The organism is Halovibrio sp. HP20-59 (assembly GCF_033052795.2).
GTDB lineage: Bacteria > Pseudomonadota > Gammaproteobacteria > Pseudomonadales > Halomonadaceae > Vreelandella.
In genome coordinates this window covers 172,587-286,584 of record NZ_JAWJUW020000002.1, presented here as the reverse complement: position 1 = coordinate 286,584, position 113,998 = coordinate 172,587, and the positions used below count along the sequence as shown (strand labels likewise).

The 113,998-nt window shown below is 53.4% G+C and carries 111 protein-coding genes, 4 tRNA genes and 1 pseudogene (2 of these 116 only partly in view); 44 read left to right on the top strand and 72 right to left on the bottom strand.

Going from position 1 to position 113,998, the window contains the following annotated elements; all coding sequences use genetic code 11:
* Window positions 1-502 carry the 5' portion of a sulfate reduction electron transfer complex DsrMKJOP subunit DsrO gene (dsrO, locus tag RZA33_RS03555; RefSeq protein WP_317506468.1) on the bottom strand. Its footprint begins 275 nt before the window's first position, so the window shows 502 of its 777 coding nt (coding positions 1-502); the start codon lies at window positions 500-502; its stop codon lies beyond the left edge, outside the window.
* 512 nt (window positions 503-1,014) lie between these two features.
* Between dsrO and RZA33_RS03550 the strand changes: the two genes are divergently transcribed.
* From RZA33_RS03550 to RZA33_RS03535, 4 genes are all read left to right on the top strand, one after another.
* Window positions 1,015-1,833 carry a bacteriorhodopsin-like gene (locus tag RZA33_RS03550; RefSeq protein ID WP_317506467.1) on the top strand — a complete coding sequence of 273 codons (819 nt, stop codon included), beginning with the start codon at window positions 1,015-1,017 and terminating at the stop codon, window positions 1,831-1,833.
* Window positions 1,834-1,897: 64 nt separating this feature from the next.
* Window positions 1,898-2,959 (top strand): polyprenyl synthetase family protein, encoded by a 1,062-nt coding sequence (locus RZA33_RS03545; protein WP_317506466.1) that lies wholly within the window; start codon window positions 1,898-1,900, stop codon window positions 2,957-2,959.
* Window positions 2,956-4,548 (top strand): phytoene desaturase family protein, encoded by a 1,593-nt coding sequence (crtI, locus tag RZA33_RS03540; RefSeq protein WP_317506465.1) that lies wholly within the window; start codon window positions 2,956-2,958, stop codon window positions 4,546-4,548. Before RZA33_RS03545 ends, crtI begins: the two co-directional genes overlap by 4 nt.
* Window positions 4,536-5,480 carry a Brp/Blh family beta-carotene 15,15'-dioxygenase gene (locus tag RZA33_RS03535; RefSeq protein WP_317506464.1) on the top strand — a complete coding sequence of 315 codons (945 nt, stop codon included), beginning with the start codon at window positions 4,536-4,538 and terminating at the stop codon, window positions 5,478-5,480. Before crtI ends, RZA33_RS03535 begins: the two co-directional genes overlap by 13 nt.
* A 50-nt stretch (window positions 5,481-5,530) precedes the next feature.
* On the opposite strand, the gene RZA33_RS03530 is transcribed toward RZA33_RS03535, so the two are convergent.
* From RZA33_RS03530 to RZA33_RS03515, 4 genes are all read right to left on the bottom strand, one after another.
* Complete coding sequence (locus RZA33_RS03530) at window positions 5,531-6,460, bottom strand: homocysteine S-methyltransferase family protein (RefSeq protein ID WP_317506463.1); 930 nt, start codon at window positions 6,458-6,460, stop codon at window positions 5,531-5,533.
* 143 nt (window positions 6,461-6,603) lie between these two features.
* On the bottom strand, window positions 6,604-6,747 hold the full coding sequence (locus tag RZA33_RS03525; protein WP_317506462.1) for a hypothetical protein: 144 nt from the start codon (window positions 6,745-6,747) through the stop codon (window positions 6,604-6,606).
* Window positions 6,744-7,070 (bottom strand): hypothetical protein, encoded by a 327-nt coding sequence (locus RZA33_RS03520; protein ID WP_317506461.1) that lies wholly within the window; start codon window positions 7,068-7,070, stop codon window positions 6,744-6,746. Before RZA33_RS03520 ends, RZA33_RS03525 begins: the two co-directional genes overlap by 4 nt.
* 40 nt (window positions 7,071-7,110) lie before the next feature.
* Window positions 7,111-7,869 (bottom strand): dienelactone hydrolase family protein, encoded by a 759-nt coding sequence (locus RZA33_RS03515; protein ID WP_317506460.1) that lies wholly within the window; start codon window positions 7,867-7,869, stop codon window positions 7,111-7,113.
* A gap of 159 nt (window positions 7,870-8,028) precedes the next feature.
* Between RZA33_RS03515 and RZA33_RS03510 the strand changes: the two genes are divergently transcribed.
* The 5 genes from RZA33_RS03510 to RZA33_RS03490 all read left to right on the top strand — a co-directional run bounded on the left by RZA33_RS03510 (window position 8,029) and on the right by RZA33_RS03490 (window position 10,270).
* Window positions 8,029-8,709: a Bax inhibitor-1/YccA family protein gene (locus RZA33_RS03510; protein WP_317506459.1), complete on the top strand. Its 681-nt coding sequence runs from the start codon at window positions 8,029-8,031 to the stop codon at window positions 8,707-8,709.
* 122 nt (window positions 8,710-8,831) lie between these two features.
* Complete coding sequence (gene tusD / locus RZA33_RS03505) at window positions 8,832-9,233, top strand: sulfurtransferase complex subunit TusD (RefSeq protein WP_317506458.1); 402 nt, start codon at window positions 8,832-8,834, stop codon at window positions 9,231-9,233.
* Between the two features lie 11 nt (window positions 9,234-9,244).
* Window positions 9,245-9,610, top strand: coding sequence for a sulfurtransferase complex subunit TusC (gene tusC / locus RZA33_RS03500; protein ID WP_317506457.1), 366 nt, complete (start codon window positions 9,245-9,247; stop codon window positions 9,608-9,610).
* A gap of 17 nt (window positions 9,611-9,627) precedes the next feature.
* Window positions 9,628-9,918, top strand: a complete 291-nt coding sequence (gene tusB, locus RZA33_RS03495; RefSeq protein WP_317506456.1) for a sulfurtransferase complex subunit TusB — start codon at window positions 9,628-9,630, stop codon at window positions 9,916-9,918.
* Between the two features lies 1 nt (window position 9,919).
* Window positions 9,920-10,270 carry a TusE/DsrC/DsvC family sulfur relay protein gene (locus RZA33_RS03490; RefSeq protein WP_317506594.1) on the top strand — a complete coding sequence of 117 codons (351 nt, stop codon included), beginning with the start codon at window positions 9,920-9,922 and terminating at the stop codon, window positions 10,268-10,270.
* A 51-nt stretch (window positions 10,271-10,321) separates the two neighbouring features.
* Here RZA33_RS03490 and RZA33_RS03485 read toward each other — a convergent pair whose 3' ends face one another.
* Complete coding sequence (locus RZA33_RS03485; protein ID WP_317506455.1) at window positions 10,322-11,263, bottom strand: histone deacetylase family protein; 942 nt, start codon at window positions 11,261-11,263, stop codon at window positions 10,322-10,324.
* Between the two features lie 104 nt (window positions 11,264-11,367).
* Between RZA33_RS03485 and RZA33_RS03480 the strand changes: the two genes are divergently transcribed.
* Window positions 11,368-14,115: a bifunctional acetate--CoA ligase family protein/GNAT family N-acetyltransferase gene (locus tag RZA33_RS03480; RefSeq protein WP_317506454.1), complete on the top strand. Its 2,748-nt coding sequence runs from the start codon at window positions 11,368-11,370 to the stop codon at window positions 14,113-14,115.
* A gap of 156 nt (window positions 14,116-14,271) precedes the next feature.
* Here RZA33_RS03480 and pdxH read toward each other — a convergent pair whose 3' ends face one another.
* Window positions 14,272-14,916 carry a pyridoxamine 5'-phosphate oxidase gene (pdxH, locus tag RZA33_RS03475; RefSeq protein WP_317506453.1) on the bottom strand — a complete coding sequence of 215 codons (645 nt, stop codon included), beginning with the start codon at window positions 14,914-14,916 and terminating at the stop codon, window positions 14,272-14,274.
* Window positions 14,917-15,111: 195 nt separating this feature from the next.
* Between pdxH and RZA33_RS03470 the strand changes: the two genes are divergently transcribed.
* Window positions 15,112-15,801 (top strand): cytochrome b/b6 domain-containing protein, encoded by a 690-nt coding sequence (locus tag RZA33_RS03470; RefSeq protein WP_317506452.1) that lies wholly within the window; start codon window positions 15,112-15,114, stop codon window positions 15,799-15,801.
* Between the two features lie 7 nt (window positions 15,802-15,808).
* Here RZA33_RS03470 and RZA33_RS03465 read toward each other — a convergent pair whose 3' ends face one another.
* The 3 genes from RZA33_RS03465 to RZA33_RS03455 form a co-directional block, all read right to left on the bottom strand.
* Complete coding sequence (locus RZA33_RS03465; protein WP_317506451.1) at window positions 15,809-16,198, bottom strand: DUF2069 domain-containing protein; 390 nt, start codon at window positions 16,196-16,198, stop codon at window positions 15,809-15,811.
* A complete protein-coding gene (gene wrbA / locus RZA33_RS03460; RefSeq protein ID WP_317506450.1) occupies window positions 16,195-16,818 on the bottom strand; it encodes an NAD(P)H:quinone oxidoreductase in 624 nt (207 codons plus the stop codon). The genes RZA33_RS03465 and wrbA overlap by 4 nt, the downstream gene beginning before the upstream one ends.
* An 89-nt stretch (window positions 16,819-16,907) precedes the next feature.
* Window positions 16,908-17,384 carry a gamma-glutamylcyclotransferase family protein gene (locus RZA33_RS03455; protein WP_317506449.1) on the bottom strand — a complete coding sequence of 159 codons (477 nt, stop codon included), beginning with the start codon at window positions 17,382-17,384 and terminating at the stop codon, window positions 16,908-16,910.
* A 161-nt stretch (window positions 17,385-17,545) separates the two neighbouring features.
* On the opposite strand from RZA33_RS03455, the gene smrA reads away from it, so the two are divergent.
* Window positions 17,546-18,136 carry a DNA endonuclease SmrA gene (gene smrA, locus RZA33_RS03450; protein ID WP_317506448.1) on the top strand — a complete coding sequence of 197 codons (591 nt, stop codon included), beginning with the start codon at window positions 17,546-17,548 and terminating at the stop codon, window positions 18,134-18,136.
* Window positions 18,137-18,233: 97 nt separating this feature from the next.
* Here the strand turns inward: smrA and RZA33_RS03445 are convergent, their stop codons facing one another.
* The 4 genes from RZA33_RS03445 to metH all read right to left on the bottom strand — a co-directional run bounded on the left by RZA33_RS03445 (window position 18,234) and on the right by metH (window position 25,625).
* A complete protein-coding gene (locus RZA33_RS03445; protein ID WP_317506447.1) occupies window positions 18,234-18,788 on the bottom strand; it encodes a DUF934 domain-containing protein in 555 nt (184 codons plus the stop codon).
* The gene (locus RZA33_RS03440) at window positions 18,781-20,433 is read right to left on the bottom strand and encodes a nitrite/sulfite reductase (RefSeq protein WP_317506446.1); all 1,653 of its coding nucleotides are present in this window, start codon (window positions 20,431-20,433) and stop codon (window positions 18,781-18,783) included. Before RZA33_RS03440 ends, RZA33_RS03445 begins: the two co-directional genes overlap by 8 nt.
* Before the next feature lie 155 nt (window positions 20,434-20,588).
* Window positions 20,589-21,926, bottom strand: coding sequence for an MATE family efflux transporter (locus RZA33_RS03435; protein ID WP_317506445.1), 1,338 nt, complete (start codon window positions 21,924-21,926; stop codon window positions 20,589-20,591).
* Window positions 21,927-21,929: 3 nt separating this feature from the next.
* Window positions 21,930-25,625, bottom strand: a complete 3,696-nt coding sequence (gene metH / locus RZA33_RS03430; RefSeq protein ID WP_317506444.1) for a methionine synthase — start codon at window positions 25,623-25,625, stop codon at window positions 21,930-21,932.
* 316 nt (window positions 25,626-25,941) lie between these two features.
* Here metH and nfuA point away from each other — a divergent pair, with 316 nt between their 5' ends.
* A complete protein-coding gene (gene nfuA, locus RZA33_RS03425; RefSeq protein WP_317506443.1) occupies window positions 25,942-26,565 on the top strand; it encodes a Fe-S biogenesis protein NfuA in 624 nt (207 codons plus the stop codon).
* A gap of 105 nt (window positions 26,566-26,670) precedes the next feature.
* On the opposite strand, the gene RZA33_RS03420 is transcribed toward nfuA, so the two are convergent.
* On the bottom strand, window positions 26,671-27,711 hold the full coding sequence (locus tag RZA33_RS03420; RefSeq protein WP_317506442.1) for a DNA-binding protein: 1,041 nt from the start codon (window positions 27,709-27,711) through the stop codon (window positions 26,671-26,673).
* A gap of 233 nt (window positions 27,712-27,944) precedes the next feature.
* Here RZA33_RS03420 and RZA33_RS03415 point away from each other — a divergent pair, with 233 nt between their 5' ends.
* Together RZA33_RS03415 and RZA33_RS03410 are read left to right on the top strand one after the other, a co-directional pair.
* On the top strand, window positions 27,945-29,144 hold the full coding sequence (locus RZA33_RS03415; protein WP_317506441.1) for a site-specific integrase: 1,200 nt from the start codon (window positions 27,945-27,947) through the stop codon (window positions 29,142-29,144).
* A gap of 44 nt (window positions 29,145-29,188) precedes the next feature.
* Window positions 29,189-29,605 carry a SufE family protein gene (locus RZA33_RS03410; RefSeq protein ID WP_317506440.1) on the top strand — a complete coding sequence of 139 codons (417 nt, stop codon included), beginning with the start codon at window positions 29,189-29,191 and terminating at the stop codon, window positions 29,603-29,605.
* 25 nt (window positions 29,606-29,630) lie between these two features.
* Here RZA33_RS03410 and yidD read toward each other — a convergent pair whose 3' ends face one another.
* From yidD to RZA33_RS03380, 6 genes are all read right to left on the bottom strand, one after another.
* Window positions 29,631-29,912: a membrane protein insertion efficiency factor YidD gene (gene yidD, locus RZA33_RS03405; RefSeq protein ID WP_317506593.1), complete on the bottom strand. Its 282-nt coding sequence runs from the start codon at window positions 29,910-29,912 to the stop codon at window positions 29,631-29,633.
* Between the two features lie 65 nt (window positions 29,913-29,977).
* The gene (gene hisI / locus RZA33_RS03400) at window positions 29,978-30,454 is read right to left on the bottom strand and encodes a phosphoribosyl-AMP cyclohydrolase (protein WP_317506439.1); all 477 of its coding nucleotides are present in this window, start codon (window positions 30,452-30,454) and stop codon (window positions 29,978-29,980) included.
* Between the two features lie 32 nt (window positions 30,455-30,486).
* Window positions 30,487-30,954 carry a transcriptional repressor gene (locus RZA33_RS03395; RefSeq protein ID WP_317506438.1) on the bottom strand — a complete coding sequence of 156 codons (468 nt, stop codon included), beginning with the start codon at window positions 30,952-30,954 and terminating at the stop codon, window positions 30,487-30,489.
* Between the two features lie 63 nt (window positions 30,955-31,017).
* A complete protein-coding gene (locus tag RZA33_RS03390; protein WP_317506437.1) occupies window positions 31,018-32,016 on the bottom strand; it encodes an alpha-L-glutamate ligase-like protein in 999 nt (332 codons plus the stop codon).
* A complete protein-coding gene (locus RZA33_RS03385; protein WP_317506436.1) occupies window positions 32,013-33,536 on the bottom strand; it encodes an inactive transglutaminase family protein in 1,524 nt (507 codons plus the stop codon). The genes RZA33_RS03390 and RZA33_RS03385 overlap by 4 nt, the downstream gene beginning before the upstream one ends.
* Window positions 33,537-33,622: 86 nt before the next feature.
* Window positions 33,623-34,459 carry an ATP-dependent zinc protease gene (locus RZA33_RS03380; protein WP_317506435.1) on the bottom strand — a complete coding sequence of 279 codons (837 nt, stop codon included), beginning with the start codon at window positions 34,457-34,459 and terminating at the stop codon, window positions 33,623-33,625.
* 237 nt (window positions 34,460-34,696) lie between these two features.
* Between RZA33_RS03380 and RZA33_RS03375 the strand changes: the two genes are divergently transcribed.
* Window positions 34,697-35,227, top strand: coding sequence for a DUF3833 domain-containing protein (locus RZA33_RS03375; protein ID WP_317506434.1), 531 nt, complete (start codon window positions 34,697-34,699; stop codon window positions 35,225-35,227).
* 135 nt (window positions 35,228-35,362) lie between these two features.
* Here RZA33_RS03375 and RZA33_RS03370 read toward each other — a convergent pair whose 3' ends face one another.
* From RZA33_RS03370 to gorA, 4 genes are all read right to left on the bottom strand, one after another.
* Window positions 35,363-35,755: an ectoine synthase gene (locus tag RZA33_RS03370; RefSeq protein WP_317506433.1), complete on the bottom strand. Its 393-nt coding sequence runs from the start codon at window positions 35,753-35,755 to the stop codon at window positions 35,363-35,365.
* 102 nt (window positions 35,756-35,857) lie between these two features.
* Window positions 35,858-37,126 carry a diaminobutyrate--2-oxoglutarate transaminase gene (gene ectB / locus RZA33_RS03365; protein WP_317506432.1) on the bottom strand — a complete coding sequence of 423 codons (1,269 nt, stop codon included), beginning with the start codon at window positions 37,124-37,126 and terminating at the stop codon, window positions 35,858-35,860.
* A 67-nt stretch (window positions 37,127-37,193) separates the two neighbouring features.
* Window positions 37,194-37,772 (bottom strand): diaminobutyrate acetyltransferase, encoded by a 579-nt coding sequence (gene ectA, locus RZA33_RS03360; protein WP_317506431.1) that lies wholly within the window; start codon window positions 37,770-37,772, stop codon window positions 37,194-37,196.
* Between the two features lie 293 nt (window positions 37,773-38,065).
* Window positions 38,066-39,448: a glutathione-disulfide reductase gene (gorA, locus tag RZA33_RS03355; RefSeq protein WP_317506430.1), complete on the bottom strand. Its 1,383-nt coding sequence runs from the start codon at window positions 39,446-39,448 to the stop codon at window positions 38,066-38,068.
* A 171-nt stretch (window positions 39,449-39,619) separates the two neighbouring features.
* Here gorA and can point away from each other — a divergent pair, with 171 nt between their 5' ends.
* Window positions 39,620-40,267: a carbonate dehydratase gene (gene can / locus RZA33_RS03350; protein ID WP_317506429.1), complete on the top strand. Its 648-nt coding sequence runs from the start codon at window positions 39,620-39,622 to the stop codon at window positions 40,265-40,267.
* A gap of 29 nt (window positions 40,268-40,296) precedes the next feature.
* Here can and RZA33_RS03345 read toward each other — a convergent pair whose 3' ends face one another.
* From RZA33_RS03345 to galU, 7 genes are read right to left on the bottom strand one after another with little or no spacing between them, the layout of a single operon-like run.
* The gene (locus RZA33_RS03345; RefSeq protein ID WP_317506428.1) at window positions 40,297-40,830 is read right to left on the bottom strand and encodes a cytochrome c; all 534 of its coding nucleotides are present in this window, start codon (window positions 40,828-40,830) and stop codon (window positions 40,297-40,299) included.
* A 45-nt stretch (window positions 40,831-40,875) separates the two neighbouring features.
* Window positions 40,876-41,496, bottom strand: coding sequence for a peptide-methionine (S)-S-oxide reductase MsrA (msrA, locus tag RZA33_RS03340; protein ID WP_317506427.1), 621 nt, complete (start codon window positions 41,494-41,496; stop codon window positions 40,876-40,878).
* Window positions 41,497-41,507: 11 nt separating this feature from the next.
* Window positions 41,508-45,593 carry a translocation/assembly module TamB domain-containing protein gene (locus tag RZA33_RS03335; protein ID WP_317506426.1) on the bottom strand — a complete coding sequence of 1,362 codons (4,086 nt, stop codon included), beginning with the start codon at window positions 45,591-45,593 and terminating at the stop codon, window positions 41,508-41,510.
* A gap of 9 nt (window positions 45,594-45,602) precedes the next feature.
* The gene (locus RZA33_RS03330) at window positions 45,603-47,456 is read right to left on the bottom strand and encodes an autotransporter assembly complex family protein (protein ID WP_317506425.1); all 1,854 of its coding nucleotides are present in this window, start codon (window positions 47,454-47,456) and stop codon (window positions 45,603-45,605) included.
* A gap of 51 nt (window positions 47,457-47,507) precedes the next feature.
* Window positions 47,508-48,332 carry a hypothetical protein gene (locus RZA33_RS03325; protein ID WP_317506424.1) on the bottom strand — a complete coding sequence of 275 codons (825 nt, stop codon included), beginning with the start codon at window positions 48,330-48,332 and terminating at the stop codon, window positions 47,508-47,510.
* Between the two features lie 9 nt (window positions 48,333-48,341).
* A complete protein-coding gene (locus RZA33_RS03320) occupies window positions 48,342-49,634 on the bottom strand; it encodes a nucleotide sugar dehydrogenase (RefSeq protein WP_317506423.1) in 1,293 nt (430 codons plus the stop codon).
* 3 nt (window positions 49,635-49,637) lie between these two features.
* Window positions 49,638-50,528, bottom strand: a complete 891-nt coding sequence (gene galU, locus RZA33_RS03315; RefSeq protein WP_317506422.1) for a UTP--glucose-1-phosphate uridylyltransferase GalU — start codon at window positions 50,526-50,528, stop codon at window positions 49,638-49,640.
* Between the two features lie 169 nt (window positions 50,529-50,697).
* Here galU and ubiG point away from each other — a divergent pair, with 169 nt between their 5' ends.
* A complete protein-coding gene (gene ubiG / locus RZA33_RS03310) occupies window positions 50,698-51,441 on the top strand; it encodes a bifunctional 2-polyprenyl-6-hydroxyphenol methylase/3-demethylubiquinol 3-O-methyltransferase UbiG (RefSeq protein ID WP_317506421.1) in 744 nt (247 codons plus the stop codon).
* Window positions 51,442-52,110, top strand: coding sequence for an HAD-IA family hydrolase (locus RZA33_RS03305; RefSeq protein WP_317506420.1), 669 nt, complete (start codon window positions 51,442-51,444; stop codon window positions 52,108-52,110).
* Between the two features lie 38 nt (window positions 52,111-52,148).
* On the opposite strand, the gene RZA33_RS03300 is transcribed toward RZA33_RS03305, so the two are convergent.
* From RZA33_RS03300 to RZA33_RS03240, 13 genes are all read right to left on the bottom strand, one after another.
* A complete protein-coding gene (locus RZA33_RS03300) occupies window positions 52,149-52,910 on the bottom strand; it encodes a YciK family oxidoreductase (protein ID WP_317506419.1) in 762 nt (253 codons plus the stop codon).
* Window positions 52,911-52,931: 21 nt separating this feature from the next.
* A complete protein-coding gene (gene ybgF / locus RZA33_RS03295; protein ID WP_317506418.1) occupies window positions 52,932-53,732 on the bottom strand; it encodes a tol-pal system protein YbgF in 801 nt (266 codons plus the stop codon).
* Window positions 53,733-53,800: 68 nt separating this feature from the next.
* Window positions 53,801-54,352, bottom strand: coding sequence for a peptidoglycan-associated lipoprotein Pal (gene pal / locus RZA33_RS03290; RefSeq protein ID WP_317506417.1), 552 nt, complete (start codon window positions 54,350-54,352; stop codon window positions 53,801-53,803).
* 54 nt (window positions 54,353-54,406) lie between these two features.
* A complete protein-coding gene (gene tolB, locus RZA33_RS03285) occupies window positions 54,407-55,696 on the bottom strand; it encodes a Tol-Pal system beta propeller repeat protein TolB (protein WP_317506416.1) in 1,290 nt (429 codons plus the stop codon).
* Window positions 55,696-56,874 (bottom strand): cell envelope integrity protein TolA, encoded by a 1,179-nt coding sequence (gene tolA, locus RZA33_RS03280; protein ID WP_416337837.1) that lies wholly within the window; start codon window positions 56,872-56,874, stop codon window positions 55,696-55,698. Before tolA ends, tolB begins: the two co-directional genes overlap by 1 nt.
* A gap of 7 nt (window positions 56,875-56,881) precedes the next feature.
* Window positions 56,882-57,325 (bottom strand): protein TolR, encoded by a 444-nt coding sequence (gene tolR / locus RZA33_RS03275; protein ID WP_317506414.1) that lies wholly within the window; start codon window positions 57,323-57,325, stop codon window positions 56,882-56,884.
* Between the two features lie 11 nt (window positions 57,326-57,336).
* Window positions 57,337-58,032 carry a protein TolQ gene (tolQ, locus tag RZA33_RS03270; RefSeq protein ID WP_317506413.1) on the bottom strand — a complete coding sequence of 232 codons (696 nt, stop codon included), beginning with the start codon at window positions 58,030-58,032 and terminating at the stop codon, window positions 57,337-57,339.
* 58 nt (window positions 58,033-58,090) lie between these two features.
* Entirely contained in the window at window positions 58,091-58,504 is a 414-nt protein-coding gene (ybgC, locus tag RZA33_RS03265; RefSeq protein ID WP_317506412.1) for a tol-pal system-associated acyl-CoA thioesterase, read from the bottom strand.
* Window positions 58,501-59,538 carry a Holliday junction branch migration DNA helicase RuvB gene (gene ruvB / locus RZA33_RS03260; RefSeq protein WP_317506411.1) on the bottom strand — a complete coding sequence of 346 codons (1,038 nt, stop codon included), beginning with the start codon at window positions 59,536-59,538 and terminating at the stop codon, window positions 58,501-58,503. Before ruvB ends, ybgC begins: the two co-directional genes overlap by 4 nt.
* Before the next feature lie 46 nt (window positions 59,539-59,584).
* Entirely contained in the window at window positions 59,585-60,205 is a 621-nt protein-coding gene (ruvA, locus tag RZA33_RS03255; RefSeq protein ID WP_317506410.1) for a Holliday junction branch migration protein RuvA, read from the bottom strand.
* A 105-nt stretch (window positions 60,206-60,310) separates the two neighbouring features.
* Window positions 60,311-60,889 carry a crossover junction endodeoxyribonuclease RuvC gene (gene ruvC / locus RZA33_RS03250; protein WP_317506409.1) on the bottom strand — a complete coding sequence of 193 codons (579 nt, stop codon included), beginning with the start codon at window positions 60,887-60,889 and terminating at the stop codon, window positions 60,311-60,313.
* A 93-nt stretch (window positions 60,890-60,982) separates the two neighbouring features.
* Window positions 60,983-62,764: an aspartate--tRNA ligase gene (aspS, locus tag RZA33_RS03245; RefSeq protein ID WP_317506408.1), complete on the bottom strand. Its 1,782-nt coding sequence runs from the start codon at window positions 62,762-62,764 to the stop codon at window positions 60,983-60,985.
* A gap of 65 nt (window positions 62,765-62,829) precedes the next feature.
* On the bottom strand, window positions 62,830-63,129 hold the full coding sequence (locus RZA33_RS03240; protein WP_317506407.1) for a zinc ribbon domain-containing protein: 300 nt from the start codon (window positions 63,127-63,129) through the stop codon (window positions 62,830-62,832).
* A gap of 214 nt (window positions 63,130-63,343) precedes the next feature.
* Between RZA33_RS03240 and RZA33_RS03235 the strand changes: the two genes are divergently transcribed.
* The gene (locus tag RZA33_RS03235) at window positions 63,344-64,282 is read left to right on the top strand and encodes a D-2-hydroxyacid dehydrogenase (RefSeq protein WP_317506406.1); all 939 of its coding nucleotides are present in this window, start codon (window positions 63,344-63,346) and stop codon (window positions 64,280-64,282) included.
* 18 nt (window positions 64,283-64,300) lie between these two features.
* Here the strand turns inward: RZA33_RS03235 and RZA33_RS03230 are convergent, their stop codons facing one another.
* The gene (locus tag RZA33_RS03230) at window positions 64,301-64,576 is read right to left on the bottom strand and encodes an acylphosphatase (protein ID WP_317506405.1); all 276 of its coding nucleotides are present in this window, start codon (window positions 64,574-64,576) and stop codon (window positions 64,301-64,303) included.
* A 51-nt stretch (window positions 64,577-64,627) separates the two neighbouring features.
* Window positions 64,628-65,527: a YihY/virulence factor BrkB family protein gene (locus RZA33_RS03225; RefSeq protein ID WP_317506404.1), complete on the bottom strand. Its 900-nt coding sequence runs from the start codon at window positions 65,525-65,527 to the stop codon at window positions 64,628-64,630.
* A gap of 152 nt (window positions 65,528-65,679) precedes the next feature.
* Between RZA33_RS03225 and RZA33_RS03220 the strand changes: the two genes are divergently transcribed.
* Window positions 65,680-66,774 carry a bifunctional nicotinamide-nucleotide adenylyltransferase/Nudix hydroxylase gene (locus RZA33_RS03220; RefSeq protein WP_317506403.1) on the top strand — a complete coding sequence of 365 codons (1,095 nt, stop codon included), beginning with the start codon at window positions 65,680-65,682 and terminating at the stop codon, window positions 66,772-66,774.
* 46 nt (window positions 66,775-66,820) lie between these two features.
* On the opposite strand, the gene RZA33_RS03215 is transcribed toward RZA33_RS03220, so the two are convergent.
* The 7 genes from RZA33_RS03215 to RZA33_RS03185 form a co-directional block, all read right to left on the bottom strand.
* Window positions 66,821-67,738 carry a LysR substrate-binding domain-containing protein gene (locus tag RZA33_RS03215; protein WP_317506402.1) on the bottom strand — a complete coding sequence of 306 codons (918 nt, stop codon included), beginning with the start codon at window positions 67,736-67,738 and terminating at the stop codon, window positions 66,821-66,823.
* A 61-nt stretch (window positions 67,739-67,799) separates the two neighbouring features.
* Window positions 67,800-69,218, bottom strand: a complete 1,419-nt coding sequence (cls, locus tag RZA33_RS03210) for a cardiolipin synthase (protein ID WP_317506401.1) — start codon at window positions 69,216-69,218, stop codon at window positions 67,800-67,802.
* Between the two features lie 95 nt (window positions 69,219-69,313).
* Entirely contained in the window at window positions 69,314-70,819 is a 1,506-nt protein-coding gene (locus RZA33_RS03205) for a fumarate hydratase (RefSeq protein ID WP_317506400.1), read from the bottom strand.
* A 194-nt stretch (window positions 70,820-71,013) separates the two neighbouring features.
* Window positions 71,014-71,835: an endonuclease VIII gene (gene nei, locus RZA33_RS03200; protein ID WP_317506399.1), complete on the bottom strand. Its 822-nt coding sequence runs from the start codon at window positions 71,833-71,835 to the stop codon at window positions 71,014-71,016.
* 4 nt (window positions 71,836-71,839) lie between these two features.
* Window positions 71,840-73,864, bottom strand: a complete 2,025-nt coding sequence (gene uvrB / locus RZA33_RS03195) for an excinuclease ABC subunit UvrB (protein ID WP_317506398.1) — start codon at window positions 73,862-73,864, stop codon at window positions 71,840-71,842.
* Window positions 73,865-73,902: 38 nt separating this feature from the next.
* Window positions 73,903-74,310 (bottom strand): OsmC family protein, encoded by a 408-nt coding sequence (locus RZA33_RS03190; protein WP_317506592.1) that lies wholly within the window; start codon window positions 74,308-74,310, stop codon window positions 73,903-73,905.
* A complete protein-coding gene (locus RZA33_RS03185; protein ID WP_146873023.1) occupies window positions 74,310-74,507 on the bottom strand; it encodes a hypothetical protein in 198 nt (65 codons plus the stop codon). The genes RZA33_RS03190 and RZA33_RS03185 overlap by 1 nt, the downstream gene beginning before the upstream one ends.
* Before the next feature lie 152 nt (window positions 74,508-74,659).
* Between RZA33_RS03185 and RZA33_RS03180 the strand changes: the two genes are divergently transcribed.
* A complete protein-coding gene (locus tag RZA33_RS03180; RefSeq protein WP_317506397.1) occupies window positions 74,660-75,619 on the top strand; it encodes a folate-binding protein in 960 nt (319 codons plus the stop codon).
* Here the strand turns inward: RZA33_RS03180 and RZA33_RS03175 are convergent.
* The 4 genes from RZA33_RS03175 to RZA33_RS03160 form a co-directional block, all read right to left on the bottom strand.
* Entirely contained in the window at window positions 75,616-76,383 is a 768-nt protein-coding gene (locus tag RZA33_RS03175) for a TatD family hydrolase (RefSeq protein ID WP_317506396.1), read from the bottom strand. The genes RZA33_RS03180 and RZA33_RS03175 overlap by 4 nt on opposite strands.
* Before the next feature lie 8 nt (window positions 76,384-76,391).
* Window positions 76,392-77,981 carry a peptide chain release factor 3 gene (locus RZA33_RS03170; RefSeq protein WP_317506395.1) on the bottom strand — a complete coding sequence of 530 codons (1,590 nt, stop codon included), beginning with the start codon at window positions 77,979-77,981 and terminating at the stop codon, window positions 76,392-76,394.
* Window positions 77,982-78,243: 262 nt separating this feature from the next.
* Complete coding sequence (locus tag RZA33_RS03165; protein ID WP_317506394.1) at window positions 78,244-78,453, bottom strand: putative motility protein; 210 nt, start codon at window positions 78,451-78,453, stop codon at window positions 78,244-78,246.
* 130 nt (window positions 78,454-78,583) lie between these two features.
* Complete coding sequence (locus RZA33_RS03160) at window positions 78,584-79,825, bottom strand: FAD-dependent oxidoreductase (RefSeq protein ID WP_317506393.1); 1,242 nt, start codon at window positions 79,823-79,825, stop codon at window positions 78,584-78,586.
* Window positions 79,826-80,146: 321 nt separating this feature from the next.
* Here RZA33_RS03160 and amt point away from each other — a divergent pair, with 321 nt between their 5' ends.
* Window positions 80,147-83,527: an ammonium transporter gene (gene amt, locus RZA33_RS03155; protein WP_317506392.1), complete on the top strand. Its 3,381-nt coding sequence runs from the start codon at window positions 80,147-80,149 to the stop codon at window positions 83,525-83,527.
* Between the two features lie 122 nt (window positions 83,528-83,649).
* Here the strand turns inward: amt and RZA33_RS03150 are convergent.
* The 4 genes from RZA33_RS03150 to RZA33_RS03135 form a co-directional block, all read right to left on the bottom strand.
* Window positions 83,650-83,724 (bottom strand) — tRNA-His (locus RZA33_RS03150).
* 34 nt (window positions 83,725-83,758) lie between these two features.
* Window positions 83,759-83,833, bottom strand: a tRNA-His gene (locus tag RZA33_RS03145).
* Window positions 83,834-83,897: 64 nt separating this feature from the next.
* A tRNA-Arg gene (locus tag RZA33_RS03140) sits at window positions 83,898-83,974 on the bottom strand.
* A gap of 89 nt (window positions 83,975-84,063) precedes the next feature.
* Window positions 84,064-84,140, bottom strand: a tRNA-Pro gene (locus tag RZA33_RS03135).
* A gap of 221 nt (window positions 84,141-84,361) precedes the next feature.
* Here RZA33_RS03135 and folD point away from each other — a divergent pair.
* Window positions 84,362-85,234, top strand: coding sequence for a bifunctional methylenetetrahydrofolate dehydrogenase/methenyltetrahydrofolate cyclohydrolase FolD (folD, locus tag RZA33_RS03130; RefSeq protein ID WP_317506391.1), 873 nt, complete (start codon window positions 84,362-84,364; stop codon window positions 85,232-85,234).
* Window positions 85,235-85,285: 51 nt separating this feature from the next.
* Window positions 85,286-85,993: a 5'-methylthioadenosine/S-adenosylhomocysteine nucleosidase gene (mtnN, locus tag RZA33_RS03125; protein ID WP_317506390.1), complete on the top strand. Its 708-nt coding sequence runs from the start codon at window positions 85,286-85,288 to the stop codon at window positions 85,991-85,993.
* A gap of 79 nt (window positions 85,994-86,072) precedes the next feature.
* On the opposite strand, the gene pyrC is transcribed toward mtnN, so the two are convergent.
* Window positions 86,073-87,110 (bottom strand): dihydroorotase, encoded by a 1,038-nt coding sequence (pyrC, locus tag RZA33_RS03120; protein WP_317506389.1) that lies wholly within the window; start codon window positions 87,108-87,110, stop codon window positions 86,073-86,075.
* Window positions 87,111-87,251: 141 nt separating this feature from the next.
* On the opposite strand from pyrC, the gene RZA33_RS03115 reads away from it, so the two are divergent.
* Genes RZA33_RS03115 through RZA33_RS03105 form a run of 3 tightly spaced genes read left to right on the top strand, consistent with a single transcriptional unit; the run spans window position 87,252 to window position 89,537 of the window.
* On the top strand, window positions 87,252-87,668 hold the full coding sequence (locus RZA33_RS03115) for a hypothetical protein (protein WP_317506388.1): 417 nt from the start codon (window positions 87,252-87,254) through the stop codon (window positions 87,666-87,668).
* A 7-nt stretch (window positions 87,669-87,675) separates the two neighbouring features.
* Window positions 87,676-88,947 (top strand): ATP-binding protein, encoded by a 1,272-nt coding sequence (locus RZA33_RS03110; protein ID WP_317506387.1) that lies wholly within the window; start codon window positions 87,676-87,678, stop codon window positions 88,945-88,947.
* Between the two features lie 50 nt (window positions 88,948-88,997).
* Window positions 88,998-89,537 (top strand): response regulator transcription factor, encoded by a 540-nt coding sequence (locus RZA33_RS03105; RefSeq protein ID WP_317506386.1) that lies wholly within the window; start codon window positions 88,998-89,000, stop codon window positions 89,535-89,537.
* 6 nt (window positions 89,538-89,543) lie between these two features.
* Here the strand turns inward: RZA33_RS03105 and RZA33_RS03100 are convergent, their stop codons facing one another.
* Together RZA33_RS03100 and hybE are read right to left on the bottom strand one after the other, a co-directional pair.
* Window positions 89,544-90,317: a 3-hydroxybutyrate dehydrogenase gene (locus RZA33_RS03100; RefSeq protein ID WP_317506385.1), complete on the bottom strand. Its 774-nt coding sequence runs from the start codon at window positions 90,315-90,317 to the stop codon at window positions 89,544-89,546.
* A gap of 68 nt (window positions 90,318-90,385) precedes the next feature.
* On the bottom strand, window positions 90,386-90,811 hold the full coding sequence (hybE, locus tag RZA33_RS03095) for a [NiFe]-hydrogenase assembly chaperone HybE (protein ID WP_317506384.1): 426 nt from the start codon (window positions 90,809-90,811) through the stop codon (window positions 90,386-90,388).
* A 169-nt stretch (window positions 90,812-90,980) separates the two neighbouring features.
* Between hybE and RZA33_RS03090 the strand changes: the two genes are divergently transcribed.
* Together RZA33_RS03090 and RZA33_RS03085 are read left to right on the top strand one after the other, a co-directional pair.
* Window positions 90,981-91,244, top strand: a complete 264-nt coding sequence (locus tag RZA33_RS03090) for a GrxA family glutaredoxin (protein WP_317506383.1) — start codon at window positions 90,981-90,983, stop codon at window positions 91,242-91,244.
* 148 nt (window positions 91,245-91,392) lie between these two features.
* Window positions 91,393-92,160: a DUF1338 domain-containing protein gene (locus tag RZA33_RS03085; protein WP_317506382.1), complete on the top strand. Its 768-nt coding sequence runs from the start codon at window positions 91,393-91,395 to the stop codon at window positions 92,158-92,160.
* A gap of 39 nt (window positions 92,161-92,199) precedes the next feature.
* Here the strand turns inward: RZA33_RS03085 and RZA33_RS03080 are convergent, their stop codons facing one another.
* Both RZA33_RS03080 and RZA33_RS03075 read right to left on the bottom strand, forming a co-directional pair.
* Entirely contained in the window at window positions 92,200-92,865 is a 666-nt protein-coding gene (locus tag RZA33_RS03080) for a CoA transferase subunit B (protein WP_317506381.1), read from the bottom strand.
* A 65-nt stretch (window positions 92,866-92,930) separates the two neighbouring features.
* Window positions 92,931-93,629, bottom strand: a complete 699-nt coding sequence (locus RZA33_RS03075; protein WP_317506380.1) for a CoA transferase subunit A — start codon at window positions 93,627-93,629, stop codon at window positions 92,931-92,933.
* Window positions 93,630-93,842: 213 nt separating this feature from the next.
* Between RZA33_RS03075 and RZA33_RS03070 the strand changes: the two genes are divergently transcribed.
* The 3 genes from RZA33_RS03070 (at window position 93,843) to RZA33_RS03060 (ending at window position 96,661) form a co-directional block, all read left to right on the top strand.
* Window positions 93,843-94,739 (top strand): LysR family transcriptional regulator, encoded by an 897-nt coding sequence (locus tag RZA33_RS03070; protein WP_317506379.1) that lies wholly within the window; start codon window positions 93,843-93,845, stop codon window positions 94,737-94,739.
* Window positions 94,740-94,847: 108 nt separating this feature from the next.
* Window positions 94,848-95,729: an acyltransferase gene (locus RZA33_RS03065; RefSeq protein ID WP_317506378.1), complete on the top strand. Its 882-nt coding sequence runs from the start codon at window positions 94,848-94,850 to the stop codon at window positions 95,727-95,729.
* A gap of 26 nt (window positions 95,730-95,755) precedes the next feature.
* Window positions 95,756-96,661 (top strand): LysM peptidoglycan-binding domain-containing protein, encoded by a 906-nt coding sequence (locus tag RZA33_RS03060; RefSeq protein WP_317506591.1) that lies wholly within the window; start codon window positions 95,756-95,758, stop codon window positions 96,659-96,661.
* Between the two features lie 57 nt (window positions 96,662-96,718).
* On the opposite strand, the gene gcvT is transcribed toward RZA33_RS03060, so the two are convergent.
* Complete coding sequence (gene gcvT / locus RZA33_RS03055) at window positions 96,719-97,831, bottom strand: glycine cleavage system aminomethyltransferase GcvT (RefSeq protein ID WP_317506377.1); 1,113 nt, start codon at window positions 97,829-97,831, stop codon at window positions 96,719-96,721.
* Window positions 97,832-97,942: 111 nt separating this feature from the next.
* Window positions 97,943-99,340 carry a sodium:alanine symporter family protein gene (locus tag RZA33_RS03050; RefSeq protein ID WP_317506376.1) on the bottom strand — a complete coding sequence of 466 codons (1,398 nt, stop codon included), beginning with the start codon at window positions 99,338-99,340 and terminating at the stop codon, window positions 97,943-97,945.
* Window positions 99,341-99,703: 363 nt separating this feature from the next.
* On the opposite strand from RZA33_RS03050, the gene gcvH reads away from it, so the two are divergent.
* Window positions 99,704-100,093, top strand: a complete 390-nt coding sequence (gcvH, locus tag RZA33_RS03045) for a glycine cleavage system protein GcvH (protein ID WP_317506375.1) — start codon at window positions 99,704-99,706, stop codon at window positions 100,091-100,093.
* An 83-nt stretch (window positions 100,094-100,176) separates the two neighbouring features.
* Window positions 100,177-103,071 (top strand): aminomethyl-transferring glycine dehydrogenase, encoded by a 2,895-nt coding sequence (gene gcvP / locus RZA33_RS03040; RefSeq protein ID WP_317506374.1) that lies wholly within the window; start codon window positions 100,177-100,179, stop codon window positions 103,069-103,071.
* 35 nt (window positions 103,072-103,106) lie between these two features.
* On the opposite strand, the gene RZA33_RS03035 is transcribed toward gcvP, so the two are convergent.
* Window positions 103,107-104,018, bottom strand: coding sequence for a LysR family transcriptional regulator (locus RZA33_RS03035; RefSeq protein ID WP_317506373.1), 912 nt, complete (start codon window positions 104,016-104,018; stop codon window positions 103,107-103,109).
* A 218-nt stretch (window positions 104,019-104,236) separates the two neighbouring features.
* Between RZA33_RS03035 and ppnN the strand changes: the two genes are divergently transcribed.
* Window positions 104,237-105,619, top strand: coding sequence for a nucleotide 5'-monophosphate nucleosidase PpnN (gene ppnN, locus RZA33_RS03030; protein WP_317506372.1), 1,383 nt, complete (start codon window positions 104,237-104,239; stop codon window positions 105,617-105,619).
* 181 nt (window positions 105,620-105,800) lie between these two features.
* On the opposite strand, the gene RZA33_RS03025 is transcribed toward ppnN, so the two are convergent.
* Window positions 105,801-106,589, bottom strand: a complete 789-nt coding sequence (locus tag RZA33_RS03025; protein ID WP_416337841.1) for a DUF6694 family lipoprotein — start codon at window positions 106,587-106,589, stop codon at window positions 105,801-105,803.
* Between the two features lie 119 nt (window positions 106,590-106,708).
* A complete protein-coding gene (locus RZA33_RS03020; RefSeq protein WP_317506370.1) occupies window positions 106,709-107,527 on the bottom strand; it encodes a DUF2189 domain-containing protein in 819 nt (272 codons plus the stop codon).
* 366 nt (window positions 107,528-107,893) lie between these two features.
* Between RZA33_RS03020 and idi the strand changes: the two genes are divergently transcribed.
* The 8 genes and pseudogenes from idi to RZA33_RS02980 all read left to right on the top strand — a co-directional run.
* Complete coding sequence (gene idi / locus RZA33_RS03015; RefSeq protein ID WP_317506369.1) at window positions 107,894-108,460, top strand: isopentenyl-diphosphate Delta-isomerase; 567 nt, start codon at window positions 107,894-107,896, stop codon at window positions 108,458-108,460.
* 142 nt (window positions 108,461-108,602) lie between these two features.
* Window positions 108,603-109,658, top strand: a complete 1,056-nt coding sequence (locus tag RZA33_RS03010) for a phytoene/squalene synthase family protein (RefSeq protein WP_317506368.1) — start codon at window positions 108,603-108,605, stop codon at window positions 109,656-109,658.
* 269 nt (window positions 109,659-109,927) lie between these two features.
* Window positions 109,928-110,548: a DUF2201 family putative metallopeptidase gene (locus RZA33_RS03005; RefSeq protein WP_317506367.1), complete on the top strand. Its 621-nt coding sequence runs from the start codon at window positions 109,928-109,930 to the stop codon at window positions 110,546-110,548.
* 40 nt (window positions 110,549-110,588) lie between these two features.
* Complete coding sequence (locus tag RZA33_RS03000; RefSeq protein ID WP_317506366.1) at window positions 110,589-111,623, top strand: WYL domain-containing protein; 1,035 nt, start codon at window positions 110,589-110,591, stop codon at window positions 111,621-111,623.
* 42 nt (window positions 111,624-111,665) lie between these two features.
* Entirely contained in the window at window positions 111,666-112,175 is a 510-nt protein-coding gene (locus RZA33_RS02995; protein ID WP_317506365.1) for a gamma-glutamylcyclotransferase family protein, read from the top strand.
* A complete protein-coding gene (locus tag RZA33_RS02990) occupies window positions 112,172-112,684 on the top strand; it encodes an opioid growth factor receptor-related protein (protein WP_317506364.1) in 513 nt (170 codons plus the stop codon). The genes RZA33_RS02995 and RZA33_RS02990 overlap by 4 nt, the downstream gene beginning before the upstream one ends.
* A gap of 53 nt (window positions 112,685-112,737) precedes the next feature.
* Window positions 112,738-112,851: pseudogene (locus tag RZA33_RS02985) on the top strand (IS30 family transposase); the annotation flags it as partial.
* Window positions 112,852-113,631: 780 nt separating this feature from the next.
* Window positions 113,632-113,998, top strand: the start of a protein-coding gene (locus tag RZA33_RS02980) for a histone deacetylase (protein WP_317506363.1). Its footprint extends 734 nt past the window's final position; 367 of the gene's 1,101 nt are visible here — the first part of the coding sequence; it begins with the start codon at window positions 113,632-113,634; the stop codon falls past the right edge of the window.

The following is a 113,998-nucleotide window of genomic DNA, read 5'->3' as shown; positions in this document are numbered from 1 at the left end:
GATGGGCACAGAAGGTGCACTTGTCGGCGGTTTGAGTGCGTTGGTTAATAAAGCGAGCATCGTAGGGGCAAGCATTGACGCAATAGGCACACCCTACGCAGCGGTCGCTATCGACCACCACAATGCCATCCTGCTGCTGGTAGGTGGCTTCTACGGGGCAGACTGGTACGCAGGGTGGGTTTTCACAGTGGTTACATAGCCGTGGCAGCATAAAAGTGGCTAGCTCGCCGCTTTCCTGATGCTGAACTTCATACTGCGAAACCGTGGTGCGGAATTGACCCAGCGGTGCAGCATTTTCGATATGACACGACACCGTGCAGGCTTGGCAGCCGATGCACTGGCGTAAATCGATAAGCATGCCGTAGCGTTTTGAGGGATTCCCCTCGCGGCGGGGTGGTTGCTGATTAATGCCTGCATGGGCAACGCTTGAAAACGGAATTAGCGCAGCGCCTGCGCTTAGACGGGCCAACTGGCCTAGTAGCGAGCGGCGTATGGCGTCCATAGCGTCTCCTTAGCGAATGAATCGGCATTCGCATGGGCGAATGGTCGGAATACGCTTAGGTTACGCCTTTGGTGAAATTAAAAATTGATTCGCGTCAATGGGTTAGTGCGTGTTTCTTAATGCTGTCTTAATGTTAAATGGCTAAGCAATTGTTTTATAATATAAAGAATATTGACGGATAAACGCTGGGTAGGGCGATTTTAGGCCTATGGACCGTATGGATACCGCTGGCATTCGGGCCTATTAAGACCGTTTAAGTCCAGTCGGCGACACAGAAAACTATTACAGGAGGTGTCTATAAAATTGGTGCAGATCAAAATCTGCATAAAGTTTGTAAAAGATAGTTGATTATTCTTTGGGGGCACGACTACGCTGTACAAGAGTTGGTCAGCAAATAAATGCTGAATAACTTTTATGTGGAATGCGTTGGTAGCTCATTACACATGTGCAAGGCGAAAGTGCCGGTCTCATTGGTAATGTCTGCTTACAAAATAATGCCGCCGGAGATACTCATGGAACTTGAAACTTTATCCTTAGGGCAATACTCCTTTATCCAGAACGGTTATTCTTTCGGCTTTGCCGTGATGGCCGCTGCAACGCTATTTTTCTGGTTAATGAAGTCAGAAATTGCCCCTGCCTATCGCTTAGCCATCACCATCACTGGGTTGGTAACCGCGGTGGCTGCCTACCACTATTTGCAAATCATGCTGTCTTGGGGTGCCGCAGCTGATGTAACGTCTGGAGAAGTCATCTCAACCGGTAAGCCTTTCAATCAAGCTTATCGCTATGTCGATTGGCTTCTGACGGTACCGCTGTTGCTGATCGAGCTGATATTGGTCATGCGCCTGTCCAGAAAAGAAACCATCAAGAAAACAACGGTATTAGGTGGTGCTGCTGCCTTAATGATCGTGTTGGGTTATCCAGGTGAAGTGTCCAGCGCGGGTGGCTTGCGCTTCGTATTCTGGGTGCTCTCAATGATTCCGTTCGTTTTCATTGTTTACCAGCTTGTTGTGGGCCTCAAAGAGTCGATTTCGCAGCAGCCTGAAAGCGTGAAGAACCTGATTAACATCTCTGTCTACTTGGTCATCGGCTCTTGGTTGTTCTACCCGATTGTCTACCTCTTTCCGTTGGTCGGTCTGGAAGGTGGCGCTGCAATCACAGCCGTTGAAATTGGCTACACGGTAGCGGATATCGTTGCTAAGGCTGTCTTTGGTGTCTTTATCTTCACGATTGCCATGCGCAAGTCGCAAGAGATTGAAGGTACTCCATCAACCGTTTCCAACCCAGCCCCAGCTGCTGACGATAAAAACGAAACGTCCACGCCTTCTTAAGCGCCGACTTTCATAAAAGGAGTTGCTTGCGGCCAAGGATGGCCCCGTTCAAAAGGATGTTGGCATGGTCACTGCAACACTCAACCAAACCGCCAATTTCAACGTTGATGGTGGCAACGAGACAATGAAAACACCATCCGATACGAGTGACGTCGATTGCGAACTCGAACAGGTTAATGCGTTAATGCGTAATAGCCTTAATGCAGCTGATCACTGGCCAGCACAAGCTGCTAGCCTCTATCATCTTGAAACGGGCGGCAGTCAATTGCGCGCTCGTTTAGCGCTACTTAGCGGTAGGGCTTTTAACGCATCAAGTGCCCATCGAATTGCAGCCGCTGCGGCTTCAGAGCTTATTCATAATGCATCGCTTGTTCATGATGACCTTTGCGACGGTGACAGCGAGCGCCGTGGGCAACCAGCTATTTGGAAACGTGACAACCCTGGGGTTGCACTCTGCACCGGCGATCTTTTACTCACGGCGGCCTTCCGCGCCGCTCTGCATAGTGACCAGCCCGAGCACAGTTTGGCGCTGATTCAGCTACTCACCGAGCGCTCAGGCCAGGTGATTGCCGGTCAGAGTATCGAGCTGGCTTCGCGCGGTTCCCACAATCCAGATTATCAACATCCATCAATTGCCGAGTACCTGCAAGCGACATTAGCCAAGACGGCGCCTTTGATTGCGCTCCCCCTGGAAGCGGCGGCAATCGGTGGCGATATTACCGAGCAGCAATACGCACAGCTTCACCGGTTTGCAAAAGCCGTGGGTCTGGCTTATCAGATTATTGATGACTTGGATGATATTGACGTTGGCTGCGCGCAACGCCTGCAGCCAGACTATTACCATTGTTATCATGCTTGGCCGCGCCATTGGCCCATTCGGACTCAGCGGCTGGCGAACCCAGAAGCTCAAGCCATGCGCCGCGCCACGCTCCATGCATCAGCAGCGCTGGCCCGCGGTGAAACACTTATCCAGTGTTTTCCCAACGCGCTTGGCGTGGCATTGCAGGGAGTTTTGGCAAAACTGCGTCGTCGACTTGATGAACATCGAAAGACCATACCCCCCTATGCGGATCAACCGCCTGAGCCGATTCAAGCTATCAATGCGATGACGGAGTCGGCCTTATGAGCGATCTGTTGGATAAGAAAGCCTCTGTGCAGGGTAAAGCGGTCGTCATTGGGTCAGGGTTTGGCGGTATTGCCGTTGCCTTGCGATTGTTGTCCCAAGGCTGGGATGTCGAGTTGCTTGAGCGCCATGCCGACATCGGCGGGCGGGCTCGCGTTTTCCATTTAGACGGGGTGGCTTTTGATGCTGGGCCGACGGTAATTACCGCGCCCTTCATTTTTGAAGCACTGTTTGAGCGCTTCGGCGAGCGGATGGAAGAGCACGTCACTTTATTGCCTGTTGAGCCTTTCTACCGGATGGATTTTGCCGACGGTAGCTATTTTGACTACAAAAGCACTATCAATGACACCGTCGCGGAGATTGAACGATTATCGCCTGGAGAGGGCGGCGCTTATGCGGATTTTCTGAAAGCGACGGAAGTGATGTACCAGCGTGGTTTTGTCGAATTGGCGGAGCAGCCGTTCACCCGTGTGACGGATATGCTCAAAGTATTACCCGACCTAGTGCGCTTGCGGGCTGATGTCAGCCTGTACGGCTTTGTGTCGCGTTTCTTCACCGATGAACGTTTGCGTAAAGCGTTTTCAGTGCCTTCGCTGTTGGTGGGAGGGCATCCTTACCGTACGTCGTCACTTTACGGCTTGATTCACGCCCTTGAACGCCGCGGTGGGGTCTGGTACCCAAAAGGAGGGACCGGTGCATTGGTTGAGGCGCTTGCCGCCCTGTTCCAACGCCACGGCGGAGTTATGCGTACCAACCAGCAGGTTAGTGCGATTAATGCGGAAGGTAGCAGCGTTACCGGAGTGGAGGTGGGGTCGGGCGAGAAGTATGCCGCCGATATTGTGGTCAGCAATGTTGACCCGCTGCATGTCTATGAGCACTGGTTGCCAATGGGGCGTTGGGGTAGCGTAGTGAATAGCTGGCGTCGGCGCTTGAAACAGTCGATGGGGCTGGTGGTGGTGTACTTTACCACTCAGCGGCGTTACCCAGAGCTTGAACACCATACGATTGTCTTTGGCGATACGTTCAAAGAGATTCTTGACGCTATTTTTGATAAGCATGAACTGCTCGACGATCTCAGCCTTTACCTGCACCGACCAAGCGCCACTGACCCGCAAATGGCGCCTGACAACCGAGACGCGTTCTACGTACTGGCGCCGGTGCCGAATCTTAACGGTAAGCAAGACTGGGAGACGCTTGAACCGGTTCTCACGCAACACATTTTGCTGACCTTGCAGCAGCGGCTAATGCCCGATCTGTTTGAGCAGTTGAGTGCCACCCACACCATAACCCCGCGCTATTTCCACGACGCGCTTTCGAGCCCCTTTGGCAGCGGTTTTTCGATTGCCCCGACGCTGACACAGTCGGCCGGGCTGCGTTTTCATAACCGCTCCCCGCATTTCGACAACCTGTATTTTGTGGGCGCTGGAACACATCCGGGTGCCGGTGTGCCAGGGGTCGTATCGTCCGCTGGGGTGGTCGAACGATTGGTGATAGAAGATAGCCACAAACGCCAAAAGGGGCTGGCGCCCGTGCAAGGCGGCGTTCAGCCAGCGACGCGTCCATATCGGGGAGAACCACCATGCTCGCAATAAATCCTGCCACGGCACAGCGTCACCGCGTGTGGGCGGTGATGGCGGCGCTGTTTGCCGGTGTAATGGCCGTCTGGCTGCCCAATCTTGAACTTGCCCTGCAGTTCTGGGTGATAGTGATCCCCGTCGCGCTGTTTGGCCTGGCCCATGGCGGCGCTGATCCAGTGATTATTAACGCTCTCAAGGCGGTGCGCGGGCGCAGCAGTGTTCAATGGCTGGCTGGCTATATAGCGCTAATGGTGCTCACCGTGGCGTTTATTGTTTGGCAACCGACGCTGGCTCTGGTGGGGTTTTTGGGGCTTTCAATATGGCACTTTGCGATAACGGACTGTATGTTCTTACCCAAAGGTGGGCATGCTGGCGTAGGGTGGTTGAGTGGCAGCTTGCCCATCATCGGCCCGCTGGCAGGTCACCCTGAACAAGTAGCCGTGCTGTTTGCTTGGCTATTGCAACAGGACCCTGCGGCCGTCATGGCTTTGGTGCTGCCAGCGGGGCGCCTGCTGATACTCGGGTGGGCAGTAGCCCTTATTGGTGTCATCGCCCTGAATTCTCGTGTAAACCGTAGTGTGCTACTTCTGGAGCTTTGCGCGTTGGCCGCCCCCATGCTGCTTTTACCCCCGTTGCTTGCTTTCGCTTTCTACTTTTGCGTCGTGCACAGCCTGCGGCATTTTTTGCTATTGCTGGGTGCTGGGCGCCAAGCGTTTAAGGCGATTGACGTCAAAATACTGGCGCGTCGCGCAGCACCCGCCACTGCTGGCGCTATTGTGCTAGGTGGGATCATCTGGTGGGCCATGAATAGCGGGGCTGCTAACCTGGAAGGCGCCTGGCTTGCCGACGCTGTCCGGGTGATTTTCTGGGGGTTGGCCGTGTTAACGGTGCCGCATGCGTTGTTGGTGGCGTTATGGATAGCCCCCAAGCCTGTGGCTAACCATTAGCTAGCAGCGCGACTTTGCGCCCAATACTTATTTTATATCTCAGCCATGACTCAAGAAGATACCAAACGGTAGCCTTTATCAGTCAAGCGCTGGGCCAGGGCGGCAATGTGGGCAGGGCCTACTTCGCAGCAGCCGCCCACGACGGTGGCACCGAGTTCAACCCATCTTAGCGCATGCTCGGCGTAGGCGGTGGGACCAAGGTCCGTGCGCGATGCTAACTTATCGACCGTACCGCCGGGTTGTAGTGGGGCGACGGATGCAAAGCCGTTGGCGTAGCCGCCGAAGGGCACGTTGAGCTCGGTCAGTTCTTGCATGGCAGTGGTGACCGCTTCAGGCACTGAACAATTAACCAATACTCGCTCCGCGCCAAGCGCCGCGACTTCTTGAGCCGCTACCGCCAACGACTCACCAGAGCGTAGGCGGCTGCCATCGCTGTCATCCACGCTGAAAGCTACCCATACCGGGCGTTGGCTTGCCATCGTGGCTATTGTGGCGGCACGCGCCTCGCGGATCAGCGACATTGTTTCACACAGGAAAAGATCGACGCCGTCTGCTTGGCGCTCTACGAGGCGTCGGTAGTCACGCTGGCAGGTAGCATCGTCTGGCACGCTCTCAGGGTGGTAACTCGCTACTAATGGGGGCAGGCAGCCAGCGATGCGCACCTGCCGACCGCTCTGTTTGCGCGCCTGGTGTGCTGCGTTGAGTGCCGCGGCATGCAGCGGCTCGAACATCGCGGGGTCGCCGTCGCGGGCTAAGCGAATGGGGGTGGCAACGTAGTTGTTGAGTTTAATCACCTGGGCACCAGCCTCAATGAAATCACGATGAGCGGCAGTGACCAGGTGGGGCTCATCGAGCATGACCTGAGCGGACCATAGCGGTGATACAGGCTGGCTGCTGCGTTTCCTGAGCTCTTGTCCCATTCCCCCGTCGAGCAGCACTATGCTTTTGTGTCCGGAGTTGTTTTTGTGCCCAGAATTCATCAGGTTTCTATCCTTTAAACATCTTCAGCCACAAACAAAAGGGCCGCTGTTAGCGACCCTTAGTGTTTGTTGACGAGGTTGAATAAGCTGGGTTTTAAGGCCAAGCCGCTCAATTGATTATTTAGCTATCGGCTGTCTATCTACTAAGCAAAGCGCTTTGCAATCCAGGAAACCGCGCTGTCTGTTAGCGATTTTTTACCGTGATGTTCACGGTGCTGGCTCCAGACCATGCCGCCTGACACGACTACAAGGCTCATCAACATGCCGGCAAGAATTAATTCGTTCATGGTTTTCTTTCCTCATCAGAGGTTTTATCTCGTTCAATGTAACCATAGCCGAATGAGCCTACAAAGATCAAGAGTATGCCCAGCCCTACACCCAGCCAAACATTGTCGGTATTTAGGCTGGGATTAGTGAAGACCCAGCCTGCCGTAAAACAGGTAGCCACAACAATCACACCAACGTTACGCGTTGCTTCTAAAAACTGCTGACGAGTAGCACGGGCACCTATTCGCCGGCGTAATGCTGTGGCTCTGCGTTCTTGTAAGCTTTTCTTTAGCCGTGCACGCAGAGCCTCTTGCGGATCTTTTCCGTCATGCGGTTCTTTCAATCAGCTTCCTCCGATGCTTTCTGCTGTTTGATGGCCAAAACTAAAGCATTTCATCTAGCCAGGCGTTAAAGGTCGTCCATGAGCGTTGGTCGGCGCGCTCATGATAGGCATCACTGCCAAAAACGCTAAAAGCGTGGGGCGCCCCGGAGTAGATGCCGACTTCATAGGTAACGCCTGCGGTTTCTAATTCCTTAGCTAGTGTAGTAACGTCGTCTAAACTCACTGAACTATCGGCGCCACCGTGAGCAATGAAGATAGGGGCCGTCTCGCTTGAGTAGGCTTGGCCTTCGGGTGTGGTTAATCCACCATGAAAGCTGGAGTACGCCACTATGTTATCTGCCTCGCCGGAACGGGCAATTTCCAGCGCCACTGCGCCGCCAAAGCAGTAACCCATGAGGACCGTTTGCTCGGCAGCGCCTTGTTCTCTAGCTTGTGCTAGGCCACCTAAGGTTAAGGCACGCATTCGTTCTCTGTCTTGGTATAAACGATTGGTCGCAGCGCGCTTATCGCCGACTGCCTGGGGTCGATTACCTTCACCATAGAGATCCACAGCGAAAACATCGTAGCCCTCATCGGCCAGCATATCAGCGCGCTGGCGCTCATAATCGTCCAGCCCATCCCAGTCGTGGATAATCACTACGCTGCCCTGAACATTGTCACCCCCAGAGACAAAATAGCCTTGGAAATCCTCTTCATTCACGCTGTAGGCAATATCCTGCCCAGCAGGAGAGAAGGCCATGGCAGGCAGTGTTAGTGCAAATAGTGTTGCCGCGCTGGCCGGTAATAGAATTTTTTTCATCGTCCGCTGTCCTAGGATGTGTCCAGCAAGCATAGGCAATGGCTGCTAAGTTGATTCAACGTTAAATAACTATACACGTGTAAGACAAAGGCTTGCGTCTGGAACTCGGTAACGGCATGCTTGTCAGTTGTTAGAATTACCATTAGGGAGCATTAACACATGGCTTACAACGATTCACGTATGGCACGCCCCCAGTCGGGCGGCGTTGCTAATAGTGTTAGCACTAACAAGGTATTGCGAAATACCTACGCGTTACTGGCAATGACACTGCTGTTTTCAGCTGTGACGGCGGGCGCTGCTGTTGCCCTCGGCATCCAACAATTGAACATCTTCGTGTTCTTAATTGGTGCCTACGGGCTAATGTTCCTTGTCCACAAAACCGCCAATTCTTCGGCTGGCCTATTGGCAACATTTGCCTTCACTGGTTTTATGGGCTTTACGTTAGGGCCGATACTTTCTGCCTATCTGACGCTGCCCAACGGTGGTGCGCTAATCATGAACGCCCTTGCGATGACGGGCTTAACCTTTGTGGGTCTATCAGCGGTTGTGCTAACCACCAAAAAGGATTTTGGCTTCCTCGCTAACTTCCTGATGGCGGGTGCCATCGTGCTGATTCTTGCCATGGTGGCTGGGTTCTTCTTTAACATCCCTGCGCTGTCGTTGATGGTGTCGGCTGGCTTTGTGCTGTTTGCTTCAGCTGCTATTTTGTATCAAACCAGCGAGATCATTCATCGCGCGGGTGAGACAAACTATATCCTCGCAACAGTTACGCTCTACGTGTCGATCTACAATCTGTTTGTGAGTCTCTTGTCGATACTCGGTATTATGAGCAACGACTGATATAAGATAGCAATAGACGATCCGACAGGCCCTAGCGATAGGGCCTGTCTTTTTTTTAGGATGGTTTTTAGAATAGTTTTTTTAGAATAGCTTTTAGGATAATTATCAGTGGATATCAGCCAATGCACCATGGGTTACACTACGGACTATTAGTGATGGGGGCGCCGTACAGCAGTCCTGCGCCGCACTCTGCCTTGCGATTTGCCCATGCCATTATTGCCCGGGGGCATCAAATAGCGGGTGTATTTTTCTATCACGACGGCGTCCATAATGGCTCTTCGTTGATGACGCCTCCCCAGGACGAACTTAATCTGCATGAGGCATGGCGAGAGTTAAACCAACAGCACGCTATTCCTTTAGATGTATGTATTGCGGCAGCATTGAGGCGCGGGCTAATGAGTGAGTCAGAAGCTCACCGCCATGGTCAGTCGGCCTTTAATGTAGCGCCACCTTTTGAGTTAACAGGGCTTGGCCAACTGCTTGACTTACAGCAACGCGCTGATCGTTTTATTACCTTTGCTTAAAAGGAGGCCTAATGGCGCCACCTGATGCGCTACTGGTGGTGTTTCGCCACGCGCCACATAGTTCGAACTGGTTACGCGAAGGATTAGATACTGCTTTGGTCGCCGCTGCGTTTGGTCAACCTGTGCATCTGCTGTTTATGGGCCAGGGAATAATGGCACTGTTAAAAGAGCAGGGCAGTGGCGCGCCAGGCCAAAAAGCCACGCTGCCGATCATCGATATGTTAGAAATGTACGATATTGAGACACTTTGGGTATCAGAAGAAGCGCTGCAGAAAATGCATATTCGCCAGGATTTACTGATCGATGGGGTAACGCCAGTTTCTGCTCAGGATATTCCAAGCTTGTTTCAGCAACATGCCAAGATACTCAACTTTTAGCGTCTAGTGAGGCCATTATGATGCTACATATCCTTACCAAAGCGCCTGAAAGCAGTGCATCCACTGAAATGCAGCAGGCGATAGGGGAGCAAGATAGCGTGTTGCTAATCGAAGAAGCTGTAAGCGCCGCGCTTGATCCAGCTTGGGTGGCCTGGCAGCAGCATCAGCCACGCATTTTCCTGCTATCAGAAGACCTTGCCTCTCGTGGACTTGCGAGCATTGCCGCGGATAATGGGTTGCCTACGCTAGACATGGAGAGGTTTGTGGCACTCACAGAGCAGCATGAAAAAATTGTTACCTGGTATTAGTATGTCGGATTCAAAAATATACCGTTATCTTGATTCGCAAAAAAAGTATCCGCTAGACCCAGAAGGGTATCTTGTTAATCAATTAGAGTGGAACGAATCTGTCGCCAACCTAATGGCAGCAGAGGAAGGACTTGTTTTAACGGCTGAGCATTGGGAAATTATTGAAGTCGTGCGGGCATTTTATCAGCGGTATGAAATGGCCCCGGCGATGCGGCCACTGGTAAAAGCAACTAAAAATTCATTGGGAGAAGAAAAAGGGCGCTCGATTTATCTAATGCAGCTCTTTCCAGGGAGTCCGGCAAAGCGTATTGCACGCTTAGCCGGCTTGCCAAAGCCGACTAACTGTCTGTAGGCCGCGACCATGTCTGTCCAAACATGACTAAAAACACATTCCCTAAAAAGCCTAAGGTACTTCACCAAAAGGCAGGCCCAAAAGGGCTTTTAGGTGTGCTTCTACGCCAGTTGCCAGCGATTTAGGGTTATAGCCACCTTCCAGCACCGAGACAATACGGTTATCGGCGTAAAGCGTAGCAATTTCCATGGCCAAGTGGGTAACCCAATAGAAGTCTTCATCTTCTAAGCAGATATCCCCCATGGGGTCGTCGCGATGAGCGTCAAAACCTGCTGATATCATTACTAAATCCGGCTTAAAGGCATGCAAGGCAGGTAGCCAGTGGTTTTCGACAATGCGCCGGAACTCAGGCCCATCGGTACCCACTTCCAAGGGCGTGTTGACCACATTTTGCCACTCGCTGCGCAGATAGCGCCATGGGTAAAATGGGTACTGAAAGCTGGTACAGATCAGCACGCCAGGGTCATTTTTGAAAATATCAATCGTACCGTTGCACTGGTGCACGTCAAAATCGAGAATGGCAATGCGCTTGGCACCATACTTTGCCCGCGCATGGGCCGCACCAACGGCGATATTGTTGTAAAAACAGAACCCCATCGCATCGCTGGCTTCGGCATGGTGGCCGGGCGGCCTAACGGCACAGAAGACGTTATCCGCTTGGTGCTTGAAAACCTGATCTACCCCACGAATCACCGCTCCCGCTGCGACCCGTGCGGCTTGCAAGCTATCAGGGTTCATTAAGGTATCGCTATCCAGTGTGACGATGCCCTCGGTGGGCACGCACTTATCCAGAGCGCGTAGGTGGCGCAAGGGGTGTACTCTAGCTAATGCGTCTTCACAGGCTTCCTTGGCATCTGCCTGCATGGTCTGCTGTAATAAGCCTGAGAGCGATAGGCGAGCGCGAATGGCCTCCAGACGCTGAGGATTTTCAGGATGCTCGGGGCCCATATAATGCAATGAGCAAGCTGGGTGAGTAAGGTAGGCGGTAATCATTCCAACGCTCCATTGTTATAGGTGTCACCTTAATCGCCTCCATGCCCTGTGCGACAGTGTCAATAAGTCGTACAGCCGCTATTAATGTCAGGGGAGACTCATCTGTGAGCACGCGCTTTTTGCACCATTTTTTCGAACCTCGCACACTAGCGGTGTTTGGCGCCTCTGAAAAGCCCGCTTCGCTGGGTGGCCTTGTGTTGCGAAATATTCAGGAAGGCGGCTTTAAAGGGTCGCTTTGGGCCGTCAACCTTAAAGGCTATTCGGAAGTCTTCGGTGCGCCTTGTTTTAGCCGTGTCAGCGAGTTGCCTGAAGTGCCCGACTTAGCCGTTGTCTGCTCACCCATAGAAGGCGTCCCTGGCCTGATTAAAAAGCTCGGTGAGTACGGTGTCAAAGCGGCGCTGGTGCTTTCCGGTGGCGCCTACTTGGACCGCGACAAAGGCAATAAAGGTTCGATCCGTGAACGGATGCTGAGTGCCGCGCGGATGTCGGGAATACGCGTACTGGGCCCGGAATGTATGGGACTGATCGTGCCGGGTAAAAAGCTCAATGCCTCTTACGCCAGCCAGCCGGTAAAAGCAGGCCGCGTTGCCTATCTCGGGCAGTCTGGGATGCTCGCCAATGGCATGATCGATTGGGCGGCGGGGCGCGATGTAGGCTTTTCGCATCTGATTACCGTCGGCGACAGCGTGGATGTGCTGTTGCCAGATTTAATCGATTATGTGAATCAGTTTTCGCCCGCTCAGGCGATTATGTTGCACCTTGAGCGAATCAGCGACGCTCAGCACTTTATGACCGCAGTACGCGATGCCTCGCGTAATCGCTTGGTGTTGGCGATTAAGAGCGGTCGCACGCCGGAATCGGACATTTCCGGGATGGCGCCTACGCCTGGCATTGCCAACCGAGATGTGGTGTTTGATGCCGCCTTTGCTCGGGCGGGCGTTGTGCGCGTTGACGACTCCGACGAACTACTCGATGCGCTGGAAACACTCTCGCGGATGAAACCGCTAAAGGGTGACCGTCTGGCCATTGTGTCTAACGGGTTAGGGCCTGCCATGCTGGCTATCGATAAACTGATTAGCGCGGGCGGCAAACTAGCCGAGTTCAGCGCCGAAACCCAGGCAGCACTGCATCGTAGCGAAGTCGATATGAGTAAGCCGGGCGAGAACCCGGTGGATCTTGGCGGTAACGCCTCGCCCGAACGGTTTGTCCAAGCGCTTGAGATCGTTGCCGCCGATGCCAACGTGGATGCGGTGCTGGTGGTACACGCACCGACCCGAATGGCGCCGTCATTGGTGACTGCCCAGGCGCTGATTGATAACCGCAAGAAGTTCCGCCGCAACCTGCTAACCAGCTGGATGGGCTTAAAAGAGGCGCTCAATGCGCGACATGCCTGCAATTTAGCGGGGATTCCGACCTATATTTCACCAGAAAAAGCCGTTAAGGCGTTTATGCACATGGTGATTTACCAGCGTGTTCAGGCGCTGTTACAAGAAATCCCACCTAGTTTGCCGTTCACAACGAGTCCCGAAATACGCGCCCAGTGCCGTGCACTAATTAAGCAGGCAAAAGCGCGGGGCAGACAAACCTTAACCCATTCGGAAACGGCTCAGGTACTTGAAGCGTATGGTATTAACACGGCGCCGAGCATCTATTTAAAAGACCCCGAAGAAGCTTTTGAGCGAGCAGCAGAAATTTCTGGCAGCAAAGCGCTTAAGGTCGTCCATGAAGGCAATTGTCGGCCTTATCGCTACCGCAAGCATCCGCATAAAATCTCGGCAGGGTTGCTCCAGGATTTGGAAACCCCTGAGCAGGTGGCGAATGGGGTGCGCGAGCTGGGCGAAAAAGTGGCTGAAAAATTCCCTGAGTACGCTATTCGCGAATACTGCTTACAGCCCATGCAGCGCGGTAAACATTCGATGCAGATTTGCGCGGGCATTACCCGCGACCCGGTCTTCGGTCCACTGATTGTGTTCGGTATCGGTGGGTATAAGGTCAATGTATTAGCTGATCGACAGGTAGCGCTACCGCCGCTCAATATGAGTCTGGCGGAAGATGTCGTGGGTAGAACCCATGCCGCTTCATTAATTCGCGAACACTCAGCCGACCCTGAACATGATATCCAGCATCTGTGTCAAATGTTGGTAAAACTCTCGCAAATGGCAACAGATTTAGGCGATTTACGCGGCTTAGAAGTCAATCCTTTGATCCTCAACCGTGAGGGGATGGTGGCGGTTGATTTCGCCATGGATCTAGGTACGCCCGCGCGCTTTGCCATCATGCCGTATCCTGAAGAACTCAGAGAGTGGGTAACGCTCAAGAACGGCTGGCAGGTTGAGGTGAGGCCTATTCGTGCCGAAGATGCGCACCTGATTACCACCTTCCATCGCCAACTCTCGGAAGAGAGCATCCGTTTTCGCTACTTTCACAATAAATCCGACCTGACTCAGCGCGATTTATCGAACCTGTCGCATATTAATTATGACCGTCAAATGGCCTTTATTGCTGAATATTTGGGCGACGATGGCATCAAAGAAATGCTGGGGGTAGTGCGGGTATGGAACGATGCTGACAATATTCGAACCGAGTTTTCGGTGATTATTCGCGATGATATGCAGGGGTTGGGGATCGGTAGCCTGTTAATGAAGAAAATGATTGATTACTGCACCCATATCGGCACGTTGGAAATGATTGGCAAAATTATGGTTGATAATCACCCCATGCGAGCATTGATGAAGCACTTGGGTTTTAAGTGCCGTTACAACATGGAAGAGCAGGTCATTGACGCCGTCATGCGCTTAAATGAGCCGGAAAGCGAATGGCAACGGCACCGGCTTGAAAGCCTACCTGACTAACGCTGTCTGGTTAACTATCTCTTTAATCAGCATTCCTCTCAATAACCATCTTTTTCAATGACTGCCCTTTGCATCGTTCCAGCCAAGAGGCCTGCCTGGGTGGGCAAGCCTCAAAAAGTGACTGATGTTTGTCATGCCGCGATGTTTATTTTGACGTTATGGCGCTATCCGGAATAGGCCCCACTCGCCACCGTCGCGACGCTCATAACGCAGTCGGTCGTGGAGTCTGCTGGGCTGGCCCTGCCAAAATTCGATCATTTCTGGGATAACTCGATATCCGCCCCAGTGAATTGGGCGCGGGATATCCTGGCCGTTATAGGCTCTTTCAAAGCGCTTTTGACGCTCTTCAATCCAGTTGCGGTTGGGAATAACCACGCTTTGCGTGGCAATCCACGCGCCCAGTTGGCTGCCGCGCGGGCGGCTGGCAAAGTAATCATCTGACTCCGCCTCTGATACTTTCTCGACGGGGCCTTCGATACGTATTTGGCGTGAAAGCGAAGGCCACCAAAATGTCATCGCAGCGTAGGGTACATTGCTTAGCTCGCTACCCTTATGGCTATGGTAGTTGGTGAAGAACACCATACCGTGCTCATCGAAACCTTTTAACAGCACCACCCTGGCATGGGGCTTCCCTTGGCTGTCAACACTGGAAAGCGTCATCGCGTTGGCGTCTTTGCCTTCATTTTCCAGCGCAAGAGTGAACCACTCATCGAATAACTCGAATGGATCGTCGGGTGCTTGAGACTCTTCTAGTCTGCCACCTTCATAATCACGCCGAATGTCGGCTATGTTGCGTGTCATTGAATGCTTCCCCTTGAGTTTCCAGCCATGGTCGCTGGTCTAACGATAAAGCTCAAGTCACCGTCGTCAGCGGGTGCGTCGTACATTATTTAGCTCCTTTTATTCTAGCCAATACACCCCTTGCTGTAATGCATTCTATGAGAAAGCCTGAATAAATGCGAAACTCTCCCACCATTGCCAATAAGGGGTATGGCTATGTACAAGGCTAAACTAGCTATTGATGTGTGGGATGGTTGGGTTCGCGTGTTCCACTGGGGCTTGGTGGCCGCGGTGTTGGTTTCTTTTTATACAACCAAAACCAGTGGACTGCCTTTTTTATTTCCCATTGAGGCTCACGCTCAAGCGGGTTACTTGGTTCTTGGTCTGCTTGTCTTTCGCTGGCTATGGGGCGTGCTGGGCAGTGTCTACGCGCGGTTCAGCACTTTTATATATCCCGTCGATGACACCATCGCTTATTCCAAAACACTGCTAAAGCGCCAAGCAAATGCCTATGCGAGCCATAACCCGCTCGGTGGGTGGATGGTGCTGATTTTACTGCTTTCCTTGACCTTCCAGGCGATCAGCGGCCTGTTTTTGAGCGACGATATTTTTTTCCAAGGCCCGCTATATGGTTTATTGGGTCAAAATATCAGCAGCCAATTAAGATCGTTGCACCAACTAAATAGCGATTTGCTACTCATTTTAGTAGGTTTGCATTTAGTTGGGGTGGTCGTTCATCGCCTGCTTGGAGAACCGTTGCTGACGGCGATGTTGATAGGCACCAAACGTTTTCGCCAACAGCCAGTCGATACCCTTCGCGAACCGTTAAAGGCTTCTACGCTGCATTTGCGCGCGTTGGGTATCCTGTTAATTGCTGTTGGCGTCGTACTGTGGCTTTGGTTTTAAAACCTGATTATTGTCGTAACTGTCGGCTACGAAAACGCGCATAGCCCATACAGCCGGTGAATAGCGCAAGCGAGATACTCGCCTCTAGAAGGCCGCGAATACCTTGTCCAGGCAGGGTCACCAACATTACGCCTTGCGTAAAATAGAGCAGGCTGACGAACGCTAGCCAAGCATGGCCGCGAGCGCGTTTACCTATGATTGAGGGTAAAAACAGCACCAGCGGGAGCACAAACGCCACCACAGGTCGCCAGTTGAAGTCTTCGCCTTGCACTAAAAAGCCGCGATATATAACCAGTAGTAGCAAGATGACGTAGCTGGCTAATACCAGCTGCCGACTCCTTAGCGTAAGCGTATCAATCCCGTGACGTTCTTCTACATCCTCCAGCCACTGCCTCATACTGCCTCCTGACGCATGGCATGGAGCGCCAAAGCGAGTCGTGCAAGTCGTTTACCTTGAGCAACGCATAGGGTGCGTTCGTGATCATCGACTGAGCGGTCACTGCGCGGCCCTGCCAAATGACTAACGCCGTAGGGTGTGCCGCCGCTTCGCGTCTCCAGTAGCGTGGTTTCACTATAGGGAACGCCTGCGTAGACCATGCCATGATGCAGCAAAGGGACTAGCATCGTCAGTAGGGTGCTTTCCTGGCCGCCGTGGATGCTCGCAGTGGACGTAAACGCACAGGCCGGCTTGTCAATCAACGCCCCGTTCATCCATAAGCTGCTGGTGGAGTCGAGAAAATACTTCAACGGTGCGGCCATATTGCCAAACCGCGTAGGACTGCCCAGCGCTAGCGCAGCGCAGTGACGCAGGTCGTCTAAGTCAGCGTAAACCGCACCCTCTTCAGGAATTTCCGGTTCAACCGCTTCACAGGTAGCGGAAACCGGCGCCACCGTGCGTAAGCGCGCTTGAATGCCAGCCACGCTTTCTACCCCAGCGGCGATCTGTTGAGCCATGGTTGCGGTAGCGCCTGAGCGTGAATAGTAGAGGATCAAAACGTAAGGGGTCATATCACTCATAAGGTTTCCTGAACGGGGAGCTATTAAAAGCGGCTTGGGCAAATGGCTTAGGTAAATACAGCCAACGCAAACATGGTTAATATTAGCCTCTATGGTACCAGAGCTATCGGCAACTCTGTGTATGGGAAGAACGCACTTTCTGCTTTCGGCAGTCGCACGTAGACCCAGGCGGTTGTCCCATCGCTGAGGGCCTTTTCAACTCGCTCATAGCGGATACCCAGGCGTTCGTAGCGGTCAAGGCGAGCAAGCTCGTCGGCATCCACACGCAACCTTAAGCCCTCTACGCGACTATTTGGCTGCGGTGATAAGTCGAGCCCATTACGCTGATAGCCTTCCAACACGGCTTCTTCCGGCTCGCCAAGACTGCCCATAACGACCAGTCGTACTGGCGCGAAGCGCAGCGTCCCGTAGACAAATACATGATGGATGCGCTGTTCGATAGCGGGGAGCTCATCAGGGCGGTCATAAAACCAAGGGCTTAACATGGTTAACCAGAGCCACCCGGCTAGGCTGAGTAGCCCCACAGCGCTTAAAATAAAAAGACGTTTTAAAACCGTTTTAATCAATCCTGGGCGCCTCGCAATGGTAAAAAGAGGGGGGAGTGGTTGCTTAGCTTGGCGCGCGTAACAGTTGATGACAAGCTTAATGTTATCGACTTATTTAATAGGCTTAAGCAAACTATCTGGGTTTGCTAGGATGTAACGACACCTTGCCGGAGGAGCCTGCAATGAATCAGCCGCTTCGTGATGATAGTGATTTTCGTGCTTTAGTCGGCGATGTTAAGCCACTACCGCCGAGTAACCGCGCAGACCCTTCTTCCCGTCGTAAAAACCCCTCTGAAGCCCAGCTGGCCAGGCGTGATTGGGCAGAAGAAGAGATGGGGTCACGTAACTTTCTTTCCGACGACTTTGTCGATCTGCTGCCCCCTTTTGACCCAATGGAGTATCGCCGCGAGGGTATTCAGCAAGGCGTCGTGGATAAATTAAAGCACGGTGGCTATAGCGTTCAGTCGCAGCTTCACCTGCTGCGGCGCCCACTGAGTGAGTGCCGCCGCCTGCTATTTCCGTTTATTCAGGAAGCCTATGCCCATGATTTACGCTCGGTACTGATTGTTCATGGTCGTGGGCGTGAAATCGATAGCCCCGCCAACGTATTGCGTTCCTATCTAGCCAAGTGGCTCAGCCAGTTTGAGGAAGTACAGGCGTATGTCTCCGCGCAGCCATCCGAAGGCGGGCTAGGCGCTACTTGGGTGATGCTACGCAAAAGCGATCGCGCCAAAGCCAATAACCGCGAACGCCAACAGAAGCGACGTGGGTAAAGCCTTGATTCAATAATGGAAAAGGGCAGCCGAAGCTGCCCTCTATGTTAATGCGGGCTGTTACTGCGATCTGTTGCTACGGGTCTTCCATTCGGCGCTAGTTTTTAGCCGCTAAGCGGCGTTCAAACAGTGCCTGGCGCTCTTCCACATCGGGTTGGTAGCGAACACTGATAAAACTTAACGCGCGTAAAGCATCTTCAGGATGCTGGTCGTCGCGCAGCGCCATGGTGGTAAAACCACAGCGACGCATATATTCCAGTTGATCGACCAGCACATCACCCACCGCGCGTACTTCACCCTTATAGCCGTAGCGCTCGCGCAGCAGGCGGGCAATGGTATAGCCACGCCCGTCGGTGAAAGCGGGGAAGTCAACGGCGATAGCTGGCGATTGACTGACTTCAGCGGCTAGCTCGGCGTTTAGCGCCGTATCGCTGGTCAATAGCGGTGCCAGTTCAGCGTCATCCTGATTGGCTTGCCACAGCGCCAGCGGTACGAACGCCGGGCGCTGTTCGGGTAGGTTGTCGGCGTCATAAGAAACACACCAGGCGTTCTCTGTCGCTAGCTCGCCGTTGGCAATCAGATGGTCAACGTGCACCGGCGTCTGTTCAACCGCTTCAGTTGGCGTCTCGCTGGTCGTGGTCTTATTAGGCATAGACACGCTCCTTAAAGGGTTTTAGGCCAATACGGCGGTAAGTGTCTAAGAAGCGCTCATCTTCATGGCGCTGGGCGACGTAGACTTCCAATACTTTTTCGACGACATCCGGCACGTCAGAGCGGAAAAAAGATGGGCCGAGAATTTTACCCAGTGACGCATCGTCGGTGGAGTTACCGCCAATCGAGATCTGATAGAACTCTTCACCTTTTTTATCAACACCTAAAATGCCGATGTGACCAACGTGGTGGTGCCCACAGGCATTCATGCAGCCGGAAATATTCAGGTCCAGCGGGCCAAGATCATACAAGAAGTCTAAATCTTCAAAACGCTCCTGCAGTGCCTGGGCAATGGGAATCGACACCGCATTGGCCAAGCTGCAGTAGTCACCGCCGGGGCAGCAAATAATATCGTTGAGCGTGCCTACGGTGGGGTTGGCCATTCCTAGCGCATCAAGATCTTTCCATAGCTCTTCAAGCTCGTCGACCGGTACGTCTGAAAGCACTAGGTTCTGCTCGTGGGTAACGCGCACTTCGCCAAAGCTATAGCGATCCGCCAAATCAGCTACGGCGTCCATCTGGTCCGCCGTCACATCGCCAGGGGCATGCTCGCGGCGTTTAAGCGACAGTGTCACAGCTTTGTAACCGGGTACCTTGTGATCGGTGACGTTGTTCGTCACAAAACGTGCAAAGCTGCGGTTTTCCGCGCGTAGGCGGTCAAAGTCGTCCGTTGCGGACGCCTCCACCGGGCGACGGTCAGGCTCGGGGAAATGGCCTTTAGCCGCATCAACCGCTGCCTGGTTGAGTGTCTGCGGGCCATCTTTGAGGTGAGCCCACTCTTCATCGACCCGGCGGCGGAACTCGTCAATCCCCAGCGCTTTTACCAAAATCTTAATCCGCGCTTTGAACTTGTTATCCCGACGCCCGAACTGGTTATAGACCCGAACACAGGCTTCCAGATAGGTGAGTAGATGCTGCCATGGCAGATCTTCGCGCACCACATCGCCAATCATCGGCGTGCGGCCTAGACCGCCACCGGCCAACACTTTAATGCGCAGCTCACCGTCGGCGTTATACCAAAAACGCAGGCCAATATCATGCACTTGAATAGCTGCACGATCCTGAGCGGCACCGCTCACGGCAATTTTGAACTTGCGAGGCAAATAGGCGAATTCAGGGTGCATGGTAGACCACTGGCGGATTAATTCGCACCAGGGGCGTGGGTCTTCCACCTCATCGTTGGCAATACCCGCAAACTGGTCGCTGGTCGTGTTGCGAATGCAGTTGCCGCTGGTTTGAATGGCGTGCATCTGTACTTTGGCCAGGTCGGCCAAAATATCCGGTACGTCTTCAATGGCTGGCCAGTTCAACTGTAGATTCTGCCGGGTGGTAAAGTGGCCGTAGCCGCGGTCGTAGCGGCGAGTGATCTCAGCCAAGGCACGTAGCTGATTACCCGCCAACATGCCGTAAGGAATCGCAATACGCAGCATGGGCGCATGGCGTTGAATATAGAGGCCGTTTTGCAACCGTAAGGGGCGGAATTCTTCCTCTCCCAAACGCCCGGCGCGGTAGCGTTCCATTTGGTCACGGAACTGAGCGACACGCTCATCAACCAAAGTTTGGTCGTGAATATCATAACGGTACATGGGGCACGATCCTGCTAAAAGCGAAATGGTCACGTTGAGACGGACGTTAATATAGCGATACTTTAACGCGGGTGTCATATTCTACAAAAGAATATATAATTATCTTTTTATTTCTAAAAGCTATTTAAAGCATATTTTACAGCCTTAACGGCTGATTAAAAACTGCCGACAGCCTGTCGGGCTACTAGCCAACGGCGGCGCTGCCATACCCATATAAAACCGGCTGAGTTTATCAAGCGGTAAAGCAGCTGCATTAGCCAAATACCCAGCAAGCCGTGTTCTAAGTCGATCCCCACCCACCACGCGAAGGGTAAAAAAAGCAGCCACTGCATCCCTAAGGTTAATGCCATCACCGTGCGCTGCGCGCCAGCGCCCATCAGAGCTTGAGCCAGCACCAACGCTGCTGCATCGAGCACAATCATCGCGCCGGTTAGCTGCAGCGGCAGTTTGCCCAACACTATGAGCTCACGGCCGCTGAAAAAAAGGCCGAGTATCGGCTCGGGCATTATCAGCATGGGCAGTGCCAACACAAGCAGCAGTAGCCAAGCCACCCGCAGTGCATCCATGCCCCAGCGGTGGGCTTCGTGCTGCGCATCCCGGCCTAACGCTTCCCCCACCAAGCTCATGGCGGCAACGCCGACTCCCACCCCAGGCAATATAAGCAGCAATGATAAATTGATGAGTACATGGCCAACCGCCACGCTCGCTGTGCCCAGCTGACTTAATAGCCAGAATAGTACCGCGTAGCCCGATGCAAATAAAAACTGCTGCATTGAGTGCGGAATAGCAAGCGCCAAGGTAGTGCGCAGCGTGGCTAGGTGTGGTAGCTGAGTCAACAAAGACGGGATAGGAAGACGTTTCATACTCATCCAGCACCACACAATCAGACCGACCAACAGTGACAACATTGTGCCAGCGCCTGCGCCACTTGCGCCCATGGCCGGCAGACCCGCAAGACCGTAGATTAAGCCAGTACTGAGCAACACATTCAGCAGGTGTACCGCGACGATAATGCGCAAATAGAGCTGGGTCTGCTGACGCCCGTTCCAGTAACCGCGAAAGCATAGCGTGAGCGCAATAGATGTTAGTGAGACTACCCGCCAACGAAAATAGTCAACGGCTACGCGTTGAACGTCATCGGTTTGGGTAATCAAGCCAATTAGCTGTGGCGCTTGCCACCACGCCCAGAGCGACAGCGGCAGGGCAACCAGAAGACCGATAAACAGCCCTGACCGCAAGGGTTGAGCGCTATCTTGGCAAGCCCCAATACGCTGGGCCGTTTGCGCCTGCACGCTGGAGGAGAGCCCAAACACTAAGGCAGTGAGCATAAACATGACATAACCGCCCACACCGACCCCAGCCAGCGCTACCTCGCCTAGATGCCCCACTAATGCAGCATCGACCAAATTGAGCATGCTTTGCGACAGCATGCCCAACATGATGGGTAAGGCCAAGCGCACAACCTTGCCATGACGACCGGCGACAAACGGCATCAATTAGCTCGGGTCGTAGGACAGAACCGGTGCCAGCCAGCGCTCCATTTCTTCGAGCGGCATTTGCTTGCGCTCGGCAATAACCTCGACTTGGTCGCGGGTAATTTTTCCCGTCGAAAAGTACTTTGACTGCGGATGAGCGAAGTACCAACCAGAAACCGCCGCTGCAGGCCACATGGCAAAGTTTTCGGTCAATGCCAGGCCGGTATTTTCAGTGGCATCCAGCAGCCGGAATAGCGTGGCTTTCTCGGTGTGATCCGGGCAAGCGGGGTAGCCAGGTGCCGGACGAATGCCCTGATATTTCTCGGCAATCAGTGAGTCATTGTCCAGTGTTTCATCGGGCACGTAGCCCCAGAACTCTTTACGCACCCGTTCGTGCATACGTTCGGCAAAGGCTTCCGCCAATCGGTCTGTCAACGCCTGCACCATAATGGCGTTATAGTCATCGCCTGCCGCCTCGTAGGCTTTGGAAAGTTCATGGACACCGTGGCCGGTGGTGACCGCAAAGCCGCCAATCCAGTCGGCTTTGCCGCTGTCTTTGGGGGCAATAAAATCGGCGAGACTGTAGCAAATGCCGTCGCGGCCTTTGGTTGTCTGCTGACGAATATGGAAGAGGCGTTCGACAACTTCGCTACGCGATTCGTCGGCGTACACCTCGATCACGTCATCGTCGACGCTGTTGGCGGGCCACAGACCAATAACGCCGCGTGCCTGAACGCGCTTCTCTTCAACCAGCTTGCGCAGCATCAGCTTGGCATCGTCAAACAGACTGCGAGCGGCCTCGCCAACCACCTTATCGTCAAGTATTTTGGGGTACTTGCCCGCTAGCTGCCAGCTCATGAAGAAGGGCGTCCAGTCGATGCGCTCGATCAACTCTTCGAGGTCGTAATCATCGAAGGTTTTCAGCCCCAGCATATTGGGCTCGGCGGGGGTGTGGACGCTCCAGTCGGTGCGGAAACGCCGCTTACGCGCCTGGGTATAGTCCAAATCCGCTGCTTTGGGTCGGCGTTTAGCATTACGTTCGCGCACTTTCGCATACTCTTCGCGAATTTCCGTCACGTAGGCGGTTTTTTGGCTGGGCGCCAGCAATCGGCCCGCCACGCCCACGGCGCGGGAGGCATCGGTGACGTAAATCACCGGGTGTTCGTACTGGGGTTCAATTTTGACCGCGGTATGCGCTTTCGAGGTGGTCGCGCCGCCAATCAGCAGCGGTAGATCCATCCCACGACGCTGCATCTCTTTGGCCACGTGCACCATCTCGTCTAACGACGGGGTAATCAGCCCGGAAAGGCCAATGATGTCGGCGTTATGGTCTTTGGCGGCCTGTAAGATTTTATCTGCGGCGACCATCACGCCAAGATCGATCACTTCGTAGTTATTACACTGTAAGACCACGCCGACGATATTTTTACCGATGTCATGCACGTCGCCTTTGACCGTGGCCATGACAATTTTGCCTTTGGCCTTAGTCTCTTCGCTCTTCTCGGCTTCGATATAGGGAATCAAGTAAGCCACGGCCTGCTTCATTACCCGCGCCGATTTGACCACCTGGGGCAGAAACATCTTACCATCGCCGAACAGATCGCCGACCACGTTCATGCCGTCCATTAGCGGGCCTTCGATGACCTCAATGGGGCGCTCTGCCTCAGCGCGGGCCTGTTCGGTGTCATCTTCGATATGTACCGTAATGCCTTTCACCAGCGCATGCTGAATGCGCTTGTTAACTGGCCAACTGCGCCACTCCAGGTCTTCTTTCTTGGCCGCGCCGCTGCCGTCGCCTTTATATTTATCGGCAATATCCAGCAGCCGCTCGGTGCCATCGCTGCGCCGGTTGAGCACCACGTCTTCAACCGCTTCGCGTAGCTCGGCTGGCAGGTCGTCGTATACGGCGAGCTGGCCCGCATTGACAATACCCATAGTGAGGCCAGCGCGAATGGCGTGGTAAAGAAACGCCGAGTGAATCGCTTCGCGTACCGGGTTGTTACCGCGGAACGAGAACGAGACGTTAGACACGCCGCCGGAAATCATCGCATGGGGGAGGTTGTCGCGAATCCACTGTGTCGCTTCGATAAAATCGACCGCGTAGTTATTATGCTCTTCAATACCGGTAGCGATGGCAAAAATATTCGGATCAAAGATGATGTCTTCGGCAGGAAAGCCAATTTCATCGACCAGCAGCCGGTAAGCACGCTGGCAGATTTCGGTTTTGCGGGCAAAAGTATCGGCCTGGCCATCTTCATCAAACGCCATCACCACGATAGCCGCACCAAAGCGGCGGCACTTGGTTGCCTGTTCGCGGAAGGCATCTTCGCCTTCTTTAAGCGAGATGGAGTTCACCACCGCTTTGCCCTGAACGCACTTTAGGCCCGCTTCAATGATCTCCCACTTGGAGGAGTCGATCATAATCGGTACCCGGGCGATATCTGGCTCGCCGGCGATCAAGTTAAGGAAGCGCTCCATGGCTTCCTTGGACTCGAGCATGCCCTCGTCCATATTGATGTCGATAATCTGGGCGCCGTTCTCTACCTGCTCCAGTGCGACTTCCAAGGCGGTAGTGAAGTCCTCCTCCACAACCAAGCGTTTGAAGCGCGCCGAGCCGGTCACATTGGTACGCTCACCGACGTTGACAAACAGCGAGTCAGCTTGAATATTAAACGGTTCAAGCCCGGATAAGCGGCAGGCGTGGTTGCGCTCAGGAATTACCCGTGGCGCCATATCACGGACAGAATCGGCAATCGCGCGAATATGCTCGGGGGTTGAGCCACAGCAGCCGCCGATAATATTGACCAATCCGCTGGCGGCAAACTCGCTGACGATCTCGGACATTTCCTCGGGTGTTTGGTCGTACTCGCCAAATTCGTTGGGCAGGCCCGCATTGGGGTGCGCTGAAACAAAGGTATCAGCCTTGGTGGCGAGCTCTTCTAAATAGGGGCGCAATTCTTCGGCGCCCAAAGCACAGTTCAAACCCACCGACAGCGGCTGGGCGTGGCGTACCGAGTTCCAGAAAGCTTCAGTGGTTTGACCTGATAGGGTTCGCCCTGAGGCGTCGGTAATAGTGCCGGAGATCATTACCGGCAGGCGTTCGCCGCGATCATCGAACAGCTCTTCCAGGGCGTAGATCGCGGCCTTGGCGTTAAGCGTATCGAAAATGGTTTCGATCATGATCATATCGGCGCCGCCAGCGATAAGCGCCTCGGCGGCTTCGTAGTAATTCTCGCGCAGCTCGTCAAAGGTAACGTTACGCTTAGCCGGGTCGTTGACATCCGGCGATAGCGACGCGGTGCGCGAGGTGGGGCCTAACACACCGGCGACATAGCGGGGGATGCCGGTTTCGGCGGCCACTGCATCACACACCTCACGCGCCAGACGTGCCGACTCGCGGTTGAGTTCAACCACCAGCGGTTCCATGTCGTAATCAGACTGCGATAACTGGGTGCTATTAAAGGTGTTGGTCTCGATAATGTCCGCACCGGCCTCTAAGTAGTCGCGGTGAATACGCGTGACCACATCGGGACAGGTGAGTGCGAGCAGATCATTATTGCCTTTAAGATCCGAGGGCCAGTCGCGAAACCGCTCGCCACGAAAATCCTCCTCGCTCAACTGGGCGTTCTGCAGCATGGTGCCCATGCCACCGTCCAGAATCAGGATGCGCTCGGCAAGGCGTTGGGTGAGGGTTGCGATCAAAGCACTATCAGCCATGGCAGGGGGAGGTCTCCAGCGTCACAGTCGTCAAAGGGGATGTTGTTATCGTCGGAAAAGCAGCATCTGTCGTTTAGAGGCGCGTAATCATAGCAAAAGAGAGTACAAAAGGCGCCCTTTGAGGCCACTATGGGCAGTATTCAAAAAGCTAATTAATCAGGCAAACCAGCCACTGGGCTTAAATCAAGCAAAATAGTTGCCTGTTAAATAGTTTACTAAAATAGTCGGGATTGTGTCAGCGCGCGGTTTTGCTTACCATAGACACAAACGACATGTGAAGTGGCGCCGCCACTACCACGGGAGGAAGACAGCCCTCATGACTATGACTAGCGAAGCAGACGTACAAGTCGATACTCAAGGTATCGATATTACCGATAGTGCCCAGGCATATCTTGCGGAATTGCTTGAAAAGCAAAACGTGGAAGGTATTGCGGTGCGTATTTTTATTACCCAACCCGGCACTCCCTACGCGGAAACCTGCTTGGCCTATTGCCGTCCGGGTGAAGAAGAGCCTACCGATGTTCTAATAGAACTCGAGAAGATTAACGTCTATCTCGATAAGAACAGCCTGGCATTTATGGAAGAGGCGGTGGTGGACTTCAATGCCGACCGCATGGGTGGTCAGCTTACGATCAAGGCGCCCAACGCCAAGATGCCCAAGGTCAACGCCGATAGCCCGCTGGAAGACCGCGTTAATTACGTGCTTTACAGCGAGATCAACCCTGGGCTGGCAGCGCATGGGGGCGAAATTAAACTGGTCGAACTGACCGAAGAGCAATATGCCGTTCTGGCCTTTGGCGGTGGTTGCCAGGGGTGTGCGGCGGTTGATTTAACCCTGAAAGATGGTGTTGAAAAAACCTTGATGGAACGCATTCCGGAGCTTGCGGGTATTCGTGATGTGACCGATCATACCGACACGACCAACGCTTATTATCGCTAAGCTGCTTATACAGCACGGCAGTAAAGCCGTAATAGATTAGCTAAGCTAGATCTGAAATGGCCGCCTTATTTAAGGCGGCCATTTTTTTAGCTAACCCTTTATTGGTCAGTCATTTTTTGGCGGTTCTTGATTGGCTAGCGAGGCGGGCAGCTCGGTTAACTGTTGCTGTAGCGCTTCCATGCGGCTCCAGAGTTTTTCTTGCCATGCTTGCTGTCGCTGTTTTGCTTGCTCTGCGTGGTGTTGTGCTTGTTGCTCTAGCGCTGCCTGCGCCTCTGTTAACCGTTGGCTAAGTGTCCGGCTATTTTCTTCCAGGGTAGCGATTTGCTGCTCCCGCTCACTAAGTTGTTGTTCCCGCTCACCTGCTTTGAGCTGTAGTTCATGCAGGGCCTGCTGCTTGGTTTTAAGCTCTTGGCTTAACGACTCAATACGCTGTTTATCCTGCTGCAGACGCTTTTGATAGGCTTTCTCTTCCTGAGCGCGGTTTTGCTGCGCGGTATCCAGCAGCGCCATCAGCCTTCCCTCGGCCGCCTCATGGCGCTGTTCTTCTTGCGAAAGGCGTTGCTCCCAAGTGGCCTGCTGCTGGCTAAGCGCCGCCGCTTGGGCTTGATCGCGCTCTTCAGCCTCAAATGCTAACCGCTGCTTCGCCTCTTGCTGCTGCCTAACTTCCTGTTTTGCCTCTTCGGCTAGTTGTCGCCAATGGCTTTCGCCTGTTTGGCTGGCAGCTAATTCTCGATTCAACGTCCCCATGCGTTGCTCAATATGACGTAGATGCTCGGCAAGGGCGCTTTCGCGCTGCTCGGCGTTGGCTGCCTGTTGCTTAGCCTCTTCTGCGACCTGCTGGGCGGTTTCAACCTGACGGTTAGCTTCTTCGCGGTAGTGGAGTAGCGCCTGGTTGGCAACCTCCTGTGCTTCACGCCATAGGTCGCTTGCCATCGTTACCACGACTTCCGGCACTCCTTTTGGCGGTGGCACGTCGCGATTTTGCTCCCGCTCATTTCGCCATTGGCGGAAGTGATCACTAATCGTCGTAAAGCTCCCGGTGCCCAACACGTCGCGAATACGCTGCACGCTGGGGGTATCGCCGCGGGCTAGCAGGGCATCAATGGCTTGTTGAACATCGCTGTACTGAATGCCGTTACGGGCCATGCTGTCGTCCTTTACTGGCTCGCACTATGGCGAGTCGTGTTTGCCTGAATAAAACCGTTATTGTCGGGATTTATAGGCCAAAAGGCAATTATTACGTATTATGTAATACGTAAAATTATTTATCATGATAGGCATAAATTCAAGATTACCCGTATTATCTTGAATTTATACGGCTACAGCGGCAAACTTACACACAGGAATCGTCCCGATAGCGCTAAGAAAGGGTTCTATCAATGCCAGAGCTAACACACAGCCGAGTCGCGCCATTAACGCTTGAAAAAGCGCTAGCCAGGCAGTTAGATGGCCGAATTGACGCCCAAACCGATGCCCAGGCTGTCTCGGCATGGCTAGCTGAGTACGCAGATAGCCCGCAAACCTGGAAAGCCTATCGCCGTGAGGCAGAGCGGCTACTGCTCTGGTTGGCCAGCCTGGGACTCACGCTGGCCGATATTAATCGCGAAACCTTGCGCCAATTTGAGGATTTTCTTACCGATCCGCAGCCTATCGACCAGTGGATAGGGCCCTCGAAACCCCGCGCGCACCCAGCCTGGCGACCTTTTCGCGGTGCGCTATCGCCCGCCAGCCGTCGCCAGAGCCTGGTGATTCTGCAGGGTTTGTTTAGCTGGCTGGTTGAGGCGGGTTGGGTGAACCACAACCCGTTTCGCCTGATGCGCGACAAATCGCGACGCTTGAATAACCAAACGTCACGTATTGAGCGTTACCTGGAAAGCGATCTCTGGGCGTGGCTATGGGGATGGCTGAATCAGTCGATAGCAGCCGAAGAGGGCAGTCGTGCCCATTTTGAGCAGGCCCGGCGGCGCTTTATCTTTGGCTTTGCGTATCTACTGGCACCGCGCATTAGCGAGATGGCGGATGCGCGTATGGGGGATTTCCAGCGTAGCGAAGGTCGCTGGTGGTGGTCTGTGGTAGGCAAAGGAAGCAAGGTGGCCCGAATTCCGCTGCCGGACGATATGCTCGATTGTTTGGTTCAATGGCGGCTCATGCTGGGCCTACCTGAAAAACCAAGCCCGCTGGAGAGTGGGGCACCGACACTGCGCGCCTTGGATGGACAACGCGGCTTAGGCCACAACCAGCTGTATCGGCTTATTCGAGCAACGTTTCAGCAGGCAGCCCAGGCGCTTGAAGACGCTGGTGGGCTTCCCGAGCAGGTGGTCACATTACGTCAGGCAACCCCGCACTGGCTGCGGCATACTTCGATAACCCACCAGGCTCAATCGGGCATTAGTTTACGCCACCTAGCAGAGAGTGCTCGCCATGCTCGCCTGGACACCACCTCCCGCTATCTGCATACCGAAGATAACGAGTGGCATAGCGAGCAGCAGCGGCATCGTTTAAACCGTTTGCACGACAATTCATGCTCTGACGACTCCCTCAAGCCGCCACTGAACCGTTATAATGGGCACAATTTATAATATCGTCATCGCACACGACCGCTACCTTTATAGAAGGACATATTATGAGCACTTCCGACGCCGAGCAGGCTCAGCAAGAGCTGATCGAAGATTTCGAGATATTCGATAACTGGATGGATCGCTACCAATACATTATTGATATGGGCAAGCAGCTCCCAGACTTCCCCGACACGTGGAAAACCGAAGAATTTAAAATCCAGGGCTGTCAGTCCAACGTATGGATGCATCACGAAGAGGAGGGCGACAAACTGGTGTTCAAAGCGACCTCTGATGCCGCTATTGTGTCAGGGCTTATTGCGCTATTGCTGCGTATTTACAGCGAGCGCAGTGCGGCTGAAATTCGCGCTACCGAGCCACACTTTTTGGCGGACTTAGGCTTGGATAAACACCTTTCACCCACGCGCAGCAACGGCCTTCACGCTATGCTGGAAAGAATTTATCAGGTTGCCCAACAAAAATAACCACCCAAGACCAGGGCACTTAAACCTAGTCTGAGTGACGCTCACGGCAGGAGGGGCGAGACTCCTCTTCGTCTTCACGGCAGAGCTGCTCGCTGCGGCCACCGGGTACCGGGTCCATGCCGCCGGGGTTCCCCGGATGACACTTAACGATTCGCCTGATGGCCATCCAGCCGCCTTTTATCGGCCCATGCACCTGAATCGCCTCAATGGTGTAAGACGAACAGCTCGGCCAGAAGCGGCAGCGAGGGCCTAACAGCGGGCTGAGCGTGTACTGGTAGACACGTACACAGCCAATCATCACCTTCATCAATACCCAACGCGGGCCTGAATACAGTGCTGAACGCAAGCGAGCAATAACCGAGGGATTCATGACTAGGTAGAGGGATTTTTAGCGTAGAGCTCGTCAGGGTCGATCAACGGCTGGCTGGTAATCGACGCACGTTTATCATCAACGGCGATATAGAAACAGCTGCGCCGACCGGTGTGACAAGCAGGGCCCGTTTGCTCGACTTGCAGAAGAAGCGTGTCGCCATCGCAATCAAGAGCCGCTGAGATTAGCTGTTGTTGCTGCCCCGATGACTCGCCTTTGCGCCACAGCTTTCCCCGCGAGCGTGAGTAGTAACAGACGCGATGGGTGGTTAATGTTTCTTCCAATGCTTGGCGATTCATCCACGCCATCATGAGCACTTCTTTTGAGTCATGCTGCTGGGCAATGGCAGGAATCAGGCCATCAGCATTAAAGCGTACAGCCGCGAGTAGGGTAGTCACAGCAGGGAGGCTATCGCCAGGGGTAGCACGCTCCAGCTGCTTAAATAGGTCATTGGGGGCGACTTGATCAAAACGGGACATAAAAAATACTCGTTAGCTGTTCGACACGCTAGTTACTCAACAAGCGGGTCACTCGACAAATTAGCTGTTCGGCAGTCTTCGCAGAGCCCTTGTAGCTCGATGGTTTGCCGCTCAACGTTAAACCCGCGATAGTTGGCCATTGCGGCTAACTGATCACTGATTTCGTCTAAATGCAGTTCTTCAACGTAGCCGCAGTGACGGCAGATGAGCAATTGGAAGCCGTGGGCATGTTCGGGGCAGGCGCACGCGACGTAAGCGTTAAGCGATTCAATCCGGTGCACCAGCCCTTGGTCAATCAAAAACTCAAGCGCCCGATAAATTGTCGGGGGTCGCGCCGCTGCGTGTTCAGTGGAAAGTTTATCCAGCAGATCATAAGCTTTCAGACCGCCACCATTTTCGGCAATCATTTCCAATACGCGCCGACGAATGGGGGTAAATCTAACGCCGCGGAGCTGGCATTGCGATTCCGCCTGTTGAACTAGTGTATTTGTTTGGCTCATGGGTAACTCATTGAACGTGGTCGGCTTATGCTCGTGCTAGGCCTGGTGTCTACTGGCATCAGTCTACGCGCTGACGGAGGAGGCGTCAGGGGTTTCTACCAGCTCACTCTGACGAGCAAAATGGTGCTGGGCAAACGCCACGCGCTCCTTCGCTGGCACACCATCCGGCTGACGTTCAATAAGATCCAGGCGGCGGCGCAAACCTTCACCATTGGTCATTTGAATGGCGAGACCGGGGCGTGCGTTGAGCTCGAGCAGCATTGGGCCATGCTTGCGGTCAAGCACCATATCAGTACCCAGATAGCCTAAACCAGTCATTTCATAACAGCCCGCCGCCAAGTTGAGCAGCGTCTCCCACTGCGGCACGACCAAGCTTGCTAGGTCGTGCCCAGTATCCGGATGGATGAAACAGGGCCGGTCAAATTGAACCGCGCGCAGGGCGGCACCGGTGGCAATATTCAAACCAACGCCCACTGCACCCTGATGCAAATTAGCCTTGCCATCAGAGGCAGCAGTAGAGAGACGCATCATTGCCATCACGGGGTAGCCCTTGAAGATAATCACCCGAATATCAGGAACACCTTCGTAAGTGTAGTCCATCAGGCTTTCGTCAAAGTTAATCAGCGTTTCAATCACCGCCACATCGGGCGAGCCACCCAGTGAGTAGAGCCCGGACAGAATATTGGAAACGTGACGCTCAACGTCGGTGATCGACAGCTTTACACCGCTGGGTTTGATAAAGGTATTTTCGGCTACATTTTCAATGACCAAAATACCCTTACCGCCGCTTCCCTTAGCGGGCTTGATAACAAAGCCATTGTGCCCTGCCAGCATTGCTCCAATGTGTTTAACGCCAAACTGAGTGGTCACCGTTCCAATCAGCTCAGGTGAGGTAATCCCGTACTGCTGAGCCAGCAACTTGGTTTTAAGCTTGTCATCCACCAGGGGGTAAAGCCGACGCTTGTTATAGCGTCCAATATAGCGAATATTGCGCCGGTTCATGCCAATAATGCCTTTATCACGCAGTCGGCTTGGCCAGGTCCAATTTTTAAACCAATTCATGAGGGTTTCTCATCATCAGTGATTGGCTTAAAACGGCGCAGCTCAAGCAGGCGATAACCGGTGTAATTGCCCAGCAGCAGGATAAACGCCATCAAAATCAGCTGAACCCCCAGAAAGTTAAAAGTGACATGGCGTACCCAGGGATTATTCATCGCCAAATAGGCGAGAACAGCGGTGATCAAGCTGCCGCCGCCTTGAATCAATACCTGTTTAGGACCTTCCTCTTCCCATAGGATAGACATCCGTTCAATCGTCCAGGCAAGGATAATCATCGGGAAGAAGGTGATCGTTAACCCGGCGCTTAGCCCCATGCGGTAGGCCAGGACGGTAAACAAAGCGATAATGGCGATCACCGTAATAATTACCGCCGACACTCTGGCCACTAATAGCAGGTTCAAGTATGAGAGATAGTTACGGATAATCAGACCCATGGCAACGATAAGCAGAAAGCCAATCAAGCCGGTTGGCAAGGTGGTTTGAATAAAGGCGAGGGCGATCAACACCGGCATAAAAGTACCCGAGGTCTTGATGCCAACCAGCACGCGTAACAACACCACCATCAAGGCGCCAATGGGAATCAGCAGGATAGTCTGAAACAGCGCTTGCTCTTCCAAGGGCAGGCTGTGAATGGAGAAATTCAGCAGCGTGTCTTCTGAGTAATGATTGCGCACCGCAGCTGAAGCCGGCTGATTATGGGTCATCATGGAGAAAGTCACCCGAGAATTGGTGCCCCCCTGAACTTCCAACACAGCTCGGCCGCCGGTTTCCCAAAGCAGTAGGTTATCAGGTTTGCCTTGCTCGCCCGTTAATGGGTTAAAAATCGACCATTCTTCGCCGGATTCGTCAAACACCTGGATCCAGCTACTCAGCGTTTGGCGACGGCGCCCATCTTCCAGTAGCAGGCCGCTCACTCCACGCGCTAAAACGCCCGCCTGGTTTAAAAGGCGTACCACCAACGCCGAAGGCTCTTCTTGCGATAGCAGTAGACGGGCATTTTCAGACTGACGCTCGCCGTTAACATCGCGAATCAACTCGCGGGCGAAGGTAGCATTACTGGCACTGGTCGCCCAGGCTTGTTCGATTAGTTGGCTTGCCGCCGTATCATAAGGACTTTCCCAAGGCGTGATGACGGGCATCTCGGGCGGGCTTTGCACCGGCTTGCGGGCATCTTGTAATACTAGCATTTGCACCGAGTAATACAGCTGCTGACTGCCCGTTGCCTCGCGAATCGTCCATTGTGCCGTGCGGCCTAATTCATCAGATTGATAGGCGAGCCCATAGCCTGAGGAAGCCGTGTTCTCGGTTAACACACGATAGCCCGCTTGGTGAGATGGCAACGCCATGTCGACTTGGACAGGCCCCCCTTGCGCCACAAAGTTGATACCAGCCTCAATCTCCCAAACTTGACGCTGCTCACCGGGTAACCATGGGATTTCAAATTGCACATGGCGATGTACACTGGTGGCAATACCCACCAACAATAGCAGGCCGACAATAATATAAAACATTAACCGTGACATGGAGATTCCTTTCTGCGTCAGGGCAATTATATGACCTGAATGGTGCTTATCTTATACGGTGGCCTTATCACCCGAGGGGAGGGCCGCTACTCTTCGCTATCGTCTTGATCAGCTGCTTCGTCTTCATCCGCTTGGTCAGCTGGCTCTCCGCCGGGAAATTCGGGGCGATCGTGTAAATAGGTATCTGCCACATCAATCAACGCGATATCTAGTAAAAAACGTCTACCGAGCAACACTGGGTATTCTAGGTGGGAGCGATCATTAAGCGTGAATTCGACATTTTCGCGTATAGGGCCTAATGTCATCAGTAAGGATATGACCGGGCGCGATTCTTCCCCGGATGCCTGTAAAATACGTACGCGACGCACGATAGGCGCTTCCACCCATTTACCGCGGACCGAATCAACCGCCACATCGTCTTTATTAAGTGCTAGCTTGAAACGCACCCAATTTTCGCCGTCTCGCTCGAAAGGGGTTATCTCAGACGCCGTTAGCGACGAGGTGTTAGCGCCGGAATCGATACGTGCTTGAAGGTAGGTGCCAATGCTCGGCAGGCCAACCCATTCGCTGCGGCCTAATAGCGTTTTGTTCGTCAGCGTTTTATCCACTTGACACTCTTCGCGGATAATAACCGGTTCTTCACCTTGCGCTTCTAATTGCTGCACATCCTGGCGTAGGTTGCGCAATAGGCTGCCGACTTCACGCACATCAGCGGTTAATAACTGTTGTTGGTCGAGTTGGCGAGCCTCCCATTCAGAATGAGTGGCACATTGCTGACCTAACTGGCTTTCTAATTCAAGGATACGCGAATTGAATGACGCTTCACTTAACGGCGGGGGATTATTGGATTCTGGCTGGGTTACCGCGCAGCCGGCGATCGAAATCGACAAGCCAGCTATTAGCCACAAAATACCTGGGCGCATAACGAGAGATATCCTTGGGCAATAAGTGAGAGGATGATAAGGAGAAGCAAGACGAGTGTCCAACGTCATCAATGTATTCCGGTCTTCATTTTATTGTATTTAACATAATATATATTATGCGAACCGACTTGATCAGTGGCATTTACGTGGACTTAGCGAACTCTAGCTTAGCTACTTCATGCTGGACCAGTTAAACTGCAGCTGTACAAACATTAATTCCAATATAGGTAATGCGCCATGATGAAATCCTTACGGTTTGGCCTTTTCAGCCTACTTTTCTTGTTAGCTGGCTGCACCAGCGTCGACATAGAGGACTACGCTAATGATGAACCTCGTCTGGATATCGTCGAGTACTTTGCCGGCACCACTCGAGCCTGGGGCATGGTGCAGGATTACACTGGCGAGGTACAGCGCCGGTTCACGGTAGATATCCAAGGGCGCTACGAAGACGATACGCTAACCCTTGATGAGTCATTCGTATTTTCAGATGGTGAAACCGATCGGCGGGTTTGGACTTTTGAGCGTGTCGACGAGCACCGCTGGATTGGCACCGCCAGCGATGTCGAAGGTCAAGTGGACGCACGCCAATACGGCCATGCTTTTCACATGCGTTACCCGTTAGAGATCGACATTGATGGCCGTCTGATCTCATTTACCATGGATGACTGGATGTACCTTCAGCCAGACGGCCGCTTGATCAATCGCACCGCTATGCGCAAGTTCGGCATCACGCTTGGCGAAATCACCCTTGTCTTTGATAATAATTAGTATTCAGTGTTGGGAGATAGTCGTCAATCACCGACTAAAAAGCAGCCCGCTTTTCAGCAAGGCTGCGTTTGACTTAGACAAGCCTATATCAAGCTTAATCTTAGCTTAAATATTTAGCATTTAATCTAAGCTCGGTTAGTCTTGCGATGCAGCGTAGGAACCATCTTCCTGGTGGACTTCATTGCCGGTAATGGGTGGCGTAAAGACACACGCTAGATGCATGGTTTTGTGGGCACGCAGCAAGTGCTCATCGTGCTGGTCTAGAATATAGATATCGCCTGGCTTAATCGGCCATATTTTGCCATCGGCAAGTGTTTCCACCTCACCCTCGCCTTCGATGCAATAAACAGACTCATAATGATGCTTATAGTGAATATGCGTTTCGGTGCCTTCAAAGATACGGGTGATATGAAAGGAGAATTTACCGCCGTCGCTTGCGAGTACTAGGCGTGTACTATCCCAGTTGCCACTTTCAGCCGTCACCAAGCGTTCAGTCTGGCGTGCTTCTTCGATATTACGAACGATCATAGGAATACTCCATTTTTCAAAGGCTGGCGAACACCAGCCACTATAGTCCTAACTGAAGACACATACATTGTTAATGGTCTTACGCTTTAGCGTAACGCTAAATCACTCGTTTACAACTGCTTTGACACACATCTCAAGAATGTCGAGGCCTTCAAGCAGATCTTCATCACTGATCGTCAGCGGGCAAAGACACTTAACCACCTCGCCATCCTGGCCGCTGGTTTCAATCACTAAGCCATGCTCGAATGCTTTGCTGGTGATTTTGTCGGCAATATCACCCGAGACAACGTCAATGCCACGCATTAAGCCTCGGCCGCGCTCAGTCGCAGGCATTCCGTTCTCAGTTAACAGTGTAGCTAATTGCTGAAAACGCTCTTCAACGATACGCCCTTTACGCTGAACGTCACGTTCAAAGGTGTCGTTGCTCCAGTATTTTTTCAGCGCAGCGGTGGCCGTGACCATGGCTAGGCTGAAGCCACGAAACGTACCGTTATATTGACCCGGCTTCCACTTATCGAGTTCCGGACGCATCAAAACATGAGCAAACGGCAGTCCAAAACCAGACAGCGATTTAGAATTGGTGATAATGTCGGGCGTAATGCCTGCGTGCTCGAAGCTGAAAAATTTACCCGTACGGCCGCAGCCTGCTTGAATATCATCAACAATTAACAAGATATCATGAGCACGGCAGATGCTTTCCAAGCGCTTTAGCCAATCCAGGCCAGCCACGTTGATTCCGCCCTCGCCTTGCACCGTTTCTATAATAACGCCCGCGGGAACGTCGAGGCCGCCTGATTTATCACCCAGGAGTTTTTCAAAATAATCCAGGGTATCAGTGTGTTCCCCCATATAACCATCATAGGGCAGGAAGCTTGCACCCTGAGTCGGTATACCCCCCGTCGCCTCGCGGAATTTGCGATTACCGGTCGTCGCTAGTGCCCCCATCGTGACACCGTGGAAACCATTGGTGAAAGTCACAATGTTGTGACGACCTTTGGCAACACGGGCCAAACGGATAGCGGCCTCTACCGCATTGGTACCGGTTGGGCCAGGCAGATGCACTTTATAATCAAGGCCGCGTGGCTTGAAGATGATTTGTTCGAGTGTATCTAAGTAATCCCGCTTCGCGTTGGTCCACATATCAAGGCCGTGAACGACACCATCTGTCTCTAGGTAGTCGATCATGGCCTGTTTCATGTGCGGATTATTATGCCCATAGTTCAAAGTGCCTGCACCCGCGAGGAAATCAATGTACTCACGGCCATTCTCATCGGTCAGGCGTGCGTTTTTCGCTTTGGTAAACACCACCGGAAATGAACGAGAATAAGTACGTACATTGGATTCCATGCGTTCGAGCGTTTGGGTCTGCATTAGCAACCTCCTTAGTTGATCATTTCACCTTGAGGACAGATGGGAAACGGGTGGTTATAAACACCGTTTAGAGACGGTCTGTTTGGAAAGGACCAATACGCACCAGGTTTTCCGGGTCATGCTCGCCACCGAGCTGTTCGGTAGAAAAGTATTCGCGGCTATTAAGCGGCGCATGCCATCGAGCCGCTAGGCGACGAAACAAACCCCAAGAAGCTTGATTATCAGGCGTGATGGTAGTTTCCAGATGATGCACTTCGTCTAGCTCGGGACGCGACATAATCGCCTCGACTAAGCGACGTGCAAGCCCCGTTCCTCGGGCTTTTTCTCCCACAGCCACCTGCCATAAAAAGTAGGTATCGGGGGCATTGTCTTTGACATAGCCAGACACGAAACCGACCACCTCACCTTCTTCGTTAGTGGCCACCGCGCAGGTATCTCGAAACTGTGTGGCCAGCAATAAGTAGGCATAGGCGGAATTTACGTCCAGCGGCGGGCAGGCTTTAATTAGCTCGTAGACACCCCAGCCATCTTCAGCGTTGGGTTTGCGAATGAAAAGCGGCATCTCTGCATGGCCTACCACGGCATCTGCGACAGTCGGCCTCGCGAGGTCTGCAGAGGGAGTAAAAGGTGTCGTCGGCGTACTCATAGTTATGCTTCGCTGTAGCGAATTTGAAGATCATTATAACAGCTGATTATGAGCAATTCAAAAGCCATATTATTCTCCTCGCTAGTTTCCATAATTTATCGTTATGACTAAGAAGGCACCGGACGCCGTACCCATTTGGCGTCTGCGTAGTGCCTTTTGAGTAGTGTCTTTAGAATAGCCAACAAAAATGAGCGCGCCAGTTGGCGCGCCCCGCTAAACCGCTTTGTCCTACACATGCATAAGGTTTGATAGATAAAGTTGCTTGGTGGGATAGCACGGATTTAAACCGGAAGTTAAAAGCGTGTTGGCGTTCGCAGCGTCACGAATTCCTCCGCACCAGTGGGGTGAATACCCACAGTGCGATCAAAATCTTGTTTAGTAAGTCCTGCGCGCACCGCAATTGCTATCCCCTGGATGATTTCTCCCGCCTCTTCACCGACCATATGGGCGCCCACTACGACATCGGTTTCATCGTCCACCACCAGCTTCATCAAGGTTCGCTCGTGGCTACCGGAAAGGGTGTGCTTCATGGCTCGAAAGTCAGTGCTATACACCCGAATACGGGTGAACTTTTCCCGTGCTGCCTCTTCAGAAAGGCCTACAGTGCCAATATTAGGGTGACAAAAAACAGCCGTGGGAATCGTCGTGTAATCTAGCGGCTGTGGCGTTGTATCGGTGAAGTGATAGTCAACCAGTTGCATGGCCTCTGCTATCGCCAGCGGCGTTAATTCGGGTCCAGCGGTCAAGTCACCTAACGCAAGAACCGACGGCAGCGCTGTTTCAAAGCGCTCGTTAACGGGAATTTTGCCCTTTTCGTCCAGCCCTAGCCCCAGGCTATCGAGCCCCAAACTACTGATATTGGCTTTGCGCCCAGTGGCAGCCAGGACGACATCAACTTCAAGTACGTCTCCATTGGTAAGATAGACCTTGTAGGCGTCTTGGCTGGCTTCAATGCGCTTAATGTTGGTGTTGAAGTGCACATTGACGCCCTTTCGTTCCATTTCCGCACAGGTAAACTCGCGCACCTGCTGATCGAAGCCTTTTAAAAACAGCTCGCCTCGATAGATAAGGTGCGTTTCGCTGCCTAACCCGTTAAAAATGCTCGAAAACTCCACCGCAATATAGCCACCGCCCAGCACCAAAAACCGTTTCGGGAAGGTGTCGAGATCAAAAATCTGATTTGAATCGAGCGCGTATTCGCTACCGGGGAAATCGGGCACCCATGGCCACCCACCGGTAGCCAATACTATTTTCTGCGCGGTGAGCGGTATATCGCCATGTTCACCGTTTAGCATCACCGTGTGACCATCAATCAAGCGTGCGCGGGCGTTAAATAACGTGACGCCCGCGCCTTCTAGCATGCGTTGATAAATACCGTTAAGGCGTTTTATTTCGCTGATTTTATTGTCACGCAGCGTTGCCCAATCAAAACTGGCCGTGCCAGGCAGCTGCCAGCCAAAGCCGCCCGCATGGTTAAAACTGTCACGAAAATGCGCCGCGTAGGAATAGAGTTTTTTGGGCACGCAACCCACGTTGACACAGGTGCCACCCAAGTAGCGATCTTCGGCAATCGCTACCTTCGCGCCGTTTGCTGCAGCCATCCGTGCGGTACGCACGCCACCTGAACCTGCGCCAATCACTATCAGGTCATATTCGTATTCAGAAACGTCTGCCATCATTGACTCCTGGCGTTAATATTTGTGGGCGTTAATATTCGTGCCACCTGATCGACCAACCCGAGTTGACCCGGCTGTCAGTGAGGGTTAAAACCACTGGCGACTACTTTATGCTGTCGAACGCTACATACGCAGCTTGACGGCCACCGACTTAACAAGATTGGAGATTCTATGTCCGACCCCATTGCGACGTTATTGGACAACAACCGTGCCTGGGCTGAACGCATGTGCGAAGAGGATCCTGATTACTTCAAGCGCCTCTCCAATCAACAAAATCCCGATTATTTATGGATTGGCTGTTCAGATAGCCGTGTGCCAGCTAACCAGATTATTGCACTTCCTCCTGGGGAGGTTTTTGTACATCGCAATGTGGCCAATTTACTCCACCACACCGATATGAACGCGCTCTCGGTGGTTCAATTTGCGGTGGATGTTCTCAAAGTCAGTCATATCATGATTGTAGGCCACTATGGGTGCGGAGGTATTAAGGCAGCCATGACCGGCGGCGAATGCGGTGTCGTCGATTATTGGCTGCATTCGGTGCGCGAACAGTACAACCACCACCGCGATTCGCTGGACCATTTGCCTATGGAAGAGCAAATAGACCGTATGTGCGAACTCAACGTCAAAGCGCAGGTAAATAGCCTTTGCCGTACTAAAATTTTGCAGCGCGCTTGGCAGCGGGGCCAGAAAATCTCCGTACACGGCTGGGTCTATGGGTTAAGCGACGGCCGTGTCAAAGACCTTAATTGCACCATTACCGGCTTGGACCAAGTGGAAACGCTTTACCGCATTGATCGTCTCCAAAAAGACGATTAAGTCGCTTCTTCATCGCGCTTGCCATGACACTAATCGTAACGGTAGGCGCGATGACAGCTTTTGCAACTTCTCCCCACCTCTGCAAGAGCCCGGGCTGCCGCTCGGTAATCCGCTTGATCGGTAGCCTTGATCAAGGTGTCCACCTTGCCTTCAAGGTCGCGAAATCCGGCGACGAAATCACCCCACTCTTCCCAGATATCAGCCCGCGCTTCAGAGCCGCTGCCATGCGTTCCGGTGATAAAAGCAGGCAGTAAGTTGCTGGCACTGGCACGCTCCTTCAGCTCGGAAAGCCGTGGTGCAGCCGCTGCGGCGTCTTGGTTGTTGACCAGGTCAAAGCGCAGCTGACGGACTAGGCTCTCAATATCTTTGAGCTCTTCGCGACGCCAGACCACTGCTTCACGCTCACTGGTAAAGTTAGTGTCGTCAACCGACTCAGGCATCGCCACGGCCGAGTCGTCGGCCCACGCGCCCGAGCCACCTAGCGAGAGCAATAGTGCGACAGTGAAGGCGCCGCTTTGAAAAACCGCTAAGCGTTGCGGCCGCCGCTTTGAATTACGCTTCATATTGACATCCTGTGGGTGGTTTGGCGCTTAAGCCCGGTTGGCTGTTTAACCGATGGGGCATGTAACGCCTGTCCCTTTCAACCCGCAGTAGCCGTTAGGGTTTTTATCCAGGTATTGTTGATGATAGGCCTCGGCGTAATAGAACGTATCCAGCGGTTTAATCTCTGTGGTAATACGTCCCTTACCGGCTTTATCCAACGCCTGTTGAAACGCTTCTGCGCTGCGCTGCGCTGTCTCATATTGAGCTTGACTGGTAGTAAAAATAGCGGACCGGTACTGCGAGCCAATATCGTTACCCTGGCGGTTGCCCTGGGTCGGGTCGTGTTGTTCCCAAAACACCTGCAGCAGAGTTTCAAGGTCGGCCTGCTGGGGGTCATAGATGACTCTCACTACTTCGGTATGACCGGTACGTCCCGTGCACGTCTCTTCATAAGTGGGGTTCGGGGTTTCACCACCGGCATAACCAGCCGCCGTTACGTAAACGCCGGGCAATTGCCAGAACAGACGTTCAACGCCCCAAAAACAGCCCATACCCAGTACGATTTCCTCGTGACCGCTTGGGAAAGGCGGGTGTAGAGAGTGCCCGTTGATCGCATGTACTTCGCTAGTGCTGATAGGGGTTTCACGGCCCGGTAAAACGCGGTTAGCACTGTTAAATAGCGACATATCGCCCTCACTTATTGCTGCTCGAAAATTTCAGGATCACCTGAGATAGTAAACGAATAGATTAAATCTACCGCTTGGTTGGTTCCCGACACTGCCTGAAGGTAGAGGTTACGCCATAGCGTATAACGTAATGTTAGTTCTGCAATGGGGGAAAAAATTCCCACCCCATAACTAACCCGAATATCGTCGGTCAGTTGGCCGCTAACGGCGACTTGGCTTTCGTCGCCAGCGCCTGCGGTGTCCAGAGTTAGATCGTCAATACCAAACGCCTCGCCAATGGATCCTACCGCCCCACCTGTGCGCCCCAGCGACATGCCGATTAGCGCCGTTGTCAGGGCACTATCAATGCCCCCGCCGGAGGCATCGGGTGCACGCCCGCGTAGTAGGTAGGATAAGGCGCGCGATTCATTCATCGCCGGTTCAGAGAATACCCGCACATTAGGCTCTTCAGCACTGCCGGTCACACGTAGTCCCGCAATAACATCATCTTCGGTGACGTCGGGGTTACGTATCGCCTCGAAATCGAGTGTGGGCAGCCCCGGCGGGCCACTAAACAGCAGCTCGCCGCGACGGATAACAAGGTCTTGGCCAAACGCTTGAAAACGGCCTTCGACCAAGTTGACGTCGCCAAACAGCTGTAGCGCCCCATCTGTCTGACGAATTTCTAACGTGCCCCCCAAGCCTGACTCCAACCCGTAGGCGGCGATTTGCATATCCCGTCCAAGCGTTAAGGTCACTAATATATCCAGTTCCATACCGGAGGCAGCTAGTTCGTCGGCCGCACTGGGCCCATCAGCATTGACTGCCGCCTGTTGCGCTTCGCGTTCAGCCTGACGGTCATCGCGCTCGGTAATAATGACTTCATCGCCGCTGGGTGCGATGGCAGATGATGGCAGATCACCGATTTCAAGGCGTGCCCAGGGCACGTTAACATCCCCCCTGACTTGCAGCCTTTCAGGTGTCACACGCACGCGAATATCCGGCGCTGCTTCTAAACGGCCAAACTGCGGTAGTACAACCAGAAGAGGCTCTTGAAGAGCATTCAAATCAACGCCAATGCGCCACCCTTCGCCACTTGGCCAGTAGGCATCACCGGTTATATTTAAACGGCCGCGTTCGGCGGCGAGAAAACCGTTGATACTGCCCTCTTCCCCGTCAAAAGCGAATACCAACTCACCGTCTTGCACATCAACGGGAATATCCGGGCCATTGACACGAATACGGCGCAACCCCAGCTGACCCTGTAAATCAGGTTGGCTGGTAGTGCCAGCAATTTGAACACTGCCTGACAGGTCGCCTTCCAACCGGTCCATACCCACCAGCATAGGGCGATAGGGTGCCAACGAAACTTCATCAGCGCGTAGTTCACCGCTTAGGTCGCCTGCGCCGAGTGGGTCGTTGACCGACAGCGTTAAGCTCAATGCGCCCGCTTCGGCCAGTGCCAGCGCTACGCTGGCATCCGCCTGCGCCTGGTTAGCTTCAACCTGGGCGTCCAGATTGATCTCGGGAAGCTGGACCGACTGGCCGTAATCATTGACCGCTGTAATCGCAAGCTCACTCAAAATCTGCATATTGGCTTGCCATTGAGCACCGCCCTGACGCCAACTGGCATCGAGATCGGCCGTAGTATCGCCTGTTAACTGCCACTGTTCGGGCAGAAAAGGTTCCACCATTTCCATAGGCACTTCGCGTACCGATAGCACTGCATTGCCCTGTTGAGCGGAGGCGTTGATGGTTTCTTCGGAACAGATCAGCCCGCCCTGCTCACGGCGCAAGCAGAACGGTGACAGCCGCGCTTGACCATTGGTTAGGTTGTAGCGCAGGTCCAGCGGCGCTTCAAGGCGAATATCTCCCGCGTCAGAATCGACTTCCAGCGGTGTTATGCGAGCTTGATATAGCTGCTCCTGCTGGTCAAAACGGCCATTCAGGGAAAGCAACACACGGCTTAACACGGCATTGTCGGCCCCTTGGACGTCAAGTTTCAACTGGTGTTGGGAAAGACGGCCGACCAAGCTAGCCTCCACATCGGAAAGCGATTGACCGCCAGCGTTCAAATTTCCCAGTACCAGCTGAATATCGAGTTCAGGGTCGTCAATGCCTTGGACATCGGCGGCAAGTTCAAGCTGCTCAATACGATTTTCAGCGAAACGCAAACCATTACCCGATACATTGGCGCGCAGTTGTGGCTGATTCAAACTACCGCCCGCCTCTAACGTGCCGACAAGGGTGCCCGCCAAATCTTGTGAGAGGCTTTGTAGCTGGCGCAATGCGATATCCGCCTGCAACGACATGGCCTGCTCGCTGACTTGACCGGCAGCGGCTAAGCGATTATCGCCCTGGGTAAATACCAGCTTATCAATGTCCAGCTCTAGATTGCTGTTAGCGTCAAAGGCCGCTTGTAGGGTAAGAGGGTAATCGCGTAAGTCGCCCTCAATGGCAACGTTTGGCACGCTGACCGCCCACTGATCCTCTTGCTGGCGCACTGCAAAATCGATATCGCCATTTAAGTTACCGTTGAGTTGATCAACAAAGTGTCCAGGATCAAACTCATTCAACTTGACGTTGGCATCAATGCGTAACGGTGCTAACCAGTGAATGCTGCCTTCACTGCGTAGTGCGCTTTCGCCGACGGCGAGGGTAAGAGGCTGCCAGCTGAAATGCTCAAGGTCGCCCTCACCGCTTAAATCGACTTGGGTACGCGGTAGGCTGGGGCCTTCCACTGCCAACGCTAGCTGGGCACGGTAATCGCTAAGACTTCCGGATAGTTGCAACGCCAAGTCATCGACAATGTAAGGTTCCGTGGCGTTGCTATCAGACTGTGTCGCTTCTTCATCGCCCTGCTCTTCGCCCTCATTATGGGCTTCTGGGGCTGGCAGTGGCCACCGGACTTGATCGCTTTCTACGCTCAATTGAAATGGCAGCGTGGGTGATAGCGCATCGACTTGCCCACTTAGCGAAATATTCAACGGGCCGGAAGCATCCAGCTGCGCTTCAAGCGCATCTAAAGTCCCCGCAAGCTCCAGTACTAGCGTTTCGCTCCCTTGCTGCTGAAAAAGTTCAGGACGAATTTCCGGTAAGAAAAGCTCGACGCTTAAGCGGGCTTCTAATGGGTAGTTGCCACTCAGGGTTGCGTTTGCCGTTAGCTCAGCTTGAGCGTCCGGGGTGACGACGGAAAGCTCGGTTAACTCGACGTTGTTGTCGTTAGTTGAAACGCTTAGCCGCAAGCGCTCAACGCGGTATTCAGCGGCCCCTTCAAGACGAAAATCATCGAGGGTGAATTCAGGTATTTGAACATCTACCGGCAGCGTGATCTCCGGTAATTCAAGGCGGTCTCGTGACCTGAGGGTGTCCGCAAAGGATTCATCCGCCTGCTCGGTTGCTTCCTGTGGCGGATTAATGACGACACTAGCCGCATCAATCGCTTCGGCGTTGAGCCTTGTATTGCTATGTTGTGTTAACAGCACGCCTGGCGAAGGCGGTAAATACAGGCGAGGTTGAGCTAGATGTGTCGCTGACAAACGTACTTCTCGCCCTTCGGCCACCGCTCCTGAGCGTAACGAATGCCAGTTAACCTGGGTACCATCGGCCAGTCGCAGGCTCACATCGTCAAGCAACAGCGAACGTAACTCGATGGGGAATGGGAAACGAACCGAGAGCGGCGAACCATTCGACTCTGCAGGCGCTTGCTCCTGAGTTTGACTCGCCGCGCCTAGCCGAATATCAGCGCCCTCAACACGCAGGGTGTCGATGCATAACCTTCCTGACAGCACGCAGTCGTCTGCCCATTCAATTTCAAACGCTTCCACCGCAATGCGGGTGGCTCCCATTTCTAACTGGAAACCTTCAAGCTCAAAATGATCCAGCAAGGCACCTTCATACTGCGTATAGCTAAAAAAGTCGCGTTGCTCGCCCTGCGAGAGCAACACTCCCGTTCCCCAGGGCGACAGCGCAACCCCTAGGATTAGCGTCACAATCGCTAACAACCAGATCGGCAGTAGGACAACGAGGCGTATCAGACTCCATACCAATAGCCAAACGCGATATTTGGGAGACAGTGCATGGCGCTTTTCAGACCCAGATGTTTCAGTATATGACAAATCTATCCCCTAAAATTCCGGTCCGATGGAAAAGTGCAAACGCCAGTCTTCTTCGTCATCAAAGGGATGGGCGATGTCTAAGCGAATAGGCCCAACCGGCGATATCCATCGTACGCCAACCCCAGCGCCTGTTTTCAGCTCATTCGGGCCCCAGTTATCAAATGCGTCGCCATTATCGATAAAAGTGGCGCCCCACCAGTCACCGGTAAGGCGCCGCTGATATTCAAGCGTTGAGGTGAGCATTTGTTGCCCGCCCCGCAACCGCCCTTCCTCATTGCGCGGGGAAAGGCTCTCGTAGGAGTAGCCACGCACGCTATTGTCACCACCGGCAAAGAAACGCAGCGATGGGGGAAGTTTTGAAAAGTCGTCAGTTTCAATGGCGCCGATGCCTATACGCGCCAAAAACCGGTTGTTATTGCCGATAGTGCGAATCCATTCAGTGTCGGCGGTTAACCGCGTAAACTGTGCATCAGAGCCCCAGACTTTGTCTGAGTATTCCAAGGACAGCTGCTGGCGGTCTCCCCATAAAGGGAAACGTTGCGGTCGCGTGCGTGTGCGACTCCACTGAATGCCGGGATAGAAAATCCACACTTGATCGGCTTCCCCGCCCTGCTCAAAATCCTCGTAGGTCGTGCGGAAATAGACCGTTTGTACCCAGTCGTTATCGAATTGCCAGCGTCGAGCCAGTTCGATACTGCCCTCTAAAGATTGAGTATCGCTATCGTCGAGATTACGCACGCCATATTGAAGCCGGTAGCTATCGCGAAGCGGATCATCAAGTGGAACGTTATACACCCCCGTAAAGCGTTGCTCGGGAGCAGATAAATACAGGTCGTGGTTAAGGCTATGACCATAGCGGTTGATCCATGGCTGCTTCCAGCCAAAACGCAGGCGCGGGCCTACGTCGGTCGCGTAACCGATACCCACTTCAAACTGATGGCGATCCGCTGGCTCAACGCTAACATCAATGGGTAGCCGGTTATCATTTGACTTGTTCATGCTAAGCGCACTACTTAAAGCGGCACTGGAGATGCGCGGGCGCTCTGGCTGAGAAGCGGTTGCTTCAGTCCACCAGGGTGCACCGCCACCGGTCGGGGCGATAGTCAATTCCTGAGCCGTTTCAAGACGCGGGCGAACGGATACCGAGCTGAACCAGCCGGTTTCCGCAAGTCGTTGGTTGTATTCTGCCAATGACTCCGCTAGATAGGGGTCTCCGCTATCAAACGGCTGTATGCGCTGCAAACGATCTAGTTCGATATGACTGCCTGCGATGAGTGACCGACCAAATTTGTAACGGGGGCCGCTGTCAAAATCCATGTAGAGGCGCGCACTTTGCAGATAAGGGCGGACTTCCATTCGCCGGTCAGTAAATCCCCAGTCGAAATAGCCACGTTCAATGGCTAAACCAGTCAATTGGCCGCGCAGGCGATCCCAGGGAGCATGGCGTAACGCATCGCCTTCTTTGAGTGGAAAGTCGTCGACCGCTGCTTGAAAAGGTGGGTCGTTACTGGCATCGCCCGCCACGTTGATAGAGAGAATTTCGATTTCAATTTGCGGCCCTTGCTCAATTTCAAGCCGCACGCGCTCGCCGGAGGCACGTTCAACGGTGATTTCCGGTTCGTAATAGCCATAAACACGCATTGCTTCCCGGGTACGTCGGCGGATTTCGCCCTCTAAGCGCACCTCGGTATATTGTTCTGCGTCTATATTCTGCAAATACGCTTGAATATTGCTGCTGATTTCGTCGGCTACACCTTCAATCGTCGCATCAACTGCCCATGCGCCATGTGATACACATAAAAAAGGGAACGCGGCAAACAGTGTGCGGCCAGTGGCTGACGTCCATCGCCATTGTCTTTCCATACATACTTTCCTTCCTAACCTAAACCAGCGGCTTCATCACCCTACTCGTATCTAACGCAACATTTCTAGCTGAGCACTAAATGCCAGTTGGGCTTGTCGCACTTGGCGCACGTCGCTCTCGATCGCATTAAGGCGTTGTGTCCATTGTTGCTCTAATGTAGCTAGCGCTTCTTTTTGTTCCGCGGGCGCTTGTGCCTCGGCGACGGCTGTTTCCAGTTCATTAAAACGGCTATCCATCGCTTCTCTTTGCGCTGCCAGCTCTTCCTCCCAGCGGCGGCTAACGGTATCAATTTGACTCTCCATGGCGGAAAGCCGCTGGTCAGTTAACTGCTCCAAGTGAGCGACTTCTTCAACCAAGTTTTGACGCCCAGACATCCCCACTTGTTCCAGCGCATCAAGGGATTCACGCATTGCCGTCAGCTGACTGTCGCGTGAAGCTGCCTGTTCTCTCAGTTGGGTTAGCTGCTGCAACAGCGTATTAATCGAATCACTCGAGGCCATGTCTTCATTCATAGTCAGCAAGCTATACAGCTCTTCGCGGGTTTCAGCCAACGACATTGACAGCTGCTCTTGCTCTTGAAACAGCGTTGCCATCTGAGCTTGTACAAATGTTATCGTATCTTGTACGTCACTGTCATCCGCGTCTAGGCGCGCGTGAACGTTTGACACTTCGCCGCTGACCCGGTGAATCTCATTTAACAGCCGTTCACGTTCGTACCATAGCCCCGCCGCCGCCACGCCTAATAGCACTATGATGAATAGCAAACAGAGCCAAAGTGGCCATAGCGTCGGTCCTTTTCGGTGGCGCAAATGTTGCGCCGTCAAGCTTTGTTCCACATCGGGCACAATGCGAGAGGATGCGGTGGCGTCTGGCATGACATTTCCTTAATGAGTCTTCGGGTCGGCACGGCGGCCTATACCTCGGTAGATTAATCCACAACTGGCAACAAACTCGGGATCGTAAATATTGCGCCCGTCTAATATGAGTTTAGCGTTTAATAGCGAGCTGAGCCGGTGCCAGTCAGGGTTCCAATAGGTTTTCCATTCGGTGACCAACATCAATACATCAGCCCCTTCACAGGCTTGATAAGGGTCATAAGAATAAGTCTGAAGATCGTCACGCTCGCCTACCAAGGCGCGTAGCGCAGATACAGCTGCCGGATCATGCAGTTGCACTTTAACACCCTGTGCCCAAAGAGCCTCTAATAACGTCAATACCGGGGCATGGTCAATGCGCGCCGTGCCGGGTTTGAACGCAGCTCCCCAAATAGCCACCGTTTTGCCTGCCAGCTGGCCAGCAAAGTGCGACCATAATTTGCGAAACAGTGTCTCTTTTTTCTGCTCGTTAATATCCATCACCTGCTCAAGCAGCGCGGAGTAACGACCGCTTTGCAGTTGCACATCAGCCAGGCGCATCAAATCCCGCGAGAAGTTAGGCCCACCAAAACCACAGCCTGGATAAAGGTATTCGTACCCAATTCGCGAGTCGGCACCCATGCCTTGGCGGACATGCTCAACATCCACCCCTAGGGTATCAGCCAAACCGGCAATTTCATTCATATAGCTGATACGGGTGGCGAGCATGCCGTTAATCGCCAGCTTGGTGAGTTCCGCAGCCCGGCGCGGCATACATTGAAACACCTCACTGCGCCGATTAAACGCACGCAACAGTTCGCGAGTCACTCGCTCGCCGGTCGCGTCATCGCAACCCAGCAAGCGCTTGGTGGGGCGTGTAAATGAGTCCCAGGCACGGCCTTCTTCAAGGGTATCCGGAAGCGCGACACTGGTGTGCTGCTCCCCCACCAGGGCGTGCAAGCGCTCGGTTTCTCCCACCGGAAAGGTGGAATTATTGATCAGTACCATGCCGTGTTGGTCAGCTAGCAAAGGGTCTCCGAGCAATGCACTGGCAGCAGGGCGTTGCTCGGGCGATAGCGACAGCCAGATCACTTCGGGTATCGCCGCCTCTGCAAGCTTTTCAATCACCTGCAGCGTACCCTCCGTCAAGCCCTGTTCAAGATGTGCCATCAGTTGGGGCTCGCTACGTAACCAATCGACCTGGGCAAGGGTCGACCAGGGCGTGTCTTCGTGGGGTAGCCACTGGACTTGATGGCCTACCCAAGCCAACGCAGCCGCAGCCGTCGCCGCGCTCAATTCGCTACCGTAAAGTAACACCCGCATGGCTCACTCTCCTTGATGGTAACGGGATAGTAGAGCCTGGAAACCCTCACCAAACTCGGGGTGTCGCCGGGCATAGGCAAGCGTAGCTTCAAGATAACCCAGCGGCTGGCCGCAATCGTAGGTCGTGCCTTGCATGCGATAGGCCTGAACGCCCGACTGTTGGCGCAGCGTTTCCAGCGCATCGGTTAGCTGGATTTCGCCACCAGCACCGGGTGGTGTTGTTTCCAAAATGGAAAAAATATGGTTCGGTAGCGCATAACGCCCAATCACCGCTAGGTTAGAGGGCGCTTCCCCGCGCTCAGGTTTTTCTACCATGCCGTCTAGATCTGCCGATTCGTTCGCCGCCGGGGCTTCGCCAGACGGTGCCACAATGCCGTACTTTTCCACCTGCTCCCAGTCAACCTCTTCGACCATTAGCTGTGCCGTTTGCTGCTGATCGTACGCGGCCAACATACCCGCTAAGTCGGTTGCCTGATTGGCGCTATTATCTACCAAAACATCGGGCAACAGCACGGCAAAAGGTTCATCGTCACCAATGATGGGGCGCGCACACAAAACGGCATGACCTAGCCCTAACGGTACACCCTGGCGAATACTGATGATGCTAACGTTATCGGGCACCAGGTCGCGTATCATTGCTAACAGCTCATGCTTGCCTTTAGCTTCAAGGCTTGCCTCTAATTCTGCGTGGGTGTCAAAGTGGTTTTCGATAGCATTTTTGTTGCTACTGGTGACCAGAACGATTTCACGAATACCAGCGGCAATCGCCTCTTCAACGACATATTGAATGACCGGTCTATCGACGATCGTAATCATCTCCTTGGGAATAGCCTTCGATGCCGGCAAGCAGCGGGTGCCAAACCCGGCGACAGGTAATACGGCTTTACGAATCATAGAAAGGTCCTTTTTATGCGTTCCGATACAGGTCATGCGTTCCGACACAGGAGTGGTTAGAATGTCCATAATACTGAAGGCGTGAGTGGATACCACCTCGCTAATGGATAATGGCGAGGGTTACCCGGACACATTCCGCTCAATGCCCAATGACAACTGGAGCCATAATATGCAAGCAACACCACAGGATAGCACTGCTAAACACTATCAAGGCAACGTTGATGCCGCGGAAGTCGCCAAATTTGAAGCGCTTGCTAGCCGCTGGTGGGACCCCCAGGGTGAATTTAAACCGCTGCATGAGATTAATCCCCTGCGTTTGGATTTTATTGATGCCCGCGCGGGCCTGGCAGGTAAAAAAGTGCTCGACGTCGGCTGTGGCGGCGGCATTTTGAGCGAGTCGATGGCCCATCGTGGAACTAAGGTCACCGGCATTGATCTAGGCGAAGCGCCATTAGCGGTTGCTCGACTACACGCGGAAGAACGCGACGTTAGCGTTGATTATCAACATATCAGCGTCGAAGCGTTGGCGGCTCAACAGCCGGGTTTTTATGATGTGGTGACCTGCATGGAAATGCTTGAACACGTGCCTGACCCCGCATCGGTCATTCGTGCCTGTAGCCAGTTGGTACGACCGGGTGGTCATGTGTTTTTCTCTACCCTGAATCGCACCGCAAAGGCCTACGCTTTCGCCATTTTAGGCGCTGAGTACGTGCTTAAACTGTTACCTCGGGGCACGCATCACTATGCGAAATTTATTCGCCCATCAGAAATGGCCGCCTGGTCTCGCGACAGTGGCTTAGAAGTGCGCGAACAAACAGGGCTTACCTATAACCCGCTAACCCGCCGCTACCGGTTGGTTAGCCATGATGTTTCGGTCAACTATATGATGTATTGCCGCAAAGTGAGCGATTAGATGCTGATGCAAGCGCCTCAAGCGATACTCTTTGATCTGGATGGCACGCTGGTTGATACCGCTCCAGACTTGGCCCAAGCCACCAATGCGCTACGCATTCACCACGGCTTAGCCCCATTGCCCTTTGAGGTAATTCGTCGTCAGGTCTCTAATGGCGGCAATGCGCTGGTCACGCTGGCGCTGGGGATAGAAACCACCTCCGATGGGCATGCGGATGCACGTCAGTTCCTGCTCGATGCCTATGAGAAGGCCGTCGCTGTTCATAGCCGGGTTTTCTCGCCACTTGATGTGTGGCTCAAAGAGTGGCATCGCGATCAGCGGCCCTGGGGGATTGTGACTAATAAACCGCGCCGCTATACGCTACCGCTTTTAGACGCATTGGCGCTGCAGCCCGGTGCCCTGCTATGTGCCGATGATCTAAGCGTTAAAAAGCCCGCGCCCGAGCCGCTTTGGGAAGCGGCTCGGCGCCTAGGCGTCAAGCCCAATCAGTGCTGGTATATCGGTGATCATGCGCGGGATATCGAAGCGGCGGTAGCCGCAGGCATGACCGCCGTGGCGGTGGGTTATGGCTATATTAGCGAAGAGGATGACTACCAGCAGTGGCCTGCTGATCTATGGTTTGCAGAGTGTGCCGCACTTGTCGATGCTCTGGGTGAGTTTAAGCGCTAGAACATCAACCTAGAACACCGACAAAATGGGCACCGTGCTTATACCCGCGGCGGTTGAGCGTCTAGCTTTTCGCCGCTGGTGCCGGAACTGTCCGGGCCCATTAACCATAAATAGGTAGGCATAATGTCTTCCGGGGTGCGCAAAGTGAAGGGGTCTTCACCGGGAAAGGCGCTACGGCGCATTTGGGTACGCGTTGCGCCCGGATTGAGCGAATTGACACGAATATTGGACTGGTTCGCTAGCTCATCGGCTAACACGTCGACAAAGCCTTCGGTGGCAAACTTAGACACCGAGTAAGCGCCCCAATAGGCACGACCTTTGCGGCCAACGCTGGAAGATGTAAAGATCACCGAGGCGTCTTCAGATTGTTGCAGCAACGGCAGCAATGCCTGAGTCATCCAAATCGGGCCGTTGATATTAACCTGCATTACCTGTTGCCAAAGCTCGGGATTGTACTGGTCAAAGGGTGTGATACGCCCAAGCAAGCCCGCATTATGTAGCAAACCGTCTAGACGCCCGAACTCTTTATCCAGTGTTTCCGCCATGTCGTGAAAATCTTTGAGCGTAGCGCCTTCAAAGTTCAGCGGAAAAATGGCTGGCTGTGGTCCGCCCGCCGCTTCGATTTCATCGTAGACGCGTTCTAGCTTAGCAATGGTGCGCCCCAAGAGAATCACCGTGGCGCCGTGCTTGGCATAGCTCAACGCTGCTGCACGGCCAATACCGTCTCCTGCGCCGGTTACCAACACGACGCGATTTGCCAATAGGTTGGGCGCTGGTTGATAGTCGATCTTGCAGTTCATGCTAAGTCCTTGAAACAAAATTTAACCCGCTGATTGGCGTAAAAAGTCATTGGCAAGCCCTGCAGCACTGCTTTGCGGATAGTCGTCGCGCACTTGCTCTAGCAACTCTCGGCTGCGCTCCGCTTCACCTTGACGCGCTTTTACCAAGCCTAGTTTATAAATCGCATCGGGTACTTTACTGCTACTACTATATTCTTCAATAACACGACTGAATGCTTGATCTGCGGCCTCCAGCTCGTCTTCTGCAGAGTACAGCTCGCCTAGCCAATAATGGCCATTGGCCGTTAAGCTGGTATCCGGGTAGTCGCTAACAAACGCCTCAAAAGCTGCAATGGCATCCTCAAAACGCCGTGCCTGAACGTGGGCAAAGGCTGCTTGATAATCAGCTTGGGCCTCTTCGCTGACATTGCGACTGGAGGGTGCGTTAACTACTTCCTCGGCGGCTTCAGGCTCAACCGCTGGTGTCGACTGCTCGATCTGATTTGGGCCACTGCTCATTAACCGATCTTCAATATCAAGGTATTGCTGCTGCGATTGGCGGCGCAGCTGTTCCAACTGGTGGCGCAACTCTTCAATCTGGCCGCGCAACTGCTGGATTTCCTGCTGATGTTCTTGGACTTGATTAAACAGTACTAAATTTCCACTGGTTGCTTCCTCTCGCTGCGTCTGCTGATAGAAGCTGCTACCACTGGAAGAATTGTCGGAAAGGTCTTGTACGAACGGCTGTTGAGCCGCGGCTGATAGAGGCAATACGGACAGCGGGAGCACTAAGGCTCCCGCACCGCACAGCCTCTCAACGTAACGCTTGAGACTGTGATTCATGATGGCTCCATCGATGCAAAACGGCGTGCAGCGTTAGCCGCACGCCGCATTCATCAATCGTTAAATGCTTAATAGTTAAACACAACACGACGGTTCTGAGCGTAAGCGCTTTCGTCCTGACCATTAACAGCCGGACGCTCTTCACCGTAGCTAACCACGCTCATTTGCGAAGAAGAAACACCTTGGATATTCAGAAAACGCGCTACCGCATCGGCGCGACGCTCACCCAACGCCATATTGTATTCACGGGTACCCCGTTCATCGGTATGTCCGTGGAGAACCACTTGTGCATTCGGGTTGGCACGCAAATAGCGGGCATGAGCCATTACCACAGACTCATACTCGTTTTTAATCGTGTCGCGATCATAGTCAAAATAGATAGTGCGAACTTCGGGTATGCGTGAATCGGCTTGCTGGCTTGAACCTGAACCTGAGCCTGAACCAGTAGAAGAACCATATTGGCTACCGGTACCCGTGCCTGCGGTGCTGGAACCGGTCGTGCTGCCATCCTGGCTGCCGTACGAATCACCGTCCTGAGTTCCGCCGGTGCTGGAACAGCCAGCGATTACCACGATTGATAGCACTGCCACTAACGAGCGAGCCAACGGTTTAAGTTGCATAATCAGACTCCTTGCCTGAAAAACTAAAATTTCAATGTTAATCAATGATGTTGATTAGTTTAAGAAGGGGGACCACGCTGGATCACGGACATCGCCCTGTGCTGACGGCAGCCTAAACGAGGAGCGACCATCGGCAGAAACAGCACTTAGCACCCCATTTCCACCCTGTTGGGTAGCGAAGATTACCATGGTCCCGTTCGGCGCAACACTAGGTGATTCATCTCTTGTTGTTTCACTTAAAATCACCAAGCGGTCACCGCTTAAATCTTGCCTTGCCACCTGGTAGCCACGGCTAGAGCGATGGATTAGGAATACCTGCTCACCATCGGGTGAATAGCGGCCACGGGCATTATAATTACCGGTAAATGTCAGTCGCTCGGCCTCGCCCCCGTTTAGGGAATACTGGTAAAGCTGCGGACCACCACTGCGGTCAGAGGTAAACAGCAAACGTTGGCCATCGGGCGCCCAAGCGGGTTCGGTATCAATGCTGTTGTTATTGGTAATACGCTCTAATGAACGGCTGCCAATATCCATAATATAGATTTCAGGCTGACCATCTTTGGAAAGCGACATAGCGATGCGCCGACCATCTGGCGACCATGTCGGTGCGCCGTTGATACCCTCGAACGAGGTGGCTTGAACACGCTGCCCCGTTGCTACATTTTGTATGTAGATAGCCGGACGGCCAGATTCAAAGGACACATAGGCGAGCTTGCCACCATCGGGTGACCATGCTGGGGACATGATGGGTTGATCAGAGGTCAATACCTGTTCGCTGCGGCGACCGTCCGCATCGGCAACGTAGAGGCCAAACTGCATATTATCAGCGACCCCCTGAGCGGTTACGTAGGCAATTTTGGTTGAGAACGCACCGCGGATATCGGTAATCTCTTCAAAAATTTGATCGCTAATATAGTGAGCGGCACCGCGCAGATCATTGCCGCGCACGGTAACCGTCTCACCGACCATGCGACGCTGACCACTAATATCCATTAGCTCAAACTGCAGTTCAAAGCCGCCCTCGGTTTGTTCCGCTCTACCCACCACTAGATAGCGCACGTCCAGGGAACGCCAAGTGCCAAACTCAACGTCTTCAGACTGGCTAGGCTGCTCAAACATATCGCTACGCGCCAAAGGATCAAAATAGCCACTGCGTTCAAGGTCGTCTTGAACAATCTGTGCGATATCCTCGGGCATGCCGTTTGAACCGGCGAAGGGCACCACCCCTATAGGCAGCGCTTGATCGCTGCCGCGGGTAATTTCAATGGTTAGATTATTAGCACTCGCCAAACTGCTGATTAGCAGCAGCGCACAGAATAACCACACTTTGCTCAAGCTTTGCATCAGCGAACATCTCCCGGAGTAAATCGCAGATTAAACTGGCGTAAATTACGCTGCTGGTCGAGTGGCAAATCGCGTAATTCACCAAACGGTGCAGCATGTTCAACGGCCTGCATCACAGACCGATCAAAAGCACCATCGCCGCTTGAGGTCACAATCGACGTTGCCAGTACTTCACCTGACGGCCCTAGCCGTACCTGTAGCGTAGCACTCATCGAATCACTTGCCCCAGGCGGAATCACCCAGGCTTGCTCGACAGCACGGCGCACAATTGTGATAAAGCTATTGGCCACTTGCTCAGCCTGCTGGGCATTAGCAGCTGCTTCTGCTTCACCTGCCAGCTGGCGCTGCATGGCCGCTTCCGCGGCTTCTTCGGCCTCTCTTTGACGCTGAGCTTCTGCTTCACGACGCTGCTGTTCTTCAGCTTCGCGTTGTCTTTGTGCTTCCGCCTCACGCTCCCGCTGGGTTTCCTCTTGCTCGCGTAGTCTTTGTTCTTCGGCTTCCCGCTGGCGTTCAGCCTCTTCCTCATCACGGCGCTGTTGTTCGGTGGCCTCACGCTGACGTTCGGCTTCCTCCGCTTCTAGGCGCTGCTGCTCTTCGGCTTCGCGCTGGCGTTGTGCTTCTGCCTCTTCGCGTTGTTGCTGCTCGGCAGCTTCCTGCTGGCGGCGCGCCTCTTCCACTTCTCGCAGTTGCTCGGCGACCGCTTCGGCTTCAGCCTCGCGTTCAGCCGCTTCCTGCGCCTGTTGTTCGGCCAATTCTGCAGCTTCTTCCGCACGGCGCTGGGCCTCTGCTTCAGCCGCTTCACGAGCTTCTTCTAGGGCCTGCTGCGCTTCCGCTGCCTGCTGGGCTGCCTCATCTGCAGCTTGCTGCTCGGCGGCCTGCTGTTCGCTGGCTGATGGCTCCTCACTGGCTGCAGGTTCTTCCGGTGCCTCAGGCTCGGCTGGGGCTTCCGCGGGCGCGTTCATCGCCGCTTGTTGTTCCGTTGCCTGCTGAGCTTGGTCGGTGAACGTCTCGGTGCTCACCAATGTCGCTTGAACAATCGAGGAGCTATCCGGCTCTGCCGTGCGGCTGGGGAGGCTAATCAGGCTAAAAACGACAATCGCCGCATGCACGGCAATCGCCAAAATGGTCGGCCATTTATAGCCAACATCCTGGCGATCGCGAGAAGATTTTACTGCCATGTGCGCTTTACCCTTCCCCATCTTGCGACGGCTCAGAAAGCAGCCCTACGTTGGCTACCCCGGCACCTTGTAGGGTACTCATCAAGACCACAATCTGCCCGTACGGGACATTGCGGTCGCCACGCACCATCACTGGAGTACCCGGCCGGCGCTCTAGGATCGTTACCACACGCTGGGACATTTCATCCAGCGTGACAGCAGTAGAGTCCTCACCCAAGGTGATAAAGTACTCCCCTTCGCTGTCAACCGAGATGACAATCGGATCATTATCTTCCTGGCTATCAATGGGCTGAGAGGAGACTTGCGGCAAATCAACTTGTACGCCTTGCGTCAGCATCGGCGCGGTGATCATAAAGACCACCAGCAGTACCAGCATAATGTCGATGAAAGGAACCACATTGATTTCCGCCATCGGCTTGCTTTGACTACTACGATTGAATGGTCCTTGCATGGCGGTCTCCCTTAGCTCTCGCTCTGTTTGCCGTCACGACCTTGCAAATTGCGGTGCAGGATAGCGTGAAACTCCTCGGCAAAGTCTTCGTATTTACCCAGCAAACGAGATGAAGCATTCGACAAACGGTTATAGAAAATAACTGCGGGAATCGCCGCAAACAGACCCATGGCAGTGGCAATAAGCGCTTCGGCAATCCAGGGAGCGACCGTGGCTAGCGTGGCTTGCTGGGTGAGCGACAGCGCTTGGAAAGACCCCATAATGCCCCAAACGGTGCCAAATAGACCGATATACGGACTGGCCGACGCAACGGTGGCAAGAAAGACGAGGTGCTGCGTCAAACGGTCTTCTTCCCGCGACCACGCCACGCGCATACTGCGCTGGACGCCTTCTAAAATGGTGCCCGCATCACGTGTTTTGGGCATTAGGCGGTTAAATTCACGAAAGCCTGATTGAAAAATGTGCTCGGCCCCGTGACGGGGATCATCGGCGGGAATTTCTCGGTACAGCTCGTTTAAGTCGACACCTGACCAAAAAGCCTCCTCAAATTGGTTGTACTCTTGCTTGGCGCGGCGCAGCGCAATACTGCGCTGAAAAATCACTACCCAAGAGAGGATTGACCCCACCAACAGTAGCAACATCACCAGCTGCACCACGGTGCTGGCATTCATTATCAGGTGGGGAATGGACATGGTGTTATCGTTCACAGGTGCCCTCATCAATCTATTAGGGTCGGTATTGCCGACACAGTGAGTGACCTCTTGGCTAAGAGGCCCGGGTCAAAACATTAAGCGATGCTGGCCATGCTTTGGGTCGCAAACGGTCCGTGCTTAAGCAGGCTATCTCGACTGTGGCTGAGCAGAGGAGTTCCTCATCGCGCCAAACCTGCTGTTCAAATGTCATCCGACAGCGGCCAACAGCGCTAACGTGAGCACTAATTTCCAACGCGTCGTCCAGGCAAGCCGGTTTCGCATAGTGACAGGCCAAGCGGTATACCACTAGCTGCGTACCTTCGTCCAGCAGCGTTTGCTGATTAAGGCCTAACTGGCGTAGCCATTCGCTGCGCGCACGCTCCATAAACTTCAAGTAGTTAACGTAGTAGACAATACCACCGGCGTCAGTATCTTCCATGTAAACCCGCAACGGTAGGCGGTAGCCTTCTTTGATGCGACGGCTCACGGGCGACGCTCTCCTTCCATATCGGTGGCTTGCTCATGGGGCACGCGGTCGAAATGTAACCAGGCTTGGCGGGTGACCACACGCCCGCGTGGGGTACGCATAATTAAGCCCTGTTGAATAAGGTAAGGCTCAATCACATCCTCAATCGTATCGCGCTCTTCACTAATTGCCGCAGCGATGGAATCAATACCCACGGGGCCGCCATCAAATTTGTCAATCATGGCGAGCAGCAGTCGCCGGTCCATATGATCCAAACCGTGATGGTCCACATTGAGCATATTGAGCGCAGCATCGGCGATAGCGACATCGACTACCCCATCACCTTTCATTTCAGCGTAGTCGCGTACCCGGCGCAGCAAACGATTGGCAATTCGCGGTGTGCCCCGTGAGCGCCGCGCGACTTCAATGGCGCCATCGTGACTGGTTTCAACGCCTAACAAGCGCGCCGAACGAGAGACGATTTCTGTCAATTCTTCCAGGTTATAAAACTCAAGCCGCTGCACGATACCAAAGCGATCACGCAGTGGCGAGGTTAATAACCCCGCGCGCGTGGTGGCGCCCACCAGGGTAAAGCGAGGAAGATCCAACTTGATCGAGCGCGCCGCAGGCCCTTCACCAATCATGATGTCGAGCTGAAAATCTTCCATGGCTGGATACAGCACTTCTTCGACCACGGGGGATAAGCGATGGATTTCATCAATAAACAACACGTCGCCGGGCTCTAAGTTGGTCAGCATGGCGGCTAAGTCGCCGGCGCGCTCGAGCACCGGGCCGGAGGTCGACTTCATACCGACCCCCATCTCAGTGGCAATAATATGCGCAAGCGTCGTTTTGCCTAACCCTGGGGGGCCAAATACCAGGGTGTGATCCAGGCTCTCTTCGCGTAGCCGGGCGGCGCCGATAAAGATTTCCAGCTGTTCACGCACACGCGGCTGGCCGATATAGTCTTCCAGCCGCTTAGGGCGAATGGCGTAGTCAATGCGCCCTTCCCCTTGTTCGGGTTCAGCGGCGATCAGCCGGTCGTGTTCTAACATAGGTGCTCTTCTTAAATACGCCGTTAAGTGCGTTAAAGCCGTCCCGCTAGCCGCTCATGCGCTGCGTGAGTGCGGCTTTGATGAGGGCTTCGGTGGACTGGTTAGGATCAATGTCTGCCAGCATTTTCGAGGCTTCTGTGAGCTTATAGCCCAAGCTAACCAATGCGGCTTCGGCGTCGGCAAGGCTATCGCGTGAAGACGCCCGGCCATTGCTAGCCTCAAGTGGCAGTAAGGCATCGTTGCCGTCTTCCCATTTATCTTTCCAATCCGGGAAGCGGTCGCGCATTTCAATAATCAGCCGCTCCGCGGTTTTCTTTCCCACTCCCGGCAGTGCCGTTAGCGCTTTGCTGTCGTCGTCGCGGACGCAGCGCATAAAGGCATCTTCATCCATGCCCGATAAAATAGCCAACGCTAGCTTGGGGCCCACTCCGTTAACTTTAATCAGTGCGCGAAACAGTGCGCGTTCGTGCTCGCGCCCAAAACCATACAGCAAGTGCGCGTCGTCGCGTATGGTCAGGTGAGTGAACAACGCAACGTTTTCACCGACTGATGGTAAGGCCACTAGCGTATTCATTGAGGTTTCCAGCTCGTAACCTACGCCATGAACGTCGATCATAATCCAGGGAGGGTGTTTTGCCATTAGCTGGCCACTCAGGCGTCCAATCATAAAGTCGCTCGCACTGGGGTGAAAAATAGAGTGAAAAACAATAGTGTGAAAAACAGACAGTTACTATAAAGCGACTCTGTACAGGTGACCAGTAGTTCGGCCTATTTACAACCGCCAGCGTCCGGTAGAGCGACGACGACCGCGAGACGGTGTGACGGGCAAACCGTTGCCGCTGCAGGGATGGTCTTTATAAGCATTAGCGTTATAAGCATGAGTTAACGCAATAGCGAGCGCATCGGCGGCGTCGGCTTGAGGAGTAGCCGATAGCTGCAGGATAGCGGTGATCATGTGCTGCACCTGTTCTTTATCCGCACCGCCCTGCCCGGTTACCGCCTGTTTAATCTGACGCGCAGCGTATTCCGCAAGGCTTAAACCATGGTTGGCCATGCAAACGAGCGCCGCGCCGCGTGCCTGGCCCAGCTTCAGGGCTGAATCAGGGTTTTTAGCCATAAAGACCCGCTCGATGGCTACTTGAGCGGGGCGATGTAACCCCACGACTTCGCTTAAACCTGCATAAATTTGTGCCAACCGCTGCTCTAAAGCACCTTCAGCGGTGCGGATGCAACCACTCGCCACATAGCTGGGTTTGACACCAATCACATCAATCACGCCATAGCCGGTCACGCGAGAGCCAGGGTCAATGCCCAAAATACGGATAGTCGCGACAGGCTTTTTCTCATCCATGGTGTCGGTACTCGTGTGGCGAGGCTATAAGCTTGGGGATGATAAAAAAACACCGACGCCATGGCGTCGGTGTTAGGCGATCAACCAATCGCGTTATTCGGCGGCTGTTTCCGCTTTGGCTTTTTGGCGCAAGCGGATATTTAGGTCTTTTAACTGCTCGGGGCTGACCTCGCCTGGCGCGTTTGTCATTAGGCAGGCGGCGCTTTGGGTTTTCGGGAAGGCGATAACTTCACGAATGGTCTTAGCACCGACCATCAACATTACCAGGCGATCCAAGCCAAAGGCTAAGCCGCCATGCGGCGGTGCGCCGTACTGAAGCGCATCCAGTAGGAAGCCGAACTTCTCTTGGGCTTCTTCTTCGCCGATGCCCAAAATCTCGAACACCGTGCTCTGCATGGCTTGGTCGTGGATACGGATCGAACCACCGCCTAACTCGGTACCGTTGAGCACCATATCGTAAGCGCGTGAAAGCGCCTTGGCAGGATCAGCCTTGAGCTCTTCTGGCGTGCAGGAAGGCGCAGTGAACGGGTGGTGCAGCGGGCTTAGGCGACCATTGTCGTCGGCTTCAAACATCGGGAAGTCGACGACCCATAACGGCGCCCACTCTTGAGTATAGAGTTCCAGGTCAGCACCCAGTTTGACACGCAGTGCGCCAATCGCCTCGTTAACGATACGCGCTTTGTCGGCACCAAAGAAGATAATGTCACCATCTTCAGCACCCACGCGGTCAAGCAGCTCCTCAACGATGTTTTCCATAAACTTAACGATCGGTGACTGCAGGCCGTCAAGCCCTTTGGCACGCTCGTTGACCTTAATCCAAGCCAGGCCTTTGGCACCGTAAATGCCGACAAACTTAGTGTATGCGTCTATTTCTTTACGCGACAGCTTAGCACCACCGGGCACTTTTAGCGCCGCGACGCGACCATCATCAGCCTTGGCGGGGCCAGAGAAGACGTTGAAATCGACTTGCTGCATCAGGTCGTCGACATCGGTCAGTTCTAGCGGGATACGCAGATCCGGCTTATCGGAACCAAAACGATCCATCGCTTCCTGCCAGGTCATGCGCGGGAACTCAGGCAGCTCGGCTTTTAGCACGTCCTGGAAAAGCTGGCGAATCATGGCTTCGGTAATGCCCATGATGTCGTTCTCTTCGACAAACGACGCCTCGATATCAATCTGGGTGAACTCAGGCTGACGGTCGGCGCGCAGATCTTCATCGCGAAAACACTTGGCAATTTGGTAGTAGCGGTCAAAACCGGCCACCATCAGTAGCTGCTTAAACAGCTGCGGCGATTGGGGCAGTGCAAAGAAGTTACCCGCGTGGGTACGGCTAGGCACCAGGTAATCACGAGCACCCTCAGGCGTGGCACGAGTAAGCACCGGCGTTTCGATATCCAGGAAGCCCTGGTTTTCCAGATACGCACGCACGTTGTGCGAAATGCGCGAACGCAGACGCAGTTTCTCGATCATGTCCGGACGGCGCAGGTCGATATAGCGATGTTTTAAACGCACTTCTTCGCCGACTTTGCCGTGCTCATCCAGTTGGAAAGGCGGCGTAACGGCGGTATTGAGCACTTCGACGTCTTTTGCCAACACTTCAATCATGCCGGTCGGCATGTTGGCGTTTTGAGTGCCTTCAGGACGCAGCCGAACGCGACCGGTGATACGCAGGACATACTCACTGCGGACACGGTCGGCATTAGCGAATGCCTCGGCGGTATCGGGGTCGACCACGAACTGAGCGATGCCGTCACGGTCGCGCATGTCGAGGAAAATTACCCCGCCGTGGTCACGGCGGCGATGAACCCACCCGCATACCGTAACCGTTTGATCCACCAAAGTTTCGTTTAGCTGGCCGCAATAATGGCTGCGCATGTCAAATCCTGTTCTGTTTCGTGGCAATTGGGTGTCGCGAGTCGTCCTGCCCCTGAAGGCCGCAGCTATGCCGCTGCGCCCTTGCCTTTGGGTGTCACGCTCTTGGAAGTAGTACCGGTATCGCTGGTTTTGCTAGCCTCTGATGAGGCTGGTTTACCGTCAGCGACCAAGTTCTTTTTGCTTCCCGTTTTAAAATCGGTTTCATACCAACCGCCGCCGGCTAAGCGGAAGCCCGCTGCCGAGACCAGCCGCTGTAGGCCATCGCTTTCGCAAGCGGGGCAATCCTTGAGAGGGTCGGCGCTAATTTTCTGCAATTTTTCCATGCGATGGCCGCAGGCCTTGCACTCATATTCATAGATGGGCATGTTGATGACTCCTTAAAAGCTCAACGTTGACAGGCTCAGTTCTTTTAGACTTCGCTTACAAAACGGCGACGAACACAAACGCTGCTAGGCTGCCAATATGCGGCCAGTCGAAATAGATTCCAAGACGGCGGTTGATAAAGCGCTGCTATTATACCCTTTTGTGCCCCCCGTCGAGCAAGGTTATACAGCTTCGGCAGTTAATGGAGATAAAAAAATGCCTCACGCGGTAATATTGGATGCTAAAAGTCTCGGCCCAGGGATCGATTTAACGGCCATTAGAGAGTCCGTCACTAGCCTTGACGTGTTTGAGCAAAGCACAACTGAACAGGCGTTGGAGCGCCTTACTAATGCCGACATTGCGATCGTCAACAAGGTGGTGCTTAACGCCGAGACGCTCCGGCAATTGCCCAAGTTACGTTTGATTTGTGTATTGGCAACGGGCCTCAACAATATCGATCTTGCGGCTGCAAAAGAGCATAACGTTGACGTTAAAAACGTCGCGGCTTATGGCACTGCCAGTGTTTCCCAGCACACCTTGATGCTGATGCTGACATTAGCCAATCGCCTCCCCCTGTATCAGCGCGATGTAGCCGCAGGCGAGTGGCAGCGCAGTGTCTTCTTTTGTTTACAGGATTACCCGACACTTCAGCTGTCAGGCAAACAGCTAGTAATGGTCGGTCAAGGTGAGTTAGGTACTGAAGTGGCACGTTTGGCCGAGGCTTTTGGTATGCGCGTCACCTTCGCAGCCCGCCCCGGCAATGAAGCCAATGACAAGCGTCCCGCGCTGGATGATCTGCTCCCCGAGGCCGATATTATCAGTTTGCATTGCCCATTGAACGAAGACACTCACCATTTGATTAATCAGCAGCGCTTAGCCAAGGCTAAGTCATCGTTGCTGCTGGTTAACTGTGCTCGAGGCGGCATTATCGACGAGACTGCAGCACTTGACGCGCTCCGTAACGGCCAATTGGGCGGATTAGCGGTTGACGTGTTGCCTAGCGAGCCGCCCAAAGACGGCCACCCGCTGCTAGACGCTCTCAACGAGCCGCTCAACTTGATTGTCACCCCGCATAATGCGTGGGTGACACCAGAAGCGCGGCAAAATATTGTTAGCTTAACGGCCGACAACATTGCCGAGTGGAAAAAAGGCTGAGTAGAAATAGCTTGTGTCTTAATGCGTCGCAAAGTGATCAGGGGCGTGACACTGGTCCAATACGTCGAACTCGACGTGGGTCACCTGCGCGCCTTCTGACCCCTCCCATAGCCATTCGCTGAGCAGCTTTACTGCATCAGAATGACCACAGAGCAGCACTTCGACGCGCCCATCGGGTAGGTTTTTGGCATAGCCGGTAAGGCCGTTTTGAAGTGCTTTTTCTTGGGTTGCCCGTCGGAACCAGACACCTTGCACCTTACCGGTTACCAGGGCACGCACACAGCGGTTGCTCATTTGTCTCTCCTCATACACGGTTCTGAAGGCATCATCTAATCTATTAGGAGGTTAGACGAACTCGCGTTTAACGACCACCGCGCTATTGCGAGGAATCAATGGGCGGCCACGGCGGAGTAGCAAAGAACGTGTGAAGGCAGCGCCAAACAGCAAAATCAAAGAGCTATAATAAACCCAGAGTAAAATCATGACCACTGACCCAGCCGCCCCGTAGGTGGATGCTGTAGCGGTATACGCCAAATAAATTGCGATGACACTGCGACCTAAAGTAAATAATACGGCAGTCACAACAGCGCCAATCAGCACATCCTGCCAGCGCAATACAACGTCAGGAAGTACTTTGAAAATGGTGGCAAATAGTAAGGTGACAACACCTAGTGAGATTAGCGACTCAATTGATGTTGTTAATAAGCTGGCATAGGGCACCACATTATCAGCAGCTTGAAGCATACCCCTCAACACGACGCCCATCACCAAGGAGACCAATAATATAAACCCAATGGAGAGCACCACCGTTAGCGATAGCAGTCGATTTTTAATAAACAGCAATACGCTATTGGAAGTTGGCTTTGCCGTTACTCCCCAAATGGTATTCAGTGAGAACTGCATCTGGGCGAAAACAGTGGTCGCACCTATCACCAGCGCTCCTGTGCCTAGTAGCGTTGGCAAAATACCGGACTCTTCAATTCTTGACTGAGTGACGGCATTTTGAATGGCGACTGCCGCGTCCATCCCTAAGGTACCCTGCAGTTGAGCAACAATTTGCCCCTGAGCCGCTTCTTCCCCCATGACCACACCAATGACGGTTACCGCGATAATAATCGTGGGTGCCAGCGAAAAAAGCGTATAAAACGCCAGCGAGCCAGCGTAACTAAACGCATTTCGCTCCAACCATAGTGACGTGGCGTCTTTTACTACTTTCCACCAAAAGGTAGCGGTGCGTTTAATCATATTGACTCCCTATGCGCTGGGTATTAGAGCGTTTTATAAACGTTATCAACATCCTACTCTCTAGCATACCTAACCCCAGCGTTTAGCGCAGTTTTCTGGTACGTTACTGTACTAAAACTGATTTGATATCAGCCAATGAAAAGGAAGCCTGAATGGCCACTGACATTTCGCGCCCCGCGACTCACTGTGACTTCGATTGCTTGGTGTTTATTGGCCGTTTTCAGCCACCGCATCTGGGCCATTTGGCAATCATTCGCGAAGCCCTTAAACGGGCCCGCCAAGTTATTGTATTGGTAGGCTCCTCCTGGCAAGCACGTTCATTGCGCAACCCTTGGCAATTTGAGGAACGTCAGACCATGCTGCGTGCGGGGTTTGACGCCAGCGATAATCAACGTTTGGAAATTACTCCTTTATTGGACGCGCTCTACAACGATGATGTCTGGGTGCGGGACGTTCAGCGTAAAGTGCGCGATTTAGCAGCCCCAACCAATGCGCGACTACCGCGTATTGGCTTGATTGGAGCCAGCCGAGGCCAGTCAAGCTACTACCTTTCGCTTTTTCCGCAGTGGGAATCGGTCAGCGTGCCACCGGTCGAGGGAATTTCCGCGAGTCAAATTCGCGAGCGACTGTTCCGTTCAGCCAGCTCAACGGATGATTATTTGAGCACCGGCGCCTACCACGATTTACCACCTGGCGTGGTAGAGAGTGTCAAACGGTTTTGTACGACAAGTGCCTATCAGCGCTTGCTGGAGGAGCAGCAGTTGCTGGATCAGTACCGCAAGGCATGGGCACAAGCGCCCTACCCGCCTATTTTTGTCACGGTTAATGCGGTGGTCGTACAGTCGGGACATGTGTTGCTGGTACAACGCACAGCGGCGCCGGGAAAAGGGCTTTATGCGCTGCCTGGTGGGTTTATCAACCCTCATGAGCGGCTGCTTGATGCCTGTTTGCGCGAATTACGCGAGCGCATACGCCTAAAGGTACCTGAACCCGTGCTGAAAGGCTCATTACGTGGCCAGCGTCTGTTTGATGAACCCCACCGCAGTTGGCGCGGACGTACCCTGGCGGAGGCTTTTTACTTTGCGCTACGCCCCGAACAGCAACTGCCTCGCCTAAAGCCTGTTAAAGGCGGCGATCATGCCCGTTGGATTGCACTGGCAGATTTGCAGCCAGACAGTCTGTTTGAAGATCATTTTTTTATTATTCAAAATTTCCTGGGGTTGCCCGCTGCTTTTGACCATAGTTAGGTATCTTACCGAATAACTAATAATCAATAACTAACAATAACCAAGCTCACGCCTGCAGAAAATCTCGCGGCAATTTCATCATTTGTCGCCATAAACGCTCTACGCCCGGCTTATGCACCATAGAACAGCGGTATAGGCGAATTTCCAGGGGGATATCCCAGCTCGGGTCGCCAGCTCTTACCAAACGACCGCTCTTCAATTCCTCGCGGATACAAAAATCGGGTATCCAGGCCACCCCTACACCTTGTAAAACCATTCCCTTTAGGCCTTCGGCCATCGCGGTTTCATACACCGTGCGCAGCTTCATACGTAGTGGGTCGTTCTTCAGTAGCATACGCACGCTGCGCCCCAAAAAAGCCCCTTGGGTGTAGGAGAGATAAGGGATCGAGCTGTCTTGCAGCAGTGAAAACAGCGGCTTGCCTTGCTCATTGGGCAGGGAAACGGGCAGCATGTTCACCTTGCCAATTGAGAAGGAGGGAAATAGTTCTGCATCTAATTGCATGGTGGCAAAGGGATCGTAATAAGCGAGCATTAGATCGCAGTTGCCTTCTCGTAGCACATGAATCGCCTCCCCTACGTTCATGGCCACCAACCGAGTGGGTAACTCTCCCAAGCCTTTTTGCAAACGGGAGATCCAAGGCGGATAAAAACTCAGCGCCAAGGAATGCGCCGCAACAATGTCTAGCGCCTCATTGGCAATGGAAAGGCCGCGTAAATGGCTTAGCGATTCGTTTAACTGCTCGACAAGATTGCGCGCAGTCACCAGAAACAACTGCCCTTCTGGCGTTAAACCAATCGGTGTGGTTGAGCGATCCACCAGGGTGGTATCGATCGCCTGTTCGAGCGCGCGTATTCGCCGGCTAAAGGCAGGCTGAGTAACGTGACGTTGGCGTGCAGAAGCTGAAAAGCTGCGTGTGTTCGCCAGCGCGACAAAATCCTCTAGCCATTTTGTTTCAAGATTCACCCATGACTCCTTGTCCCACCCATTTTGCTCCTATGTTGGATTTCCTGTTGTGCGGTGTTGACTATTGGACCGGTGCCATTAGATAAGCGGCACGGGAGACAACTTTCATCCACATCGGGCGTTGGTTAATTTCATCAATGGTTACACGCCGGCATTGGGCAAAATCATTTTCTAGCATTACCCGCACACTGGCAGCAAAGTCTTGGCTAGGAATAAACGCTGTAATTTCAAAGTTTAACCGGAAAGAACGATTATCTAAGTTTACTGTGCCAACCGTTGCTGCGTCATTATCCACGAGTATAATTTTTTGGTGCAGAAAAGCTGGTAGATAACGGTATATTTTTACGCCCGCACGAATCATATCGGGCAGAAATGAAAATGCAGATAGGAACACTAATAAGTGATCGGGACGCTCAGGTATCATCACTCGCACATCCACGCCGCGCATCGCGGCAAGGCGTAACGCATCCTGAACACCCTGATCGGGAACAAAATAAGGGCTGGTGACCCATAGCCGATGTTTAGCACTATGAATAACCTGCTGCACCAGTAGGCTAGCAGTATCTTGTTGGTCAGCGGGCCCTGATGGCACGATAATTACATGGTGATCCGTTGTAGGAGACGTATTTGCTGACCAATTCAAATTGATGACTTCGTCGGTGGCCCAGTGCCAATCTTCCCAAAAAGCTTCTTGCAACCCCAGTACACTAGGGCCTTCTAATTTTAGGTGGGTATCCCGCCAAGCGCCATGGCGCTTATCCTCGCCTAAATACTCAACGCCGACATTAAAACCGCCTACCCAGCCTTCCTTACCATCAACCACCGTCACTTTGCGATGATTGCGGAAATTCAGCTGGAAGCGGTGCTTAAAGCCCCGTGATGAGCGAAAGGCACTCACTTCTGCCCCTTCGCTGATTAAGTCATTAAGGTAGCCTTCGCCTAGTTTGCGGCTGCCCACCTCATCGTAAAGAAAATAAACCCGCACACCGCGCTGCGCTGCGCGTTGTAAATGGCCTTGCAAACGCTGACCCAGTGCATCGTTACGGACAATAAAAAACTGCATTAGAATATAGTGCTCAGCCCGATCAATGCCATCAAACAGGCTGTCAAAAGTTGCTTGACCATTGATTAACAGCGTCGCGCGATTGCCATGGGTCAAGGGCATCATAGCGAGCTGCTCGACTGCCTGAATATCAGCATTACTGGAAGGCGCGACATAGGGCAGCACATTATCCCGATAACGTACTAGTACGCGACGAAGAACGGTGTCTCGCTGTCCACGGGCAGACACATAGCCGTAAAAACGCGGTCGGCCAAAAAACCAATAGGCGGGTAGCGCGACATAAGGAAAGGTAAGCAGCGATATAATCCACGCCACAGCCCCCTGAGAGGTGCGGCTAGACATCAGCGCCATAATCGCCGACATAATGCCTAGTAGATGTATCAATAAAATGCTGGTCCCTAGCAACCAGGAGGTCATAGCCACTTCCTTATAAATACAAGGGCCTCGCTTTAGCGAGGCCCTTATGCTTTTAAAAACCCATGCGTTTAAAGCCTAAAACAGCCCTCTCGCCATTACGTCGACTGGGCAATAATCTCTTTCCATTTGGCAGGCCCGGTTTGATGAACCGATGTACCCTGGCTATCAACGGCAACGGTTACCGGCATATCTTCAACTTCAAATTCGTAAATCGCTTCCATGCCTAGGTCCTCAAAGCCGACTACGCGCGATTTTTTGATTGCCTGGGCGACGAGGTAAGCCGCACCACCAACAGCCATTAAGTAAACTGCCTGATTATCACGAATAGCATCAATAGCGACCTGCCCGCGCTCTGCTTTGCCGACCATACCCAGTAGGCCTGTTTCTTCCAGCATGGTACGGGTAAATTTATCCATGCGGGTTGCCGTGGTCGGGCCTGCAGGTCCCACGGCCTCATCGCCAATTGGGTCAACCGGACCCACATAGTAGATAAACCGCCCTTTCATATCCACGGGCAGCGGCTCGCCTTTAGCTAGCATATCGACCATACGCTTATGCGCAGCGTCGCGCCCTGTTAGCAGTTTACCATTCAACAGCAAGGTATCACCCGGTTGCCAGGTTTGGACTTCCGCCGGGGTGATGGTATCAAGATTAACCCGCTTGACGTTCTCGCCCGCCTCACGGGTGATTTCCGGCCAATCCTCAAGCTTCGGTGCTTCAAGTGCCACAGGGCCAGAACCATCAAGGGTAAAGTGCGTATGACGGGTCGCGGCACAGTTGGGAATAATCGCCACCGGCTTGTTAGCCGCATGGGTTGGATAGTCTTTGACTTTGATATCCAACACGGTGGTCAAACCACCTAACCCCTGGGCACCTATACCGCTCTTGTTAACCTTATCAAACAGCTCTAAACGCAGCTCTTCAGCACGGTTGCTAGGCCCGCGAGCCTGCAGATCCTGGATATCGATAGGATCAAGCAGCGCCTCTTTGGCAATCAGCATGGCTTTTTCGGCGGTGCCGCCGATACCAATTCCCAGCATGCCGGGCGGGCACCAGCCAGCGCCCATTTTCGGCAATTGCTCCATCACCCAATCAACGACGCTGTCAGAGGGATTCAGCATGGCAAACTTGGATTTTGCTTCGCTACCACCGCCCTTCGCAGCGACATGGATATCGACCTTATCGCCGGGCACAATAGAGTGGTGGATAATAGCCGGGGTGTTGTCTTTGGTGTTGGCACGCTTGCCGTCGGGATCAGCCAGCACCGAAGCGCGCAGAATGTTATCCGGCAGTAAATACGCGCGGCGAACGCCTTCATTAATCATGTCATCTAGGCTCATGTCCGCGTCCCAGGTAACGTTCATACCTACGTGAACGAACACGGTGACGATGCCGGTATCCTGGCAAATCGGGCGATGCCCAGTGGCGCACATGCGCGAGTTAATAAGAATTTGGGCAATAGCATCTTTAGCGGCAGGGTTCTCTTCACGCTCGTAAGCGGCCGCCATCGCATCAATAAAATCTTTAGGATGGTAGTAAGAGATGTACTGCAGAGCATCGGCAACGCTTTGAATAACGTCGTCCTGGCGAATCACGGTCATGGACTAACTGCTCCTAGGTTATCGTCTAGTCTGCGACTTTTCCGCGAGAGCGGAGTTGGCCGTCTAAGCGTTAGATAAGTATACCGTATTGGCCTTTGAGCAGCAGCACTCTCCCGCGCATAACTGATTACTGCACTAAAGCTTGATCTAACTATGTATTCACAGGCAAGATAACGGTATAAAAATCTAAACATTTAATCTGGCTGACAGTACGAACAGCGATAGAGCCGCCGCGAGCCGACCATTTTACGCTCGATAACCGTTCCACAGCGGTGGCACTCAAGGCCTGCCCGCTCGAAAACCGCAAAACGCCACTGCCGACGTGGCTCGCCCGCCGCTTTGGCCTGCGCAATCCAAGCCTCGCAATTGGTAACACCTGCCGTTTGATAAGCTTGGCGCGTCACTTCAATGATGCAATGAGCCAGCGTTTGCTGCTGGTCGGGGGTTAAGTCTACCGGTCGCGCACTGGGCGGCAGCCGGGCGAAGAAAAGAATTTCTGAACGCAGGTAGTTACCTAACCCCGCCACTAAACCTTGATCAAGCAGCAATGTTCCTAAACTGCGCCGGTGAAATTGCGTCAAACTCAACCGCTGCTTCACATCCGCCTGGGTTACTGTCTGGCTCAATAAATCTGGGCCCAGCCGAGCTAAAAAAGGATGCTGATTGAGGTTTTCTGCGTGCCAAAGGGAAATATCTGAAGCGCTATAGAGACTCGCACAGCGCCCTTGTGCTGTTAATCGAGCTCGCAACGTGCGTTGGGTGTTGGGAGGTTTATCCTCGCCATGCAGCTTCCAAACCCCATAGAGCTGATTATGGGAATAAAGTACGCGCTGATCGGCAAACCGAATCAACATCGCTTTGCCCCGGGTCTCCACCCGCAAAACCCTGGTCCCGATCAACGAGGCTGCCTGAACGGCTAGTTCAGGAAAGGCGAACCAAGCATCGTCAATTACCCGCTCGCCTATCTGCTTTTCAATACGATCCGCTGCGCGGCGAATTTCCGGCCCTTCAGGCATGCAGTTAGCCCAGCGCCAGCTGTTTTTCTTTCACTTGATGGAGCTGGTCACGAAGCCGCGCCGCCTCTTCAAACTCCAGGTTTTGCGCCGCTTCAAACATGGCATCTTCCAGCTTGCTGATAGCCCCCAGGAGGTCATGGTTACTCATATTCGCCACGTCGTATTCGGCAGCCGTTTCAGCCACTTTACGTTCATTGCCACGCCGACGACTGTTCTTCTTGCCCGGCGCCTGAGCGGCCTCAAGAATATCGGCGACTGAACGGGTGACCGTCGTCGGTGTGATGCCATGCTCTAAATTATGTTCTGTTTGCTTTGCCCGCCGCCGTTCGGTTTCGTCCATGGCTTTGCGCATCGAGTCGGTAATCCGGTCGCCGTAAAGAATTGCCTTGCCGTTGGCGTTACGCGCAGCCCGACCAATGGTCTGGATTAAGGAGCGCTCGGAGCGTAGGAAGCCTTCTTTATCCGCATCTAAGATCGCCACCAAAGAGACTTCGGGAATATCCAATCCCTCACGCAGCAGGTTGATACCCACCAGCACATCAAACTTACCCAAGCGCAAATCGCGAATAATTTCGACCCGCTCGACGGTATCAATATCCGAGTGCAAATAGCGAACGCGAATGCCGTGCTCGTCAAAGTAATCGGTGAGGTCTTCTGCCATTCTCTTCGTTAGAGTGGTTACCAGGACCCTTTCACCAACGGCCGTGCGCAAGCCAATTTCCGAGAGTAGATCGTCTACCTGTGTGCTGGCTGGGCGTACTTCAATTTCTGGGTCTAGCAGACCGGTCGGCCGCACTACCTGTTCTACCGTTTGACCGGCATGTTCGCCTTCATAACGACCCGGCGTGGCAGACACAAAAACGGTTTGCGGGGAAATCGCCTCCCACTCTTCAAACTTCATCGGCCGGTTGTCCAGCGCTGAAGGCAGCCGAAAGCCGTACTCAACCAGCGTTTCTTTACGCGAGCGGTCGCCTTTATACATACCGCCTACCTGGGGCACGCTAACGTGGGATTCATCAATAAACAGCAGTGCGTCGTCGGGCAAATAGTCAAAGAACGTCGGCGGCGGCTCGCCTGGGTTCCGCCCGGAGAGATAGCGTGAGTAGTTTTCGATGCCGTTGCAGTAGCCCAGCTCCAGCATCATTTCAATGTCGTAAAGGGTGCGCTGCTCCAAACGCTGCGCCTCGACCAGACGTTCGTGCTTGCGCATCCACTCTAAGCGCTCTTTAAGCTCGCCTTTTATGGCATCAATAGCGCCTAAGATGGTCTCCCTCGGCGTCACATAGTGCGACTTAGGGTAGATGGTCATACGCGGAACTTCACCGCGAACGGCACCGGTCAACGGATCGAACAAGCGGATGGTGTCAATTTCGCTGTCAAATAGCTCTACCCGCACCGCCTCCTCGTCTGAATCGGCGGGGAAAATATCGATCACATCACCGCGGACCCGGTAAGTACCGCGGCGGAAGTCCATATCATTGCGGGTGTATTGAAGTTCTGCCAAGCGGCGTAAAAAAGCGCGTTGATCAATCAGTTCACCGCGGGTGAAGTGAAGGCGCATTTTCAGGTACTGGTCGGGGTCACCTAGGCCGTAAATCGCCGATACCGAGACCACGATCAACGCATCGCGACGTTCAAGCAGCGCTTTAGTGGCCGAAAGGCGCATCTGCTCAATATGGTCGTTAATCGACGCATCTTTCTCGATAAAGGTGTCCGACGAAGGCACGTAGGCTTCCGGCTGGTAATAGTCATAATAGGAGACGAAGTACTCCACGGCGTTATCTGGGAAAAACGCCTTGAACTCTCCGTACAACTGGGCCGCCAGGGTCTTGTTCGGGGCCATCACGATAGTGGGACGCTGCTGCTGTTCCACCACGTTGGCCATGGTAAACGTTTTGCCTGAACCGGTGACCCCGAGCAGCGTTTGATGGGCAAGCCCTGACTCCAGGCCACTAATCAGCCCTTTAATAGCGGTGGGCTGATCGCCAGCAGGCTGAAATTTCGACTGCAATCGAAAGGCTTTGCTCATCGGTGCTCCTCAACAGGGGGGAAACTAGACAAATAAAACTAACTAAGCCGTGTAGCGATCTCGACCGTGGATTCGGTCATTAAACGCTGGATGGGGCAGCGCCCACTTATTTCTTCGAGCCTGGCGCGCTGTTCTGGGTCGTCAATGCCGTGCAGCGTTAAAACGACCTCTAGGTTATAGATGCCCTTTTTTTCCTGACTATCATCGCGTTTCACGGTCACGGTAATTCCTTCAAGCGTCCACTGCTTGCGTTTGGCGTACATCTGCACGGTAATCGCTTTACAGGTACCCAGCGCAATATCGAAATAGTCGTGAGGGTCAGGCGCGCTGCCTTCACCACCGACGATAGGCGGCGCATCAGCATAGAGGTCCTCAAAACCCTCTACCTCAACCCGCTGTCGAAAAACACGATTGCGTTCACTGATCACGGTAATGGGTGTGTGCATCATGAGACCTTTATGCCTAGCTTAAGCTTCTCAATGGCCTTAATCAGCGCGTCTCGCTTCGCGCTACCGTCTACATCGGCGCCATGTCGCCCTACTTCGGCGCTATCAACGCCGTCTAACATCATTAATGCGGTGGTAATTTGGTTAACTTGTTCGACGGTTTTAACACCTTGAAAGGTTAACGATTGCTGCGCCATAGCGTATTCCTGCCTGTTGACCTATGCAAAACTCATACAAGGTGAGCAGTCTAGCACGCCAAGGGTGCCTTGCAATTGGCGCTTTCTGCCCATATCTAAAAGAAAGGCGTTATCAAACACGCCGCCTATTCATGCTTTCAGCAGGAGTCCTTATGGCGACCGCCACCCCCGCTAATACTTCATACGGCAGCGTCTGCCTGACTCATTTAGCCGCTCTGGATGTGAAAGGTGAGGATGCTGAAAAGTTCCTTCAAGGCCAAGCCAGTGCCCAGGTCAGTTTAGCCGATGGTCGATTTGCGCCATTAACGTGTTTTTGCACGCCCAAAGGGCGGATGTTAGCCAACGCCCAACTGCTAAGACTCGATGATGGCCATTTTCGTTTACTGCTGAGCAGCACTTTATTAGATAGTTTAGCTAACCATCTGAAAAAATTCGCCGCTTTCTATCGCGCTGAGCTGATTGCCCTGCCTGACATTGCCATCGTTGGCGCCAGCGATAACGCACCAGCGCTAGCTGATCAGCTGGGTCTAACGCTCCCTCAACAGGCGGGCACCCACACCAAGGCTGGCCAAGCCAGCGCGCTACGCTATCCCGGCGATATCCCGCGCTGGTTGTTCTGTTGCGAAGACCCAATCGAGGGCATCAATGATGACGAGACCGCGCTAGCCGCCTGGCAGCTTGAGGATATCCGTAGCGGTTTGGCATGGTTGACCGATGCCCAGCAGGATCACTTCCTGCCGCAAATGCTCAACTGGGAAGCGCTGGGTGGTATTAGCTTTAAAAAAGGCTGCTATACAGGCCAGGAAGTAGTGGCTCGGGCGCACTTTCGTGGTCAGGTGAAAAAACGTTTGATGCGCATCAGCGTAGAAACCGCATCGCTGCCCGAGGTGGGCGCCAGCGTGGTCAATGGTGACGACAAGTCGGTGGGCGAAGTAGTGATTAGTGCCTTTAATAATCAAGGCAGCGTCGAATTATTGGCGGTAATGAACACCAAAGTCGCCGAGGGAATGACCCCGTTGTTTTTAGATGGGGCGCCAGCCTCCCTTCTTACATTACCTTATGCGATTGAGCGCGTTGATCCAGAGCAGTTAGCGGTTAGTATCAACACCTAGGTTAACGATAAGCCAAACAGCGTTGCGGCGTTAGCACTGCTTTGCGCCGCAACCTCTTCCGCCGTTTGCCCACGCAGGGTGGCCACCACGTCGCATACCTCTACGACACGCTGCGGCTCGTTACGCCGTCCCTGATGGCCGCTTAGCGGCATATCAGGGCTGTCGGTTTCCAGCACAAAGGCATCATTCGGCAAAGCCTCAACGGTTCGCCGCAACCGCTTGGCGCGCTCATAAGTGACCGCACCGCCCAACCCCAGCTTGTAGCCTAGATCAAGAAACTTGGTCGCTTGCTCAATCGAGCCTGAGAAGGCGTGAATAAGCCCTGCCTTGGGCAGGGCAAGCTGGCGAAGCCGTTTAGCGACTTTATCGTTGGCGTGCACACAGTGCACCACCACCGGTAGCGAATGCTGTTTCGCTAGCTTCAACTGAGCGTCAAAGTAGTGCCACTGCGTTTCAAGCGTGTCGGTAAAACGACCATCGATACCACACTCGCCCACGGCAACCACCTCAGGGTGCTCAGCGAGCAAATGATCAAGCGAGTTAATATCTGACGCTTGATGCTCATCGACAAAATAAGGATGCAAGCCCAGACAAACCGAGGTATCCGCTCGTTCACCCAGCGCCAGCACCTGCTGCCAGCGCTCACGGGTCGTGCCGGGCAGCACAAAGCGCGCTACACCCACCGCCTTAGCGGCCTCAAAAACCTCATTCCTATCAGCATCAAAATGAGTAAAATCGAGATGGCAGTGGGCGTCGATTAACATGGCGGCTTTCAGTGCTCGCGGGTAGGTTGGAAGCGAATTTCCGGCCAGCGCTCCTGGGTCATCTGCAGATTCACTCGAGTGGGCGCGATATAGGTGAGATAGCCACCGCCATCAATCGCCAGGTTGGCGCTGGCTTTACGCTTGAATTCCTCGAGTTTTTTGGCATCTTCACAATAGACCCAGCGCGCCGTTTGCACATTGACGCCTTCGTATAAACAATCGACTTTGTACTCTTCTTTCAAGCGGTGGGCGACCACATCAAACTGCAGGGTACCCACGGCCCCAAGGATCAGGTCGTTGTTATCTATTGGCATAAAGACCTGGGTCGCACCCTCTTCGGAAAGCTGCTGAAGGCCCTTCTGGAGCGCTTTCATCTTCAGCGGATCCTTAAGCCGCACGCGCTTAAATAGCTCGGGAGCGAAGTGAGGGATACCGGTAAAGCGCATATCCTCGCCAACAGTGAAGGTGTCACCGATTTGAATCGTACCGTGATTATGTAAACCGATAATGTCGCCCGGCCAGGCTTCTTCCACCTGAGAACGGTCGGAGGCCATAAAGGTTAGCGCATCGGCGATTTTAACGTCTTTGCCAATGCGCACATGGCGCATCTTCATGTTCTTGTCGTACTTACCCGAGCACACGCGTAAAAAGGCAATACGATCCCGATGGTTTGGGTCCATATTGGCCTGAATCTTAAACACAAAGCCGGTAAACCGTTCATCGTCCGCGGTCACTTCACGTTTATCGGTTTTATGGGGCTGGGGCGGCGGCGCGTACTCAACAAAGCCATCAAGCATCTCGCGTACCCCAAAGTTGCCCATGGCGGTACCGAAATAGACCGGTGATAGCTCACCACGACGATAAGCATCCAGATCAAACTCATGCGAGGCACCGCGCACCAGCTCAACTTCCATGCGTAGCTCTTCAGCCTGATCTTCGCCAAGCGCGACGTCGACTTCGGGGCTATGTAAACCCTCGATACGCTTGTCATCGGGAATGCGGCTGCCCTGCCCTTGGGTGTACAGGTGAACGACATCATTATAGAGGTGATAGACCCCTCTAAAGTGACGCCCCATACCGATTGGCCAGGTCATGGGGGCACACTGGATATTTAGCACCGTTTCGACCTCATCCATGACTTCAATCGGGTCACGAATATCGCGGTCCATTTTATTGATAAAGGTGAGAATCGGCGTCGTACGCAGACGACACACTTCCATCAACTTGATGGTGCGATCCTCGACGCCTTTGGCGCCATCGATCACCATTAATGCCGAGTCAACCGCCGTGAGCGTGCGATAGGTATCTTCAGAAAAGTCTTCGTGACCGGGGGTGTCCAGCAGATTGACGATACGCCCGCCGTAGGGGAACTGCATCACCGAGGTCGTTACCGAGATACCCCGCTCCTGCTCCATTTTCATCCAATCTGACGTTGCGTGGCGATCATTACGCTTACTTTTCACCGAACCGGCCAGCTGAATGGCGTTGCCAAACAGTAGCATTTTCTCGGTGATGGTGGTTTTACCAGCGTCAGGGTGCGAAATGATAGCGAAGGTTCTGCGAAGCTCGGCTTCACGTGCTAATTGGGTCTCTTTCATTGTGCCTCTACAAATGTGTGGTCTCAGCGTGTCGTCCAATAAGCGAACCGCCGCGCTTTGAGCAATTTTCATTGGCGCAATTGTAACGCCAGAAGCCTTGTTTTGTCGCGGGTGGCTTCAAGCATCAAGACCTTGGGGACATTGATGTTAGTGAGATATTAGCCAAAGTGGCTCAATAATAATCAAAAAAAACGCTGACCGATGGCCAGCGTTTTTTATTACTTTCACGAGGTTAATTCTCACATGCTTAAACTTTCAAAGGTTAAGCGAAGGTATTGATTTGAGTACCCACACTGCCTTCTTTAGCTAAATCAGGCTGTGCGCCGGAGTCTGCAGACGCCATGACTTCGGTGACTTGCTCAGATTGCGTTTCCAAGGCGTCTTTAAACACCTGCATTTGCGCCTGTTCGGCGGTTTGCGCCTGGTTCATGTAAAGCGATGCGCTCACTGCACTGCTAATGCCTACATCCATATTTCCACCTCATGGTGTGCAAGTTTAGTAATAAGTTAGCAAAGCAATAAGCCACGTGCAAAGAAAAGGCGCTATTACTGATGCCAACGTCTAGTACTATCGGCTTAACCCGTCCGATCATTAATAGCGATTAGAACCGGTCAGCGCGAAACGGCACCATATCAATAGCAGTCGGCTGTCCTTCCATCATATCCGCCAACAGTTGCCCTGTCGCAGGCCCTAGGGTGAACCCCTGATGGCCATGCCCAAAGGCCAGCCATAAGCCAGGATGGCGCGGCGCTGGCCCTATCACCGGCTTCATGTCAGGCAGGCAGGGTCTCGCACCCTTCCAGGGGGCTTCATCACGACGCTCGCCTAAAGGAAACACACTGCGCGCGACTTTCTCTGCCGCGGCTAGCTGATGCACGTCGGCCGGGGCATCCAGGCGATCTAGTTCGGCCCCGGTGGTTAAACGAACGCCCGCATTCATAGGCGCCAGCAAATAGCCCACTTCAGCGTCCATGATCCAGAAATTTAGCTTGGCCGGCGCTTTAGGCGCGTAGTGCATGTGGTAGCCACGTTTTACAAAGGTAGGAAAGTGATAGCCCAGCTCTTTTAACCAGCTTCCCGCCCAGGGCCCTAGCGCCACGACGACGTCATCTACTTCTAACGCTTCAGCAGCGGCATTGACCTGCCAACGGTCACCCATTTGCTGAACCGACTGGATATCCGATTGCAAAATACGCCCGCCATCATTGCTAAACGCTTGGGCATAGGCCGCGACCAACCCGCCTGGATCAGCAACCGTCCAGGGGTCAAGCCAATGAATCGCGCCGATAATGCTATCGCTGAGCGCGGGCTCCTTTTCCTCCAAGGCGGCACGGTCCAGCTGTTGAAACTGCACGCCATAAAGATGCCGCGCCTCTTCAGCCTCGGTTAGCCGCGCGGCCAACTTTTCCGGGGTGCGGTAAAGCTCAAGCCACCCCTGCCGACGAACCAAGTGGCCTGCCCCAGCGGCCTCAATCATGGGTTCATGTGTTTTGAGTGATAGCTGAATCAGCGAGGCGTATTCCGGCACGATTTTCTGGTAGGCCTTAGGCGCGGAGTTCATCCAATAACGTAACAGTGGAGAAGCAGCCTTCAGCATGCCTCCCGTCCGGTAGCGAATGTCCACTCGGCGATTGGGCAAGACACTTAACAGCGTTTTGACATCGCGGGGGAAAGGGTAAGGCTTGACGGCCTCACGCTGAATAATCCCCGCGTTACCGAACGAGGTTTCGCGACCCGGCTGAAGGCGATCCACCAGGGTAACGTCGTGCCCACGCTGGCGCAGATGCCAGGCGATACTGACACCCACCATGCCCGCTCCCAGAACGACTATTTGACGCGCCATTTTGATGCACCCCTCTTTTCGTATGTAAAACGCTTACTGGCAGCAAACTAATAACATTAACTAATTGAAAAATATCACCAATAAAGCCGCTTATATAGAGTAGAAAACACTCTTTTTAAATTAAAAATCAGTCATTAATGTCGCTGAAATACTAAAAAGGGGTGACAACACTGCAGTCGGCATAACAATTGCTTAGTTTTCATTAGGGAACATTAGCAATGTGCTATTTATGCATAGCGCTTGGTAGAACATTAGTCACCTTACCGCTCATTTAGCACCATAAAGAAGCATTTAATGCACCAAAACCGCTAAGGAAACCCCATGCAGGCCACGCAAGTTTTGGATAATTCATTGCTCGACACGCTGTGGGTGTTATGGGCAGCCGCGCTGGTATTCATTATGCAGGCAGGTTTTCTCTGCCTGGAGGCGGGTACAACGCGTACCAAAAACGCCATCAATGTCGCTATGAAAAACGTAGCGGACTTTGCTATCGCCGTCAGTATTTTTTGGCTAGTCGGTTTTGGCATCATGTTTGGCGACTCCCACCTCGGCTTCATCGGCACAACGCTATTTGGTTGGCAGTTAGAAGCTTCCAGTAGCTGGGTAATCACCCTGTTTATTTTCCAAGCAATGTTCTGTGCCACCGCCGCTACCATTGTGTCGGGGGCGGTAGCAGAGCGCATGCCCTTTTTAGCCTATACCTGGACGGCCCTCTGGATAGCCTTGCTGATCTATCCAGTATTTGGCCATTGGGCATGGGGCGGGCTTTTGGATGGCACGCAAGGCTGGCTAGGGGCGCTTGGGTTTGTCGACTTTGCGGGCTCGACGGTGGTGCATAGCGTGGGCGGTTGGGTCGCCCTGGCCGCCGTACTCTGTATTGGACCACGTAGCGGGCGCTTCATCCATGGCAAGCCGCCCACTGCCTTCCCCTCAGGCAACCTCCCCCTGGCCATGCTTGGCGCGCTGTTTATGATTCTGGGCTGGTTTGGCTTTAATGGCGGCAGCACTCTGGCCGTGACCACGCAAATACCCAGCATAATTGCTAATACGGTGATGGGCGCCGTCGGCGGGATTCTTTCGGGAATGCTAATGGGGCTGCGTACGCGGCGCTACGCAGACGTAATGTATGCGATTAATGGCGCCATCGCGGGCTTGGTCGCCGTCACCGCCGGCGCTCATGTCATCTCCTTATCGGCAGCGTTTGGATTGGGTGCGGTTAGCGGCGTACTGATGGTGCTAACCAGCGAATGGCTGCTAAGTAAGCATATTGATGATGCGGTCAGTGCCATACCCTCGCACCTCGTCGCTGGCGTATGGGGCACGCTAGCACTGCCCTGGGTGGCCGACCTGACACTATTGGATAGCGGCTTGTCTCGGTCCGCTCAGTTTGGTATTCAGCTGATCGGCGTTGTGGTGTGCGGTGTCTGGAGCTTTGGCAGCGCCTGGCTGCTATTTCGCATCACTCGGCGCTTCCTGCCTATACGCGTCTCACCTGAGGCAGAAAAGATGGGGCTCAACTTAGCCGAACACGGCGCTAACAATGAGCTAAACGAGCTGCTTGAACATATGCGCCAACATGAACAACAGGGCGATATGCGCCAGCGAATCGAGGCTGACCCGTTTACCGAAGTGGGCGAAATAGCAGCGAGCTATAACCGCGTAACCGAAGCCCTTGAACGTGCCGTTGGACACACCCGTGTGATGTTACGCAACCTCCGCGATGGCGTGATTACCTGGCAGGCAGACGGTACCTTAACGAGTCTTAACCCCGGTGCGGAGCAGCTATTCGAAGTGGACGCCGCTCAGCTTATCGGTCAACCCATATCGCGGCTGCTGCCCAATCATCATCTCACTCCTGGTGCGCGTCACGAGATTAAACGACGCAGCGCTGACCAAGGCGTGCGCTACCTGGAAGTACAGGTCAGCGAGGGGGCCAGTGGGTCCGTTTCTGAGTGTTCGGGCATGGTGCGAGATATTACCGAACGCAAACAGCTGCAGGAACAATTGAACCGTGAGCGTGACCTTGCCAGAACGACGCTTGCCTCTATCGGCGATGGTGTGATTACCTGCGATGCGAGTGGCAACGTGACCTTTATTAACAGCGAAGCACAGCGCTTAACGGGCTGGACACTTAAAGAAGCGGTCGACAAACCGATCCATCGGGTTTATCGGTTGATTGACGAGTTCAGCAGCGAACCGCTAAGCAACCCTGCCCGGCAAGTGCTCACCCAGCTGACACCAGTGCACTCCACCGAACACTGTCTACTGGTCAAGCGCGATCACTCGCACACCCCCATCCAGCATAGCGCCTCACCGATACGCTCACGCGCCGGCATCACCCTGGGAGCAGTGGTAGTCTTTCAAGATATCAGCCTTACCCGCCACCTTGCCGAACAGCTGAGTTATCAGGTCAGCCACGACAACCTTACTGACCTGCTCAACCGACGCGCCTTCGAATCCGCGCTCAGTGCGCTACTCAGTCGAGACGATGGCCACCACGTGCTGTGCTATCTGGATCTTGATCAGTTCAAAATCGTCAATGATACCTGCGGCCATCTCGCGGGAGATGAGCTGCTACGACAATTAGCTTTAAAATTGAAAAATCATGTGCGCAGCAGCGATATCACCGCCCGCCTAGGTGGTGATGAATTCGCTTTATTACTACCTGATTGCGGTATAGAGCGAGCATTAAAGATTGCCGAAGCACTACGCTGTGATATTGAGCAGTATCGTTTTGCCTGGCAGGGGCATACCTTTGGTATCGGCGTGAGCATTGGCTTGGTTGAGCTCAACGCCGCTCAACCCATGCAGCTGAGCCAAGCGCTTCACGCCTCTGATGCAGCGTGCTATGCCGCCAAAGAGGCAGGCCGCAATCGCATCCACTGCTATCAGCCTGACGATCACTCGTTACTAGAGAAGCACGGTGAACTGCAATGGGTACAACGCTTGCAAAATGGCTTGGATAGCGACACCTTCCGCCTGTTTGCGCAACCCATTGCAGCCGTTTGTGCCGATGGCCCAGGCTACCGGGAAATTCTACTCCGCCTTGAAGAACAGGGAGAGATCATCACGCCCGGGAGCTTTCTGCCCGCCGCTGAGCGATACCACTTTATGGTACGCATCGACCGCTGGGTGATTCGTAATACATTAGCCTGGCTAGGGGATCAAAACCGCCACGCGACGCTACCGACTCATAGTTTGTGGGGGATCAATCTTTCAGGAGCGTCACTTTCCGATGCCGACTTCTGCCACGACCTCATTACGCAAGTCGCCATGGCCAACCTACCCCACGGCACGCTGTGTTTTGAAGTGACCGAAAGCACCGCCATTGCCCAGCTCTCCAGGGTCAGCGAATTAATTGTCACTCTAAAAGAGTATGGCTGCCGCTTTGCACTGGATGACTTTGGTACCGGCCTCTCCTCTTTTAGCTATCTGAAGCAGTTGCCCGTCGATTATTTGAAAATTGACGGTAGCTTTATCCGCAATGTGCATCAGGACCCGATCGACCGGGCAATGGTGGAGGCGATTCACGCCGTGGGTAAGGCACTGGCGATCGAAACCATCGCCGAGTTTGTTGAAACGCAGGCTACGCTTGAAGTGTTACGCCATATTGGGATTGATTACGCACAAGGTTATTTAATCGGCAAGCCCGAACCGCTCACCCATATGGCGGACCAGCGCATAAAAGTAATGCCGCGCTAGCGATAGAACTGAGAAACCTGAAAGTCAGACACACCAAAATCCCATTTAAGGGTATAAGCGCTAACTAAGGATATCGCTGAAACAAGAGGGAAAAGACAGAGGGGAAAATATTCTTCAGATAATGGGGTGGATGATGGGACTTGAACCCACGACCACCGGAGTCACAATCCGGGGCTCTACCACTGAGCTACACCCACCACAACCTAAAACTGGAAACGCAAATATTGTCACTGGGGTGGATGATGGGATTTGAACCCACGACCACCGGAGTCACAATCCGGGGCTCTACCCCTGAGCTACACCCACCAAAGACAATCTTACGAAATAGCTTGAAAGTATGATTCTGATAGGCAGGAACCACTGAATTAGGTGGTACGCCCAGCAGGAATCGAACCCGCAACCTACGGCTTAGAAGGCCGTTGCTCTATCCGGTTGAGCTATGGGCGCGCAAAAAGCATTCAAAAGCAAGAATACTGATAAGCACTAGGCCACAACCAAAGCTGGGAAAAGCAAACAACTACCCTTCGCGTTAGGTGTGGTCGGGATGGAGGGATTCGAACCCCCGACATCCTGCTCCCAAAGCAGGCGCGCTACCAGACTGCGCTACATCCCGATTCTATTACCCTAGACGCTACCGCTTGGTCCGTCTCAAGCGAGGCATATATTACTATTTTTAATTTTAAAGTCAACCATTAAAGTCACTGTTGGTTAAGGCGCTTTGCCTGAATGCCCTAGCGTGCGAAAATTGCGATCTTCACAGCGCGGTGAGCTAAGCGCTTAGATAGTTAATTTTCTAACGTCCACAGGTTTTAACGTCAACAGGGATTTCACTACATGACCGCCCAACTAATCGATGGCAAAGCCATCGCTGCTACCGTCCGCCAACAGGTTGCTGAAAAAGTCGCCGCACGCCGACAAGCCGGCGCAAGGGCACCGGGGCTAGCGGTGGTGGTGGTCGGGGAAGATCCCGCCTCTCACGTATATGTCAGTAATAAGCATCGCGCCTGCGAGCAGGCTGGCATTGTTTCTTTTCAACATGCGTTGCCGGCCACGACCTCACAGCATGAACTGGAAGCCCTGATCGATAAGCTCAATAATGACCCAGCTGTTGACGGCATCTTGGTGCAACTGCCACTGCCCAAACATCTAGATGCCGAGCCCATTTTAGAGCGTATTCTCCCCGATAAAGACGTCGATGGCTTTCACCCCTACAACATTGGGCGCTTAGCGCAGCGTATACCCGCACTGCGCCCCTGTACGCCTAAAGGCATTATGACGCTATTGGCGCAAAACGGTATCGCACTGCGCGGCCTGGACGCCACCGTGGTAGGGGCATCTAATATCGTCGGTAGGCCCATGACGTTAGAGCTCATGCTAGCGGGTTGTACCACTACCGTCTGTCACCGCTTTACCCGAAACCTGAAAGATCACGTTAGCCGCGCCGACATTTTAGTAGTGGCCGTCGGCAAACCTGGCATTGTTAAGGGTGAATGGATCAAACCGGGCGCGATCGTGATTGATGTAGGCATTAATCGCCAAGAAAACGGCACGTTAATCGGCGATATCGATTTTGCTGTCGCCGCCGAACGCGCCAGTTTTATCACCCCGGTGCCGGGTGGCGTTGGCCCAATGACCGTCGCGACACTGCTGGAAAACACCTTAGAAGCTGCTGAACAACACGATTTAGCCCAGCAAACGCTGAATTGAACCAGGTTTACCTATCAATTTATTTTTCCTCTCAAGATGGAGCATCGCGCAGTGAAGCGTATTGGTATTATTGGCGCAATGGCGCAAGAAGTAAGCACTTTAGTGAGCCAGTTAGACGACCCCCAGCGCTATGAGCACGCGGGCTTTGTATTTCATACGGGCACTCGCTACGGCCTTGAGGTGATCGTACTGCAATCGGGAATTGGCAAAGTCAATGCCGCTGTAGGCACCGCTATTTTATTGGAACGCCATCAGCCCGATGCCATTATCAATACCGGCTCAGCAGGTGGGTTCGCCGCCGATTTACAGATTGGCGATGTGATCATTTCCGACGAAGTCCGCCATCACGATGTGGACGCTGTGGTGTTCGGCTATGAAATAGGCCAGGTTCCAGGCATGCCTGCCGCCTACCACGCTGACACACAGCTGCGCGAGATCGCGCGTCACGCCATCGCTTCGTTAGGGGAAGTTCAAGTACGTGAAGGCTTGATCGCCACCGGCGATGCCTTTATGGCTGACCCTGCGCGGGTAGCCGCCACGCGCGCGCAATTTCCCAGCATGCTGGCCGTTGAAATGGAAGCCGCCGCAATTGCCCAGACGTGCCACCGCTACCAATGCCCTTTCGTGGTTATCCGCGCGCTGTCTGACATCCCAGGCAGCGGCGACAACCACCTCTCATTTGATGAGTTTCTGGAAGTCGCCGCCGATCACTCTTCGCGCATGGTGGATCAAATGCTAAAACAGCTGGGTAACGTTTAACCAAGCCAGCCAAAGGTTCGATGCCGTCGACGGTGAATAGGTCGATGGCATCAATGATTAGCTTTTTTTAATTGACCAGCTATCTTTTAATCGCCCAGCTCAGCGTCTCCCCCGCCAGCAGCGGAATGATCTGCTCATTCTGGCCGTAGGGGTAGCTTTCCGGCAAGCGCCATTCGCGACGCTCCAGCGTAATACGGTCAGCATTCGGCGCAAGGCCATAAAAACGTGGACCGTTTAAGCTGGCAAAGGCTTCCAGCTGATCCAAGGCATTCATTTCATCGAAAGCAGTCGCGTAAAGCTCAATCGCCGCGGGTGCGGTATAGGCACCCGCGCAGCCGCAGCTTGACTCTTTTGCGCCCTGGGAGTGGGGAGCACTATCGGTGCCTAAAAAGAACTTATGGCTACCGCTGGTGGCCGCCTTTAACAGCGCTTGGCGATGCTGCTCACGCTTCAGGATGGGCAGGCAGTAGTAGTGGGGGCGAATCCCGCCCACCAGCATCTTATTGCGGTTAAACAAAAGATGGTGGGCGGTAATGGTAGCGGCCACGTTATCTGGCGCCTGGGCAACAAACTCAGCGGCTTGCTGGGTGGTGATATGCTCACACACTACTTTCAGCGCTGGATGGCGTTTCAGCAACGGTTTCATCACTGTTTCAATAAACACCGCTTCGCGATCAAAAATATCGATCTCTGCATGGGTGACTTCACCGTGCACCAAGAGGGGCATTCCCACTTTAACCATCGTGGCAATCGTAGCGTCACAATGGGCAAGATCGGTGACCCCCGAGTCGGAGTTGGTTGTCGCTCCCGCCGGGTATAGCTTCACTGCTTTGACAATACCGCTTTGTGCGGCGCGCTCGATCTCTTCGGGGGGCGTCGTATCGGTGAGATACAGCACCATTAAGGGCTCAAAGGCACTGCCCGCTGGCAAAGCATCAAGGATACGCTGACGGTACTCTAGCGCTTGATCCGTCGTCGTCACTGGCGGTGTTAAATTGGGCATGATAATAGCACGCCCCATCTGGGCGGCGGTGTGGCCGACTACCGCTTTGAGCGCTTCATTGTCGCGCAGGTGAAGGTGCCAATCGTCAGGGCGGGTCAGTGTTACAGTGTCCACGGCGAATCCTGTGCTGAGTTAACTTATCGTGCGTCCATTATACGCCATTAGCCGGTTGGATAAATCCACCAAGCTAGCGCCCACACGCTTGTCCAAGTGTCGTATCATGGCGGCACTTTTTATATAAGGGTCCGGTTGTTTATGCAGAACGTGCGACGCTATGCAGATATCATCGCTAGCCTGGAAGGATTGATATGGTTAAGCCTTGCTTGGTCGATTTCCCTATCAGTCCATATCGGCAGTACAGAACCGACCCTCGCTAGCCTATTGGTGATCGGTGCCCTGGCGGTCTTTTGCTGGGCACATAAGCCACTACGGTATTTGCTACGCCGTTACCATATCCGCAAACGGCGTACCGATATGTGGATTCATACGCTGGCTCTACCGCTATTATTGGCGATGTTTATCCATATCATGCTCGAAGCCATGCTGGGTAGCACCTGGCTTCCACCCAAGATACTGGTATTCAATATTCTCGCCACGGCCGGGTGGACAACCTATGTCATGACACTACTTATCAAGATTGTCATTCACCGCATTAAAACTGCGAAGAAGTAAACTGATTATGCAGACCGCCCTGCCCCTTCCGCTGTCCACACCCAATCGTAACTTGGTACGCCTCACCATCGTACGCGGCATTACCTGGACGGGCTTTTTACTGGCCATTATTGTCGGCGTTGAGCTGCTTGCTTTCGACCTCCCGGTGACGGCGGTAGTAAGCGTCATTATCGCCATGGGCGTGCTTAACATCGCTACCTGGTGGCGGTTGGGGCGCCCCCGCGCGGTGACCCACCTTGAATACTTGCTTCACTTACTCGCCGACATTGCCGGGCTAACGCTGCTGTTTTACTTTTCAGGGGGATCAACAAACCCATTTATCACTTATTATTTGGTCCCGGTGACCATTGCCGCGGCAACCCTACCTTGGCGTCACGCCTGGATCATCGCGGCGTGCTCCATGGCGGGATATACCTTTTTAATGTTTTCTTACTACCCGATTCCGCAGCTCGGGCATATCAATAGCGACAACCCGCTTAGCCTCCACATCTTAGGCATGTGGCTTAATTTTGGCCTCTCTGCGGGCCTCGTCACCTTTTTTATCTATAAGATGGCTCACGCGCTGCGCAGCCGTGATCAGGCCTTATCACGCACCCGTGAAGCCGCCTTACGCAATGAGCAGGTACTTGCCGTTGCCACCCAGGCCGCGGGCACTGCCCACGAACTGGGAACACCGCTTTCCACCATGGCGGTTTTGCTTAAGGAAATGCAGGCTGACGCCCCTTCCGATTCAGGGCTGAACGAGGACATCGAGTTGCTGCGCCAGCAAGTCGATGTCTGCAAATCACGCTTGCAAAACCTTGTTTCCAATGCGGACCGTCGGCGCATGGCGGAACCTGAAGTACTCAACGCCGAAAGTTGGCTCAGCGGTGTCGTGCAGCGTTGGCTAGTACTGCGGCCGGATGTAAGCCATCAGTTCGAGGTAGCGGAGAAGCGTGGTCAGCCCTGGCTGGCAGTCGATGCGACGCTTGACCAAGCGCTGACGAATCTGCTTAACAATGCCGCCGATGCCAACCCCGAACAGGTTGCCATCCGCCTGGACTGGCAAGGCGATAGCGTTGTGATTGATATCCGTGATCATGGCCCCGGCGTCGCGATGTCGATTGCCGACCAGTTAGGCGAGACATTTATTTCCACGAAAAGCAAAGGCATGGGCATCGGCTTATTTTTAACCCATGCCACTATCAATCGCTTTGGCGGCGGCGTGAGCCTGTATAATCACCCAGAAGGCGGTACGCTGACGGAAGTAACGCTGCCTCGCTGTGCGGCGCCCCATTAGCGCTTAATACCTGGCCACCCAAGCACTCCCAGAAATGGATTGAGGACATAATGCCAACTCAAGAGCAACGCTTGCTGATCATTGATGACGATGAAATGTTTTGTCATGTACTCAATCGCGCCCTGAGTCGGCGCGGCTATGAAGTCATTGTCGCCCATGATGCCGAGCAAGCATTGACGATGGCCGCCCAGTTCTCACCGACCATGGCGACCCTTGATCTCAAGCTTGAAAATAGTTCTGGGTTAAAACTACTGCCCGAGCTACTTGCCACAGTGCCCAAGTGCCGAATTGTGGTGCTGACAGGCTACTCGAGCATTGCCACCGCGGTGGAAGCGATAAAACTCGGCGCCGCTAATTATCTGTGCAAACCCGTGGATGCGGATGATGTACTCACGGCATTTGAGCGCCAGGAAGGTGACCCAGACACCGAACTGGCTGACAATCCGCCTTCGATTAACCGCATCACCTGGGAGCATATTCAGAAAGTGCTTCAGGAGCACGACGGCAATATTTCCGCCACCGCGCGGGCATTGGGCATGCATCGCCGTACCCTGCAGCGCAAATTACAAAAACGTCCCGTGCGTCGTTAGACCTACTTAATGCGCCGTCCAACCCAGATCAATATTAAAGCTCGACCCGGTCACCGCACCGGCGGCATCAGAGGCCAGGTAGGCGACTAATTGCGCTACTTCTACAGGCTCGATCAAGCGCTTGATCGCCGCCTGTTTCAGCATAATTTTTTCAACGACTTCCTTCTCGTCCATGTTATTCAGCTTGGCCTGATCAGCAATCTGGTTATCCACTAATGGCGTTTTCACATAGGCAGGGCAAACCGCATTAGCCGTAATGCCCTGCTCGCCGCCTTCCAGCGCCGCTGTCTTGGTCAATCCAATCATGCCGTGCTTAGCACTGATATAGGCGGCTTTACCGGGAGAGGCTACCTGAGCGTGTATCGAAGCCACATTAATGATGCGCCCCCACCCCTTTGCACGCATATGCGGCCAAGCGGCTTGCGTCAGCAAGAACGGCGCCGTCAGCATCAGATCCATAATTTGCCGCCATTTCTCTTCGGGAAACGTCTCAATTGAAGCAACGTGTTGTATACCTGCATTATTGACCAGGATGTCGACGCCGCCAAAGCGCTTCACCGCATCAGCCACCGCGGCTCGGCAGGCACCAGGGTCAGTCAAATCCGCTTCAAAAAAGGCCGCACCGGCGTCTTCAGCAATGGCTTTTCCCGCCGGATTATAATCGACCGCAAGCACTTGGTGGCCTAGCTCGCAAAAATGCTTAACCACGGCAGCACCAATACCACTGCTAGTGCCGGTGACCAGCGCAACTCGCGGCGTTGTAACAGCTGGGGAGGTCATAGGTATTTCCTTTCGCTTAGTGGATGAAAATCATTGTGTGAAGTCACTTTGAGTATAGCCACGTATGACTAAGTGTTGGTTTCTTCCGCAGACTGCATTAAACGCGCCATCATTCGCTGCGCCAGCCTAGCAGCCTCCTGCAGGCTGTCTAATTCGCCTAAATCATGCAAAATGACGCGCTTATAGAGCGCATAACCGCCCGGTAGCTGCTCAAAAGATAAACGGTAGCGCCCCGAGGGTAATGCAAGCGTTAACGTATCTGCCAAAGGGTTACTAAGCTGGGTTTGGTCAGGCACCGCCACTAACCATAGCTCACAGGGGGTAATTAATGCGCCTACTAGGTATTCAACGCCGTAATGTTGAAAACATAGCGCATCCACCCCCAGGCGCGGGTTCCATTTCTCCGCTTGTTTGATGACCGGCAGGTGCACATCGCGGTATGCGTTTGCCAACTCGGCGAGAAGTGCGTATTCATCAGCGCTGAGCGTCTGCATAAAAGTCCTTGGTATTTCAGTGATAACCGGCATTAATTGTCAGCGTAGCAAGCTGCTATTGGCGTAAAGCGCTCTGCTCAGCGACAATGAGTACGAATTTAGCGCTTGGCTATATTAGCAATAACAAGCGCGATGCTACTTCCCCATTTATCGCAAAGGAGCGCCACCTATGTTTGTGGTTATTTTTGGACGCCTATCATGCCCTTTCTGTGTGCGCGCAAAGCAGCTTGCTGAGCAGTTAGAAAAATCTAATAAAATTGAGGGCTTTCGCTATGTCGATATGCCTTCTGAAGGCGTTACCAAAGAAGATATTGCCAAAACCGCTGGAAAGCCAATTCATACCGTACCGCAGGTGTTTGTTGATCAAACCCACGTGGGCGGCTTTACTGAGTTCGACCAGTTCGTACGCGAGAAGCAGCTGCTTGCCTCTTGATGTTTTCTGCTCTCCTGCTCGCTTTCTAATGGCGTGCCGATTCGATGCCGTTAATACCCGTTGAACCCTTGCTTCGCGCGTTTGCCTATACTGAGTAATTACTCGACTTAGGCTGCGCCACCACTTTTATTTGGGCAAGGAGTTCACTATGCAGCGTCAGGAGTTTGTACAGCAGCTGTGGCTTGACTATATACATACCCACCCCGACATCGGTGCACTGCGGCTATGGCCGCTCTCCGCTGAAGCCGAGTATCTCACTCTGGTCACCCTGAATTACGGCCCTTTTTCCGCTACGGCGCTTACTGGCAACTTAGCACACATGGGGTATCGCCCGGTCGGCCACTTTGCGATGGCCGATAAAGGTCTGCTGGTTCACCTGTTGGCGCCAAGCGACAGCAGTAGTTGGCTGGTGCTAGCGGAATTGCAGATGGGCACGCTTTCCAAGTCGCCTCGCGAAGCCTTAGAAGCACTCGTGCAGCAGTCACATCCTCAAGACTGCAAAGGACACAACTTACTATGCCGCGGCCGGCCTTGGCCCATGCCGTCGTGGCCGCTCTACCAACAATTGCAATACGCTCATCCACTTGCCGCCTGGCTTGCCGTGATGGGCCCTCGTTTGCATCATGCTGGCTACGATTGCAGCCAGCTGGGCGAGCCACTGACAACCTTGGACCAACAACTTAGAGACGTCGGCATGCCAAGCTTAAATGGCCAACAAAACGGCGTCTTCGCGGTTTCTTCGCTGCTTGATCATCGCTTTTACCCGACAACACCGCAAAAAATGGTGTTCGGTGAAGGAGACGAACACCGGCTATGCTTAGGCGGCTTGGCACTGGTTCAAAAACACGTAGAAGATGATCACGAGCGCGTGGCCGAGGTACTGCTACCCCACCATACCCGCTGTGTAATGGCGTAAGACCTGATTTTCATCGGCGGGCCTTACGCCATTTCGTCTTTAGTCGTCGACAAAAGTCATCTCGGGGACATGGTCGGGAACAATCAGCTTACCCGCTGTTTTATCGATAATTTCTTCGACACTAACACCCGGTGCACGCTCTTTGAGAATAAAGGCACCGTCTTTGATTTCAAGGTACGCCAGATCAGTTAACACACGGTTGATACAGCCTGCACCGGTCAGGGGCAGCTCGCATTTCTCCAACAGCTTGGATTCGCCATGTTTAGAGGCATGAGTCATGGTGCAAATAATATTCTCAGCACCAGCGACTAAATCCATGGCGCCGCCCATCCCTTTAATCAACTTCCCAGGAATCATCCACGAGGCAATGTTGCCTTCCTGGTCAATTTCAAAGGCACCCAGCACGGTTAAGTCGACGTGACCACCGCGAATCATGGCAAAGGATTCAGCGGAGGAGAAAATTGCCGCCCCTGGGCGGGCCGTGACAGTCTCTTTGCCAGCGTTAATCATATCCGGATCCAGCTCGCTTTCAGTCGGGTATCGGCCCATACCCAGCAGCCCATTTTCAGATTGCAGCATGACATCGATGCCGTCGGGAATATAATTGGCAACCAGGGTGGGGATACCGATACCCAGGTTGACGTAAAAACCATCTTCGAGTTCGCGGGCGACGCGCCGAGCCATTTGTTCACGTGTTAAGGCCATGGTGCCTTCCTCTTGTTGAATCGTTAAATGAGAAGCAAGTGAGACGTTTGAAGCTGTGCAGCGCGTTAACTGCGCACCGTGCGTTTTTCAATGCGTTTTTCAAACGTGCCTTGAATAATCCGATCCACATAAATACCTGGGGTATGGATCTGGCTCGGCTCAAGCTCTCCCGGCTCAACAATTTCTTCCACTTCTACCACAGTTATTTTCCCCGCGGTGGCGGCCATAGGGTTAAAGTTCTGCGCCGTATGACGGTACATTACGTTGCCATAGCGGTCTGCCTTCCAGCCTTTCACAATGGCAAAATCGCCGATAATGGCTTCTTCTAAAATACAGTGACGGCCATTAAACTCGCGGACTTCTTTGCCCTCGCCAATCGGCGTGCCATAACCGGTAGCGGTGTAAAAAGCAGGAATACCCGCGCCTCCCGCCCGCATTTTCTCAGCCAGCGTGCCTTGAGGCGTTAAGACCACTTCAATTTCATCATTAAGCATTTGCTGTTCAAACAGGGCATTCTCACCCACATAAGAGGCAAGAATTTTGCGAATTTGGCGATCTTCAAGAAGTATGCCCAGTCCAAAGCCGTCCACCCCGCAGTTATTGGAAACGACGGTGAGATTATCGACACCACGACGCTTAATTTCAGCGATCAGGTTTTCGGGGATACCGCACAAACCAAAGCCGCCGGCGAGCACGGTCATACCGCTTTCGATGCCTTCCATTGCTTCTTGGTAAGAAGCCACACGCTTATCGAATCCTGCCATTGTTGTGCCTCGCGTTGTTGTCGTTGATAAGTACTGTCTTTGATAAGTACTGTCTTTGATAAGTACTGCCGTTGATAGCTACTGTCGTTGAAATGTGCTGTCGGTGATACGTTAACTGCTGCTTTAGGCAGCTTCAGTGTTGTCGCTGATGATATATTTGTTAAGTTTGTTTTTCTTATCAATTTATTTTTAAAACTTATGAAAGGGTATGCCATGACCGTCAAACAGCTTCGCGCCTTTCTTGCGGTCGCCCAAACCCTTAGCTTTACCCAGGCCTGCGAGCGGCTCCACCTTTCTCAACCAGCGCTAAGTCTGGCCATTAAAGGGTTGGAAGAATCATTGGGTGGCAAACTGTTAATTCGAAGCACCCGTAGTGTCAGACTAACCCCAGAAGGCGAATCGTTGCTACCGCTTGCCAAACACCTGCTTGCCCAATGGGACAACACCGAAGAACGGTTACGTCAGCGTTTCACCCTCCAACTGGGTCGGCTTAGCATTGCAGCGATGCCTGCGTTTGCCTGCAACCTACTCCCTGCGGCGTTGGTTAAATTTCGCCAGCAGTACCCTAAAATCAATATCACCGTACATGATGTGATTAACGAAGAAGTCACCGAAATGGTGCGCTCACGCCAAGTAGAGCTGGGCATCGCCTTTTCCCCTGAAGGCACCGGCAGCCTGCTATTTACTCCGCTGTTTGAAGACCACTTTGTCGCTGTAGTACCCCCTGCTTCTACGTTAAATCAGTCCGCAAAGCTATCGTGGGCGCAGCTCCTTGAACACGACTTTATTACCCTTCAGCGCCCATCAATGGTACGCCGCTTACTTGAGCAGGAACTACTTAAGCAACACATGACACTCCCGGTGGCTTTTGAAAGCCACCAGCTTTCCACGGTGGGGCGAATGGTTGCCGACGGATTGGGCGTCAGTGCGGTGCCTTCAATGTGCATTCGTCAAATGCACGAGCTGGGCGCACGGTGCATACCACTAACAACCCCAGGTATTTCTTGCCGCGTGGGCATTTTGACTCAGCAAGAGCTGTCAGTCGCGGCCCATGCGTTACGCACCGTCTTATGCAAAACGGTGCAAGCGCCCTGCTTAAGCCTTAGCTAAATAACACTTAACATGCTTCTATTCGTTGGGTTTATGCTGGGCAGCGCGGCGACGATCCTTTAGCATTCAATCTTAATGAGCTTTCGTCTGACGGTAAGGAAACTTGGTATGCCTATCTTTAAGGGGCTTGTCAGCGCGCTACTGCTGACGCTCAACACACTATTCTGGGGCGTACCGCTTATTTTGCTGACCCTACTCAAAATTATTGCCCCTGGGCAGCGACTGAAGCAGCGGGTATTACAGGGTTTAAATGCGGTCGCGCTAAATTGGATTGGGTTTAATTTATGGTGGATGCGCCATTGGCTTAAACCCGAGCTTCACGCCAGCGTCCCCCATCATTTGAGCCCTCAGCAGTGGTGGCTAGTCATCTCCAATCACCGTAGTTGGACCGATATTTTTATGCTGCTAATGGCGTTACACCGGCGTATTCCAATGCCGCGTTTTTTTCTAAAGCGTCAACTAATCTGGATTCCCATCGTCGGCTTGGCTTTTTGGGCGCTGGAATTTCCGTTTATGCGCCGTTTTAGTCGCGCACAAATAGCCAAAAACCCGCGTTTGGCGACCATTGACCGCATCGCTACCCAGCGCATGTGCCAAAAAGCACGCAACACGCCCATTGCCATTTTCAACTTTGTCGAGGGTACGCGCTTTAGCGTTGCTAAGCGCGACGCACAGCAGAGCCCCTATCGTCATTTGTTACGCCCTAAGGCGGGCGGTGTGGCACAGGTGCTTAGCCTGCTAGGCAACCAATTGAATGGTATCCTGGATGTCACGATCAGCTATGCCAATCCCTCGCCTACTTTTTGGGGGTATTTATGCGGCAAAGAGGGATCTGTCACTTTGCACGCCAAGCAACTGGACATTCCACAGTGGATGTACGCGCCAGATAACCACGACGAAAAGCAGCAAAAGGAACGCTTCCACACATGGATCAATGCACTCTGGTTGGAAAAAGACGGCATGCTGGAAAACCGCACCGATCACGACTAGCCAGCTGGTTAACCGCTCGCCTGCTAATGGGGTTAGCCGTGTGGGCGGTTATAGTGACCGTTCTGGTCGCGCTTTCCGGCTGTGCCGGCGCGCCGCCATCGTCCTCTCAGCGCGCATCAGTCCCCAGCGCCAGTCAGATCAGCGGCAACTGGGTAGAGGTACAGCGTGGCGATACGCTCGGGAAGCTGGCAACGCGGGCCAACGTTCCCCTAGAACGTTTACAGCGCTTTAACCCGAGCGCGGATACTCATCGCCTGAGAGTCGGTCAACGCCTGCTGATACCCACCCAGCAAGAGCGCGCGCCTTCTGGCGGCCCCTACCGTTACCAAATCCGACCCGGTGATACCTTTTCAAGTATCGCCCGGCACTTTGCTACGACCAGTGGGCGCATTCAGAGCGCCAACCCCAGCGCATCGCCCACCGGCTTGCGAGTCGGCCAAGTAGTGGCCGTTCCCTTAAGCAATGCCACAGCGGGTAGCACTAGTCCCAGTCGCACATCCTCAAACACTAGCAAACCCGCCGCTGCCAGTAGCGCTCCCAGCCAGTCGCTACCTACCTCGGCGCGTCGCTGGCCCTGGCCGCTGGACGACTACCGTGTGGTTCGCCGCTACGGTCCAGATAGCCGTGGCACGCTGCAGCCTATGCTGCTTGCCACCCAGGCGGGTGCCCAGGCTAAATCCGTCGCCCCCGGCGAGGTGCGCTTTGCGGATGGCATGCGCCAGCTAGGCGAAGTGGTCATCGTGCATCACGCCGACAATTTACAAACCGTGTACGCGCTATGTGAGCGCATAGTGGTTAAGGTGGGTCAGCAGGTTAGCGCTGGCGACCCGCTTTGCGAAGTCGGCCAAAGCGATTCAACCCAGCGCTATGATTTATTGTTTGATCTTCGCCAAGGCGGCAAGCCTATCGACCCCAAACAGGTACTGCGCTGAACATCAAACCGCTTAATACTGGAAATACCTTGGCGCTGCTTCTGCAGAGCCAAGGGGTTAACCGCGATAGTAGCCAGGTTTCACAAACGGCATGGGGGTCACCACCATGGGCAACTGCTTGCCGCGTACAATGGCATACACCGAGCTTTTCGGTGCTTCCAGCTTGCGACTGACATAGCCCATTGCCACCGGTTTACCGACGCTCGGGCCAAAGCTGCCCGAAGTGACCACACCCACTGTGTTGCCTGCTTCATCAACCAGCGACGCGCCCTCACGCACCGGTGCCCGGCCGTCTGCTAACAAGCCAACGCGCTTGCGCGTGTGATCTTTAGCATCGATTTGATGCAGGATAACTTCAGCACCGGGGAAACCACCGGCGCGTTCACCGCCATGGCGGCGCGGTTTACCAATCGCCCAGATCAAGCTCGCTTCAACGGGGGTTGTCTGCGAATCCATATCGTGACCGTAGAGGCATAAACCAGCCTCTAAACGCAGCGAGTCCCGAGCACCCAGCCCAATGGCCTCTACCTCTGGCTCGGCTAATAACCGTTCGGCGAAGGCTTCACAGGCATCGGCAGCGACTGAGATTTCAAAGCCGTCTTCGCCGGTATAGCCGCTGCGGCTCACCCAGACGTGCTGCCCGGCAATGGTGAAGCGCCCATGCTGCATAAACACCAAATCACAGGCTGCCGGGCAAAGCCGTTGCATCACATCACTTGCCTGGGGGCCTTGCAGCGCCAGCAGGCCCCGCTCTTGTGGCTCAATGGTATGTGTTGACGCTAAATTGAGCCGCAAATGTGCCAGGTCTTGGTCTTTACAGGCAGCGTTGACGACCAAATAAAAATGATCGCCTGCGTTGACCACCATCAAATCGTCAATGATGCCGCCTTCATTGTTGGTGAAAAGTCCGTAACGCTGCGCGCCGGTTTCAAGCCCCACTAAATCAGCCGGAATCAAGGTTTCAAGTGCCTCGGCGACGTTATGGCCAGAAACGATGATCTGCCCCATATGCGAAACATCAAACAGGCCGCACTTTTGACGAGTGTGTTCATGCTCTTTTTTAACCCCTAGCGGGTACTGCACCGGCATATCATAGCCAGCAAAAGGCACCATTTTAGCGCCCAACTTGCGGTGCAGCGCGTGCAGCGGCGTTTGCTTTAACTCAGACATGGGGATTCCTCACTTAACGATGACTTATTTAAAAAAAGGCTCGCTTATAAAAGAGAACGGGAAGTCACCCATCAAGTGCCTTCCCGACTCTGTCACTTTTTACCCTACTGCTTATTGGTCGTGACCCAGCTCTTCACCTGGCAACACATCTTTGCCGTTGAAATAATCCTTGGTCAACTTGAAGACTACCGGTGACAGCAGTGCCAAGGCAATCAGGTTCGGGATCGCCATCATGGCGTTGAAGGTATCCGCCATTAGCCAGATAAAGCCTAGCTGAGCGATAGCGCCAAGTGGGATTGCCAATACAAACAACACCCGATAAATCATAATGGAGCGTGTACCAAACAGAAACTGGAAGCATTTCTCGCCATAAAATGACCAGCCCAGAATGGTCGTAAAGGCAAAAATGGCCAACGCAACTGCAACGATCTGATTACCAAAGCCAGGCAGTGCAGCGTCAAACGAGAGTGCGGTGAGCGACGCACCGGCTTCGCCGTCGATCCACACGGTAGAGGTCAAAATCACCAGAGCGGTAATGGTGCACACAACGATGGTGTCGATGAAGGTCCCCAGCATGGCGATTAAGCCCTGGCGCACCGGGTTTTTAGTTTTGGCCGCGGCATGCGCAATGGGCGCGCTACCCAAGCCCGCTTCATTGGAGAAGATGCCCCGCGCTACACCAAACCGAATCGCGGCCATTACTGCTGCCCCGGCAAAACCACCGGCTGCCGCCATGGGGTTAAAGGCGTAATAGAAAATCAGGCCAAAGGCTTCACCAATCTGCCCGGCATTAATAATTAATACCAACAGGCCAGCGACCACATAGGCAATGCCCATAATGGGTACCAGTTTGCCTGCCACTTTGGCGATCCGTTTGATCCCCCCCAAAATCACCGCGCCTGCCAGCACCATAATGATGAGGCCGGTCAGCCAGTGCGGGACACCAAAAGTTGCGTCCATGGCATCCGCCACGGAGTTCGACTGGACGGTATTACCAATACCAAACGCTGCTACGGCACCAAAAAAAGCGAAGACGCCGCCCAGCCACAGCCATTTTTTACCCAAACCGTTTTTGATATAAAACATCGGCCCACCGACGTGGAAGCCAGTGCTATCGGTTTCACGGTAACGCACCGCCAGCACGGCTTCAGCAAATTTGGTCGCCATGCCGACTAATGCCGTGATCCACATCCAAAAAACCGCGCCAGGACCACCCAAGGCAATGGCCGTGGCCACACCGGCAATATTACCGGTGCCGATAGTCGCTGAAAGCGATGTCATCAAGGCTTCAAAGGGCGATATTTCCCCCTCATCAGCGTCTTTTTTATCAGCACTTGGCTTGGCATCACGGCCAGCCAACATTAGCTTGAAACCCATGCCGAGCTTTCTAATCGGCATCAGTTTCAAGCCAATTTGTAAATAGATCCCCACCCCCAACAACAAAATCAACATAACGGGTCCCCAGACCACGCTGTTGATCGCGCTAAGTAGGCTAGTTAATGTTTCCACGCGTTTCTCCTTACCCCGTTGGTGTGTATTGTTGGTTAATATTCATCATTGGCTACCCCTGGTGCTGCTTTTGCTGATCAGGCTACGCGGTAAACGTTTTACACCATCAACTTAGCAAGCATCTACACGGATGTCGCTTACGCATAGAGAATGCCCCTTTTTTGGCAACCCGATGCATCTCCGTAACGGTATCAGAACCACTTACTTCATTACACTTAGGGAGAGCCAGGAAGGAATTTGTTTCCGATTGGAAACACGTTAACATGCAGCATTTATTGGCTCGGCTAGCCCCTCCCGATAGTGCAAGTAACAAGCACTAATATGCTCGGGTCCAGAAAACTGTTTCATACATAGGAAACCATCATGAGCAATCTTCCTGCCAATCTTCGTTACGCTGAAAGCCACGAATGGGTGCTTGATAATCAAGATGGCACTGTCACCGTGGGTATCACCGATCACGCCCAGCAGGCGCTCGGGGATGTGGTGTTTGTTGAGCTACCTGAAGTGGGGACTGCGCTATCCAAGGGACAAGAGTTTGGTGTCGTTGAGTCGGTCAAAGCCGCGTCTGACCTTTACTCGCCGGTTGTTGGCGAAGTTATCGAAGTCAATGATACCCTTGAGGACTCGCCAGAAAACGTCAACGAAGCCCCTTACGAAGGCGGCTGGATGATGAAAGTACGCTTAGACAGCAACACCCTTGACGACCTGCTAGACGCCGATGCCTATCAAGCCACGCTAAGCGACGACGATTAATCGCACTACTGTGCTTGCCTTTTCCGGCAGGCACTTCGCTTTTCATCCCTGCACGGTTCTCTCTTCACGTTCGGAATCTACCCATGTCTTTTGAAACACGCCGCCTGGCCGAGCTGGCCGACCATGATGCCTTTATCAAACGTCATAATGGCCCCAATGCCGATGATGTGGCCAGCATGCTACAAGCGCTCAACATGCAGCGCATGGAAGACCTGATCGAGCAGACCGTGCCGAGCGATATCCGCCTTGGCCGCGAACTGGCCTTGGACGAACCGCGTAGCGAAACTGAAGCTCTGGATTATTTAGCCCAGCTAGCGCGGCAAAACCGTGTGGCGAAAAGCTATATTGGTCAGGGTTATTACGGCACCCACATGCCTGCAGTGATTCAGCGTAATGTGCTGGAAAACCCGGGCTGGTACACAGCGTATACGCCCTATCAGCCCGAGATATCCCAGGGCCGCCTGGAAGGTTTGCTTAACTTCCAGCAAGTGGTCATGGATTTAACCGGCATGCAGCTGGCGAATGCATCACTGCTTGATGAAGCCACCGCCGCCGCCGAAGCCATGGCGCTCTGCAAACGTGGCAACAAGAAAAGTAAATCCAACGCCTTTTTTGTGGCTGACGACGTTTTCCCACAAACGCTGGACGTGGTTAAAACCCGGGCCGCGTTTTTTGGCTTTGAGCTAATTACCGGCCCAGCCGACGCGTTGGCCGAGCATGATGTCTTTGGCGCGCTACTTCAGTACCCGTCCGCCAGTGGTGAAATTCACGACCTGGCACCGCTATTAAGCACAGCGGCTGAGCGCAATATTATGACCTGCGTGGCAACAGACCTATTAAGCCTGGTGCTGCTTAAAGAGCCCGGCCAACTTGGCGCGGACATTGTGGTGGGCAACTCCCAGCGCTTTGGCGTGCCAATGGGCTTTGGCGGGCCCCATGCGGCTTTCTTCGCCACCTCCGATAAGCTCAAACGCTCTATCCCAGGGCGGATTATCGGTGTCTCTAAAGATAGCCGTGGTAACACCGCCCTGCGCATGGCGATGCAGACCCGCGAGCAGCACATCCGCCGAGAGAAAGCGACCTCGAACATCTGTACGGCACAGGCACTTCTGGCCAATATCGCAGGCTTTTACGCCACCTATCACGGTGCTGAAGGGTTGCGCAAGATCGCTGGTCGCGTTCACCGTTTGACAACCCTGTTGGCAGAGGGCCTTAAGCAAGCAAGCGTGACGCTCGGCCATGGCAGCTGGTTTGATACACTGCGCCTGACCGGCATCGATGCGGGCAAAATCCATGGTCGCGCCATGACCCACGATATTAACCTGCACTACTTTGCCAATGGTGATGTGGGCATCAGCCTTGATGAAACCACCACTGCCCATGACGTGGCGGCATTGTTTGATGTACTGCTCGGTGACGAGCACGGGCTTTCTGTAGCGACCTTGGATGAACACGCTATCGCTAACGGCACCACCGGCATTCCCGCTGCCTGTCGTCGTGACAGTGAGTTTTTAACTCACCCCACCTTTAGCCGCTACCGCAGCGAAACCGAAATGCTGCGCTATTTAAAGCGCCTTGAGAATAAAGATCTGTCGCTTGCCCATGCGATGATTCCGCTCGGTTCCTGCACCATGAAGCTTAACGCCACCAGCGAAATGCTTCCCGTTTCCTGGCCATCGTTCGCGCATCTGCACCCTTTCGCTCCCCGCGACCAGGTGGCTGGGTACCAGCAGATGATTGACGAGCTTTCGGCCTTTTTGGTCGAAGTGACTGGTTACGACCATATCTCGATGCAGCCCAACTCCGGTGCTCAGGGTGAATATGCCGGTCTGGTCGCCATCCGCCGCTATCAGGCGGCCCAGGGTGAGGGGCATCGCGATGTCTGCTTGATTCCTAGCTCCGCCCACGGTACTAACCCAGCCTCGGCAGCCATGGTGCAGATGAAAGTGGTGGTCGTCGAGTGTGATCAAAACGGCAATATCGACATGGCGGATTTGCGTCAGAAAGCTGAGCAGCACCGCGATCAGCTCTCCGCCATTATGCTGACCTACCCTTCGACTCACGGCGTATTTGAGACCAGCGTGCGCGACGCGTGCAAGGTCGTTCACGACAACGGTGGCCAGGTGTATATCGATGGCGCCAATATGAACGCCCAGGTAGGCTTAACTCGCCCCGGCGATTTTGGCGGCGATGTGTCTCACCTCAACCTGCACAAAACGTTCTGCATTCCCCATGGCGGCGGTGGCCCAGGCATGGGCCCTATCGGTGTTAAAGCCCACCTTGCGCCTTTCGTTTCAAACCACGTGGTCACGCCGATCAACGGTGTAAACGCTGAGAGCGGCGCGGTGTCCGCAGCGGCTTTCGGCAGCGCCTCTATACTCCCCATCTCGTGGGCTTACATTAAGATGATGGGCGCTCGCGGTCTGCGTGAGGCCACCGAGCTCGCTATCCTCAACGCTAATTACATTGCCAAACGTCTGGAAACGTCATTCCCGATTCTCTACCGCGGCCAGAACGGCACCGTTGCTCACGAATGTATTATCGATATTCGGCCGCTCAAAGCTGCCTCGGGGATAAGCGAAGAAGATATCGCCAAGCGCCTGATGGATTACGGCTTTCACGCGCCGACAATGTCATTCCCAGTGCCGGGCACGCTGATGATCGAGCCGACCGAATCTGAGTCGCTCTATGAAATTGATCGTTTTTGCGATGCCATGCTAGCGATTAGGCAAGAGATTGCCCGCGTAGAAAGCGGTGAGTGGCCACTGGCCAATAACCCGCTGGTTAACGCGCCACACACTCAAGCGGACCTGATGGATAACGAATGGCAGCGACCCTATGACCGTCAGCTAGCGGCCTTCCCGACCGCCGCGGTGCAAGCCGCTAAATACTGGCCCGCCGTCAACCGCGTCGACAACGTGTTTGGCGACCGTCAATTGATTTGCTCTTGCCCTAGCATTGACGAATATCGCGACTAAAAGGCGATGAGTCATTTTTGCAACGCCCCTGGTGCCTACGTTGATGACAACGGCTCCAGGGGCGTTGTTTCTTGAATGCGCTGAGCGTGGAAGCCATTTAACAGCTTCTCGTAGCGCTTAGGCAGTACCGAGTCGCGACGACGCAGTAAATAGAGCACTTCATTAACCGCATTGGCAAGCGTCAGCGCTTTTACCTGACGCTGCCAGGGCGAGGTTTCCAATACCAAACGTGACACCACGGTAAATCCCAACCCCCTAGCAACCGCGTCCAACACCATACTGACTTCATTGGTAAAGCCTTGATGGCGAAAGTGAGTCATCGAACGAAATTCTTCAGGATAATTCGCCCGTAGCAGCGCATTAGCGTGGTTAATGCCATCGTAGTAGTTCAGAAAGCCAATGCCCATCAAATCAGATAGCGTGTCACCGGTAAAATCAGCAGGCACGACCAAACAGAGCGGCTCCTGGTGCCAAATGGTGCAATCAAGCTCAGGGTGATTGATTACCTCGGTGACAATCCCGATATCATAGCGTCCGTTCAGCAGGTCATTGACGATTTCATGGTTAAAGGCAAAGCTATAGTTAACCGTTAAGTTGGGATGCATTTGCTGCTGCCCCAATATGTACGGATACAGCATCAGGCCAACGCTGCCGGGGGAGGCAATTCGGCAGTCGCCACTATCAAGAGAGTCATCATCCAGCCCATGACGAAACTGCTCGTGTTCGGCAAAAAGCTTTAAGGCATAATCATAAGCACGGCGGCCAGTTTCGGTTAACGTAAAACCACGCCCCTTCCTTTCTATCAGCTCTTTATTCAAATAACTCTCCAGCTTGCGCACATGCTGGCTGACGCCGGGCTGGGTCATTTCTAAACGTTGAGCGGTGCGTGTAAAACTCCCTGTTTCTACTAGCGTAATGAAGGTACGAAAATATTGGGCATTGAACATAGTTAAGCGCCGTGGTCTTTAGAAGCGATCTTTGAAAAGCGGTCTTTGCAAACAATGTCAGTGAAAGATGCTGGATAAAAAAATGTTTTTTTTAACCGCCATTATCTTAAATATTTTTTATAATAACACAGACGTGCCAGCCGCCTCCCGCCCTGTACCCTCTGCTTGGGCGTGGTAATATGCCAACAGCAACCAAATGACTAGAGACAGCCCCGCTAATGACCGAAAAAGTTCAGCCTCGCGACACCCTTTCCAGCATTATTTCTCCGGAGGGAAGCCTTGAAGTACTTTCCCAACATGAAGTCAATCGCTTGCATAAAACGTCCCAAAGCGGCCTGCATGATCTGCTTCGCCGTTGCGCATTGGCCGTCTTAAATTGCGGCAACCCTAGCGATGACAGCCTGGAGATCTTAGAAACCTATAAAGATTTTGATATTGAGGTATTACAACAGGATCGCGGCATTCGCTTAAAACTGACTAACGCCCCTGCAGAAGCGTTCGTGGACGGTCGTATGATACGCGGTATCCGCGAGCATCTATCCTCGATCATTCGCGATATTGTTTACGTCTATAATGAAATACAGCTCCACAGCCGTTTTGACCTGAGCACCGGTGAAGGCACGACCAACGCGGTATTCCATATCCTTCGCAAAGCCGGCACGCTGAAGCCTGGGCGCGACCCTAGCCTCGTGGTGTGCTGGGGCGGTCACTCCATTTCCCGCGAAGAGTATGAATATACTAAAGATGTGGGCTACCATTTAGGGCTGCGTGATTTAGACATTTGTACTGGCTGTGGCCCAGGCGCAATGAAAGGCCCCATGAAGGGCGCAAACGTTGCCCATGCCAAACAGCGGCGCAAAGAAGGCCGCTATTTAGGGATTTCAGAGCCGGGGATTATCGCCGCCGAAGCGCCCAACCCCATCGTCAATGAACTGGTTGTCATGCCTGACATTGAAAAACGTTTAGAAGCCTTTGTGCGTCTGGGCCATGGCATTATCGTATTTCCGGGCGGAGTTGGCACCGCGGAAGAAATTCTCTATTTACTGGGTATTCTGTTGCACCCCAGCAACAAGGATATTCCTTTCCCATTAATTTTCACCGGCCCTGCAGATTCTGCGGCCTACTTTCAGAAAATTGATGAATTCTTGGTTTATACCTTAGGCGAGGAAATCCGTCGCTATTACACGATCATTACCGGCGACCCGGTAGCCGTGGCTCGGCGCATGCGCCAAGGTGTCGATGAAATCGCAGAATTCCGCCGTACTCATCAGGACGCGTTTTACTACAACTGGCGGCTGACCATTGCGCGGGATTTCCAGGCTACCTTTGAGCCAACTCACGAAGCGATGCACACCTTAGCGCTGCACCGCCAGCAGCCTACTCATGAACTTGCTGCCAATCTGCGCCGCGCTTTCTCAGGCATTGTGGCTGGCAATGTGAAAGAGTCAGGCATTCGTGCGATTGAAGCTTTCGGGCCCTTTGTGCTGACGGCTGAAACCGAACTAATGCAGCGATTGGATGAGCTGCTTGCCTCTTTTGTGGCCCAAGGCCGCATGAAGCTTGATGGTAAGGCGTACACGCCCTGCTACGTACTGAAATAATGACAAAGGTCCGCCATAGCTACTAACTGAGATAGTTACTAACTGAGATAGTTACTAACTGAGATAGTTACTAACTGAGATAGTTACTAACTGAGATAGCCGCTATGGCGAATGTCGTGATTGATGCAAAAACTTAACCTAACGATAGAGCGCGCTACTTCTTGGCTTGCGTGTTTAGCACTTACTCAGCGCTTGAAAGAGCGACCCCGGTATATTCATCACGCAGGCGTTCCAGCTTGGCCGTTTCGCTTTCGGATAGTTCCGGGGAGTCCCAAAGGGGCTGGTCGTCACTACCACGCAGACCTTTGAGGGTAATCGTGAGTTCAGCATCAGCCGGTATCTGAGCATCCCCCCAAGGTCCAAAGCGGTTGGGCGCAAGGCTCCACTGCTGGGTCTCGCCCGGCTCGATGCCCCCTGTGGCAACGTAATAAAAGGTTTCATCAACCCAGGGCACCGTTCTATCAGAGCTGGTCAAGACGCCTCGCAAAAATAGCTCAGAAATAGCTTGGTCCGTGCCATTGGTTACTTCAAGGTCAATCACAGGCTCCGGGACACCATAAGGGCTTACCCCCGTGTAGTAGCGAGCACTATCAATGGTAAGCCGCGCTAACTGCTGCTGATCACTGGCAGCTTTTGAGCGTTTTTCTTCCAGCCGCCTTAAAGTGCGAATAGCATGGTCACGTTCTCTTGCTCGCCTATCGCGTAGAATCTTGTCGGCCCGCTGAATAATCTGGTCGCCGGTCAAGCCATGCATTTGCGCATTGGCTAACTCGGCGATTTCAGCCGCATTCATGCGCTGGGGATTGAGAATATCGACCCCATCAAAGGTCGCCGTGGCAATAATAATTAACCCTCGATCAAATTCACTGCGTTTATACGAGGGTAGCGACTCGCGAACCTTCTCAACAGAGACTACCGATGCTGGCATGGAACTAGTGTCAATTTTAGGATCTGAGCAACCTGCTATCATCAATACCGCTAGTGATAATGCAGACAGCCTTAAAAGGCTACGCATTCAATAACCTCAAAGCATGCAAAAAATTGCTGAGAAGCTTAACGGAAAGTGCTATTCATCACTACCCTTTGAACTTAGTTGGCCTCCTTTTCCACTGGCTTAATGACGACGAGCTCTTTATAAGCGTGCCAGCTGGCATGCCCCAGCACTGGCAAAATCAACGCGAACCCAAGGTAAAACGTCGCGATACCCACCAGCACACAGCCTGTCAGCATTGCTGCCCAAATTAGCATGGTGCGAAAATTACCCGATACACAACGAATACTGGCCTCAATACCTTCCATGAAGGTTAAATCGTGATCCATTATGGTGGGGATCGCTACAACGCTAATGGCAAATGTCCCAAGCGCCATAACAGCGCCAGCGACAGTCCCTATTGCCAACATACCCAAGCCTTCGGGCGTTGTTACCAGTGATGTGTAAACCGCTTGTGGGCTAAGGACTTCAAGGCCAAAAAATAATGCCAACAGCAGCGTCGTGAGGCGAATCCAGGCAAGAAAAGAAATCAACATCATGACGCCTATCATCGCTAGTTGCCCAGCATAAGGCTTCCAACTGCTGAATGCATCGCCAAGGTTAGGTGTTCGCCCTTGCTCAATGGCTTGGCTGATACCGTAAGCACCAACAGCGACTAAGGGGCCGAGCAGCATAAAGCCCGCGACCATTGGTAACAACAAATGCCAATAGCCTAAGGCAACCGTGGCCACCGTAATAGCAATGCTCAACGCTACCCAAAATAGGCCATACGATAAACTGACCGCCTTCGCGGCCCGGAAGTCCTGCATACCGGCAATTAACCAGGCTTTAGGTCTATCACTTGTTAGCCGATTAACGCTAATGTTGACGCTGGGCACCTCAGCGATGCTTGGCGTTTTTGTCGTCGACTTATTCATGCCGTAACTCCTGTGGTGATAGCACCCAATCAGAACTAACTTGGCGTTCACTAATGATCGAGGTGAAAGCGATAGCCCCTGAGTGGGAGTTGCTAGGGCGTGGTGTTTGAAATACCTATGACACATGGTGGTACAAAAGCTATACATATGTCCATTTCTGTACCATTAATTATTTAAGATAGGTACGCATTGATGGTGTCATCATCAGTAGCAGATGTTGCTTTACTTACCCCTCTCAGGCGCTATGATTGGGTTGTGATACAAAAATTATACGCTGCATAAATAACTCACCAATAAATGTTCAGCCGTTGACGTATCAACAGCAGAATGTAAGGGAATTATCCGCCAGTGAAGGAGGTTGCATTGATGGCGCAGAGCCTTAACAAAGTGGTTTCTTTTGATAACGAACCACTGATTTTAGTTGACGAAAATAACGCAGTGCTGGGGTACGACGCTAAAGCGGCATGCCACCAAGGCCAAGGGCAACTGCACAGAGCGTTCTCTATCTTTGTATTTAACCGCCACAATGAATTGCTTATACAACAGCGCAGCGCAAGCAAACCGTTATGGCCACTGTTCTTGTCAAACAGCTGCTGCAGCCACCCGCGTAAGGGGGAAAGTGATTTAGAATCTGCGCGACGTCGTTTGCGAGAGGAACTGTCTATCACGGCAGAGCCAAAGTTCCTCTACCGCTTCCGTTATCACGCCACCTACGGCAATATTGGATCCGAACATGAATTGTGCTCGGTCTACGTAACTCGCTCAGATGACCACATTGAGGTCAATGAAAGTGAAGTTGCCGACTGGTGTTACATGGCGCCTGATACACTGGATATGGAACTGGCAGTCAACCCCGAACGTTACACCCCTTGGCTCAAGCTTGAATGGCCTACTTTGCGCAAGGCATTCTGGCCCCAGATAGAGGCTCTCTAAAAAGAATTGCTCTTTAAAGAGAGCCTGTTACCACTAAAAAGTGACCCCGAGCGGTCAGCATGGAGACAGTCAATGAACACAAGATCATTAACAGTGGTGGCTGTCATACGTCCCGACTCAGTATTCCAAGGACCCGACTAGCATGCGGCCGAGCTCTCTCGCCCTACAGAACCGGCTGCTACCCGGTGTTTCTAGGTCGTTCGCCTTAACCATTCCTCAGTTGCCGACGGCACTACGCCCGGCGATTACCAATGCCTACTTGCTGTGCCGTATCGCCGACACAGTTGAAGACAGCGCTAACATGGCGCCTACCGACAAAGATGCACATTATCAGCGCCTGCTAGCCGGTTTAGACGATGCTAGCGCCGCTCGTGAATTCTCGAGTGTGTTGCTGGGCACTGGTCTAGTACAGGATCCTCTGGAACAAGAGCTGGTCGCCGAGACGCCCGGCATATTGCGCGCATTCGGCGAATTACCCGGCGAAAGGCAAGCAGCATTACGTGACTGTATCACCACCATGTGCACCGGCATGGCTGATTTCGAACGCTTAAAAAACCCACACGGCCTACCCGATCGAGGTTGCCTGCGGAACTACTGTTATGTGGTGGCTGGCTGCGTCGGCGAGATGTTGACCCGGCTGTTTGCCGATACCCATCGTGACATCCACGCTCAGCGCGACGAACTCCAGCGTCTTTCGACTTCTTTTGGTCAAGGGCTACAGATGACTAACATCTTGAAAGACATCTGGGACGATCGTCAGCGTGGTATTTGCTGGCTCCCGCGCGACGTCTTTGAGGAGCATGGTGTCGATCTAGTGCGGGTAGACAACTGGCAGCGTCACCCAGGCTATCAAGAGGGCATACGCTTTCTGGTGGCCGTTGCCCACCACCATTTACAATGTGCACGCGATTATACGCTGCTTATTCCAGCCTCCGAGGTTGGCATCCGGCGATTCTGCAGCTGGTCAATCGGCATGGCGCTTGCCACGTTACGCAATATAATCGGCCATCTGGACTACACCTCGGGCGAGCAAGTCAAGATATCACGCCGACGCCTACGCCTGATCGTAGCCACGTGTAATCTTTCGGCAGGCAGCAATACGCTACTAAGCGGCGCTTTCAAGCTAGGCTGCCATCGGCTACCCGATGCTCAAGAACACCAAATCGGACCGCTATTAGCGGCAAGGCGGTATGGATGAACGTTGGTTATGGCCGCTCAGCTTTTATAGGTAATCTTGCATTGGCGAGCTATCGTCGTAATCTGGCCAATCTATATTCGGTATCAGCCGTTTGTTAAGCCAAGACTCATAGCGCTCAAGACGGGATAGAACCATCTCAATATCAACGTATTCATCATTTTTCCCAAACCAAACTTGTTGAGTCATAGGTATGCTTTGCTTTTATGCGGCCTACGTTGTCGCACCCATAGCGTAGCTTATGACACCTCATCCTTTGGGGAAGGCACGCTATGGATATGTTGGTACGTTCATCTTCAGCTACGGCGGATGCACAACGTGAGTTGGCGAAGTGGCAGGCGGATCGCGCTTATTGGGCAGACGCACTCCCTGTCATGGAGTTGCTGAGCGAGTTTTTAACGTTAACTCCCGTGCTACAGCAACAAATAGCAACGGCTAGCACCGATGGTCAGCATCTTTACTTCTGCCCACGTTACAGCGCCACCCTCTCCGATGAGTCACGTCGTTTTTTGCATGCTCATCTAATCTGGCATTGCGTGGCAGGCCATTTAACCGCCCCGCTGGTGGCTAACCCACATCGCTGGCATCTAGCGTGTGATCATGAAGTCAATGCGCTGCTGTTGGCACTTGGCTTACCGCTGCCTTTGAATGCCCTGCTATTCCCTGTATGCGTTGGCCGCAGTGCTATAGACGTATATCGCTGGCTTGGAGGGCACCCTGATACGTCAATTGAGACGTCCCTCGATATTCATCCTGCCGCGTTATGGTGCCACCTCCCCAACGCCACCCCAAACCACCACATAACTGGGCTTTGGCGACGCCGGGCCCATTTGATTGCACGGAAGCCCGATGCGCTGCCCAAGAGAGTCGCTAAGTTTTGTGAGGCGCGATAAACTTATTGCTTTCATTCCTACAGTAAGGGTTAGCGTCACTATGTCTTATACGCGCGATACGCTTTTTCGCTACTTGACGCTTCTACAACTCATTCCCCGTTATCCTGGACGAATGTCGACCCCCGTGTTGAAAGAGAAACTCGCTGAGCGAGGGTTCCATATTGATACGCGATCATTACAACGTGACCTGAGCCAAAAACTCTCTACGCAGTTTCCCATCGGCTGCGACGATAGCCAGAAGCCTTACCGGTGGTATTTCGATCGCGACTTTCAGTGTCAACTGCCTGCGCTGGACGTGCCGAGCGCGCTAACGTTGGTGCTTGCAGAAGAGTATTTAAAAGGGTTGTTACCTCCCGTGGTGGTTGGGCAGTTATCGCCGCACTTCACGGACGCGAGGCGGCTGCTTGATGAGATGAGTTCCAACGGTTTGAGCCAATGGGCACGGAAAGTCCGCGCCATCCCCAATGGCAAAGCGCTTATCCCCGCGGCGATTAATGAAATGACGTGGCAGATAGTCTCGCAAGCCTTGCTGGAGCAGAAACCGGTGGATGTCGTGTACTTATCACGCACGTCCAAAGCGGAAAAACACTTTACCCTTCACCCTCAAGGGCTAGTCAGCCGACACAGCGTGACGTATTTGCTGGCGACAGTGGACGACTATGACGATATCCGCCAGTTCGCCATGCACCGTATCGAAGCAGCCAATCTAAGCGAAGCGACTTGGCGACCTTTGCACGGTTTTGACTTGGACAATTACATAGCCAGCGGGGCGTTTGGCTATTTGCAAGGCAAAGCTCCCCTCACCCTCGTCGCCCATGTAGCGCCACAAGTCGCTTGGCTACTCAGTGAAACGCCACTGTCGGAAACTCAACGGCTGACGCCATTGTCCGACACCAGCTGGCAACAGCTAGAAGCCGAGGTGCCCGATGACCAACAAACCCTTTGGTGGCTAATGGCCATGGGCGCCAATGTCAACGTACTGGCCCCAGCGGCATGGCGAGAAACGCTAAAGACTAATGCTGAGCAAGTACTCGCGCATTACCAACGCACACCGGTCGCGCATGAAACCTCTTAACGACGAGCTATCGACAACCAAGATTATTGAAAGGAGATAACGGTGCTCTGTTTTGCTTACGGCTCCAATATGTCAACCCAGCGCCTAGCCGCGCGGATTCCAGCGCGTTTTGTGACCACCGCCCTTCTACCAGCGCATCGCCTGGCCTTTCATCAGCAAAGCGGAGACGGCTCCGGCAAGTGCGATATTGTACCGGCACCCGATCAGTCGGCCGTTTATGGCGTCGTATGGGAAGTTGCTTGGCACCATAAGCTGATACTGGACCGTTATGAAGGGCTCAACGCTGCCTACGATGAAACCAAGTTAACGGTAACTGACCTGGCGGGTGAAGGGCAATTTGAAGTACAGGCGTATGTTGGCAAGAACACCGCTACTGGCATACGCCCCTATACGTGGTACAAGCACCATGTGTTAGCGGGCGCACGAGAACACCAGTTACCCGCGGCCTATGTCCGCGCACTAGAACGAGTTGAAGCCCAAATTGACCCCGACACCGAACGCCACGCACGCGAAATGGTGTTACATGGAATCAATGAACCGTTAGTGCGATGAACATAATGGGCAATGACGAGCGTTTAATCGCGTTTTACCGCGGGGAAGGCCACGATCATAAAGGTCGTCGACTCGAAGACATCTGGGCGCTCCCGACTTTCTGGCTGGAGCACACCCACAATTATATCCAATGGCTGTTTCCTATCCCCGAAATGGGTCGCTTTAACGCTTTTGCGCCTTTACTGACAACCGAAGTACAGGCGGCTTTTGAAAGAGAAACTCTATTACGCCAACACCAGCAGCGCTCGTTAGACGTAATGCTGAATTTTTTTGGACTCGTGCGTGATGACGACGTTATATCTGCACAACCTACTCTAGCCATTCAGACCCACATTTGGCTTAAAACCGGTGGGCATAACCATCTGCGCATTACGCGCATTATTCGGTCGTTAGCGCTATGCCACCAGCCAGAACTTGCCCGTGCTTTCCAGCAGGCGGTAATAGAGATTGGCAGTCAGCAAGGAATAGTGTCTGAAACATCAGTGCAGTTTTGGCGGAATGCGATTTAAAGCAGTTTCAACGAATCAACATCAGCAATGGCATTCAGCCAAGTGTTACCTATTTGCTAGCTAAAATGGACGATGCCACCGCGACACCAGCGGTAGCAGGCTTCAGCGCAGCCTTGAACCAGATGCCGACAACCGCTCGAAAAAGCATGACCTATGATCGGCAGCGCACTGATCTACACTTGCTGACCTGCCATTATATTAAATTGCCCCCTACGAGGCTGAGGTTCTCTTGGCTTAGTGACGATGGCGGCACTCACCGCCCTTCTGTTTATCATTGCCTGGAATACGAGTGAGGCACGACATTTCGTGAGCACCCTTCGCTAAGCCCTCGGGGGCGTGGCGGTTCTCATTATATGCTTTGGACTCGCCGTGCTTTTCGATATGGTCTTGGCGGTAGCTGTAGGCCTTGAGCTGGCCTCAGTATTATTCACCCGGAGGATGTCATTAATAACTCAAACGAATCAAATTGACGTCGACAACCATCCTTCCATCAAAGGGCATCCAGCAGAAGTAGCGCTTTATAACATCGATGGCCCACTATTTTTGGTGCAGCGGAAAAAGCGCTGACATCACTGCATCTAGTAGATACGAACATTAAAACAGTCATTATCGATATGCACGACGTGCCAAGCATGGATGGCACCGCCATTGTGGCTCTTTAATCATTGCAGAGATGAAGCATGAGGGCGTAAAACTAGTCATTGTCGGATTAAAAGCGCGAATCATTATTTAATTACGCCGCGCGGGCATACGCAAGACAACCGGTTTATTGCCGTTCCGCCGACATTTTGAACAAGCAAGAACTGTGGCCATGCGCTGAGCGGTATAAAACAAGCGCCGTTTCAACGGGATGACCTACTAGAAAATGCATTTCAAGACGGTGGTGCTTGGGCTTATAGGGCAAGTCTTGATTATAATTTTCAACCTAACAATGTGGAGCCTTCACAGTGGCCGACCTGAATAGCGTGATCGTCTTCTATGATGAAAGGATGCTGGCTCATGAACCGGATATTGAGGTCCCCTTCCTACCGGGGCGAATGGACAAGCGAATCCGCTCACTTCTGTCTGGTTTAGGGGTGCCCTGGACGTATCCCGAACATCCCGCCCGGCTCACCGCCATCAAGCAATTGCTGGAAATCGAACCGGTTACAGGGGTGACCTACGAGACCGGCATGCAAGCTACTCGTGAGCAGCTAGGGCGCGTCCACACCAACTCCTATCTGGACAGCATCTACCACCTCCGCGGAGAAAACGCTTGGCTCGACGAAGATACTACGGCCGTATCACCCGGCAGTGTCGATGCCGCAGAGGTAG

Bases quoted from the DNA above. Each gene is read 5' to 3' on its own strand.
- RZA33_RS03550 (WP_317506467.1), top strand. From the start codon at position 1,015: ATGGAACTTGAAACTTTATCCTTAGGGCAATACTCCTTTATCCAGAAC.
- RZA33_RS03545 (WP_317506466.1), top strand. From the start codon at position 1,898: ATGGTCACTGCAACACTCAACCAAACCGCCAATTTCAACGTTGATGGT.
- crtI (WP_317506465.1), top strand. From the start codon at position 2,956: ATGAGCGATCTGTTGGATAAGAAAGCCTCTGTGCAGGGTAAAGCGGTC.
- RZA33_RS03535 (WP_317506464.1), top strand. From the start codon at position 4,536: ATGCTCGCAATAAATCCTGCCACGGCACAGCGTCACCGCGTGTGGGCG.
- RZA33_RS03530 (WP_317506463.1), bottom strand. From the start codon at position 6,460: ATGAATTCTGGGCACAAAAACAACTCCGGACACAAAAGCATAGTGCTG.
- RZA33_RS03525 (WP_317506462.1), bottom strand. From the start codon at position 6,747: ATGAACGAATTAATTCTTGCCGGCATGTTGATGAGCCTTGTAGTCGTG.
- RZA33_RS03515 (WP_317506460.1), bottom strand. From the start codon at position 7,869: ATGAAAAAAATTCTATTACCGGCCAGCGCGGCAACACTATTTGCACTA.
- RZA33_RS03510 (WP_317506459.1), top strand. From the start codon at position 8,029: ATGGCTTACAACGATTCACGTATGGCACGCCCCCAGTCGGGCGGCGTT.
- tusD (WP_317506458.1), top strand. From the start codon at position 8,832: ATGCACCATGGGTTACACTACGGACTATTAGTGATGGGGGCGCCGTAC.
- tusC (WP_317506457.1), top strand. From the start codon at position 9,245: ATGGCGCCACCTGATGCGCTACTGGTGGTGTTTCGCCACGCGCCACAT.
- tusB (WP_317506456.1), top strand. From the start codon at position 9,628: ATGATGCTACATATCCTTACCAAAGCGCCTGAAAGCAGTGCATCCACT.
- RZA33_RS03490 (WP_317506594.1), top strand. From the start codon at position 9,920: ATGTCGGATTCAAAAATATACCGTTATCTTGATTCGCAAAAAAAGTAT.
- RZA33_RS03485 (WP_317506455.1), bottom strand. From the start codon at position 11,263: ATGATTACCGCCTACCTTACTCACCCAGCTTGCTCATTGCATTATATG.
- pdxH (WP_317506453.1), bottom strand. From the start codon at position 14,916: ATGACACGCAACATAGCCGACATTCGGCGTGATTATGAAGGTGGCAGA.
- RZA33_RS03470 (WP_317506452.1), top strand. From the start codon at position 15,112: ATGTACAAGGCTAAACTAGCTATTGATGTGTGGGATGGTTGGGTTCGC.
- RZA33_RS03465 (WP_317506451.1), bottom strand. From the start codon at position 16,198: ATGAGGCAGTGGCTGGAGGATGTAGAAGAACGTCACGGGATTGATACG.
- wrbA (WP_317506450.1), bottom strand. From the start codon at position 16,818: ATGAGTGATATGACCCCTTACGTTTTGATCCTCTACTATTCACGCTCA.
- smrA (WP_317506448.1), top strand. From the start codon at position 17,546: ATGAATCAGCCGCTTCGTGATGATAGTGATTTTCGTGCTTTAGTCGGC.
- RZA33_RS03445 (WP_317506447.1), bottom strand. From the start codon at position 18,788: ATGCCTAATAAGACCACGACCAGCGAGACGCCAACTGAAGCGGTTGAA.
- RZA33_RS03440 (WP_317506446.1), bottom strand. From the start codon at position 20,433: ATGTACCGTTATGATATTCACGACCAAACTTTGGTTGATGAGCGTGTC.
- RZA33_RS03435 (WP_317506445.1), bottom strand. From the start codon at position 21,926: ATGCCGTTTGTCGCCGGTCGTCATGGCAAGGTTGTGCGCTTGGCCTTA.
- metH (WP_317506444.1), bottom strand. From the start codon at position 25,625: ATGGCTGATAGTGCTTTGATCGCAACCCTCACCCAACGCCTTGCCGAG.
- nfuA (WP_317506443.1), top strand. From the start codon at position 25,942: ATGACTATGACTAGCGAAGCAGACGTACAAGTCGATACTCAAGGTATC.
- RZA33_RS03420 (WP_317506442.1), bottom strand. From the start codon at position 27,711: ATGGCCCGTAACGGCATTCAGTACAGCGATGTTCAACAAGCCATTGAT.
- RZA33_RS03415 (WP_317506441.1), top strand. From the start codon at position 27,945: ATGCCAGAGCTAACACACAGCCGAGTCGCGCCATTAACGCTTGAAAAA.
- RZA33_RS03410 (WP_317506440.1), top strand. From the start codon at position 29,189: ATGAGCACTTCCGACGCCGAGCAGGCTCAGCAAGAGCTGATCGAAGAT.
- yidD (WP_317506593.1), bottom strand. From the start codon at position 29,912: ATGAAGGTGATGATTGGCTGTGTACGTGTCTACCAGTACACGCTCAGC.
- hisI (WP_317506439.1), bottom strand. From the start codon at position 30,454: ATGTCCCGTTTTGATCAAGTCGCCCCCAATGACCTATTTAAGCAGCTG.
- RZA33_RS03395 (WP_317506438.1), bottom strand. From the start codon at position 30,954: ATGAGCCAAACAAATACACTAGTTCAACAGGCGGAATCGCAATGCCAG.
- RZA33_RS03390 (WP_317506437.1), bottom strand. From the start codon at position 32,016: ATGAATTGGTTTAAAAATTGGACCTGGCCAAGCCGACTGCGTGATAAA.
- RZA33_RS03385 (WP_317506436.1), bottom strand. From the start codon at position 33,536: ATGTCACGGTTAATGTTTTATATTATTGTCGGCCTGCTATTGTTGGTG.
- RZA33_RS03380 (WP_317506435.1), bottom strand. From the start codon at position 34,459: ATGCGCCCAGGTATTTTGTGGCTAATAGCTGGCTTGTCGATTTCGATC.
- RZA33_RS03375 (WP_317506434.1), top strand. From the start codon at position 34,697: ATGATGAAATCCTTACGGTTTGGCCTTTTCAGCCTACTTTTCTTGTTA.
- RZA33_RS03370 (WP_317506433.1), bottom strand. From the start codon at position 35,755: ATGATCGTTCGTAATATCGAAGAAGCACGCCAGACTGAACGCTTGGTG.
- ectB (WP_317506432.1), bottom strand. From the start codon at position 37,126: ATGCAGACCCAAACGCTCGAACGCATGGAATCCAATGTACGTACTTAT.
- ectA (WP_317506431.1), bottom strand. From the start codon at position 37,772: ATGAGTACGCCGACGACACCTTTTACTCCCTCTGCAGACCTCGCGAGG.
- gorA (WP_317506430.1), bottom strand. From the start codon at position 39,448: ATGGCAGACGTTTCTGAATACGAATATGACCTGATAGTGATTGGCGCA.
- can (WP_317506429.1), top strand. From the start codon at position 39,620: ATGTCCGACCCCATTGCGACGTTATTGGACAACAACCGTGCCTGGGCT.
- RZA33_RS03345 (WP_317506428.1), bottom strand. From the start codon at position 40,830: ATGAAGCGTAATTCAAAGCGGCGGCCGCAACGCTTAGCGGTTTTTCAA.
- msrA (WP_317506427.1), bottom strand. From the start codon at position 41,496: ATGTCGCTATTTAACAGTGCTAACCGCGTTTTACCGGGCCGTGAAACC.
- RZA33_RS03330 (WP_317506425.1), bottom strand. From the start codon at position 47,456: ATGGAAAGACAATGGCGATGGACGTCAGCCACTGGCCGCACACTGTTT.
- RZA33_RS03325 (WP_317506424.1), bottom strand. From the start codon at position 48,332: ATGCCAGACGCCACCGCATCCTCTCGCATTGTGCCCGATGTGGAACAA.
- RZA33_RS03320 (WP_317506423.1), bottom strand. From the start codon at position 49,634: ATGCGGGTGTTACTTTACGGTAGCGAATTGAGCGCGGCGACGGCTGCG.
- galU (WP_317506422.1), bottom strand. From the start codon at position 50,528: ATGATTCGTAAAGCCGTATTACCTGTCGCCGGGTTTGGCACCCGCTGC.
- ubiG (WP_317506421.1), top strand. From the start codon at position 50,698: ATGCAAGCAACACCACAGGATAGCACTGCTAAACACTATCAAGGCAAC.
- RZA33_RS03305 (WP_317506420.1), top strand. From the start codon at position 51,442: ATGCTGATGCAAGCGCCTCAAGCGATACTCTTTGATCTGGATGGCACG.
- RZA33_RS03300 (WP_317506419.1), bottom strand. From the start codon at position 52,910: ATGAACTGCAAGATCGACTATCAACCAGCGCCCAACCTATTGGCAAAT.
- ybgF (WP_317506418.1), bottom strand. From the start codon at position 53,732: ATGAATCACAGTCTCAAGCGTTACGTTGAGAGGCTGTGCGGTGCGGGA.
- pal (WP_317506417.1), bottom strand. From the start codon at position 54,352: ATGCAACTTAAACCGTTGGCTCGCTCGTTAGTGGCAGTGCTATCAATC.
- tolB (WP_317506416.1), bottom strand. From the start codon at position 55,696: ATGCAAAGCTTGAGCAAAGTGTGGTTATTCTGTGCGCTGCTGCTAATC.
- tolA (WP_416337837.1), bottom strand. From the start codon at position 56,874: ATGGCAGTAAAATCTTCTCGCGATCGCCAGGATGTTGGCTATAAATGG.
- tolR (WP_317506414.1), bottom strand. From the start codon at position 57,325: ATGCAAGGACCATTCAATCGTAGTAGTCAAAGCAAGCCGATGGCGGAA.
- ruvB (WP_317506411.1), bottom strand. From the start codon at position 59,538: ATGTTAGAACACGACCGGCTGATCGCCGCTGAACCCGAACAAGGGGAA.
- ruvA (WP_317506410.1), bottom strand. From the start codon at position 60,205: ATGATTGGACGCCTGAGTGGCCAGCTAATGGCAAAACACCCTCCCTGG.
- ruvC (WP_317506409.1), bottom strand. From the start codon at position 60,889: ATGGATGAGAAAAAGCCTGTCGCGACTATCCGTATTTTGGGCATTGAC.
- aspS (WP_317506408.1), bottom strand. From the start codon at position 62,764: ATGCGCAGCCATTATTGCGGCCAGCTAAACGAAACTTTGGTGGATCAA.
- RZA33_RS03240 (WP_317506407.1), bottom strand. From the start codon at position 63,129: ATGCCCATCTATGAATATGAGTGCAAGGCCTGCGGCCATCGCATGGAA.
- RZA33_RS03235 (WP_317506406.1), top strand. From the start codon at position 63,344: ATGCCTCACGCGGTAATATTGGATGCTAAAAGTCTCGGCCCAGGGATC.
- RZA33_RS03230 (WP_317506405.1), bottom strand. From the start codon at position 64,576: ATGAGCAACCGCTGTGTGCGTGCCCTGGTAACCGGTAAGGTGCAAGGT.
- RZA33_RS03225 (WP_317506404.1), bottom strand. From the start codon at position 65,527: ATGATTAAACGCACCGCTACCTTTTGGTGGAAAGTAGTAAAAGACGCC.
- RZA33_RS03220 (WP_317506403.1), top strand. From the start codon at position 65,680: ATGGCCACTGACATTTCGCGCCCCGCGACTCACTGTGACTTCGATTGC.
- cls (WP_317506401.1), bottom strand. From the start codon at position 69,218: ATGACCTCCTGGTTGCTAGGGACCAGCATTTTATTGATACATCTACTA.
- RZA33_RS03205 (WP_317506400.1), bottom strand. From the start codon at position 70,819: ATGACCGTGATTCGCCAGGACGACGTTATTCAAAGCGTTGCCGATGCT.
- nei (WP_317506399.1), bottom strand. From the start codon at position 71,835: ATGCCTGAAGGGCCGGAAATTCGCCGCGCAGCGGATCGTATTGAAAAG.
- uvrB (WP_317506398.1), bottom strand. From the start codon at position 73,864: ATGAGCAAAGCCTTTCGATTGCAGTCGAAATTTCAGCCTGCTGGCGAT.
- RZA33_RS03190 (WP_317506592.1), bottom strand. From the start codon at position 74,310: ATGCACACACCCATTACCGTGATCAGTGAACGCAATCGTGTTTTTCGA.
- RZA33_RS03185 (WP_146873023.1), bottom strand. From the start codon at position 74,507: ATGGCGCAGCAATCGTTAACCTTTCAAGGTGTTAAAACCGTCGAACAA.
- RZA33_RS03180 (WP_317506397.1), top strand. From the start codon at position 74,660: ATGGCGACCGCCACCCCCGCTAATACTTCATACGGCAGCGTCTGCCTG.
- RZA33_RS03175 (WP_317506396.1), bottom strand. From the start codon at position 76,383: ATGTTAATCGACGCCCACTGCCATCTCGATTTTACTCATTTTGATGCT.
- RZA33_RS03170 (WP_317506395.1), bottom strand. From the start codon at position 77,981: ATGAAAGAGACCCAATTAGCACGTGAAGCCGAGCTTCGCAGAACCTTC.
- RZA33_RS03165 (WP_317506394.1), bottom strand. From the start codon at position 78,453: ATGGATGTAGGCATTAGCAGTGCAGTGAGCGCATCGCTTTACATGAAC.
- RZA33_RS03160 (WP_317506393.1), bottom strand. From the start codon at position 79,825: ATGGCGCGTCAAATAGTCGTTCTGGGAGCGGGCATGGTGGGTGTCAGT.
- amt (WP_317506392.1), top strand. From the start codon at position 80,147: ATGCAGGCCACGCAAGTTTTGGATAATTCATTGCTCGACACGCTGTGG.
- folD (WP_317506391.1), top strand. From the start codon at position 84,362: ATGACCGCCCAACTAATCGATGGCAAAGCCATCGCTGCTACCGTCCGC.
- RZA33_RS03115 (WP_317506388.1), top strand. From the start codon at position 87,252: ATGCAGAACGTGCGACGCTATGCAGATATCATCGCTAGCCTGGAAGGA.
- RZA33_RS03110 (WP_317506387.1), top strand. From the start codon at position 87,676: ATGCAGACCGCCCTGCCCCTTCCGCTGTCCACACCCAATCGTAACTTG.
- RZA33_RS03105 (WP_317506386.1), top strand. From the start codon at position 88,998: ATGCCAACTCAAGAGCAACGCTTGCTGATCATTGATGACGATGAAATG.
- RZA33_RS03100 (WP_317506385.1), bottom strand. From the start codon at position 90,317: ATGACCTCCCCAGCTGTTACAACGCCGCGAGTTGCGCTGGTCACCGGC.
- hybE (WP_317506384.1), bottom strand. From the start codon at position 90,811: ATGCAGACGCTCAGCGCTGATGAATACGCACTTCTCGCCGAGTTGGCA.
- RZA33_RS03090 (WP_317506383.1), top strand. From the start codon at position 90,981: ATGTTTGTGGTTATTTTTGGACGCCTATCATGCCCTTTCTGTGTGCGC.
- RZA33_RS03085 (WP_317506382.1), top strand. From the start codon at position 91,393: ATGCAGCGTCAGGAGTTTGTACAGCAGCTGTGGCTTGACTATATACAT.
- RZA33_RS03080 (WP_317506381.1), bottom strand. From the start codon at position 92,865: ATGGCCTTAACACGTGAACAAATGGCTCGGCGCGTCGCCCGCGAACTC.
- RZA33_RS03075 (WP_317506380.1), bottom strand. From the start codon at position 93,629: ATGGCAGGATTCGATAAGCGTGTGGCTTCTTACCAAGAAGCAATGGAA.
- RZA33_RS03070 (WP_317506379.1), top strand. From the start codon at position 93,843: ATGACCGTCAAACAGCTTCGCGCCTTTCTTGCGGTCGCCCAAACCCTT.
- RZA33_RS03065 (WP_317506378.1), top strand. From the start codon at position 94,848: ATGCCTATCTTTAAGGGGCTTGTCAGCGCGCTACTGCTGACGCTCAAC.
- RZA33_RS03060 (WP_317506591.1), top strand. From the start codon at position 95,756: ATGGGGTTAGCCGTGTGGGCGGTTATAGTGACCGTTCTGGTCGCGCTT.
- gcvT (WP_317506377.1), bottom strand. From the start codon at position 97,831: ATGTCTGAGTTAAAGCAAACGCCGCTGCACGCGCTGCACCGCAAGTTG.
- gcvH (WP_317506375.1), top strand. From the start codon at position 99,704: ATGAGCAATCTTCCTGCCAATCTTCGTTACGCTGAAAGCCACGAATGG.
- gcvP (WP_317506374.1), top strand. From the start codon at position 100,177: ATGTCTTTTGAAACACGCCGCCTGGCCGAGCTGGCCGACCATGATGCC.
- RZA33_RS03035 (WP_317506373.1), bottom strand. From the start codon at position 104,018: ATGTTCAATGCCCAATATTTTCGTACCTTCATTACGCTAGTAGAAACA.
- ppnN (WP_317506372.1), top strand. From the start codon at position 104,237: ATGACCGAAAAAGTTCAGCCTCGCGACACCCTTTCCAGCATTATTTCT.
- RZA33_RS03025 (WP_416337841.1), bottom strand. From the start codon at position 106,589: ATGATAGCAGGTTGCTCAGATCCTAAAATTGACACTAGTTCCATGCCA.
- RZA33_RS03020 (WP_317506370.1), bottom strand. From the start codon at position 107,527: ATGAATAAGTCGACGACAAAAACGCCAAGCATCGCTGAGGTGCCCAGC.
- idi (WP_317506369.1), top strand. From the start codon at position 107,894: ATGGCGCAGAGCCTTAACAAAGTGGTTTCTTTTGATAACGAACCACTG.
- RZA33_RS03010 (WP_317506368.1), top strand. From the start codon at position 108,603: ATGCGGCCGAGCTCTCTCGCCCTACAGAACCGGCTGCTACCCGGTGTT.
- RZA33_RS03005 (WP_317506367.1), top strand. From the start codon at position 109,928: ATGGATATGTTGGTACGTTCATCTTCAGCTACGGCGGATGCACAACGT.
- RZA33_RS03000 (WP_317506366.1), top strand. From the start codon at position 110,589: ATGTCTTATACGCGCGATACGCTTTTTCGCTACTTGACGCTTCTACAA.
- RZA33_RS02990 (WP_317506364.1), top strand. From the start codon at position 112,172: ATGAACATAATGGGCAATGACGAGCGTTTAATCGCGTTTTACCGCGGG.